The 96,333-nt window shown below is 70.1% G+C and carries 92 protein-coding genes, 1 pseudogene and 4 riboswitches; of the genes and pseudogenes, 48 read left to right on the plus strand and 45 right to left on the minus strand.

Features of this window, described 5'->3' with window-relative positions:
• Positions 1-206 precede the first annotated feature (206 nt).
• Genes KIP79_RS18180 through KIP79_RS18190 form a run of 3 tightly spaced genes read left to right on the plus strand, consistent with a single transcriptional unit; the run spans position 207 to position 3,741 of the window.
• Entirely contained in the window at positions 207-1,487 is a 1,281-nt protein-coding gene (locus tag KIP79_RS18180; RefSeq protein ID WP_214106015.1) for a tetratricopeptide repeat protein, read from the plus strand.
• The gene (locus KIP79_RS18185) at positions 1,484-3,010 is read left to right on the plus strand and encodes a High-affinity nickel-transporter (protein ID WP_214106016.1); all 1,527 of its coding nucleotides are present in this window, start codon (positions 1,484-1,486) and stop codon (positions 3,008-3,010) included. Before KIP79_RS18180 ends, KIP79_RS18185 begins: the two co-directional genes overlap by 4 nt.
• A gap of 47 nt (positions 3,011-3,057) precedes the next feature.
• Positions 3,058-3,741 (plus strand): nucleotidyl transferase AbiEii/AbiGii toxin family protein, encoded by a 684-nt coding sequence (locus KIP79_RS18190; protein WP_214106017.1) that lies wholly within the window; start codon positions 3,058-3,060, stop codon positions 3,739-3,741.
• A gap of 2 nt (positions 3,742-3,743) precedes the next feature.
• Here KIP79_RS18190 and KIP79_RS18195 read toward each other — a convergent pair whose 3' ends face one another.
• From KIP79_RS18195 to KIP79_RS18205, 3 genes are all read right to left on the minus strand, one after another.
• Positions 3,744-4,154, minus strand: a complete 411-nt coding sequence (locus KIP79_RS18195; RefSeq protein ID WP_214106018.1) for a VOC family protein — start codon at positions 4,152-4,154, stop codon at positions 3,744-3,746.
• A gap of 81 nt (positions 4,155-4,235) precedes the next feature.
• Positions 4,236-4,988: a hypothetical protein gene (locus KIP79_RS18200; RefSeq protein WP_214106019.1), complete on the minus strand. Its 753-nt coding sequence runs from the start codon at positions 4,986-4,988 to the stop codon at positions 4,236-4,238.
• Positions 4,989-5,070: 82 nt separating this feature from the next.
• The gene (locus KIP79_RS18205; protein WP_214106020.1) at positions 5,071-5,793 is read right to left on the minus strand and encodes a FadR/GntR family transcriptional regulator; all 723 of its coding nucleotides are present in this window, start codon (positions 5,791-5,793) and stop codon (positions 5,071-5,073) included.
• Positions 5,794-5,923: 130 nt separating this feature from the next.
• On the opposite strand from KIP79_RS18205, the gene KIP79_RS18210 reads away from it, so the two are divergent.
• The 12 genes from KIP79_RS18210 (at position 5,924) to KIP79_RS18265 (ending at position 18,221) form a co-directional block, all read left to right on the plus strand.
• Complete coding sequence (locus KIP79_RS18210) at positions 5,924-7,267, plus strand: glutamine synthetase family protein (protein ID WP_250213435.1); 1,344 nt, start codon at positions 5,924-5,926, stop codon at positions 7,265-7,267.
• Positions 7,264-8,619, plus strand: coding sequence for an aldehyde dehydrogenase family protein (locus KIP79_RS18215; RefSeq protein WP_214106021.1), 1,356 nt, complete (start codon positions 7,264-7,266; stop codon positions 8,617-8,619). Before KIP79_RS18210 ends, KIP79_RS18215 begins: the two co-directional genes overlap by 4 nt.
• A gap of 8 nt (positions 8,620-8,627) precedes the next feature.
• Positions 8,628-9,392 (plus strand): 3-oxoacyl-ACP reductase, encoded by a 765-nt coding sequence (locus tag KIP79_RS18220; protein ID WP_214106022.1) that lies wholly within the window; start codon positions 8,628-8,630, stop codon positions 9,390-9,392.
• Positions 9,389-10,117, plus strand: a complete 729-nt coding sequence (locus KIP79_RS18225) for a gamma-glutamyl-gamma-aminobutyrate hydrolase family protein (RefSeq protein WP_214106023.1) — start codon at positions 9,389-9,391, stop codon at positions 10,115-10,117. The genes KIP79_RS18220 and KIP79_RS18225 overlap by 4 nt, the downstream gene beginning before the upstream one ends.
• An 11-nt stretch (positions 10,118-10,128) precedes the next feature.
• Positions 10,129-10,226, plus strand: a riboswitch (glycine riboswitch).
• Positions 10,227-10,321: riboswitch (glycine riboswitch) on the plus strand. It abuts the riboswitch before it with no gap.
• A 32-nt stretch (positions 10,322-10,353) separates the two neighbouring features.
• Positions 10,354-11,430, plus strand: a complete 1,077-nt coding sequence (gene gcvT, locus KIP79_RS18230) for a glycine cleavage system aminomethyltransferase GcvT (RefSeq protein WP_214106024.1) — start codon at positions 10,354-10,356, stop codon at positions 11,428-11,430.
• Positions 11,427-11,819, plus strand: coding sequence for a glycine cleavage system protein GcvH (gene gcvH / locus KIP79_RS18235; protein ID WP_214106025.1), 393 nt, complete (start codon positions 11,427-11,429; stop codon positions 11,817-11,819). Before gcvT ends, gcvH begins: the two co-directional genes overlap by 4 nt.
• A 13-nt stretch (positions 11,820-11,832) precedes the next feature.
• Positions 11,833-13,209, plus strand: a complete 1,377-nt coding sequence (locus KIP79_RS18240) for an L-serine ammonia-lyase (protein WP_214106026.1) — start codon at positions 11,833-11,835, stop codon at positions 13,207-13,209.
• Between the two features lie 69 nt (positions 13,210-13,278).
• Positions 13,279-14,607, plus strand: a complete 1,329-nt coding sequence (locus KIP79_RS18245) for a hypothetical protein (RefSeq protein WP_214106027.1) — start codon at positions 13,279-13,281, stop codon at positions 14,605-14,607.
• 161 nt (positions 14,608-14,768) lie between these two features.
• Entirely contained in the window at positions 14,769-15,143 is a 375-nt protein-coding gene (locus KIP79_RS18250) for an acyl-CoA dehydrogenase family protein (RefSeq protein WP_250213406.1), read from the plus strand.
• Positions 15,140-16,693, plus strand: a complete 1,554-nt coding sequence (locus KIP79_RS18255) for an AMP-binding protein (RefSeq protein ID WP_214106029.1) — start codon at positions 15,140-15,142, stop codon at positions 16,691-16,693. Before KIP79_RS18250 ends, KIP79_RS18255 begins: the two co-directional genes overlap by 4 nt.
• Positions 16,690-17,079: a Zn-ribbon domain-containing OB-fold protein gene (locus KIP79_RS18260; RefSeq protein ID WP_214106030.1), complete on the plus strand. Its 390-nt coding sequence runs from the start codon at positions 16,690-16,692 to the stop codon at positions 17,077-17,079. Before KIP79_RS18255 ends, KIP79_RS18260 begins: the two co-directional genes overlap by 4 nt.
• Positions 17,076-18,221 (plus strand): thiolase C-terminal domain-containing protein, encoded by a 1,146-nt coding sequence (locus tag KIP79_RS18265; protein ID WP_214106031.1) that lies wholly within the window; start codon positions 17,076-17,078, stop codon positions 18,219-18,221. Before KIP79_RS18260 ends, KIP79_RS18265 begins: the two co-directional genes overlap by 4 nt.
• A gap of 40 nt (positions 18,222-18,261) precedes the next feature.
• On the opposite strand, the gene KIP79_RS18270 is transcribed toward KIP79_RS18265, so the two are convergent.
• On the minus strand, positions 18,262-18,909 hold the full coding sequence (locus KIP79_RS18270) for a hypothetical protein (RefSeq protein WP_214106032.1): 648 nt from the start codon (positions 18,907-18,909) through the stop codon (positions 18,262-18,264).
• 372 nt (positions 18,910-19,281) lie between these two features.
• On the opposite strand from KIP79_RS18270, the gene KIP79_RS18275 reads away from it, so the two are divergent.
• Entirely contained in the window at positions 19,282-19,854 is a 573-nt protein-coding gene (locus KIP79_RS18275; RefSeq protein WP_214106033.1) for an SMI1/KNR4 family protein, read from the plus strand.
• Between the two features lie 511 nt (positions 19,855-20,365).
• Here the strand turns inward: KIP79_RS18275 and KIP79_RS18280 are convergent.
• The 3 genes from KIP79_RS18280 to KIP79_RS18290 form a co-directional block, all read right to left on the minus strand.
• Complete coding sequence (locus KIP79_RS18280) at positions 20,366-21,541, minus strand: hypothetical protein (protein ID WP_308169772.1); 1,176 nt, start codon at positions 21,539-21,541, stop codon at positions 20,366-20,368.
• Positions 21,534-21,848 carry a calcium-binding protein gene (locus KIP79_RS18285; protein ID WP_308169773.1) on the minus strand — a complete coding sequence of 105 codons (315 nt, stop codon included), beginning with the start codon at positions 21,846-21,848 and terminating at the stop codon, positions 21,534-21,536. The genes KIP79_RS18280 and KIP79_RS18285 overlap by 8 nt, the downstream gene beginning before the upstream one ends.
• 187 nt (positions 21,849-22,035) lie before the next feature.
• Positions 22,036-23,103 (minus strand): LacI family DNA-binding transcriptional regulator, encoded by a 1,068-nt coding sequence (locus KIP79_RS18290; protein ID WP_214106034.1) that lies wholly within the window; start codon positions 23,101-23,103, stop codon positions 22,036-22,038.
• A gap of 292 nt (positions 23,104-23,395) precedes the next feature.
• On the opposite strand from KIP79_RS18290, the gene KIP79_RS18295 reads away from it, so the two are divergent.
• The 8 genes from KIP79_RS18295 (at position 23,396) to KIP79_RS18330 (ending at position 32,850) form a co-directional block, all read left to right on the plus strand.
• Positions 23,396-24,724 carry an ABC transporter substrate-binding protein gene (locus KIP79_RS18295; RefSeq protein WP_214106035.1) on the plus strand — a complete coding sequence of 443 codons (1,329 nt, stop codon included), beginning with the start codon at positions 23,396-23,398 and terminating at the stop codon, positions 24,722-24,724.
• Positions 24,725-24,788: 64 nt separating this feature from the next.
• Positions 24,789-25,700, plus strand: coding sequence for a carbohydrate ABC transporter permease (locus KIP79_RS18300; protein WP_214106036.1), 912 nt, complete (start codon positions 24,789-24,791; stop codon positions 25,698-25,700).
• Positions 25,697-26,587 carry a carbohydrate ABC transporter permease gene (locus tag KIP79_RS18305; protein WP_214106037.1) on the plus strand — a complete coding sequence of 297 codons (891 nt, stop codon included), beginning with the start codon at positions 25,697-25,699 and terminating at the stop codon, positions 26,585-26,587. The genes KIP79_RS18300 and KIP79_RS18305 overlap by 4 nt, the downstream gene beginning before the upstream one ends.
• A complete protein-coding gene (locus KIP79_RS18310; protein ID WP_214106038.1) occupies positions 26,584-28,068 on the plus strand; it encodes an FGGY-family carbohydrate kinase in 1,485 nt (494 codons plus the stop codon). The genes KIP79_RS18305 and KIP79_RS18310 overlap by 4 nt, the downstream gene beginning before the upstream one ends.
• Complete coding sequence (locus KIP79_RS18315; RefSeq protein WP_214106039.1) at positions 28,065-28,700, plus strand: class II aldolase/adducin family protein; 636 nt, start codon at positions 28,065-28,067, stop codon at positions 28,698-28,700. The genes KIP79_RS18310 and KIP79_RS18315 overlap by 4 nt, the downstream gene beginning before the upstream one ends.
• A gap of 11 nt (positions 28,701-28,711) precedes the next feature.
• Complete coding sequence (locus KIP79_RS18320) at positions 28,712-29,722, plus strand: ketose-bisphosphate aldolase (protein ID WP_214106040.1); 1,011 nt, start codon at positions 28,712-28,714, stop codon at positions 29,720-29,722.
• Complete coding sequence (locus KIP79_RS18325) at positions 29,719-31,335, plus strand: hypothetical protein (RefSeq protein WP_214106041.1); 1,617 nt, start codon at positions 29,719-29,721, stop codon at positions 31,333-31,335. The genes KIP79_RS18320 and KIP79_RS18325 overlap by 4 nt, the downstream gene beginning before the upstream one ends.
• Positions 31,336-31,341: 6 nt before the next feature.
• Positions 31,342-32,850: an FGGY-family carbohydrate kinase gene (locus tag KIP79_RS18330; protein WP_214106042.1), complete on the plus strand. Its 1,509-nt coding sequence runs from the start codon at positions 31,342-31,344 to the stop codon at positions 32,848-32,850.
• An 87-nt stretch (positions 32,851-32,937) separates the two neighbouring features.
• On the opposite strand, the gene KIP79_RS18335 is transcribed toward KIP79_RS18330, so the two are convergent.
• The 3 genes from KIP79_RS18335 to KIP79_RS18345 all read right to left on the minus strand — a co-directional run bounded on the left by KIP79_RS18335 (position 32,938) and on the right by KIP79_RS18345 (position 38,214).
• The gene (locus KIP79_RS18335) at positions 32,938-33,963 is read right to left on the minus strand and encodes a ribonucleotide-diphosphate reductase subunit beta (RefSeq protein WP_308169774.1); all 1,026 of its coding nucleotides are present in this window, start codon (positions 33,961-33,963) and stop codon (positions 32,938-32,940) included.
• The gene (locus KIP79_RS18340; protein ID WP_214106043.1) at positions 33,960-36,281 is read right to left on the minus strand and encodes a ribonucleoside-diphosphate reductase subunit alpha; all 2,322 of its coding nucleotides are present in this window, start codon (positions 36,279-36,281) and stop codon (positions 33,960-33,962) included. Before KIP79_RS18340 ends, KIP79_RS18335 begins: the two co-directional genes overlap by 4 nt.
• Positions 36,282-36,492: 211 nt before the next feature.
• A riboswitch (cobalamin riboswitch) is annotated at positions 36,493-36,697 on the minus strand.
• A gap of 95 nt (positions 36,698-36,792) precedes the next feature.
• The gene (locus KIP79_RS18345) at positions 36,793-38,214 is read right to left on the minus strand and encodes a PepSY-associated TM helix domain-containing protein (protein WP_214106044.1); all 1,422 of its coding nucleotides are present in this window, start codon (positions 38,212-38,214) and stop codon (positions 36,793-36,795) included.
• 136 nt (positions 38,215-38,350) lie between these two features.
• On the opposite strand from KIP79_RS18345, the gene KIP79_RS18350 reads away from it, so the two are divergent.
• Entirely contained in the window at positions 38,351-38,857 is a 507-nt protein-coding gene (locus tag KIP79_RS18350; RefSeq protein ID WP_214106045.1) for an acyl-CoA dehydrogenase family protein, read from the plus strand.
• Between the two features lie 185 nt (positions 38,858-39,042).
• Here KIP79_RS18350 and KIP79_RS18355 read toward each other — a convergent pair.
• From KIP79_RS18355 to KIP79_RS18375, 5 genes and pseudogenes are all read right to left on the minus strand, one after another.
• Positions 39,043-40,397 (minus strand): annotated as a pseudogene (locus KIP79_RS18355) (heavy metal translocating P-type ATPase); the annotation flags it as partial.
• Between the two features lie 16 nt (positions 40,398-40,413).
• Positions 40,414-40,617: a heavy-metal-associated domain-containing protein gene (locus tag KIP79_RS18360; protein ID WP_214106046.1), complete on the minus strand. Its 204-nt coding sequence runs from the start codon at positions 40,615-40,617 to the stop codon at positions 40,414-40,416.
• A gap of 28 nt (positions 40,618-40,645) precedes the next feature.
• Positions 40,646-41,242 carry a GNAT family N-acetyltransferase gene (locus KIP79_RS18365; RefSeq protein ID WP_214106047.1) on the minus strand — a complete coding sequence of 199 codons (597 nt, stop codon included), beginning with the start codon at positions 41,240-41,242 and terminating at the stop codon, positions 40,646-40,648.
• A 25-nt stretch (positions 41,243-41,267) separates the two neighbouring features.
• Positions 41,268-41,867, minus strand: coding sequence for a superoxide dismutase (locus KIP79_RS18370; RefSeq protein ID WP_214106048.1), 600 nt, complete (start codon positions 41,865-41,867; stop codon positions 41,268-41,270).
• 123 nt (positions 41,868-41,990) lie between these two features.
• A complete protein-coding gene (locus KIP79_RS18375; RefSeq protein ID WP_308169775.1) occupies positions 41,991-42,773 on the minus strand; it encodes a TSUP family transporter in 783 nt (260 codons plus the stop codon).
• Between the two features lie 179 nt (positions 42,774-42,952).
• Here KIP79_RS18375 and KIP79_RS18380 point away from each other — a divergent pair, with 179 nt between their 5' ends.
• Together KIP79_RS18380 and KIP79_RS18385 are read left to right on the plus strand one after the other, a co-directional pair.
• On the plus strand, positions 42,953-43,540 hold the full coding sequence (locus KIP79_RS18380) for a hypothetical protein (RefSeq protein WP_214106049.1): 588 nt from the start codon (positions 42,953-42,955) through the stop codon (positions 43,538-43,540).
• Positions 43,501-43,740, plus strand: a complete 240-nt coding sequence (locus KIP79_RS18385) for a hypothetical protein (RefSeq protein WP_214106050.1) — start codon at positions 43,501-43,503, stop codon at positions 43,738-43,740. The genes KIP79_RS18380 and KIP79_RS18385 overlap by 40 nt, the downstream gene beginning before the upstream one ends.
• A 51-nt stretch (positions 43,741-43,791) precedes the next feature.
• On the opposite strand, the gene KIP79_RS18390 is transcribed toward KIP79_RS18385, so the two are convergent.
• On the minus strand, positions 43,792-43,986 hold the full coding sequence (locus KIP79_RS18390) for a hypothetical protein (RefSeq protein ID WP_214106051.1): 195 nt from the start codon (positions 43,984-43,986) through the stop codon (positions 43,792-43,794).
• 56 nt (positions 43,987-44,042) lie between these two features.
• On the minus strand, positions 44,043-44,354 hold the full coding sequence (locus tag KIP79_RS47060; RefSeq protein WP_250213408.1) for a (2Fe-2S)-binding protein: 312 nt from the start codon (positions 44,352-44,354) through the stop codon (positions 44,043-44,045).
• Between the two features lie 56 nt (positions 44,355-44,410).
• A riboswitch (cobalamin riboswitch) is annotated at positions 44,411-44,536 on the minus strand.
• 334 nt (positions 44,537-44,870) lie between these two features.
• Here KIP79_RS47060 and fxsT point away from each other — a divergent pair.
• A complete protein-coding gene (fxsT, locus tag KIP79_RS18400) occupies positions 44,871-47,456 on the plus strand; it encodes an FxSxx-COOH system tetratricopeptide repeat protein (RefSeq protein ID WP_214106052.1) in 2,586 nt (861 codons plus the stop codon).
• A 96-nt stretch (positions 47,457-47,552) separates the two neighbouring features.
• Here the strand turns inward: fxsT and KIP79_RS18405 are convergent, their stop codons facing one another.
• The gene (locus tag KIP79_RS18405; protein ID WP_214106053.1) at positions 47,553-48,236 is read right to left on the minus strand and encodes an SDR family NAD(P)-dependent oxidoreductase; all 684 of its coding nucleotides are present in this window, start codon (positions 48,234-48,236) and stop codon (positions 47,553-47,555) included.
• A 101-nt stretch (positions 48,237-48,337) separates the two neighbouring features.
• On the opposite strand from KIP79_RS18405, the gene KIP79_RS18410 reads away from it, so the two are divergent.
• Entirely contained in the window at positions 48,338-49,183 is an 846-nt protein-coding gene (locus tag KIP79_RS18410; protein ID WP_214106054.1) for a helix-turn-helix transcriptional regulator, read from the plus strand.
• Between the two features lie 2 nt (positions 49,184-49,185).
• Here KIP79_RS18410 and KIP79_RS18415 read toward each other — a convergent pair whose 3' ends face one another.
• The 8 genes from KIP79_RS18415 to KIP79_RS18450 all read right to left on the minus strand — a co-directional run bounded on the left by KIP79_RS18415 (position 49,186) and on the right by KIP79_RS18450 (position 54,985).
• Entirely contained in the window at positions 49,186-49,881 is a 696-nt protein-coding gene (locus KIP79_RS18415) for a hypothetical protein (protein WP_214106055.1), read from the minus strand.
• 112 nt (positions 49,882-49,993) lie between these two features.
• Positions 49,994-50,146, minus strand: a complete 153-nt coding sequence (locus KIP79_RS18420) for a hypothetical protein (RefSeq protein ID WP_214106056.1) — start codon at positions 50,144-50,146, stop codon at positions 49,994-49,996.
• Positions 50,147-50,342: 196 nt separating this feature from the next.
• A complete protein-coding gene (locus KIP79_RS18425; RefSeq protein WP_214106057.1) occupies positions 50,343-51,449 on the minus strand; it encodes a flavin-containing monooxygenase in 1,107 nt (368 codons plus the stop codon).
• Positions 51,450-51,851: 402 nt separating this feature from the next.
• Complete coding sequence (locus KIP79_RS18430) at positions 51,852-52,184, minus strand: hypothetical protein (protein ID WP_214106058.1); 333 nt, start codon at positions 52,182-52,184, stop codon at positions 51,852-51,854.
• 148 nt (positions 52,185-52,332) lie between these two features.
• Positions 52,333-52,515 carry a hypothetical protein gene (locus KIP79_RS47065; protein WP_250213409.1) on the minus strand — a complete coding sequence of 61 codons (183 nt, stop codon included), beginning with the start codon at positions 52,513-52,515 and terminating at the stop codon, positions 52,333-52,335.
• The gene (locus tag KIP79_RS18440) at positions 52,512-53,096 is read right to left on the minus strand and encodes a DUF998 domain-containing protein (protein WP_214106059.1); all 585 of its coding nucleotides are present in this window, start codon (positions 53,094-53,096) and stop codon (positions 52,512-52,514) included. Before KIP79_RS18440 ends, KIP79_RS47065 begins: the two co-directional genes overlap by 4 nt.
• 160 nt (positions 53,097-53,256) lie before the next feature.
• Complete coding sequence (locus tag KIP79_RS18445) at positions 53,257-53,730, minus strand: MaoC family dehydratase (RefSeq protein WP_308169776.1); 474 nt, start codon at positions 53,728-53,730, stop codon at positions 53,257-53,259.
• Positions 53,731-53,737: 7 nt separating this feature from the next.
• A complete protein-coding gene (locus KIP79_RS18450; protein WP_214106060.1) occupies positions 53,738-54,985 on the minus strand; it encodes an acetyl-CoA hydrolase/transferase family protein in 1,248 nt (415 codons plus the stop codon).
• Positions 54,986-55,202: 217 nt separating this feature from the next.
• Between KIP79_RS18450 and KIP79_RS18455 the strand changes: the two genes are divergently transcribed.
• The 13 genes from KIP79_RS18455 (at position 55,203) to KIP79_RS18515 (ending at position 68,035) form a co-directional block, all read left to right on the plus strand.
• Positions 55,203-56,090, plus strand: a complete 888-nt coding sequence (locus tag KIP79_RS18455) for a branched-chain amino acid ABC transporter permease (protein WP_214106061.1) — start codon at positions 55,203-55,205, stop codon at positions 56,088-56,090.
• On the plus strand, positions 56,087-56,944 hold the full coding sequence (locus tag KIP79_RS18460; protein ID WP_214106062.1) for a branched-chain amino acid ABC transporter permease: 858 nt from the start codon (positions 56,087-56,089) through the stop codon (positions 56,942-56,944). The genes KIP79_RS18455 and KIP79_RS18460 overlap by 4 nt, the downstream gene beginning before the upstream one ends.
• The gene (locus tag KIP79_RS18465; RefSeq protein WP_214106063.1) at positions 56,941-57,747 is read left to right on the plus strand and encodes an ABC transporter ATP-binding protein; all 807 of its coding nucleotides are present in this window, start codon (positions 56,941-56,943) and stop codon (positions 57,745-57,747) included. Before KIP79_RS18460 ends, KIP79_RS18465 begins: the two co-directional genes overlap by 4 nt.
• Positions 57,689-58,408: an ABC transporter ATP-binding protein gene (locus tag KIP79_RS18470; RefSeq protein WP_214106064.1), complete on the plus strand. Its 720-nt coding sequence runs from the start codon at positions 57,689-57,691 to the stop codon at positions 58,406-58,408. Before KIP79_RS18465 ends, KIP79_RS18470 begins: the two co-directional genes overlap by 59 nt.
• Before the next feature lie 21 nt (positions 58,409-58,429).
• Positions 58,430-59,323 carry an SDR family NAD(P)-dependent oxidoreductase gene (locus KIP79_RS18475; RefSeq protein ID WP_308169778.1) on the plus strand — a complete coding sequence of 298 codons (894 nt, stop codon included), beginning with the start codon at positions 58,430-58,432 and terminating at the stop codon, positions 59,321-59,323.
• A gap of 97 nt (positions 59,324-59,420) precedes the next feature.
• Complete coding sequence (locus KIP79_RS18480; protein ID WP_214106065.1) at positions 59,421-60,680, plus strand: LLM class flavin-dependent oxidoreductase; 1,260 nt, start codon at positions 59,421-59,423, stop codon at positions 60,678-60,680.
• Entirely contained in the window at positions 60,677-61,462 is a 786-nt protein-coding gene (locus KIP79_RS18485) for an alpha/beta fold hydrolase (protein WP_214106066.1), read from the plus strand. The genes KIP79_RS18480 and KIP79_RS18485 overlap by 4 nt, the downstream gene beginning before the upstream one ends.
• On the plus strand, positions 61,459-62,631 hold the full coding sequence (locus KIP79_RS18490) for an acyl-CoA dehydrogenase family protein (protein ID WP_214106067.1): 1,173 nt from the start codon (positions 61,459-61,461) through the stop codon (positions 62,629-62,631). The genes KIP79_RS18485 and KIP79_RS18490 overlap by 4 nt, the downstream gene beginning before the upstream one ends.
• A 12-nt stretch (positions 62,632-62,643) precedes the next feature.
• Positions 62,644-63,450, plus strand: a complete 807-nt coding sequence (locus tag KIP79_RS18495) for an SDR family NAD(P)-dependent oxidoreductase (RefSeq protein WP_214106068.1) — start codon at positions 62,644-62,646, stop codon at positions 63,448-63,450.
• Positions 63,451-63,454: 4 nt separating this feature from the next.
• The gene (locus KIP79_RS18500) at positions 63,455-64,630 is read left to right on the plus strand and encodes a thiolase family protein (RefSeq protein WP_214106069.1); all 1,176 of its coding nucleotides are present in this window, start codon (positions 63,455-63,457) and stop codon (positions 64,628-64,630) included.
• 5 nt (positions 64,631-64,635) lie between these two features.
• The gene (locus KIP79_RS18505; RefSeq protein WP_250213449.1) at positions 64,636-65,595 is read left to right on the plus strand and encodes an amidohydrolase family protein; all 960 of its coding nucleotides are present in this window, start codon (positions 64,636-64,638) and stop codon (positions 65,593-65,595) included.
• On the plus strand, positions 65,592-67,148 hold the full coding sequence (locus KIP79_RS18510) for a class I adenylate-forming enzyme family protein (protein ID WP_214106071.1): 1,557 nt from the start codon (positions 65,592-65,594) through the stop codon (positions 67,146-67,148). The genes KIP79_RS18505 and KIP79_RS18510 overlap by 4 nt, the downstream gene beginning before the upstream one ends.
• Complete coding sequence (locus KIP79_RS18515) at positions 67,145-68,035, plus strand: LLM class F420-dependent oxidoreductase (RefSeq protein ID WP_214106072.1); 891 nt, start codon at positions 67,145-67,147, stop codon at positions 68,033-68,035. Before KIP79_RS18510 ends, KIP79_RS18515 begins: the two co-directional genes overlap by 4 nt.
• Here KIP79_RS18515 and hydA read toward each other — a convergent pair.
• Genes hydA through KIP79_RS18580 form a run of 14 tightly spaced genes read right to left on the minus strand, consistent with a single transcriptional unit; the run spans position 68,008 to position 83,657 of the window.
• Complete coding sequence (gene hydA, locus KIP79_RS18520; protein WP_214106073.1) at positions 68,008-69,411, minus strand: dihydropyrimidinase; 1,404 nt, start codon at positions 69,409-69,411, stop codon at positions 68,008-68,010. The genes KIP79_RS18515 and hydA overlap by 28 nt on opposite strands.
• Positions 69,408-69,788 (minus strand): allophanate hydrolase-related protein, encoded by a 381-nt coding sequence (locus KIP79_RS18525; protein WP_214106074.1) that lies wholly within the window; start codon positions 69,786-69,788, stop codon positions 69,408-69,410. The genes hydA and KIP79_RS18525 overlap by 4 nt, the downstream gene beginning before the upstream one ends.
• Positions 69,785-70,582, minus strand: coding sequence for an ATP-binding cassette domain-containing protein (locus tag KIP79_RS47070; protein WP_250213410.1), 798 nt, complete (start codon positions 70,580-70,582; stop codon positions 69,785-69,787). The genes KIP79_RS18525 and KIP79_RS47070 overlap by 4 nt, the downstream gene beginning before the upstream one ends.
• A complete protein-coding gene (locus tag KIP79_RS47075) occupies positions 70,576-71,406 on the minus strand; it encodes an ABC transporter ATP-binding protein (RefSeq protein WP_250213411.1) in 831 nt (276 codons plus the stop codon). The genes KIP79_RS47070 and KIP79_RS47075 overlap by 7 nt, the downstream gene beginning before the upstream one ends.
• Complete coding sequence (locus KIP79_RS18535; protein WP_214106075.1) at positions 71,403-72,224, minus strand: ABC transporter permease; 822 nt, start codon at positions 72,222-72,224, stop codon at positions 71,403-71,405. The genes KIP79_RS47075 and KIP79_RS18535 overlap by 4 nt, the downstream gene beginning before the upstream one ends.
• A complete protein-coding gene (locus tag KIP79_RS18540) occupies positions 72,221-73,255 on the minus strand; it encodes an ABC transporter permease (protein WP_214106076.1) in 1,035 nt (344 codons plus the stop codon). Before KIP79_RS18540 ends, KIP79_RS18535 begins: the two co-directional genes overlap by 4 nt.
• A 25-nt stretch (positions 73,256-73,280) precedes the next feature.
• Positions 73,281-74,867: an ABC transporter substrate-binding protein gene (locus tag KIP79_RS18545; protein WP_214106077.1), complete on the minus strand. Its 1,587-nt coding sequence runs from the start codon at positions 74,865-74,867 to the stop codon at positions 73,281-73,283.
• A 5-nt stretch (positions 74,868-74,872) separates the two neighbouring features.
• Positions 74,873-76,585 carry a hydantoinase B/oxoprolinase family protein gene (locus KIP79_RS18550; protein ID WP_214106078.1) on the minus strand — a complete coding sequence of 571 codons (1,713 nt, stop codon included), beginning with the start codon at positions 76,583-76,585 and terminating at the stop codon, positions 74,873-74,875.
• A complete protein-coding gene (locus KIP79_RS18555) occupies positions 76,578-78,629 on the minus strand; it encodes a hydantoinase/oxoprolinase family protein (RefSeq protein ID WP_214106079.1) in 2,052 nt (683 codons plus the stop codon). Before KIP79_RS18555 ends, KIP79_RS18550 begins: the two co-directional genes overlap by 8 nt.
• Positions 78,626-79,897, minus strand: a complete 1,272-nt coding sequence (locus tag KIP79_RS18560; RefSeq protein WP_214106080.1) for a metal-dependent hydrolase family protein — start codon at positions 79,895-79,897, stop codon at positions 78,626-78,628. The genes KIP79_RS18555 and KIP79_RS18560 overlap by 4 nt, the downstream gene beginning before the upstream one ends.
• A gap of 11 nt (positions 79,898-79,908) precedes the next feature.
• The gene (locus KIP79_RS18565; RefSeq protein ID WP_214106081.1) at positions 79,909-81,048 is read right to left on the minus strand and encodes an NAD(P)/FAD-dependent oxidoreductase; all 1,140 of its coding nucleotides are present in this window, start codon (positions 81,046-81,048) and stop codon (positions 79,909-79,911) included.
• A complete protein-coding gene (locus tag KIP79_RS18570; RefSeq protein WP_214106082.1) occupies positions 81,045-82,448 on the minus strand; it encodes an NAD(P)/FAD-dependent oxidoreductase in 1,404 nt (467 codons plus the stop codon). The genes KIP79_RS18565 and KIP79_RS18570 overlap by 4 nt, the downstream gene beginning before the upstream one ends.
• Complete coding sequence (locus tag KIP79_RS18575; RefSeq protein ID WP_214106083.1) at positions 82,438-82,722, minus strand: 2Fe-2S iron-sulfur cluster-binding protein; 285 nt, start codon at positions 82,720-82,722, stop codon at positions 82,438-82,440. Before KIP79_RS18575 ends, KIP79_RS18570 begins: the two co-directional genes overlap by 11 nt.
• On the minus strand, positions 82,719-83,657 hold the full coding sequence (locus KIP79_RS18580; RefSeq protein ID WP_214106084.1) for a dihydrodipicolinate synthase family protein: 939 nt from the start codon (positions 83,655-83,657) through the stop codon (positions 82,719-82,721). Before KIP79_RS18580 ends, KIP79_RS18575 begins: the two co-directional genes overlap by 4 nt.
• Before the next feature lie 218 nt (positions 83,658-83,875).
• Between KIP79_RS18580 and KIP79_RS18585 the strand changes: the two genes are divergently transcribed.
• Positions 83,876-84,898, plus strand: a complete 1,023-nt coding sequence (locus KIP79_RS18585) for a LacI family DNA-binding transcriptional regulator (protein ID WP_214106085.1) — start codon at positions 83,876-83,878, stop codon at positions 84,896-84,898.
• Between the two features lie 7 nt (positions 84,899-84,905).
• On the opposite strand, the gene KIP79_RS18590 is transcribed toward KIP79_RS18585, so the two are convergent.
• Complete coding sequence (locus tag KIP79_RS18590; RefSeq protein WP_214106086.1) at positions 84,906-86,114, minus strand: sensor histidine kinase; 1,209 nt, start codon at positions 86,112-86,114, stop codon at positions 84,906-84,908.
• Entirely contained in the window at positions 86,111-86,761 is a 651-nt protein-coding gene (locus KIP79_RS18595) for a response regulator transcription factor (protein ID WP_214106087.1), read from the minus strand. Before KIP79_RS18595 ends, KIP79_RS18590 begins: the two co-directional genes overlap by 4 nt.
• A gap of 125 nt (positions 86,762-86,886) precedes the next feature.
• On the opposite strand from KIP79_RS18595, the gene KIP79_RS18600 reads away from it, so the two are divergent.
• Genes KIP79_RS18600 through KIP79_RS18615 form a run of 4 tightly spaced genes read left to right on the plus strand, consistent with a single transcriptional unit; the run spans position 86,887 to position 90,468 of the window.
• Positions 86,887-87,411 carry a hypothetical protein gene (locus tag KIP79_RS18600; protein ID WP_214106088.1) on the plus strand — a complete coding sequence of 175 codons (525 nt, stop codon included), beginning with the start codon at positions 86,887-86,889 and terminating at the stop codon, positions 87,409-87,411.
• Positions 87,412-87,461: 50 nt separating this feature from the next.
• Positions 87,462-88,586: a peptidoglycan-binding protein gene (locus KIP79_RS18605; protein WP_214106089.1), complete on the plus strand. Its 1,125-nt coding sequence runs from the start codon at positions 87,462-87,464 to the stop codon at positions 88,584-88,586.
• On the plus strand, positions 88,583-89,251 hold the full coding sequence (locus tag KIP79_RS18610) for an ABC transporter ATP-binding protein (protein ID WP_214106090.1): 669 nt from the start codon (positions 88,583-88,585) through the stop codon (positions 89,249-89,251). Before KIP79_RS18605 ends, KIP79_RS18610 begins: the two co-directional genes overlap by 4 nt.
• Entirely contained in the window at positions 89,245-90,468 is a 1,224-nt protein-coding gene (locus tag KIP79_RS18615; protein ID WP_250213413.1) for an ABC transporter permease, read from the plus strand. Before KIP79_RS18610 ends, KIP79_RS18615 begins: the two co-directional genes overlap by 7 nt.
• Here the strand turns inward: KIP79_RS18615 and KIP79_RS18620 are convergent.
• The 3 genes from KIP79_RS18620 to KIP79_RS18630 are packed head-to-tail and all read right to left on the minus strand — an operon-like array spanning position 90,465 to position 94,704.
• Positions 90,465-92,477 (minus strand): hypothetical protein, encoded by a 2,013-nt coding sequence (locus KIP79_RS18620; protein WP_214106091.1) that lies wholly within the window; start codon positions 92,475-92,477, stop codon positions 90,465-90,467. The genes KIP79_RS18615 and KIP79_RS18620 overlap by 4 nt on opposite strands.
• Positions 92,474-93,439 (minus strand): hypothetical protein, encoded by a 966-nt coding sequence (locus KIP79_RS18625; RefSeq protein WP_214106092.1) that lies wholly within the window; start codon positions 93,437-93,439, stop codon positions 92,474-92,476. Before KIP79_RS18625 ends, KIP79_RS18620 begins: the two co-directional genes overlap by 4 nt.
• A 14-nt stretch (positions 93,440-93,453) precedes the next feature.
• Positions 93,454-94,704, minus strand: coding sequence for a hypothetical protein (locus KIP79_RS18630; RefSeq protein ID WP_214106093.1), 1,251 nt, complete (start codon positions 94,702-94,704; stop codon positions 93,454-93,456).
• A 433-nt stretch (positions 94,705-95,137) separates the two neighbouring features.
• On the opposite strand from KIP79_RS18630, the gene KIP79_RS18635 reads away from it, so the two are divergent.
• Positions 95,138-96,333 (plus strand): DUF4407 domain-containing protein (locus KIP79_RS18635; protein WP_250213414.1); only part of this gene is annotated, 1,196 nt, incomplete at its 3' end.

Below are 96,333 nucleotides of genomic sequence, written 5' to 3' on the forward strand. Positions count from 1 at the left end.
GGTGGGGGTGGCGGCGACGCTGTGTCATTTGCCGATCCTTCGGATCGGCGGGCTTGGCCGCCGGGGAGCCTGTGTCTTCCCTCCTCCGCTCTGGTCGCTGCGCTCCCGCCGCTCCGTCAGTCCAGACACAGGCGCGGCCAAGCCGAAACATACGACTAATGGTGCGGCGGTTGCCCATATTCGGACCCAGAAAGGAGACCCTCGCAATGTCGGAAATATCCGTTAAGTCGCCTAGGCGTGCGGCCACCGTCGTTGCGGGGGCCTTCTTCGCGGCAATCGTCCTCACTGCGGGCGCGACCCTGATTCCCGCGTCGACCGAGAACATCCCGCAGCCCGCGGCGCCCGCCGTGGCGGTGGGGGCGCCCGGATCGATCCCCGCTCTCCAGGAACGGCTGCGGCGGCTGCCCAAGGACGATGGTGCCTGGGGGGCGCTCGGCTCGGCCTACGTGCAGCAGGCCCGGATTTCCGGGGATCCTTCGTACTACCCGAAGGCCGAGCAGGCGGTGGCGCGGTCGCTGGCGCTGCGGCCGGACGGGTTCGCCGGGCTCACCGCGCAGGCGACGCTGGCCGCCGGGCGGCACGACTTCGCCGCCGCCGTGCGATACGCCGAGGAGGCCGTGGCCGCCAACCCCTACGGCTCCCTCGCCTACGGCGTGCTGGCCGACGCGCACACCCAGCTCGGCGCGTACTCCCAGGCCAGCGAGGCGATCACCAGGATGATGGAGCTCGCCCCGGGTGTCTCCTCCTTCACGCGGGCCTCCTACGACGCCGAGATACACGGGGACCAGGTGACCGCGCGCCGCATGCTGGAGTACGCGCTCCGCGACGCCTACCTCCCCGCCGACGTCGCCTTCTGCCAGAACTACCTGGGCGAGCTGGCCCTGCACGCCGGGGACCTCGACGAGGCCCGCAGGCGCTACGAGCTGGCCGTCGCCGCCGACCCCGCCTTCGTCCCCGCGCAGGCCGGGCTGGCCCGCACCGCCGCCCTGGCCGGCGACCTGACCGGCGCGGCCGCGCGGTACGCCGAGGTGACCGGCCGCCTGCCGCTGGCCCAGTACCTGGTCGAGTACGGCGAGGTGCTGGAACTCCTCGGCCGGGACGCCGCCCCCCAGTGGCGGCTGCTGACCGCCCAGCGGGACCTGATGCGCGCCAACGGCGTGCACGACGACCTCACCTGGGCGGAGTACGAGGCCGACCACGGCTCCCCCGCCAAGGCCGTCGAGTACGCCAGGGCCGAGTACGCCCGCAACCCCAACCTGGTCGCCGCCGACGCCCTGGCCTGGGCCCTGCACCGGGACGGCAGGTCGGCCGAGGCGTTGCCGTACGCGGAGCAGGCCGCCGCCACCGGCTGGCGGAACGCGCTCTTCGCCCACCACCGGGCCGAGATCGAGAAGGCCCTCGGCCGCTCTTCGGACGCCGCCGCCCTGGTCAGGACGTACAACCCGCGCTTCACCCCGAAGCTCCCCGCTCTCCAGAGGTTCTCATGATCGCCACCCGAACCCTCGCCCGGATCGGCGGGGGGCTGCTGGCCACGCTGGCGCTCCTGCTCGGCGCCCCGGCCGTCGCCCAGGCGCACCCGCTGGGCAACTTCACCGTCAACCACTACAACGGCCTGCGCCTGTACGCGGACCGGCTGGAGAACACGGCGGTGGTGGACGCCGCCGAACTCCCCACCCTCCAGGCCGAACCGGCGATCGACACCGACGCCTCGGGCAGCGTCTCGCCCGCCGAGGCAAGCGCCCACGCCGACGCCGAGTGCGCCGGCCTGATCGCCGCCCAGACCCTCACCGTGAACGGCGCCGCCGCCCCCTGGCGGCTGGTGGGCGCGGAGTTCACCTACCACCCCGGCCAGGGCGGCCTGAAGACCAGCCGCCTGACCTGCTCCCTGGTCGCCGCCACCGCCCCGGCGGGCACGATCGAGTTCGCCGACACCTTCCTCGCCGACCGCCTCGGCTGGCGCGAACTCACCGTCGCCTCCGACACGGTACGGCTGACGCCCACCGGCCTCCCCAGCACGAGCATCACCGACGAGCTGCGCACCTACCCGGACGACCTGCTCGCCTCCCCGCTCGACCAGCGCTCGGCCTCCCTCACCGTCAACCCGGACGGCGAACTGCCGGGCACCGGGGTGGCCCTGCCCGGCATCACGGCTCCCGGGCCGATCGGCGACTGGCTGGCCGGGCTGGACCGCGCCTTCACCGGCCTGGTCGGGGCCGAGTCGCTGACGGTCCCGCTCGGCCTGCTCGCCGTGCTGCTGGCCGCCGTGCTCGGCGCGGGGCACGCGCTGATCCCCGGCCACGGCAAGACCATCATGGCCGCCTACCTGGCCGGTCGCCGGGGCCGCCCCCGGGACGCGCTGCTGGTCGGTGTGACCGTCACCGCCACCCACACCGTGGGGGTGCTGACCGTGGGCCTCCTGCTCAGCGCCTTCTCCGCGCTGACCGGGGACTCCCTGCTGGGCTGGCTGGGCCTGGCGAGCGGCCTGCTCATCATGGCGATCGGCGCCCGCATGCTGTGGACCGCAGTCAAGGGCGACACCCCCACCGGTCACGGACATGGGCACGGACATGGGCACGGGCATGGGCACGGGCACCACACCCACGCAGCCGGGCAGGAGCACGCCACCGGAGCGGTGCTGGTTCTTGAGCGGGAACACCACCACCACGAGGTGGCGGAGAAGAAGACCCGCCGGTCGGGGCTCATCGGCATGGGAGTGGCGGGTGGCCTCGTCCCCAGCCCCTCCGCGCTCATCGTGCTGCTGGGCGCGATCGCTTTGGGCCGTACCTGGTTCGGCGTGGGCCTGGTCGCCGCGTACGGACTGGGCATGGCCGCCACGCTGACCGCCACGGGACTGCTGCTCGTCAAGCTGGCCGGCAGGCTCGACCGGCTGACGGCGGTCCGCGGCGGCCTGCCGGCCCGGATCTCCGCGCTCGCCCCGGCGGGCACCGCGCTGGTCGTCGTGGTGCTCGGCCTCGGCCTGGCCGTACGGTCGATCACCGGGGCGCTGTAAAGGGCGTGCGTTCGGCGACAGATCCACTACGCGGGCATACTGAACTTATGACGGCCCGTACGCCCCTGGCACCCTTCTACCAGAGGGTTCTCGACCTGGTGTTCGACGCGGAGCCCGGATACGGGCTCTGCCTGACCGGGGCTTACGCGCTGCGCGCGCACGGGCTGGTGGATCGGCCGAGCAGGGGTCTGGACTTCGTCACGGTCAGCGAGACGCCGCTGGGCGACATAGCCGACGGCGTGGCGGACCGGTTGCGCGCGGACGGTCTTGACGTCAAGCAGCGTCCCGGAACCCCGCTGGTGGCCAGGATGATCGCCTCGGAGCCGGTCACCGAACAGTCCTGCCCGGTGAACCTGCTGAAGGAGCCGCTGCAACGGCCGCCGGTGATCATCGACGACCACCCGGTGGCCGACCTGGACGACATCGTGGGCATGAAGGTGGGCGCGGTGCTCAACCGCGCCCTCCCCCGCGACCTGATCGATGTGGCCGCCGTCAGCGAGTGGTACGCCTTCCCCGACCTGGAGCGCCTGGGCGCCCTGTTCGAGGACGGGTTCAACCCGCAGGAGCTCGCCTTCAAGCTGGAGACGGCCCAGATCTACGACGACGAGGCGTACGCGGAGTACGGCCTGGACAAGGAGCAGGCCACCAAGGTCCGCCGTTTCGCCCTGCTCTGGTACGAGGATCTCTCTATGCGCCTGGCCGAAGAGGCCGACATCGACAGCTACGAATAGGGTCAGCGCGGCTGGCCGATGTTGACCATCCAGGCGATGCCGTACCGGTCGACGCACTGGCCGAACTCGTCGCCCCACATCTGCTTCTCCAGCGGCATGGTCACGCTCCCGCTCTCGGAGAGCTGGTCCCAGTAGCCGCGGAGTTCGTCGCCGTCGTCGCCGCTGAGGCTGATGGTGATGTTGTTGCCGGGGTTGTGCTCGAAGCCGGGCGCGGTGTCGGAGCCCATCAGGGTGAACCCGCTGGGGGTCTCCAGCATGGCGTGCATGACCTTGCTCGCCAGGTCGTCGTCGACGGTGCCGAAGTCGCCGAAGGTGTTCATCGCGAGTTCGCCGCCGAAGACGCCCTGGTAGAACTCCATGGCCTCGCGGGCGTTGCCGTCGAAGGAGATATACGGATTGAGACGAGATGGCATTTAGATCATCCTTTCGTGACTCGCCCAATCTTTTCAGAGCGCCCGGAACGTCAACAATGAAACGTGGGTAAACAGCTGCCCTCAACAGGAAAGATCATGCCGTCCTGAGACGAATTCCTGAAAAGAGATCTTGGCTCTGATGACCGGCCGCCGCCACCGGTCCTCCCGGCGAACGGCCCGCGCCATTTTGCCGGGTTTCGGGCGTCTTGCCCGGGGCGAATAGAACCAGTGCGCCCACGGCGATCCGGGCCGGGCCAGCCGGAGCGCCCCGACGTACCCGAAGACCGGCACGAACAGCCCGAGCAGGCCGCTCCAGATCTTGCCCTTGAGCAGGGTGACCACCGCGAACAGCAGGTTGAGCACCAGGAAGCCGGCTCCCGCCCAGTCCACCAGCACGGTCGGGTGGAAGTCCAGCGGGCGGCGGCCGACCAGCAGCAGCCCGGTGGCGGCCACCGCGATGAACACGGCGTCCACCGAGGTGCGGCCCTCCTCCGACCAGTAGACGTCGCGCAGGTGCAGAATGAGCGCGAACTCGTCGAGCACCAGGGCCGAGCCGACCCCGAAGACGGCGGCGGCGACGACGTGCCAGCCGACCGACAGCCCCGACACGATCAGGCTCGCCACCCCGCCGAGCAGCATCAGCACCACTCCGAACACCACGTGGTGGATGTGCATCGCGCCGACATTGACGTTCTTGAACCACCAGCGGGTGTTGGCCCGGATCAGACGGACGTTGATCCGGGTGAAGACGAAGGCGACGATCAGTGCCACGAAGAAGGCGAAGAGCGGGAGCCGTTGCGTGTCGATGATGCCGCGCTGGAAGAGTTCGCCCATGTCAAAAGCCTTGAAAACCCTTATGACCCCGAAAACCCCCGATCGCGACAAACACCGCGTTTAGCCCGGAACCCGATGGTACCTACGCCAGGAACCCGCGGAGCAGCGCCGCGGTGCCCTCCAGGTGTTCGGCCACGGCCTGACGCGCGCGGTCGGGGTCGCGGTCCAGAATGGCGGCGACGATGGCGGCGTGCTGGGCGGCCGAGTGCTGGATGTTGAAGCCGATCATGGGGATGGCGTTGAGCAGGTCGGTGACCCGCAGCCGGGCGTCGGCGCAGGCGGCGGCGAGCAGCGAGGAGCCGGTCAGCTCGGCGATGCACAGATGGAAGGCGGTGTCCAGGCGCCGGTAGTCGCCCGGGCCCGCCTCGTTCACCTCGGCCAGGCGGCGCCGGAGCAGGGCCGCCTGCTCGGGGGTGAGCTCGGTGTCGGCGAGCACCTGGGCGGCTCCGCACTCCACGGCCATCCGGAACATCAGGGCGTCCTCCAGCTCGCTCTGGCCCATCGCGTTCACGACCTGGCGGAGCGCGCCCTGGCTGGGGTGGGGGGGCTGGTAGACGACGAAGGCGCCGCCGTACCGGCCGCGGCGCACGTCGAGGTAACCGGCCTCCTGGAGGGCGCGGATGGCCTCGCGCAGGGTCACCCGGCTGATGCCGAGCTGGGCGGCGAGCTCCCGTTCCGGCGGCATACGCGCCCCGTGCGGGACCACGCCCAGCTTGATGGCCTGGAGCAGGCGTTCGACGGTCTCCTCGAAGGCGTTGCCGGCACGTACCGGGCGGAGTAACGGAAGGAGCGGAGTTTCACTCATGGGTCACCTCCCAGGAACTCCCTCCAAATGGTCCAAGATTAGCCCAATCCGCAGTTGACGAGCCGCCGGGGCGGGTGCTTGCATGCCTCCATTGGTCTGATTCCAGACTTTTAGAAAGGACCCGCGCGTGCTGACTGTGGAGCAGCTTCGGGTGGAAGCCGAGGCCGGCCGGATCGACACCGTGCTGCTGGGCGTCACCGACATGCAGGGGCGGCTCCAGGGCAAACGACTCGCCGCGCGGTACTTCCTGGAGGAGGTCCTCGGGCACGCCGCCGAAGGCTGCAACTACCTGCTCGCCGTGGACGTCGAGATGAACACCGTCGGCGGGTACGCGATGTCCTCCTGGGAGCGCGGCTACGGCGACTTCGTGATGCGCCCCGACCTGGACACGCTCCGCCGGATCCCGTGGCACGAGGGCACCGCGCTGCTCCTGGGCGACCTGGTCTGGGAGGACGGCTCGGACGTGACGGCCTCGCCCCGGCAGATCCTCCGCCGCCAGCTGGCCCGCCTGGCCGAGCGCGGCTGGACCGCGTACGTCGGGACCGAGCTGGAGTTCTGCGTCTACAACGACAGTTACGAGCAGGCGTGGCAGAAGGGGTATCGCGACATGAACCCCACCAACCTCTACAACGTGGACTACTCGCTGATGGGCACCGCCCGGATCGAGCCGCTGCTGCGCCGCATCCGGCTGGGCATGGAGGGCGCCGGACTGTACGTGGAGTCGGCCAAGGGCGAGTGCAACCTGGGCCAGCACGAGATCGCGTTCCGCTTCGCCGACGCCCTGACCACCTGTGACAACCACAGCATCTACAAGAACGGCGCCAAGGAGATCGCGTCCCAGGAGGGTAAGTCGATCACCTTCATGGCCAAGCCGAACCAGCGCGAGGGCAACTCCTGCCACATCCACATCTCGTTAAGGGACGATGACGGCACCCCGGTGATGGCCGGTGACGGGCCGCACGGCCTGTCCAAGATCGGCGAGCACTTCATCGCCGGGCAACTCGCGGCGCTGCGCGAGCTCACCCTCTTCTACGCGCCCAACATCAACTCCTACAAGCGGTTCGTCGAGGGCTCCTTCGCCCCCACCGCCGTCAAATGGGGCATCGACAACCGCACCTGCTCCTTCCGCCTGGTCGGCCACGGTCCCTCGCTCCGGGTGGAGAACCGGGTGCCCGGCGGGGACGTCAACCCGTACCTGTCGGTGGCGGCGCTGGTGGCGGCCGGGCTCAAGGGCATCGAGGAGGAGCTGCCGCTTGAGGAGGCGTTCGCCGGGAACGCCTACGTGTCCGATGCCGAGCGGGTGCCGAGCACGCTGCGGGAGGCGCTGGAACTTTTCCACAGGTCGGAGCTGGCGGTCTCGGCGTTCGGGCAGGATGTGGTGGACCACTACGGCAACTACGCCCGGGTGGAGCTGGCCGCCTTCGACGCGGCGGTCACCGACTGGGAGATGTATCGGGGGTTCGAACGGCTGTGAAGATCGTCAATCCGGCCACCGAGGAGGTTCTGGCCGAGATCGAGGCGGCCGACGCCGCCGAGGTCGACCGGGCGGTGGCCCGGGCCAGGCAGGCCTTCCGCGCCTGGCGGGAGGTGGCGCCCGGGGACCGGGCGCGCCTGCTGCGGGCCTTCGCCCGGCAGGTGGAGGAGCACGCCGAGGAGCTGGCCCAGCTGGAGATCACCAACGCCGGCCACACCGTGGGCAACGCGCGCTGGGAGGCGGGCAACGTCCGCGACGTGCTGCACTTCTACGCGGGCGCGCCGGAGCGCAACCACGGCAAGCAGATCCCGGTGCCCGGCGGAATCGACGTGACCTTCCAGGAACCGCTGGGCGTGGTCGGGGTGATCGTGCCGTGGAACTTCCCCATGGTGATCATGACCTGGGGGGTGGCGCCGGCGCTGGCGGCCGGGAACACGGTGATCGTGAAACCGGCCGAGTACACCCCGCTGACCGCGCTGCGGCTGGCGGAGCTGGCCCTGGCCGCCGGCCTCCCCGAGGGGGTGCTCCAGGTCCTGCCTGGAGTGGGGGAGGTCGCCGGGGCCCGTCTGGTCGACCATCCCGACGTGGGGAAGATCGTCTTCACCGGCTCCACCGAGGTCGGCAAGGAGATCGCCGCCAAGGCCGCCGGGCAGGTCAAGCGGGTCACCCTGGAGCTGGGCGGCAAGAGCGCCAACATCGTCTTCGCCGACGCCGACCTGGACAAGGCCGCCCGCGCCGCCCCCATGGCGGTCTTCGACAACTCCGGCCAGGACTGCTGCGCGCGGTCCAGGATCCTGGTGGAGCGTTCCGTTCACGAGGAATTCCTGGCCAGGCTCACGGCGGAGGTCGCCGGCCTGAAGGTGGGCGACCCGCACGACCCCGGCACCGCGATGGGCCCCCTGATCAGCGCCGAGCACCGGGCCCGGGTGGCCTCCTACGTCACCGAGCCGTACTTCCAGGGCGCCTGCCCGGCCGGGCCGGGTTTCTGGTTCCCGGCCACGGTGCTCACCGGCGACCAGGACCGGGCCTTCCACGAGGAGGTCTTCGGACCGGTCGTCTCGGTGGTCCCGTTCGACGGCGAGGCCGAGGCGATCCGGATCGCCAACGACACGGCGTACGGGTTGTCCGGGTCGATCTGGACCCGGGATCTGGGCCGGGCGCTGCGGGTGGCGCGGGCGGTGGAGGCGGGGAACCTCTCGGTCAACTCCAACTCCAGCGTCCGGTACTGGACGCCGTTCGGCGGCTTCAAACAGTCCGGCCTTGGCCGGGAACTCGGCCCAGACGCACTCGCCGCGTTCACCGAGACCAAGAACGTCTTTTTTTCGTCGAACGACTTCTTCGCATCGGAGTGAGAGCACACATGCAGCGTTTGCAGGACCGGGTCGCCGTCATCACCGGTGGGGCCAGCGGCATCGGGCTGGCCACCGCGCGGCGGTTCGCCGAGGAGGGGGCCAAGGTGGTGCTGGCCGACCTGGACGAGGCGGCGGGCGCCGAGGCCGCGGCCGAGGTCGGCGGGCTCTTCGTGCGGGCGGACGTGACCAGCGAGGCCGACGTCATCGCCATGTTCCGGGCAGCCTTCGACGCCTACGGCAGCGTGGACATCGCGTTCAACAACGCCGGGATCTCCCCGCCCGACGACGACTCCATCCTGGTCACCGGGATCGACGCCTGGCGGCGGGTCCAGGAGGTGAACCTGACCAGCGTGTACCTGTGCTGCAAGCACGTCATTCCGTACATGCAGCGGCAGGGCAAGGGGTCGATCATCAACACCGCCTCGTTCGTGGCGGTGCTGGGTTCCGCGACCTCGCAGATCTCCTACACCGCCTCCAAGGGCGGGGTGCTGGCGATGAGCCGGGAGCTGGGCGTGCAGTTCGCCAGGGAGGGGATCCGGGTGAACGCGCTCTGCCCGGGGCCGGTGAGCACGCCGTTGCTGATGCAGCTGTTCGCCAAGGATCCGGAGCGGGCGCAGCGGCGCCTGGTACACGTGCCGATGGGCCGGTTCGCCCGGCCGGAGGAGATCGCCGCTGCGGTGGCCTTCCTGGCCTCCGACGACGCCTCTTTCATCACCGGTGCGGAGTTTCTCGTGGACGGCGGGATCTCCGGGGCCTACGTTACGCCGCTATGAGGCCGGTGATCGGGATCACCTGTTACGTCGAACCGGCGGCGTACACGGTGTGGGAGCAGAAGACGGCGCTGTTGCCGTACGACTATGTCCGGCAGGTGGAGCGGGCGGGTGGGCAGCCGGTGCTGCTGCCGCCCGCCGGGGCGCCGGCGGGTCTGGTGGATCGGCTGGACGGGTTGATCCTCGCCGGGGGCGGCGACGTCGATCCGGCCCGGTACGCCGCCGACCCCCACCCCACGACCTCCCAGATCCGGAAATTTCGGGATGACGCGGAGTTCGGGCTGGTTCGGGCGGCGCTGGAGGAGGACCTGCCGCTCCTGGGCATCTGCCGGGGGCTCCAGGTGTTGAACGTGACCCTGGGCGGCACCCTGCACCAGCATGTGCCGGACGTGGTGGGCCACCTGGGCCACTCCCCGGCCCCGGGGCAGTTCGGCCGCCTGCCGGTAAGGCTCTCGCCCGCCCTGGCCACGCTCTACGAAGCGGAGGAGATCACCCCCGCCCACTACCACCACCAGTGCATCGACCGCCTGGGCAAGGGCCTCACGGTCACGGCCACCGCCGAGGACGGCACGATCGAGGCGGTCCGGCTGAACCGGCGGGTGGCGGCCGTGCAGTGGCACCCCGAAGTGGACCAGGACGGGCCGCTCTTCGACGCGCTGGTCGCGCTCGCCCGGTCGTACCGAGCGTCGCGCCAGCTTTCGCGGGCCGGGGCCGGGCCGATAGGCTGACCGAACACCAGTGATCCCGCGCGGGAGAGCGGCCTGGCATCCGGCCAGGTCCCCTGAAGGAGCAAGCCCTCCCCGCGAACCTCTCAAGGCAAAGGACCGTGCGGGCCAGGTGACCTCTGGAAAGCAGGCCCGCGCCTCGCCGAAGGTGAAAGTCCGGACAAGATCCGGGCGAAGCTCTCAGGCACCCATGACAGAGGGGGAGGATGCTGGCATCCGACCTTGCCTGAGGTGCACTCATGTCCCGACATACTCCGCTTTACGAGGTTCACCAGAGCCTGGGCGCCACCCTCGTCGACTTCGCCGGGTGGCTGATGCCGCTCCGGTACGGCAGCGAGTCCGCCGAGCACACCACCGTGCGGACCGCGGCCGGCCTCTTCGACCTGTCCCACATGGGGGAGGTCTTCGTCACCGGTCCCGAGGCGGGCGCGGCGCTCGACTACGCCCTGGTGGGCGAGCCAGGCGCGCTTCAGCCCGGCCGGGCCAGGTACACGATGATCTGCGCGCCGGACGGCGGCGTGCTGGACGACCTGATCGTCTACCGGCTGGCCGCCGAGGAGTTCCTGGTGGTCCCCAACGCCGCCAACGCCGACCGGGTGGCGGGCGAGCTGATCAAGCGGGCGGCGCCGTACCAGGCCGAGGTGACCGACAGGTCCGGCGAGTACGCGCTGGTCGCCGTGCAGGGGCCGCGCGCCCAGGAGCTGCTGGCCACGCTCACCGACGCGGATCTTCCCGGGCTCGGGTACTACACCGGGCTGCCGGGGGTGGTGGCGGGCGTGCAGGCGCTGATCGCCCGTACCGGGTACACCGGTGAGGATGGTTTCGAGCTGTTCGTCGCGAACGCGGACGCCGTACCGGTGTGGAACGCCCTGACCGAGGCGGGCGCACGGCCGGTCGGGCTGTCGGCCCGGGACACCCTGCGGCTGGAGGCCGGCATGCCGCTGTACGGCAACGAGCTCACCGCCGACCGCACCCCCTTCGACGCCGGCCTCGGCCGAGTCGTGAAATTTGACAAAAAAGGGGACTTTGTCGGGAAAACGGCGCTGGCCGCGCGGCAGTCGCCGCCGGAGCGGCTGGTGGGGCTGGTCGCGCGGGGGCGTCGAGTGCCCAGGCACGGGTACGCCGTGGTGGACGAGGCGGGCACCGTCGTCGGCGAGGTGACCAGCGGCGCGCCGTCCCCGTCGCTGGGCAAGCCGATCGCGATGGCGTACGTTGCGGCCGCAGTGCCGGAAAATGGCGGTCTGGCGGTGGACATCCGCGGCACCCGGGAACCGGTCGACGTCGTTGACCTGCCTTTCTACAGGAGGAAGAAGTGAGCACCATCCCCAACGAGCTGAGCTACACGAAGGAACACGAGTGGGTCGCCGGCCTGGAGGACGGGCTGACGGTCACGGTCGGCATCACCGACTACGCCGCCAACGCGCTCGGTGACGTGGTGTATGTGCAGGTCCCCGAGGCGGGCGACACGGTGGCGGCCGGTGACGCGGTGGGCGAGGTGGAGTCCACCAAGTCGGTGAGCGACATCTACTCGCCCGTGAGCGGCGAGGTGGTGGAGACCAACCAGGCCGTCGTGGACGACCCCTCCCTGGTCAACTCCGACCCGTACGGTGAGGGCTGGCTCTTCCGGGTCCGGGTGGACGGCGAGCCGTCCGACCTGCTGACCGCCGAGGAGTACGCCACCCTCACCGCGGGTGAGAACGCCTGATCCAGCGGTTCCCATGGCGATCAGCGTCTTCGACCTCTTCAAAATCGGGATCGGGCCGTCCAGTTCCCACACGGGCGGCCCGATGGCCGCCGCCCACAAGTTCGCCCGCGGCCTGCGTCAGGACGGCCTGCTGGAGAAGACCGCGTCCGTCCAGGTCATTCTGTACGGCTCGCTCGGCCTGACCGGAAAGGGCCACGGCAGCGACAAGGCGGTCCTGCTCGGCCTGTCCGGCGAGAAGCCGGAGACGGTGGACGTGGACACCGTGGAACCCCGGCTCGCCGAGATACGCGAGTCCGGCACGCTCCGTCTCTTCGGCGAGCATGCCATCCCGTTCACGGTCGGCCGGGATCTGGTGTTCGAGCGGAAGATCTCGCTTCCGCACCACCCGAACGGCATGCGCTTCACCGCCCGTACGGCCGAGGGCGAGACGCTCCGCGAGAAGGTCTACTACTCGGTCGGCGGCGGCTTCGTGGTGGACGAGAACGCCACCGGCGCCGACCGCATCAAACCGGACGACACCGTGCTGCCGTACCCGTTCACCACGGCCGACGAGCTGCTCGCCCACTGCGCCGAGACCGGCCTGTCCATCTCCGGCCTGATGCTGGAGAACGAGCGCGCCTTCGGCCGGGACGAGCGGCAGATCAAGGACGGCCTGATCCGGCTCTGGCAGGTGATGGCCGAGAGCGTGCGGCGCGGGTCGACCAAGGAGGGTGTGCTGCCCGGCGGGCTCAAGGTCAAGCGCCGGGCCCACCAGCTGCACCGGCGGCTGCAGAGCGAGCCGGCCAAGAAGGACCCGCTCCAGGCCATGGACTGGGTGACGCTCTTCGCCCTGGCCGTCAACGAGGAGAACGCGGCGGGCGGGCGCATCGTCACCGCGCCCACCAACGGGGCGGCCGGGATCGTGCCCGCCGTGCTCTCCTACTACACCCGGTTCGTGCCCGGGGCCGACGACGAGGGCGTGGTGCGTTTCCTGCTCACCGCCGGGGCGATCGGCGTGCTCTTCAAGGAGAACGCCTCCATCTCCGGGGCCGAGGTGGGCTGCCAGGGGGAGGTCGGCTCGGCCTGCTCGATGGCCGCCGCCGGGCTCACCGAGGTGCTCGGCGGCACCCCCGAACAGGTGGAGAACGCCGCCGAGATCGGCATCGAGCACAATCTCGGCCTCACCTGCGACCCGATCGGCGGTCTTGTCCAGATCCCGTGTATCGAGCGGAACGCGGTAGCCTCCATCAAATCGATCGCCGCCGCCCGGATCGCCCTCCGCGGCGACGGCAGGCACTTCGTCACCCTCGACAAGGCGATCAAGACGATGCGAGACACCGGACGCGACATGCTGGACAAGTACAAGGAAACCTCGCGGGGCGGCCTGGCCGTCAATGTGATCGAGTGCTGACATGCCCGGGGACTCGCGACCGATAGCTGGTTGTCTTTGATAGCGCGAACGCCGCTGGGGTGTGTCTGAATGTCTCGGGTGTCGGCGCTGCGCGCGCACTGGTTGTTCGGCGTTCTGCTGGTCGCCGGGTTGGCGGTGCGTGCGCTGGCCGTGCTCGGGTATCGGCCGGCTCTGTGGTTCTGGGCGGACTCGTTCGCGTATCTGAGTTCAGCCATCGACCTGCGCCCGCTGGCCTCCCGGCCGTCGGGGTACTCGCTGTTCCTCTGGCTCTTCAGCGACGTGCGGACGGTGGTGGTCGTCCAGCATCTGCTGGGGGTGGCCATGGCGGTGGCCGTCTACCTGCTGCTGGTCCGGCGCCTGCCCGCCTGGGGCGCCGCGCTGGCGGCGGCCCCGGTGCTGCTGGACGTGCACCAGGTGCAGCTGGAGCACCTGATCATGGCCGATCTGCTCTTCACCGTGCTCGTCCTGGCGGCCGTGGCGCTGCTGCTCTGGCGGCCGGGCCCGTGGGCGGTGGTGGCCGGCCTCGGCCTGCTCGGGCTGGCCACGATCACGCGTACCCTCGGGCTGCCGCTGCTCGGGGTGGCCGTGGTCTGGCTGCTGATCGCGCGGGCCGGGTGGCGGGCCATCGCCGCCGGGGTGGCCGCCGCCGGCGTGGTGATCGGCGGGTACGCGGTCTGGTTCCACGCCTTCTACGGCTCGTACGGCATGGGCGGCAGCAACGTCTGGCTCTGGTCGCGCACGATGACCTTCGCCGACTGCCGCCTCATGAACCCCCGCCCCGAGGTGGCGGTCCTCTGCCCCGAAGCCGGCCCCCGGCTGTCGGCCCCCTCCTACATCTGGGACCCGTCCTCACCGATCATCCGCAGCGGCGCCGACAAGGAAACCCTGACCGCCGAGTTCACCTCCCTGGCCATCCGAACCCAGCCCATCGACTTCCTCCTCACCGGCCTCGGCGACGCCCTCTGGGCCTTCGAGTGGGAACGCCGCGTCTACCCCTCCCCCGGCCCGCAGAGCGCGTACGTCTTCCCCGACACGGTCGGCCCGTTCAACGACAAGATCGCCTCCGCCGGCCGCACAGCCACGCAACTGACCAATGAGTACCAGGGCTCCTCCGGGGAAACCGTCATGGCGGAGCCCTACGCGGGGTGGCTGCGCTGGTACCAGCAGTACGGCTACCTGCGGGGGCCCTTCCTCGCCGCCATACTGCTTGCCGCCCTGGTGGGCATGGCGCGCATGGCGGTCATGGGCATGACGCGCACAGCAGGCACGGCAGACACGGCGGACGTGGCCGTCCCGGTGGGCGGGCCGCCCTCCCGGCGGAGCCGGGTCCGACCGAAGGTCAGAACGGGTGGGTGGGTGGGAGATCCACGCCAACCAACGGCGAAGCCGAACTCGTAGTCGAACGACAGGATGCGGTTGACCCGCTCTACCCCCTGTATCGAGTCACCGGAACGGGACAACTCGTAAGCCAGGACGCCGCAGCCGTGGAACGGGCTTGGACCCGGATGGTGGCGGGCTCCGCCTGTCTGCTTACCGGTGTCAGTACGAGGCTGCTCGACATGACCGTGGCGTACGTGAAGACGCGCCACCAGTTCGGCCGCCCAGTCGGGTCGTTCCAGGCGGTCAAGCACAAACTGGCCGACGTCGCCACCGGCGTGGACCTCTCGCAGGCCGCGTCCTTCGCCGCCTTCCGCGACACCAGCGCCCCGGACGCCCCCGTACGGGCGGCCGTAGCCAAGGCTTACGCGGGGGAGGCGGCCCGCCCGGCCGACGTGGAGGCACTCCAACTGCACGGCGGCATCGGATTCACCTTGGAGTACGGCCTCCAGTTCTGGCTGAAACGCGCGATGTCCCTCTCGGCCGCCTACGGCACCGCCAGGGAGCACCGCCGCTCCCTCGCCGTACGCCTACTGGCCCGGGAGACGGCCCGATGAACCTGAAAGAACTGGGATTCTGGCGAATCGCCCGACGATCTCCAGAAAACATCGCCGCAGTGGAACCGGACGGCACCCCGATCACGGCAGGCGAACTGCTGGCCCGGATAAACCAGATCACACGGCTACTGCGCGACCTGGGCCTGCAACACGGAGACAGGGTCGCCCTGGTCGCAGCCAACGAGGTGGCCGCCCTGGAGACCGTACTCGCCTGCCACCAGGCAGGGTGGTACCTGATCCCGGTCAACACCGCCCTCAGCGCCCCCGAGATCGCCCACATCATCGCCGACTGCACCCCAGGGGCGGTAGTGACCTCTGCCCGCTATGCCGACACCGTACGGACCGCCCTCGACCAGGCGGCCATCGCGACGGAACGGCGGTTCGCCACAGGCCCGGCAGAGGGCTTCCGCCTTCTGGCAGACGCCGCGCCGTACTCAGGCGAATGGATAGAAGACCGCGCACCAGGCGCGTTCATGGCCTACACCTCCGGCACCACCGGCCGCCCGAAAGGCGTACTCCGCCCCCTCGCCACCGGCGACCCCGACGACGCCTACGCCGCCGGATCAGCCTGGCAACTGGGCATGTTCGAGGTCGAGCCATTCCAGAACGGCACCCACCTGGTGACCTCCCCGCTATCGCACACGGCGGTGAACGGCCTGGCCCTGGCCTCCCTCCACCTGGGCCACCGAGTGGTGCTGATGGAACGCTTCGACGCGACCGAAATGCTCCAGCTCATCGAGCGCGAACGGGTGACCACCACACACGTGGTCCCCACCCAGATGCACCGCCTACTCGCCCTCGACCCCAAGATCCGCGCATCCTACGACGTCTCCACCATGCGCAACCTGATCCACGGCGCGGGCCCCTGCCCCCCAGCGGTCAAACGCGGCATCATCGACTGGTTCGGCCCGGTCGTGTACGAGTACTACGGCGCCAGCGAAGCCGCCGGCACGGTCATCTCCGCCCGCGAATGGCTGGCCAGACCAGGCAGCGTAGGCCGCGCCCAGCCAGGCGCAGCCGTAAAGATCATGGACGAGCACGACCACGAACTCGCCCCCGGCGAGCGCGGACGTGTCTACCTGGAGATGGGCCCCCGAGCCTTCGAGTACCGAGGCGACCCCGAGAAGACCAGAACCAGCGTCGTGAACGGCTGGGTCACCGTCGGCGACCTCGGCTACCTCGACGAGGACGGATACCTCTTCCTACTCGGCAGAACCGCCGAGGTGATCGTCTCCGGCGGGGTCAACGTCTACCCCGCAGAGGTGGAGGCCGCCCTCCTGGAACACCCCGACATCGCCGACGCCGGGGTCATCGGGGTACCCGACCAGGAGTGGGGCGAGATCGTCTGCGCGGTGATCCAGCCCACCGCCTGGGACCGCGCCACCGCACCCGGCTTCCACGACCAGGTCACCGCCTTCTGCCGGGAGCGCCTCGCCGGCTTCAAACTGCCCCGGCGCATCGAAATCGTGGAGCAACTCCCGCGCGGGGCCAACGGAAAACTCCGCAAACACCTCCTGCTGCCGAAGACCGACGGGAGACGAACCGGGTGAAACCCCTACCCCTGCCCACCCCCGACACCGCCGCGTTCTTCGCAGCCATCGACGCGGGCGAACTCAAGGTGCCCCGCTGCAGCGCGTGCGGGAGGTTCTTCCTCTACCCGCGCGCCTACTGCCCGTTCTGCACATCCGACCAGGTGACCCTGGAACCGGCTTCCGGCCGGGGCTCGCTGGAGTCCTACGTGGTCAACCATCGCCCAGCGCCCGGCTTCGAGGAGGACGCGCCCTACGTACTCGGGGTGGTCCGGTTGGCCGAGGGCCCCACACTGTTCGCCGAAATCGCCGGAGACCCCGTCGTCGACGGGGACCTCGAAGCGTTCTTCGAACCCCGCAGCGACCGAAATGTCCTGAAATTCCGGATGAGGAAGGCGGCCGGATGAGCCTCCGAGGCAAGGTCGCGATCGTCGGCGCGGCCGAGACCGACCGCATCGGCAAGGTCCCCGACAAGTCGGCACTCGAACTGCACGCCCAGGCCGCCGTCAACGCCCTCCGCGACGCCGGTCTCACCCCCGCCGACGTGGACGGCGTCGCCTCGGCGGGAGAATCACCGGTAGACGTGGCCGACTACCTGGGAATCGTCCCGGACTACCTGGACGGCACCAACGTCGGGGGCAGCTCGTACATGCTGCACGTCCGCCACGCCATGGCCGCCATCACCTCCGGCCTCTGTACCACCGTCCTGATCACCCACGGCGAATCCGGACGCTCCCGCGTCGGCATGGTCCCATGGGCGCCCGCCCCGCAGTCGTACATGGCCCAGTTCGAGGTCCCACACGGCCCCATCGGCGCCCCCGCGCTCTTCCCGATCGGCGTACGCCGCTACATGCACCAGTACGGCATGACCGAAGAACAACTCGCCATGGTCCCCGTGGTCCAACGCCAGTGGGCGGCACGCAACCCCCGAGCCAAACTCCGCGACCCGATCACCGTGGCCGACGTCCTGGCCTCCCCGATCATCGCCGACCCGATCCACCTACTCCACTGCTGCCTGGTCACCGACGGCGGCGGCGCCCTGGTCCTCACCTCAGCCGACCGCGCCCGCGACTTCGCCGCCCCGGTCTACGTACTGGGCGCAGGCGAATCAAGCGAGTCCTCAATCGTCGCCGGCCTACACGACCTCACCTCCTCCCGCGCCATCGAACGCGGCGGCACAGCAGCCATGCGCCAAGCCGAGATCACCCACGCCGACGTCAACCACCTCATGATCTACGACGCCTTCGCCCACGTCCCCGTCTACGGCCTGGAAGACCTCGGCTTCGTCAAACGCGGCGAGGCCCCCGCCTTCATCACCGACGGCAACACCGCCCCCGGCGGCCCACTCCCCATGAACACCAACGGCGGCGGCCTCTCCTACACCCACACCGGCATGTACGGCATGTTCGCCATCCAGGAATCAGTACGCCAGGTCCGCGGCACCGCTCCCGCCCAGGTCCCCGGCGCGGACATCAGCCTGGTCACCGGCGTGGGCGGCATGTTCATGAGCTCAGGCACACTGGTGCTTGGTAGCGCCCGAACCCTCTGACTTTCAGTCGGGAGTTTATATGTTGGACCCTGCCGCCTAGTTAACTCTCACAGTAAGGATCTCCGTATTCTTCGTACAGTGCATCGTAGTCAATCCGCAGGAGCCGTACGTCGGGCTGGAAGAAGCGGTTCAGATCAAATGGATTACCCGTCAGCCGCTCACCGATTCTGACGCACGACTCCTGCCAGACCTCCCGGACGGGAATACCATCATTGGATTCCTCTCCTGGCGTATCGCCCGACTGATGTCGCACAAGAGAACCGCTCTCGAATACGAGTCCCTCCAGATGCGGGTCGATCGCATCGGGAGCAAGGCCCTGGCGATGCGAGGGGTCGTTCACGTTGAACATCGCCGTTATAGGATCGAACATCACGGGCATGAAGCGGACGAGGATCCGGCCGCCTACCGCGTAGGTGACCGAATTATTCCCATCGATATCCCAGAACACAGTGAGCACTCGTCGAGAATTCTGACTCAGCGCGATTATCTGGGCGGTCAAGGAGAATCCGGATGCCGTTAGTTCGAGGATCTCCGTCCAGCCGTTACGGGGAGGCGCGACGATCGCGGCACGCCCTTCCTCATCGTCATCCGTTGGGACCGCCCGAAGCGCGGATACCAGGGTCGTCACATCTATGTCATCGCACCAGGTAAGACAGAATGGCCAGGGAAGGTCGGTGGCGAAGTCCATGGAAAGTCTCGTTCTCGTCCGGCAAGTTTAAATGAGCCTGCGGGCCCTCGTAGGCGTTTGCATTAGGCAGACCCTCGCCCACTATACAGAGGCCAGACGAGGCCATTACCGGGGTCAGCGGGGACAACCAATTCTGGGTGCCGATCGAACCCTAGCCCGTAGCTGAGTGAGGGAGAGCCCGTTGATGGCCCTCCCTCACTCCTGGGCCGCTCGCCGTCATGGCACCGACTCCATTCATGCTTGTCCGGCAGCTTGATCTCGCTGCAAACAGAATGCTAGTGCCGGTCTTCTTGACATCGTCAGCCACTTCCCGGTCTCCGCGGGGGATTCTCTGGTGAGCCCTTCTTGATCACCTGCCGTAGAATGTGTCCCATGAATGCTCCCGATACTCCCCGCTACCCTTGGGCTGAGCGTCTCCGTACCGCCTATGCCGGCCCGGACGCTCTTCCGTATCCGCCTGATTGGGTGGGCATGGATCCTGCGAGCGAAGCCGAGATCCGTCGGCAGGAGGAACGTCTCGGTCGGCGTCTGCCACCGAGTTACCGGGAGTTTCTCCAGGTGAGCAACGGCTGGGACGAACAGTCCAGCACCAGTCTTCACCTGTTGCCCATAGCCGAGGTCGGCTGGACTCGCGACGTCGCCCCGCATCTCGCGGAATGGGGTCCCCCACCGGGCACCCCGATCCGCGAGATGCCCAGCGATTATTTCTTCGACTACGACGCCCCCCAGGACCCGGATTACTTCGAAGTCGGGGACCACATTCCACACACGCTGCACATTTCCGAAGACGTCGAGGGCCTCATCTACCTGCTTGATCCGTACGTCGTCACCTCCGGCGGTGAGTGGGAGGCGTGGTTTCTCGACCTCACATCCGCGATCGGCGGGAGACGCTACCGGTCGTTCTGGCACTTGATGGAGCATGCGTTCCGCGGCCACCCGTACTGACCAGAGATTGGTGTGTCATCCGTCGTGTCTGATTCCTGGAGTGGAGTCGTGCGTCGCTATCGGTTGGGCGTTCCCTCCATACTCGTCGGGGGCGGGTACGTGGTGTCGCTGCGGTCGCTGCCGTGTCCGCGCTGCTCAGCGGCGATATAGGGATTCTCTGGCGGTTGACGCTCTTCGTCGAAATGGACGAGGACCGCGCTGGCGAGACACCGGAACCAGTACGGACCGCTGACGGCGGCGTCACTGGAGCGGATCCGCGCTAAGCTGCTGGACGATCCCTCAACTGGTGTCCTTCGTGGACGGCGTCCGCGCGGATCCCCTGTTCCCGCTGTGGTGGCTGGCCGCGCTGCGCGGGCTGCGCCGGGGCGAACAGGCCGGCCTGCGCTGGATGGATCTCAGCCTGGACAGCCAAATTCGCAATGGCCCAGCAGTTCGTGCACGTACGTCAACCGGAATACCCCTTGCATCCAAATCGCGACCGAAGCCGACCCGAGTAGTTCGCCGGGCGGGATCATTGCCCCACCAGTCCGGCGTCGTTGAACCGTTTGACCAGACTGGGCTTACCCTGGTGGCGTTCCCGCAGGCGAGTGAACTGCCCGGTGAACTCGCTCATCCGGTCATCGCGGTAGGCCAGTTCCCGCAGGTCACGCAGTATCTCGACCGCCTGGTCGTACTCGCGGGGCTTCTTGGTGTCGATGAACGCCTCCACCCGCGCCCACGCCCGCTCACCCTCCCCGGCGAGTTCGGCGAGGTGGCGTTCGCGGGCCTGCTTACGTTGCTGTTCCCGCCGCTCCAGCTCGGCCGCCCGCAGCGCGGCTTCCTCCCGCTGGCGGGCCTGCCGTACCTGGCCGGCCGCGTCCAGCAACTGCCCGACCGTACGCCGAGGGCCGTCGGCGGTCGCGGCCGGGCCGGCGAACTCCCGCCGCAGCTCCAGCTCCACCCGTGCGGCATCCCCGGTGGCCACCCGCAGCAGCAGGGCGTCCTTGCGGGCCTCCGTCAGCCCTTTCACCCACGCGGTCAGCGCGGCTCGGTCATCTCCCGCGGCGTGCGCCGCCGGACTGGCCTGCGCCGCGACCGTCAGCAGGTCGTCATCCAGGCGCAGGAAATCGGCCAGAGCCCGCTGGGCGGCGGTCAACCCACCGAGCCCGGCCGGAACCGGCGGCTCAAGCTCGTCTTCCTCGTCGTAGTCGAAGGCGTCCTCGTCACGTTCCCAGACCCCGTAGGCCGACAACCAGGCCAGATACAGGGGCCGCAGGTCACCTGCGGCCAATTCGGCTCGTACCCCGACCAGTGAGGACAGCATGTGGTCGAGGTCGAGATCCCAGGTCTCCTCTTCCTCCTGGCTGGTCAGGTCCACGATCACGTGTCCGCCGGAGGTCCACGCGCACACCTGCTCGCCCACGGCGTACTGCTCGGTGGTGGCCAGGTCGAGCAGCGACGTGGGGAGGCGGAGCATGAGACGGCGGGTGCCCCAGTTGGCGTAGTAGAGATGGGCGTCGTAGTAGCGCTCCATCAGCTTGTTCGGGTCGCCCTTGAAATCGCCCCACTGGTAGTCGTTGGTGAAACTGGTGGCGGTGATCTGCGCCCTGGTCGACAACGCCCGCACCTCGGCCTGCTGCCGGTCGGTCAACGGTCGGTCCAGAGCCAGGAACTCGTAGTACTGGTACTCGCTCACGTGCTCACCCACCCCAGCGCCGGTAGGCGGCGATCCACTCGGCTCCGGCCGGGGGCGGCTCGGGCAGCGGCAGGTCCAGGATGCCGATCAGCTGCCGGTGCTTCCCATGGCGGCAGATGGCCGCGATGCCGGTTCCTGGGGAGTCCTTGACGCCGGTTACGGTGACGGGGACGCCCAGCACGGTCGTCTCAAAAGGCACCTGGAGGTTGTCCTGGAGTACGGCGGCGAACGCTGCCCGCTGCTCCTCCTCGTCATAGGCGTCGAGGGTCGCCTCGGCGATCAGCTCATCCAGGCGGTCATCGGGAATGTCGGGGGCCACGGGCGACCACGATAGCGAGCAGACTTCTCATGGCCGACTTTGTCCCGCTACGAATGCGCCGCCCGATACGCCTCCCAGATTTCGGGGCGAAGACATCCCTTGCCGGGCACGTCCAGGCCGCCAGGCCCGGACGCACCTGAGCCGATCCACAAGGTCGGCGGTAGATCTTTTGTCGAGCCTCGCAGGTTCACGATCGTGCTCGCGACCTTCGTGGTTGGAAGTCGGGCTTGGGATGGCGTAAATGGGATGATGCGAGGCCATCGGCCGGAGGATGGTCCTCGTCCGTGTTCTCGGCGGGCAACGTCGCGTTGAGCATCACCGTGCGGGCAGGCTGCCCAGGCGTTTGCAGGCGTTCGAGCAGCAGCTTCCCGGCGACCTGACCAAGCTCGTACGCCGGTTGATGGATCACCGAGATCGCGGGTGTGAGCAGGCTGGTCCATGGCGCGTCGTCGAAGACGACGATCTCCACGTCGATGCTGGGCCGCAGCTGCCGGTCGCGCAGCACCTGGAGGACGCCGACTGCCATCATGCTGTTGGCCACCAGGATCGCCTCGACCGGACCGGCGTCGGTCCCGTCGAGAAGTTCGACGGCGGCGAGGTGGCCGCCCTGCTCGTTGAAGTCGGCGTAGCGGATCAGGCTCTCGTGCAGTGGCAGGCCGGCCTCGTGCAGCGCCTCTCGGTATCCGAGGACCCGCTCGCCGGCGGTGAAGACCCGGCGCGGCCCGGTGATGCAGGCGATCCGCCGGTGCCCGCGGGTGATCAGGCGGTCCACGGCGGCCCGGGCCGCCCTGCGGGAATCGATGAGAACGGTGTCGACGGCGAGGTCCTGCCGTAGCGGACGGTCCATGGTGATCACTGGCAGCCCGCGGGCGAGCAACCGGTCGACCGGGCTGGTGGGCGAGGTAGGCGTGATCAACACGCCGGATACCCGGAACTGTTCGGCGATACTCAGGTAGCTCGCCTCCTTGTCCGGCCGCTCGTCGGTGTTGCAGAGAAGCAGGGAGTAACCCTCGGATTGAGCGATGTCTTCGATCCCGCGGGTGACCTGGGTGAGGAACGGGTTCTCGATGTCCGCGATAATCAGCGCCCAGGTGGCGGAGGACTGCTGGCGCAGCGATCTGGCCAGCGTGTTCGGCACGTAACCGAGTTGCCGAGCCGCCTCCCGCACGCGCCGGGCCGTCTCCGGCCGGACCGCGGTGTCGGAGGCGAAGACCCTCGACACCGTGGCCGTCGACACCTCGGCGAGTCGAGCCACGTCACGGATGGTGATCGTCAAGTCAGGCCTTTCGCGACGGCGGGCCCCTCTGTCTGAGGCGGAAACAGAGTACCGGCTCGCCGTCAAGGTACGTCGTCTCGGCCCGAAGCCGACTGTAAACGATTACATAAAACCTGGCAAGATGCGGTCGATTTTTGGCCAGGATGCCGCGTGGAGGTGATCATGTAATCATGAAGTTGCTGGTAGCTGACTCTTGTGCGAACCATGTTGGTCATGTAATCGTAACGCATCCGTTGGCCCAACAAGGTCCTCACTCGTGGAAGGAGCCCCTGTGAAGCGGCACAAGAAATCCGCCGCCGTCGCAGCGGCGACGGCGTTCAGCATCGTTCTCGCCGGGTGTGCCGGCAGCGCCAGCAAGCAAGACTCCAGTGACGAGAGCGGCTTAAGAGCGCTGACCTTCCGCTCCTGGAGCCCGATCGAACAGACGACTCGGCAGATGGTCGACGCCTTCACCAGCGCCAACCCCGACACCAAGATCGACGCGACCATCTTCAACTATCCCGAGTACCTGGTCGACCTGCAGACCCGCGCGTCGTCCGGCACCATGCCCGACATCATCGGCCTGCAGCCCGGCGCGCTCACCCAGCAGTACCGGTCGAACCTCCTGCCGCTGCAGGACTGCGCGCAGAAGACGTGGGGCGCCGACTGGCAGAAGAAGTTCTACCCGATCGGCATCGACCAGGCCCGGCTCGGTAACCCAGCCGGCGACGAGAACTTCTACTCGCTCCCGTTGCTGGTGCAGACGGTCAACCTGTGGGCCAACACGGAGATCTTCGAGGCCGGGAACGCGCAGATCCCGAAGACCTGGGATGAGCTCGTGGCGGTCGTGAAACAGCTCAAGGGCGGGGAGTACGCGCCGTTCATGTTGCCGGCCAAGGACAGTTGGCTCCGCAACGTGGTCTTCCTGCAGATCGCCAACAACGTCGAGCCGGGCCTGGTTTACCAGGCCGAGGACGGCTCCGACAAGTGGACCAACCCGAAGATCGTCGAGGCCTTCACGTACTGGGGCAAGCTGTTCACCGACGGCATCGCCCAGGACGGCGCGATCGGGCTGGACGCCTACCCGTCCGGGGCGAACCAGTTCGAGGCGGGCAACGCCGCGATGATCCCGCTCGGCGCCTGGTGGATCCAGCAGTCCGACCCGAGCAAGACGGGTATCCCGCCCCTGTCCGAGGGCATGTCGGGCTACCAGCCGTTCCTGTTCCCGACCATTCCGGGCGGTGCCGCGCAGTCGCAGTACGTCGGCGGCATCGACGTCGCACTCGGCATCTCCAAGAACACGAAGAACCCCGACCTGGCCTGCAAGGTCCTCACCGACTGGATCGCCGGCGCGGGTGCCCAGAAGTTGATCAACACGTTCAACGACCTGCCTGCGGTGACCGGCCTCAATCCGGAGAAGTTCACCAGCGACAAGCAGCAGCAGATCTGGACGACGCTCACCACCGAGTGGATGCCCCAGGTGAAGTACTCCCGCTACCTGAAGAGCCCGCAGCTGGACACCGCGCTCGGAGACGCGCTGTCGGCGATCGCGACCGGCCAGCTCACGCCGAAGGCCGCTGCCGACAAGATGCAGGCCGAACAGGAGAAGGTCGGGGGTTGAGCGGCGAAAGCCGCCGGTATCCGCGGGCGGGAGTGAACTCCCGCCCGCGGCAATGGAGTTGACCATGACTTACGTAAAGATCGACAAGACCTCGGTACGCCGGGAACGGCTTGCGGGAACGATGTTCCTGCTACCCGCCTTCCTGCTTTTCGTGCTCTTTGTCGTCTACCCGATCGTCTACAACGTCCAGGCCAGCACCCTCGACTGGGACGGGGTCAACCAGGGCGTCTTCACGGGGCTTGGCAACTACGCCCGGCTGTTCGACGACCCGATCTTCATCACCACACTGAAGAACTCCGGGTGGTGGATCCTGCTGACGATCATTCCGCAAGCGTTGATCGGGTTCTTCCTGGCGCTGCTGCTCAACGAGAAAATCCGCGGCCGCGCGATCTACCGCGCGATCTTCTTCGTCCCCGCGGTGCTTTCCCCCGTCGTCGTCGGCATCGTCTGGCAGCGCATGCTTGACCCGTTCAACGGTGTGTTCGTCAAGGTCGGCCAGGCGACCGGGCTGGACTTCCTGGCGCGCGGCTACCTCGCCGACCCGGAGACGGCCATCTTCGCGGCGATCGTCGTCAACGTCTGGATGTGGACCGGCTTCTCCATGCTGTTCTACCTGGCGGGCCTCCAGCTCATCGACAGCAGCGTGCTGGCCGCAGCCAAGATCGACGGGGCGAGCACCTGGCGTACCGTCCGCAGCATCATCTGGCCGATGCTCCGGCCGACCCACCTCTCCCTGCTGCTGCTCGGCGTCATCGGCTCGCTCAAGACCTTCGAACTGGTCTACGTACTCACCGAAGGCGGCCCCAACCACGCCTCCGAGATGCTCCCGACCTACACCTTCAAGCAGGCGTTCCAGCTGCAGAGCGTCGGCTACGCCTCGACCATCAGCGTGGTCCTGCTCCTCATCGCGGTGGTCAGCTCGTTGTCCATGGTGCGGGCGTTCGGCTCGGGTTTCCTCACCGGAGACGCCAAATGAAGACCGCAGAAGAGACAACGACGGCCGCCCCGGCCGTCCCGACCCAGGCCGCCACCCGCGCGAGTCAGCCGCTACGCCGCCGCCTGCGCTGGGAGCACGCCGTGCTCGCGCCGATGGCGGCGCTGTGGCTGATCCCGATCGCGATGGTGATCGGGATGTCGCTGTTGCCCACCTCGAACCCCAAGACCACTGCCTTCGGGATGTTCCCGGCCGAGCCGTCGTTGGGCAACTACGTCGAGATCTGGACTAACAACCCGATCCTGCGGAATCTGATCAACAGCGCGCTGATCACCGTCCCGTCGGTGCTACTGGTGATGCTGTTCGGCTCGATGACGGCGTTCGCGCTGGCGCGCCTGCGGGTTCCGCTGAAGGCGGTGATCTTCGGAGCCCTGACTCTGGCCCTGATTCTGCCCATGTCGAGCATCGTGGTGGCGGTCTTCAAGATCTTGCAGAGCATGGGGCTGTACAACAACCTGGTCGGCCTCGTGCTGGTCTACACCGCGCTGGGCCTGCCGTTCGCGGTCATCATCATCCGCACATCGTTCCTCGCGGTGCCCGAGGAACTGCACGAGGCCGCCTCGCTCGACGGAGCGAGCAAATTCACCGTCTACTGGAGGATCTACCTGCCGCTGAGCAGGCCGGCACTCGCCGTGGTCGCGGTCTGGCAGTGCATGTCGTCCTGGAACGATTTCCTGCTGCCGCTGGTCACCCTTCAGGACAACGAGCTCAAGCCGCTGACGCTGATCCCGCTCGCCTATCGCGGAGTGTTCCTCAGCCAGCCCGGGGCGCTCTTCGCCGTCCTGGTGCTCATCTCGCTGCCGATCGTCGTGGTCTTCCTCGCCGTGCAGCGGTACCTGGTCAACGGCCTGTCCGGAGCGATCAAATGAGCCTCTTCGGCGTTGACCTGGGCACCAGCGGGGTACGCGTGGTCGCGCTCTCGGCCGCCGGGACCGAGATCGCCGGGGCGGCGCGGGCAACGGCGCTCAGCCGGCCCGGTCCCGGTCTGGTGGAGACCGACGCCGAGGAGGTGCTGGCCGCCGCGGCCGGCCTGCTCGCCGAGGTCGCGACCCACCCGGCGGTGGGCGCCGACCCGCCCGAGGCGATCTCGTTCAGTGTCCAGGGCGAAGCGGTGCTCCCCGTCGGCAGGAACGGGCACGCGCTCGCGCCGGCGCCGGTCAGCATGGACCGGCGCGGCACCGAGGTAGCGGATCGGGTCGCCGCGGAACTCGGCGCCGATCGGATCCAGCACATCACCGGACAACCGGCACACCCGATGTTCTCGCTGTACAAGATCGCTTCCGGTGGTCCCGGCTGGACAGGTTCAGCGGTGCACGGCTACCGCTGTCTGGGTGACTACGTCGCCGGCAGGCTTGGCGCCCGAGCGGCCATGGATACGAGCATGGCGGCCCGTACCGGGGCCTACGACGTGGAAGCCGGGGTCTGGTCGGCCGAACTGACCGGCGCCGCCGGGGTCGACCCGGATCTCCTGCCCGAAGTGGTGCCGGCCGGGACCGTGGTCGGCACGCTCACCGCCGAGGCGGCCCAGCTGACCGGGCTGCCGGCCGGGCTGCCGCTGATCGTCGGTTCGCACGACCAGGCAGCCGCGTTCCTTGGCGGGGGTGGACGGCGCGGCGCGATCTCGGTCGTCTCGTTCGGCTCCAGCGACTGTCTCACCGTGGGCACGGCTGGGCGCCCCCGTGAGTTGACCGGCACCGGCCTGGCCTCGTACCCGATGGGCGACGGCAGCTGGCTGACGCTGGCCGGCACCGCCGCCGGCGGCTGGGCTCTTGACTGGTTCGCGACACTGGTCGGCGTCGCCGACCCGGCGGAGCGTGACGCGCTGTTCGAGGCGGCGTCCGCCGAGCCGCCGCAGGTGCTGGTTCTGCCCTATTTCGCCGGTTCAGGGACGCTGGACAACGACCCGCTGGCTCGCGGCGCCGTCGTCGGGCTCACCCTGGGCACCTCGCGCGCAGACCTTGCCCGGGCATTCCTGGAGTCGTTCGGCTTCGAGATCCGCAAGATCGTCGACGCGCTGGCCGAGCGGGACGTCGCGGTCGGCGTGGTGCACGCCGTCGGCGGCGGCGCGCGCAGCCTGCGTTCGCTGGCCATCCGGGCCGACGCGTCCGGTCTGCCGCTGACCTCGGTGCCCGGCCACGCGGCCGCCCGTGGCGCGGCGCTGCTGGCCGGCGTCGGCATCGGCCGCTACCCCTCGATCGCCGACCTGCCCGCCCCGGAGTGCCGACCGGCCATCCCGCCCGACCCGGTCACCGCTACGTGGTACACCGCGCAGTCGCGCCGGTTCCGGGACCTCTACCCGACCCTTCTTCCGCATGACCGCAGCTATCCCCATCTGAAGGAGCAACCGTGACCGAGTTCGACCTGCGAGCCGTCAAGCAGAACGTGCTGGACTACTGTCTGCTGTCAATGCAGTACGGCCTCAACTTCAATACCCAGGGCAACATCAGTGTCCGGCTGCCCGGCGAGAACCGGTTCCTCATCACGCCGACCGACCTTGAGTACGACCGGATGACCGCCGACGACATGGTGGTCGTCGACGCCGATGCGAACGTGCTGGAAGGCCCGCACGAGCCCTCCTCCGAGGTGACCGTCCACCTGGCTGTCTACCGCAGGCGCCCGGATGTGAACGCGATCGTGCACACCGAGCCCGTCTTCGCCAACGTCTTCGGCGTCGCCGGGGAGCCGATCACCGGCTCGCTGGTCAACATGGTCATCTACACCAAGGGCGATGTCCCGATCATGCCGTTCGCGCTCAGCAACCGCACCGAGTTCGGCGACGCCATGTGCGACGTGATGGGTGATCTCAACGCGGTCGTCTGGGCCAACCACGGGCTGCTCACGGTGGGAACCAACCTGCGGGACGCGTTCAAGACCTCGGTGGCGGTGGAGAGCGCGGCCAAGGTGCTGGTGTACTCGCGGGCGCTGACCGACAAGCCGGTCGTCCTGGACTACAAGACGCTCGGCATCACCGAGTCGCTCTGAAGGGCGGACAGATGGCACTGGTCACTCTCCGCCAAGCGCTGGACGAGGCCCGCCGCGGCGGATACGCCGTCGGAGCGTTCAACGTCAGCGATGTCGTACAAGCCGAAGCGGTGTTGGACGCCGCCGCCGAGACCGCGTCGCCGACCATCCTGGCAGCGCTGGCCGGGGTCACCGCCCACGCGAGCGACGAGCGGTTCTGGGCCGGCCTGCACCGGCTGATCGACGGTTACCCCGAACTGCCCGTGGTGCTGCACCTGGACCACGGCCCGCACCCGGCCGTCTGCCTGCGGGCGATGGACCATGGCTTCACCAGCGTGATGATCGACGGCAGCCTGCGCGCTGACGGCACTCCGTCCTCGTTCGCCGAGAACCTCGCCGTCACCGCCGAGGTGGCCGCCGAAGCGCATCGCCGGGGCGTCTCGGTCGAGGGCGAGCTCGGCACGATCGGCGGTTCCAAGACCGACGGGTCGCGCGCGGCGATCGTGCTCGCCGACCCGGAACAGGCCGGCGAGTTCGTGGCGGCGACCGGGGTGGACGCGCTCGCGGTGGCGATCGGCACCTCGCACGGCGCGTACAAGTTCGACACACCGCCGGACAGCACCGTGCTGCACATGACGCTGATCGAGAAGATCGCAGCCCGGGTGCCGGACACCCACCTCGTCATGCACGGCTCGTCGTCGCTGCCGGCCGAACTGCGCGAGCAGAACAACCGGCACGGCGCGCGCCTGCCCGAGTCATGGGGCGTACCGGACAGCGAGAAGGTCCGGTCGATCGCCATGGGCGTACGGAAGATCAATCAGGGCATGGATTCGCACCTGGCCTTCACCGGCGCCGTGCGCGAAGCGCTCGGCGCCGACCCGCTCAACGTCGACCCGGCCCCCTATCTGCGCGCCGGACGGGCGGCCATGCAACGCATGGTCGCCGCGCGGATGCGCATCTTCGGACAGGCCGGACACGCCGGCGACTACCGCGCTCGGTCGCTCACGGAGATGGCCGTCCGCTACTCGGGAGGCAACGCATGATCGAGCACGTCTATCTGGTCGCCAACGGCGACCAGCGGCTTTCGGCCAACCTGCTCTGCTGGCCTGCCCAGCAGCGGTTCGAGGAGCTGCTCACCGCCGCGTTCACCCGCCGGGGCGTGACCGTAACCCGAGCCCACCCGGCCGAAACGCCTGACGGGCATGGCTTCATCGCCAGCCAGGCACAAGGGCTGGCCGTGTTGGGCGGCATCCCCGAGAACGCCGCGGTGGTGATGGCCGAGGGCGTGTGGCAATTCTCCCAGCAGGTTCTCGGCGGGCTGTTGCGACACCGCGGCCCCATCCTCACCGTGGCCAACTGGGAGGGGCAATGGCCGGGGTTGGTCGGCCTGCTGAACCTCAACGCCTCGCTCGCCAAAGCCGGCCGGTCGTTTGAGACGGTATGGAGCCGCACGTTCGACGACGAATGGTTCGAACTCCGGCTGGAGGAGTGGCTGCGCGACGGCACGATCCGGCACGACCTGTCGCACGTCAAGCCGTTCGACGCCTCGTCGGTCGATGGCCGGGCCCGCGAGGCCGCCGACCACGTGGTCGATGGGCTGCGCCGGGACGGCGCCATCCTCGGGGTCTTCGACGAGGGCTGCATGGGGATGTACAACGCGATCATCCCGGACGAACTGCTCTTCCCGCTTGGTGTGTTCAAGGAGCGGCTCTCCCAGTCCGCGCTGTACGCCGAGACCATGTCGGCGACCGAGGAGGAGGCCGTCGCGGCGCTGCGCTGGCTGACCGACCGTGGGATGACCTTTCATTTCGGCACCGATCCTGACACCGAACTGACCCGCGAGCAGGTGCTGCTCCAGTTGCGAATGTACGCGGCGGCCGCCCGGATGGCCGACCGGTTCGGCTGCGACGTGATCGGCATCCAGTACCAGCTCGGCCTCGCCGACGTGCTTCCCGCCTCCGACCTGGCCGAAGGGCTGCTCAACAACGCCGACCGGCCGCCGGTCACCCGCGCCGACGGCACGGTCATCCGCGCGGGCGCCCCGATCACGTTGTTCAACGAGGCCGACGAATGCGCCGGCCTGGACGCGCTGCTCACCACCCGGGTCAGCAGCGCCCTCCGCCAGCCGGTGGAGACCACCCTGCACGACGTGCGCTGGGGCGACCGGGATGCCGGCGGCACCGTCAGCGACTTCGTCTGGGTCTTCGAGATCTCCGGCGCGGTGCCGCCCGAACATCACGTCGGCGGCTATGCCGGCACCGACTCGATGCGCCAGCCCGCGCTCTACTTCCGGCTCGGCGGCGGCACCGTCCGCGGCGTGGCCAAGCCCGGCGAACTGGTCTGGTCACGGATCTTCGTGGAGGGCGGCGAACTGCACATGGACCTCGGCCGGGCCACCGTGGTGGAGTTGACCGCGGCCGAGACCGAGCGACGCTGGTCCGAGACCACCCGGCAATGGCCGATCATGCACGCCGTACTGCACGGGGTGACCCGCGACCAGTTCATGGCCCGGCATCGCTCCAACCACATCCAGGTCAGTTACGCCACCGACGCCGCCGCCGCTGATCAAGTGCTGGCCGCGAAGGCGCTGACCGCCCACCAGCTGGGCATCCAGGTCAACCTCTGCGGCGTGGCCGCGGACGGCGCGGAGGCCTGAACCGGCATGGAGGTGTTCCTCGGCGTCGACATCGGCACCGCCAGTACCAAGGGCGTGGCGGTCGCGGCGGACGGCCGGGTGCTGGCCCGGACCCAGGTCGCGCACCGGACGAGCAGTCCACGGCCCGGCTGGTTCGAGCACGACGCCGAGTCCGTGTGGTGGGCCGACTTCCGGGAGGTGATCGCCGTTCTGACCGCCGACACCCGGCTCCGCCCGGCCGGGCTCGCGGTGAGCGGCATCGGGCCGTGCCTGCTACCCGCCGACGTGGATGGCCGGCCGCTGCGCCCGGCCATCCTCTACGGCATCGATACCCGCGCCACGGAGGAGATCACGCTGCTCACCGAGCGGTGGGGCGAGGCGGAGATCGCCCGGCGCGGCTCGCTGCTGACCACCCAGGCGATCGGGCCGAAAATCTCCTGGCTGGCCCGGCACGAGCAGGAGGTGTTCGCCGCGACCCGGAAGGTTTTCATGGCGAGTTCCTTCCTGGTGCACCGGCTCACCGGCGAGTACGTGCTCGATCACCACTCGGCGAGCCAGGTGAGCCCGCTGTACGACCAGCGGTCGCGTGCCTGGGACGTCGGTTGGTGGGACGAGCTCGCGCCCCGGATCCAGCGTCCGGCGCTGGCCTGGGCGAACGAGGTGGCCGGACGAGTCACGCCCGAGGCGGCCCGGCAGACCGGCCTCCCGGCCGGTCTGCCGGTCACCACCGGCACGATCGACGCCTGGGCGGAGGCGGAGAGCGTCGCGGTCCGGAACCCGGGCGACGTCATGCTCATGTATGGCAGCACGATGTTCCTTATCGCCATGGCCGACCGGCCGTTGAGCAGCACCAGCCTGTGGCCCGCCGTCGGGGTGCGGCCGGGCGTCAGCTGCCTGGCGGGCGGGATGGCGACCGCCGGTTCGGCGACCGCGTGGCTCGCCGACCTGACCGGAACCGGGTTCGCCCAGCTGACCGCCGAGGCCGCCGCCGTCGCCCCGGGCAGCGAAGGACTGCTGATGCTGCCCTACCTGGCCGGCGAGCGGACCCCCATCTTCGACCCGCGGGCCCGGGGGGTCGTCGCGGGCCTCACACTGGGCCACCGGCGGGCACACCTCTATCGGGCGGCTCTCGAGGGCATCGCGTACGGCGTGCGGCACAACCTCATCGCGATGGGGAAGGCCGGGATCGACCCGAAGCGGGTGACGCCGGTCGGCGGCGGCACGACCGGCGACCTGTGGACACAGATCGTCAGCGACGTCACCGGGCTGGTGCAGACGTTGCCGCGAGAGACAGTCGGAGCCTCCTACGGTGACGCGATGCTCGCCGCCGAGGCGGTCGGCGCCGCCACCGCGGCCCAGACCGCCCTGTGGAACCCGCCGACCCGGCGCATCGAACCGGACGCAACGCAGGCCGCCCGCTACGACGCCCTGTTCGAGGACTACCTGGAGCTCTACACGTCGACCGCGCCGCTCGTGCACCGGCTTGCCGATCGGGTGTCGGACGAGTCGACCATGACGCCGAATCAAGGCAGGTAATCAGGTCCAGCCCGTTGCGGGGTCTGTCGTCGTTCGTCAACCGTTGAGCTGGTCCGCCCCGGACAGAACGCCCGGGGCGGATCCCGGTCAGAAGTCGGAGTCGAAGGTGACCGATCCCGTCACGCCCACCTGGTAGGCGGAGACGCGGCGCTCGAAGAAGTTCGACAGCTCCTGCACGTCCTGGAGCTCCATGAAGGCGAAGGGGTTCTTCGACCCGTACAGCGGCTCGATGCCGAGCTGGGCCAGGCGCCGGTCCGCGACGTGCTCCAGGTAGGCGCGCATCTCCGCGGTCGACATGCCGGGCACGCCCTGGTCGAGCAGGTCCTCGGCGAACTGCGCCTCGCAGTCGACCGCCTCGGCCAGCATCTGGCGGCACTGCGCGGCCAGCTCGTCGTCGAACAGGTCGGGCTCCTCCGTGCGTACCACGTCGACCACGTCGAAGGCGAAGGCCATGTGCATGGACTCGTCGCGGAAGACCCAGTTGGTGCCGGAGGCCAGCCCGTTGAGCAGGCCGCGGGACCGCAGGAAGTACACGTAGGCGAAGGCGCCGTAGAAGAACAGCCCCTCGATGCAGGCGGCGAAGCAGATCAGGTTGAGCAGGAACGCCCGCCGGTCCGCCCGGGTCTCCAGCCGGTTCAGGTCGCCGATGGAGTCGATCCAGCGGAAGCAGAACTCCGCCTTGCGCCGGATGGAGGGGATGTTCTCCACCGCCGCGAACGCCGCGAAGCGCTCCTGCTCGTCCGGCACGTACGTGTCGAGCAGGTTCAGGTAGAACTGCACGTGCACGGCCTCCTCGAAGAGCTGCCGCGACAGGTACAGGCGCGCTTCGGGGGCGTTGATGTGCTGGTAGAGGTTGAGCACCAGGTTGTTGGCGACGATCGTGTCGCCGGTGGCGAAGAACGCGACCAGGCGGCTGATCAGGTGCCGCTCGGCGGCGGACAGGCCGGGCAGGTCCTTGAGATCCGAGTACAGGTCCACCTCCTCCACCGTCCAGGTGTTCTTGATCGCGTCCCGGTAGCGGTCGAAGAACAGTGGATAGCGCATCGGGCGCAGCGTCAGGCTCATGCCCGGGTCGAGCAGCATCGGCTTCTCCTCAGGGTCGGTGACGCTCACTGGCACGCCTCGCAGGACTCGGGGTTCTCCAGCAAGCAGGCGAGCGCCTCCTCCGACTTGGCCGCGGTGGCGGCCTGGATCGGCACGGTGGCCTGCTGGATTCGGGTGGCGGGCCGGGACCGCAGGTAGTAGGTGGTCTTCAGGCCCGACTTCCAGGCGTACAGGTACATCGAGGAGAGCTTGTCGATCGTGGGGGCGCTCATGAACAGGTTGAGCGACTGGCTCTGGTCGATGTACGGCGAGCGCGCCGCGGCCATGTCGATCAACGCCCGCTGCGGCAGCTCCCACGCCGTGCGGAACAACCGCCTCATCTCCTCGGGCAGTTCCGCGAGGCCCTGCACCGAGCCCTCCGCCTGCTTGATGGCCGCCCTGATCGGTTCGGTCCACAGCCCGCGCGCCTTCAGCTCGGCCACCAGAGCGTTGTTGATCTGCAGGAACTCCCCGCTCAGGGTCTCGCGCTTGAACAGGTTGGACACCTGCGGCTCGATGCACTCGTAGCAGCCGGCGATGGAGGCGATGGTGGCGGTGGGCGCGACGGCGATCAGCAGCGAGTTGCGCAGCCCGTGGGCGGCGATCCGATCGCGCAGCGCTGCCCAGCGGTCGGCCTGGGTGCCGGGGACGCCCCACAGGTCGTGCTGGAGTTTGCCGCGCGCCGCCCAGGTCTGGTCGTAGGCGGGGTGGGCGCCGAAACGCTCGGCCAGGTCGGCGGAGGTCTCCAGCGCGGACAGGTAGATCTCCTCGGCGATCCGGGTGGACAGCTCCTTGGCCTCGGCCGAGTCGAACGGCAGGCGCAGGGCGAAGAACACGTCCTGGAGCCCCATGACGCCGAGGCCGACCGGCCGCCAGCGCGGGTTGCTCGCGGCGGCCTGCGCGGTCGGGTAGTAGTTGATGTCGATCACGCGGTCCAGGAAGGTGACCGCGGTGCGTACGGTGGCGCGCAGCCGCTCCCAGTCGAGGCCGTCGCCCGCCACGTGGGCGGCCAGGTTGACCGAGCCGAGATTGCAGACGGCGGTCTCGGCGTCGCTGGACACCTCGATGATCTCGGTGCACAGGTTCGAGAGGTGGACCACGTTGCCGGGTTCCGCCGCCTGGTTGCAGAGCCGGTTGGCGGCGTCCTTGAAGGTCATCCAGCCGTTGCCGGTCTGCGCCAGGGTGCGCATCATCCGGGCGTACAGGTCCCGTGCCCTGACCTGCCGGACGTGGCGACCGGCCAGTTCGGCGACCCGGTAGGCGTCGACGAACTCCGCGCCCCACAGATCGGGCAGTTCCGGCACTTCATCGGGGTCGAACAGCGACCACATGCCGTCGGCCTCGACCCGGCGCATGAACTCGTCGGGGATCCAGTTGGCCAGGTTCAGGTTGTGGGTACGGCGGGCGTCCTCGCCGGTGTTGTCCCGCAACTCCAGGAACTCCTCCACGTCCGGGTGCCACGGTTCCAGGTAGACGCAGGCCGCGCCCTTGCGCCGGCCGCCCTGGTTGACCGCCGCCACCGAGGCGTCCAGGGTGCGCAGCCACGGCACGATGCCGTTGGAGTGCCCGTTGGTGCCCCTGATCAGCGCGCCGCGCGAGCGCACCCGGCTCCAGCCGATGCCGATGCCGCCGGCGAACTTGGACAACTGCGCGATCTGGGCGTACCGCTCGTAGATGGAGCCCAGGTCGTCGCGGGGCGAGTCCACCAGGTAGCAGGAGGACATCTGGGTGTGCCGGGTGCCCGAATTGAACAGCGTGGGCGAACTCGGCAGGTAGGCCAGCGACGACATCAGCCGGTAGAAACCGATGGCCTCGGCGGGCGACTCGGCCAGCCCGCAGGCCACGCGCAGCAGCCAGTACTGCGGTGTCTCGACGACCAGCCGGGTGGACGGGTGGCGCAGCAGGTAGCGGTCGTAGACCGTACGCAGGCCGAAGTACTCGAAACGCAGATCGGCCGCGGGGTCGATCGCGTCATCCAGTTTGCGGGCGTTGGCGCGGACGAAGTCGGCCGTCGCGTCGCCGATGAGCCCTTCCGCGTGCCCCAGGCGGATGGACTGGCTGAAGGAGGCGATGCCCTGGCCGCGCACCTCCTTGTCGATGTACCCGGACAGCAGGCGGGCGGCCAGGCGCGAGTACTGCGGCTCCTCGCTGATCATCGCGGCGGCGGTCTGGATCGACAGCCGGTCCAGCTCGGCTGTGGTCGCCCCGTCGTACAGGCCGCTGATCGTCTTGGTGGCGATCCGCAGCGGATCGACGTCGGTGAGATCGTCGGCCCAGCGCTCCACCGCCCGGACGATCTTGTTGACGTTGACGGGCTCGGTGCGGCCGTTGCGCTTGCGCACCTGCATCTGCGCTCGTCGGGGCGAGGGCTCGTCCCTTTTCCCCGACTTTGTACTGGTCAGGTCTGTCACTGTGTCCCCGGTGACCGTCACAGCTCTCTCCTCGCGAACTCGGTCATGAACCGAAAGTCACGCGGGAGGCGCCGGCAAGGACGCCGCTCAGCCCGGGCGCCGGTTGCCGTCGGCCGTCCCGCGCGGCCTCGGAGCACCGCACACAGGCACGTGTACGGCACAGCCGGCAGGTCTTCGGACTCGTGGGCGTGGCACTCGCTCCTACTGGCCGTCGCTTCCCAGGCACGTGGCCCAGTGCGCCTGACGGCGGTCGTTCCCACTCACCGCTGCGGGGCAGTCCCGGATTCCCACCGGGTTCCCTCTTGCCTCAGCCGCCCTGAGTGAACGGCCGAACCGGCTGCAGGGGACACCATATATAGGGCCGAAGGAAATGTCACACCCCTATATGTCGTGCTGAGACCAGGATCACGCGAGATGTCCCCCAGCGAAGCCGGCACGGCCTCGTCTGTCACGTAGCAGTGCTGCCCGAGGTGACCTGTGCTGCGTCCGCGGTGTCCACCGCGGACGCGGGTGGTGCCGGGTCGAGGGTGGTGGGGAGAGCCGAGTCCTGCCGGGTGGTCCTGCGGCGTTCGAGCAGGACGTCGACCGCGAGGAAGACGCCGAGGCTGATGGCGAACAGCGGGACGAAGTACGCGATGAACAGGGTGACCACGGTGACCAGGATCAGCACGCCCGGAGAGAGCGCGCGGAGGCTGCCGCGCGGTGCCGGGCGCCCGAAGCGAGGGCCGGTGTCGTTGCGCTTGCTCGGCCTGCGTTGCCACCACATCCGGTAGCCGCGGAGGATGATGAGGATGACGCCGACCGCCAGGGCGATGAGGACGAGTTGGTTGGCGAGACCAAACAGGATGCCCATGTGGGCGTCGATCGTCCAGTCGGTCATCTTGGCCATGAACGGCCAGTCGGCGAAGTTCACCCGGTCGACGACCGTGCCGGTGGTGCCGTCGACGGAGATGGCGTCGAACCGGGTGGGCCAGTCCCGCTTCCTTTCCCGTACGCTCCAAGCCGACCCCGCGTCCTCCGGCGGTCTGATGAAGAGGGGCACCTGAAGACCCTGGGCCGTGGCGGTGGCCATGACCCCGTCGATTCCCGCCCCGGTGGTGAACACCGCGTCGCCGCTCGCGGCGGCCGTGGCGCCGTGCTGGTGTCCGGCCCCGCTGCCGGTTCCGGCGCTCAGGCTGGTCTCCAGCGGCCGACTGTGCCAGTCCAGCAGCGAGCGGACATCGGCGATCTTCGCCCCGGCGTAGTTGGACCAGGTCAGTCCGGTGGCCGAGAGCAGGAGCAATCCGATGGCGATCCAGACGCCGGTCGTCGCGTGCCAGGACAGGTTGCGGGTCCGTCCCCGGCTGGAGGTGTCCGGCAGGAGCACGCGCCGCAGCTTTCGTTCGGTACGGCGCCGCCCGATCCACAGCGCGAGCCCGCCGAGCACGACGATCCACATCCAGCTCGCGGCCAGTTCGCTGTAGTTCCGTCCGAACGCCCCCAGGTGCGGGGTGCGGTGGAGCTCGTCGATCCAGGCGCGTACGCCGAGCCACTGCCCGAACGTCGGCACCTGCCCGCGCACCTCCGCGGTGTACGGATTGACGAAGACCGCCATCGCGTAGTCGTCCGGCACCGTGGCGTCGCTGAAGACCACCCGTGTGGTGCTGGTCGCGTCGATGGCGGGCATCACCTCGGTGATCTCGCCGTCCGGGTGGGCCGCTCTGGCCGCGGCGACCTGCCCACTGAGCGGAAGCGCGGTCGTTCCGGCGGGAACGTGCAGCTCATGGTCGTAGACGGCCTGTTCGATCTGCGACGCGACCGTGTACAGCAGGCCGGTGGCGGCCGCGATCAGGATGAACGGCGCGATGAACACGCCCGCGTAGAAGTGCATCCGCAGCAGCAGCGGCCGCAGCTGCGTCCAGACGCCGCGCCGCCGCGGTGTCGGGCTGGGGAATTTGGTCGGTGGTCACGGGATTCCTCTCACAATCAGGTCAAGCCGGTGCCGTTGCTTGTGGCAGACGTCGCGCATGGGGGCCGTCGACAGCGCTCTGCGCGGGAACGAACCGGGCGCCCCCGGATCCGACCCCTTATTGATCACCACGCGCGCCCGGCGGCAGGCGGACGGAACGTGGACCGTGCATGGGGGGAAGTGGTTCGTCTCCGGCGCGGGCAGCGCCGACCTGGCCTTCGTCCTCGCGCGCACCTCTGACGACAGGCTGGCCGACCTGCAACTCGTCCAGCGGATGGTCTTCGAGGCGCTCCTGGCCATCCGGAGCTGCCGCCCCCTGGTGTTCGACACGATCACCCGGTACGACACCGGCGAGGACGTGTCCATGGAGATCGGCCTGGCCAAGGTCGCCGCGGCGCGGATGCTCAACCAGGTCACCGACGCGGCCATGCAGGTGTACGGCGCGGCCGGGTTCGGCCCCGACACCCCGCTGCCGCATCTGTTCCGATCCGGGCGTACCGCCAGGATCCTCGACGGCCCCGACGAACTGCACGTCTCCTCGGTGGCCCGGCGGATCCTCCGCTAGGCGGCCACCTCCCGGCGGAAGCCGTACAGGCGCAGGCTGTTGCCGACCACGAAAACGCTTGACAGCGCCATGGCGCCTCCGGCGATCATCGGGTCCAGGCCGCCCAGGGCCGCCACCGGCAACGCGGCGAGGTTGTAGGCGAACGCCCAGAACAGGTTGCTCTGGATGACGCGGAGCGTGCGCCCGAGAGCCGAGCGTCCTGTCACGGTTCCCTCAACCCCCAGCCCCGGCAGCGACCTGAACCCTTCCGCCTCGTACGGCGAGCAGGCGGCCGAGGAGATCGCTTGCGCGATGGGGTGCCGAGATGCGCTCTCCAGCGCTCCGGCCACCGCCAGCACCTCCCCGGCGTCCTCACCCTCGGCGGCGACGGTGCGGTGCAAGGTCATCAACCCGGTCGTGACGGTTCCGGTCTTGTCCAGAACCACGGTGTCCACGCGGCGCGTTCGCTCCAACGCCTCGGGTCCCCGGATGAGGATGCCGATCATGGCTCCGCGTCCCGTCCCGACGAGCAACGCGGTCGGCGTCGCCAGCCCGAGAGCGCACGGGCAGGCGATGATGAGCACCGCGACGGCGGACCTGATGGCGGCTTTGGCCTCGGCGCCCACGGCTAACCATGCCGACAACGTCACCGCCGCCAGGACGAGGACCACCGGCACGCAGATTGCCGACACCCGGTCGGCCAACCGCTGGACTCGGGCCTTGCCCTCCTGCGCGGCCTCCACCAGCCGGGTGATCTGGGCCAGCACCGTGTCGGCTCCGACCCGGGTCGCCCGCACCACCAGCCGCCCGCTCACGTTGATCGTCGCGCCGACGACGGCGTCGCCCGTCCTCACCTCGACCGGGGTCGCCTCGCCCGTGACCAGGCTCGCGTCGACGGCCGACCAGCCGTCCACCACCACGCCGTCGGTGGCCATCTTCTCGCCCGGCCGTACCACGAACTGGTCGCCGACCCGGACCTGCTCCACCGGTACGCGGATCTCCCGGCCATCCGCCAGCAGCGACACGTCCTTGGCGCCTGCCGCGATCAGCGCGCGGAGCGCGCCACCGGCACGTCTCCTGGCCCGGGCCTCCAGGTAGCGGCCCGCCAGGACGAAGGCGGTGACCCCGGCGGCCACCTCGAAGTACACGGGAGAATGTCCCGAGTGGGCCGCGTGGGGGTCGAGCAGCAGGGTGACCAGCCCCCACAACGACCATCCGAACGCCACCGACGTGCCCAGCGAGACCAGGGTGTCCATCGTCGCGGTCCCATGCCGGAGGTTCACCCATGCCGCCCGGTGGAACGGCCGGCCGCCGTAGGTCACCACGGGGGTGCTGATGCCTGAGCGACCTGGGCGGTGTAACCGGCCTTCTCCACTTCGGCCACCAGGGCGGCCGGTTCGAGACCCGCCGGATGGGTCACGCCGGCCTTCTCCGTGGCGTAGTTGACCACGGCGTACACGCCCTCGATCTTCCGCAGCTTCCGCTCGATGCGCGCCGCGCACGACGCACAGGTCATTCCGCCGATGCTCAGCTCGGTGACGGTCGTCTCCACCACGTTCATATCGACCTCGCGATGCTCAGCTCACCTGGAAACCCGCGTCGGTCACGACCTGCCGTACCGCGCTCTCGTCGAGAGCGCCATGCGCGGTCACCTCCATCCGTCCCGTGGGGAGATCCACCTCCACACCGGTCACGCCTGCGACGGCCGACACCTTCTGACTGAGGGAGGTCACGCAGTTCCCGCAGTTCATCCCGCCAACCACGAACGTTTTGACGTCCATACGAGTCCTCTCACCGGAGATTTCGCCGCTACAAGGTACGGGCGACCGTGCCGGACGGTTCGGCCCGGCACAGAAGTCGGTTCCCGGCCGCGAGGGGTTCCCGGAGGTTGCGGCATGAGGACGTCAATAATGGCCAAGGCGGAGGTGAGGGAACCGCCTTTCGCATGATGATGCGGGTCGTGTCGGTGGGGTGGCGGGAGACGGCCTGCCAGCCGCGGCGGTGGTAGAGGCCGAGGGCGGCGGTCGCGTTCACGTGGGTGATCAGCCACCACGGTCCGCCGCCGGAGGCCGCGAGTACCTGGTCGTGGAGCGCGACCCCGATGCTCAGGCCGCGGAAGTCCGGCAGCACGCCCAGCTCCTTGAGGGTGAAGTCGGCTCCGCAGGGCCGCGCGGCCGTGGCGGCCAGGGCCGAACACCGGTACCCGTAGGCGAAACCGACCACCTCGTGACCCTGGCGGGCCACCGCCAGGACGAAGCCGGGACGTGCCGAATCGGCCAGCAGCCGCGCGGCCACCGTCCGTGCCTGCGCGTACGGCTCACGCCAAGGCGGCCGGGTGAACACCTCGCCGCCCACATCGGCCACGGCGGACAGCAGCGGCACGGCCACACTGTCCGCCAGGGTCACCGAAACCATCTGGAGCCGGGCTTGGTCAGGCGCGGGCCGCGTCGTACCGGGCGATGACGTCCGGCCAGTTGATCAGCGACCACAGCTTCTCGACGTAGTCGGGGCGCACGTTGCGGTACTGGAGGTAGTACGCGTGCTCCCAGGCGTCGAAGACCAGCAGCGGGGTGGTGTTCATGCCGACGTTGCCGTGGTGGTCGTAGACCTGCTCGACGATCAGTCGCCGGCCGAGGGGCTCCCAGGCCAGGACACCCCACCCGGAGCCCTGCACGGTCGCGGTCGCGGTGGTGAGTTGCTTCTGGAACGCCTCGAAGGAGCCGAAGTGCTCGCTGATGGCGTCGCCGAGTTCGCCGCCGGGGCGGTCGCCGCCGTCGGGGGAGAGGTTCTGCCAGAAGATCGTGTGCAGGACGTGCCCGGACAGGTTGAACGCGAAGGTCTTCTCCAGCCCGACCAGGCCGCTGAACTCGCCCTTGTCCCGGGCCTCGGCGAGCCGGTCCATGGTGTCGTTGGCGCCCTTGACGTACGCGGCGTGGTGTTTGGCGTGGTGGAGTTCAAGGATCTCGCCGGTGATCGCGGGCTCCAGGGCGGCGTAGTCGTAGGGCATGTCCGGCAGGGTGTACGGGCTCACTCGATCTCCTTATTGCGAACTAGTTGCAACAGCAGTATGCCCGCAAGAGTGTCTCACCCCTCCGTCTTATGGTGCGAAAGGTTCGCAATAAGCAATTTCTGGTGATTTCGGACCGGTGCAGCCTCAGGTGAGGCTTTGACCGAGGTAGACCAGGGCCAGAGCGATGGCCAAGGTGCCGAGCAGGAGGCGCAGCGCGGTTTCGGGGAGGCGTGGCTGGAGGCGAGCACCCAGATAGCCGCCGATCAGGCCGCCCAGGCCGCACATCAGGCCGAGGCTCCAGTCGGGAGCGACATCGCCCGGGGCGGATAGGGACAGCACGGCGTAGGCCGCGGCGCCGACGATCGAGGTCAGGAAGGTGGAGGCGAGCGCCGCCGGTGCGACCTGAGCGAGGGACATGCCCAGGCCGGCCAGGAAGGGACCGAGTATCGATCCGCCACCGATCCCGTAGATACCGCCGACAACGCCGACCGCCAAGGCAAGCAGAAAGACCAGGAGCGGGGACGGCGCGCGCAGGGCCAGCCGCCGTGGTGGGCGCAGGGTCCGGGCGCACAGCCACAACCCCAGCGGGAGCAGGAGCACCGCGACCAAGAGGCGGAAGACCTGGTCACCGGGTACGGCGAACACGCGGATGACCGCTCCGACGACGACGCCGGGCAAGGTGCCGCAGATGAGGAGCCGGGTGAGCGGACCGTACAGCTGGCCGTTGGTTCGGTAGCGGGCCAGGGCTCCGGGGGTGGCGACGACGTTGTAGAGCAGGTTGGTCGGGGTGATCGCGGGGCTCGGCATGCCCAGAACAGTGAGCTGGACCGGCAGCAGAAACACCGCGCCCGACACCCCGACCGGGGTGGTGAAGACGGCGATCAGAAGCCCGGCCGCGAAGCCCAGCACGTCAGCCTGCCAGGTCACAACGGGCTCTCCATGATGGTCGGGGGGCAGTGTCTCGGCGGACGGCGATTACCCTGGTTCTCCGCCAGCTGGGACGACCAGCTTATGCATGAGGTGCGCCGATCGCGGCTGAGGGCGGCCTTCAGACGGAGGTGGCCAGTAGCTCGGAAGGAAGTCTGCCGAGGGAGACGAGCCCGACCATGGTGGAGGTGCATCGTTCGGCCGTCCGGGCACTGGGTGAGCGTCCACGCGCCGTCCTGCTCGACACCCCCTACGCGTTCCAGGAGAACGCTGCCGACATCTCCGTCCGGGCCCGTGGATACTTCGCCCGCAGCGTCGGCCTGGACGTCGAGATCGGCGGAGACGTCGCGGGCGCCGACTGGATCTTCTCCGGCCCGGGTAGCCCGACGTACGCGCTCGACCAGTGGTCGCGAAGTTCCGTACGGGCCGATCTGCGCGGCCGGGTGGCGGGCGGATTCGGAGTGACGGTGCTCGCGTCGGCGGCGGCCTGCACCACCGGAGTCGCGACCGTGCCCGTGTACGAGATCTACAAGGTGGGCGCCGCCCCCCACTGGCGGGAAGGGCTGGACCTGCTCGCCGCGCTCGGCCTGCGCGTCGTGGTGATCCCGCACTACGACAACGCCGAGGGCGGCACCCACGACACCCGCTACTGCTACCTCGGCGAGCGCCGGCTGTCCCGGATGGAGGCCGACCTGCCCGCGGGAGTCGCCGTGCTCGGCCTCGACGAGTGGCCGCCCCGACCACGCCGGTGCCCACCGGGGAGGTGACGCTGGCGGAGGTCATCGGCGTGTGTACCGGCCGGTTTGACACCGCCTTGGCCGCCTACGAGGGCGTACGAGCGGCGGGAGCCGTCCTGGACCTGGAAGCGGAGATCGTGAAGTGGTCGGCCGACACCGAGGCCGACGACGGAGGGGTCGACCAGGCGCGCCAGACGCTTCGCCTGTTGATCGCTCGACTCGGCACGTAGGCCGGGTCCGCTGACCGCGTCGTCGGCGCGGTGCCGGACCTGCGCGCGGAGTTACGCCGCCGCGGGCAGTACGACGTCGCCGACGACATCCGGCTGGCTCTCGTCACGGCCGGTCTGACGATCGAGGACACCACCGAAGGGACCCGCTGGCGAGACCACATTGGCCTGGTCGCATATGTCCAGGCAATCGGTGAGGCGGACCTGGCCCGCCGCGGCCAGGCGGCGGACCTGCTCGTCATGGTCCATCCCGGGCACTTTCCGCGGACTGCCGCAGCAGCAGTCACGGCAGACGGTGATCCTGTTCACGCGGTCCTTCCGCTCTGGGCCAGCACGCAGTCGCCACAGGTGCCGCCTCCGGGCACCCGGTAGTACAGGCAGCAACTGCGCCGTACGAAGAACGGTTCTCCGGCGAACCGCCCGGTGCCCCGCAGCCGCCCAAGTTCGAGAGAGGCGGCCACCCTCCGCTCGCCGGTGCCCAACCGCCGCGCCACTTCCTCGACGCGCGCCGCGATCAGCTCACCGCCGGTTAGCAGTTCGCTGAGTGGGCGCCAGTCGGCTGCCGCGGGTCCGGTTTCCACCGCGAAATAGCCGCCGAGCCCGGCCAGCTCGCGCACGCGCGACCGTCCTCTCTCGGGGAGATCCGCCCCGAAGCGCCGAGGGGCGACCGCGTGAGTCTCCTGGCTCCCGGGTCACCGCTCCTCCCGGCCTTCCCACCCCTTGCGGGGCAGTGGCCTGTCACGGGATTCGCTCACCGGTCACAGTGGCGGGACCGCACCGGGTTCACACCGGTTTCCTCGTTCCGCCGTCGCCTTTCGGGCATCGTCTCACCCCGTCGGGGGCGGCTGGTCGCGACTGGGCGTAGGTGGTCCAGCGCAGCGTCATCGGCTCTGGTCGGGAGCGTCGGCGGGGGTGATGGCCGTGGCACGGGTGGGGGCGCGGGTCAACGGCGATTCGGCGCGCGACCGCAGGCTCGCCTGTTCCAGCTGGGGATGATTTGGCAGCGTGAATGCCCGGCTGTTGCGCCGGGGGCGAGGTTCCACGGTGCCACGACGAATCCAGGTGAGCGATTTCAGGGAAACGATCGACTGACGGGGGTGGGTTGATGCAGATTTGATTTGCTCTGTCAGTCGATGGGCGGTGTCGTGGTGGCTCGGCGGGTAGTTGCTCGGGTCGTGGTGGCCGTGGCTGGGACGGTTGCGGTAGGGGTGGCGGTCAACCAGGTACTGAACGGCGGGGTGTGGAACTGGTGGGCGCTGGGCGTCTCGGCGACCGTCGCGGTGACCTTCGAATCGGTGACGCGATGGCTGGACCACCGTGAAGAGGCATTGGCCGCACCTGCCTTGCCGCCGGTCTCGCCACGGCGGCTCCAAATGGTCACGCTTGACGGCGTCAGCCGGGGTGCGCTCGCGAGCGATTATGGACTGATCGCCCGTGTCACGCCTGCGGTGCCGCTGGAGGAGGTGAAGGCGAGACCGGGGCTGAAGAACGTGCCGGTGCAAACGCGGGAGTTCGTCGGACGCGACCGCGATATGGCAGATCTGGAAAACGCTCTCACCGGCCCGGGGCCCGTGGTCGTCGCTGTCGTGCACGGCCTCGGCGGTGTCGGCAAGTCAACCCTCGCCGCCCGCTACGCGATCAGCCAAGCACTGGAGCAACGGTCGTCGCCCGTGTGGTGGATCACCGCTGAAGGCCCGTCGGAGATACAGAACGGGCTCGCGAGCCTGGCAGTGGCGCTGCAGAGCGAGGTGGCCGGGATGGAGTTGGAGGAACTGGCGGACCGGGCGGTGCTGTGGCTGGACTCGCACAATGACTGGCTGCTGGTGCTGGACAACGTCGCGGACCCCTCGCACATCGCGCCACTGCTGGCCCGGGTCGGATCAGGACAGGCACCCACGGGAAACGGCTCACGTCGGATAATCGTGACCAGTCGGCTCGCTGAGGGCTGGGCCCGCATTGGCGCTCAGGAACTGCGGCTGGACGTGCTGTCAGAACAGCAGGCTGTCGACCTCCTTTTCCGCATCGCTCGCCCCGTTCATGTCGCAGAAGACTGGGAGGGCGTGGAGGAACTGGTACGGGAACTGGGATGCTTGCCGCTGGCCATAGACCAGGCCGCGGCCTACCTGCACCAGATGAAGCGCACCCCTCGCGCGTACCTGGAATCTCTGGCCGGAAATTCTTCGTCCATGTACGGCAAGGTCGCCGAAGGAGCAGACGCGCAACGCACCATCGCCCGTGTCTGGCGGATCACCCTCGATCAGCTCACCGACGAGTTTCCCCTTACCGGCCACCTGCTGCGAATGCTGGCCTGGTGGGCGCCGGAGGCGATCCCGCTCACTCTGCTGGATCCTGTCACCAAGACGATGCCCAACCAACCGATGCCCGCCGGCCCCGTGAGTTCCCGGATTTGGCGACTGGGAATGGGCCTCATCCGGACCGGGGAGCGGATGGGCGACTGGGCCGACAGCCGGGGGACGACCTTCAACTGGTCCATCGTCAGTGCGCTCACCGACGCGCTTGGCCTCGAGACAGCCCTGGGCAAACTCGCCGCCTTCAACATGATCACCCTGGGCCGCGACACCGTCACTGTCCACCGACTCGTCCAAGCCGTCGCTCGTACCCCCGACCCCCAAGACCCTAACCGCGCTGCCGCGGACATCGACAAAGCTCGCGCTCAAGCCACTCGTCTCATGATCTACGCCCTGCCCGGCAACGTCGACGACCCCGCCACCTGGCCCGTCATGCGGACCGTGTTTCCTCATATCGATGCCCTCAATAACCACACATCTGCTGACACCGAATCCATCGGACTGCTGTGCAATCGCGTCGGGAACTTCCTTCGCGGCCAGGGCGCGCACAACCGGGCCATCACCTACCTGAACCGGTCGCTGACCATAACCGAACGCCTGCACGGTCCTCACCACGACGAGGCCTTGACCACGCGCAGCAACATCGCTCTAGCCCATCAGGAGGCGGGCGACTACCAGCGGGCACTACCCATGCTCCAGCAGGTTCTCGACGAATCCAGCCAGCAGCGGGGCAGCGCTCACGAGGCCACATTGGCGTGTCTCAACAACCTGGCCCTTGCTTACCAGGACGTGGGTGACCACGAGCGGGCGATCCCCCTGTTTGAACAGGCTGTCGCAGGCTCGGTCAACGAAGACCACTCAAACACCCTGATCTTTCGCGCCAATCTCGCCTCGTCCTACCAGACGGTAGGCGACGAGCGGGCGATCCCTCTGGCCGAGCAGAATCTCGCCGAAGCCGTACAGAGGCTGGGTGGCGACAACGTCATCACACTGAGTTGTCAAATAATTCTCGGCATGCTGTACGAATCGGCAGGTGATTACGGGCGGGCGATTCCCTTGCAGGAACAGAATCACGCAGACTGCGCACGCGTGTTGGGGAGCGATCACCCACTCAGTCTGGCCTCCTGCCGGAGTCTCGCGTCTTCCCTCCACGCCTTTGGCGACTATACGCGGGCAGCTTCTTTGCAGGAGCAGAATCACGCCGATTACCAACGCGTATTAGGGAGAGACCACCCGCTCGCCCTGATCGCCTGCAACAATCTCGCCCGCTCATATGAGTCGACAGGTGACCTGGGCCGAGCAGTACATTTATACGAGCAGACTCTCACTGACAGCCTGCGAGTGCTTGGAGAGAATCACCGAATCACCGTGAAGGTTCGGAGCAACCTCGAACGCGTCCAGACAGCATGAGGAAACGCTTCACCCGATTCTCACGATGAGTCGATGAAGTAAACGGGTTCACTGTTGCGATCGCGGAGCCTGGGGACGGGTCATCGGCGAGCAGGCCTACCAGCCGAGCTCGCTATCGTCTTCCTGGAACGTGCCGGTGGGGCCGTCGGGGCCGATGGTGGCCATGCGGACGATGGTGCGTGCGCTGATCTCGACGGGGCGGCCGTGGGGGTTGGGCTGCCCGCCGAGTTCGGTGTTGGTGTAGCCGGGCTCGACCGCGTTGAACTTCACCTCGGGGACCGCGCGAGCGTATTGGACGGTCAGCATCGAGGCGGCGGCTTTGCTCGCGCCGTAGACGATCGCGGATACCTGGGATGCGGGGCGCTCGGGATCGTGGTTGGCGGCGAACGAGCCGAGCGCGCTGGAGACGTTGACGACGACGGGGTTGCCGGACTTGCGCAGGAGCGGCAGGGCGGCCTCGGTGACGCGGATGATGCCGACGGCGTTCGTGTCGAACACCTCAAGTGCTTCCGGTCCGTTGAGCGCGAGCTTGGCGATGCCGGCGTTGTTGATGAGCACGTCGAGGCCGCCATCGGCCTCCAGTTGGGCGAACGCCGCGGCGACGGAGGGGTCGTCGGTGACGTCGAGCTGGAGGAAACGGGCTCCGAGCTCCGCGGCGGTGGCGCGACCGCGGGCCTCGTCGCGGGCGCCGAGGTAGACGGTGTGCCCGGCGGCGATGAGCTGGCGGGCGGTTTCCTTGCCGAGGCCCCGGGTGGCCCCGGTGATCAGTGTGGTTGTCATGCTCCGAGCGTCCGGGATCGGGGCGAGCTCAGGCAGTCGTCCCGTTGTCGTAGGAACGCCAGGGCCAGGATAACGAGGGCACTCTCCCGCAGACTGGACGTATGGAGTTGTGGGAGTTCGGACGGATGGTGCGCCGCCTGCGCGACCGCGTCGCGCCCGAGTCGGTCGGGGTGCCGGTGGGTGGGCGGCGCCGCGCGGCCGGGCTGCGCCGTGAAGAGCTCGCCGGGCTCGCCGGGATCTCGGCCGACTATCTCACCCGCCTTGAGCAGGGGCGGGCGACCTCACCTTCGGCACAGGTGGTGGAGTCCCTCGCCCGCGCCCTCCGCGTGTCCGACACGGAACGCGACCTCCTCTACCGGCTGGCCGGGCACGCCACCCCGGGGCTGGACATGGTCCCCACCCGCATCACCGCGAGCGTGCAACGCCTGCTCGACCGGTTGGCCAACACCCCGGTCGCCGTGTACGACGCCACCTCGACCCTCATCGTCGCCAACGCGCCCCATGACGCGCTCATGGGCGAGATCTCGTACGCGCGTGGCATCGAACGCAACGCCATCTGGCGCAACCTCGTCGGCCCGGGAACCAGGGTCGTGCACACTCCCGAGGAGCAGGCCGTCCACGAGGCCCGGCTGGTCGCCAACCTGCGCCTGACCGCCGCCCGGTACCCCGCCGACCGGTCGGTCAAGCGACTCGTCGGCGAACTCGCCGCGCAGAGCCCGCGCTTCGTCGAGCTCTGGGAATCGGAGGACCCGGATCTGGGTCAGGAACTGTCCAAGCACAAGATCATCGACCATCCGGCCGTCGGCCGTATCACCCTCGACTGTGACACTCTCATCGTCGCCGGCGACGATCTGCGCATCATGGTCTACACCGCCGAGCCGGGCACCGAGGACGCCGAACGCCTCGCGCTCGCGATCGTCCTGGGTACGCAGATCCTCGTCGAGTGACATCACGATCGCAGGGCGACAGTCTTCTTTGTCCTCCAGGCGACCGCAGCGAGCCAAATGATCCACGCGAGCATGAGGAGGTAGCCGATCAGGATCGCGGACGTGTTGGTTGCCGAGAAGCCGTCGGAACCCAGCACCCAGCCCTGCACGAGGTAGGCGAGACCGGACAGTCCCATCAGGTAGCCAAGGGCTCTCGGCAGCCTCGCCGCCAGGGCCACCGCGCTGCCGAGCAGGATCAGGGCGAGACCGAACATGAAGCTCTGGTAGCTCCTGGCCCCCCACTCCAGCCATCGAACCGTCTCGGCGCCCGCGAAGTGGGTCGTCTTCTCCGCTGCCGGGGCGCTCGCCCACGTGTCAACGGCCTGTTTGAGGGCGACTCCGTCGATCGCCTGCAAGACGCAGTAGAGCCCAAGTGCCACCCCCGCGGAGAGAGCTCCCAGTCGTGCCATCCAGGCCGCGCCTCCTGTTCTGACGTCGAGAGCGAAGTAGAGGGCGAGTAGACCGCCGATGATCACCGCCATGCCGGCGAGCTGGCCGAGGTGCACGAGGGTCCAGCTGTCGCTGCTGGCGTAGTTGGCGAACACCACTTCGTGGTCGTTGGCCGGCCCGCCGGTATGGAAGAGGCCCATGATCACGTAGAAGATGAACCCTGCTGCAAGCAGGACTGCCGGAAGGCGAAGCGTCTTGCGGTCGATCATGATTGTCACTTCTTCGTTTTGTAGGTGTGTGGGCGACTCCCACACACCGGTTCGAGCGGCGGGATCGCGCCAGTTCTGGTTCAACACGTGTGGCCCTGGAAGCGAGGGCCGGTCAGCGGGAGTCGAGCCTGTCGCGCCGTGTCCAGAACCGGGGGCCGCGGAGCGCGCAGGTCCGCCGGTGGGCGGCGGCGGACCTGCGGCGTTCGGCCTCCTGCGACAGCTCGGGGTGCTTCAGCTGGATCAGTTCAGGGAGGGTGGGATGCATGGCGACCTCCTCGGTCGGAATGGGGGGTGACGCTGTTCGACATGAGAAGCGTCTCGGTCCGGCCTGTCCGTAGCCTGTCCGGCGGCCGGCGTGGCCGCCCCGGCGTTCGGACAGGGCGGACAGCGGGCGGACGGCCGGAAGGAGGGCGCTAGTCAGATGGCGATCGGGAGCCGATTCGGCGGCGGACGGCCGGGGCTTACTCCGTATCGCCGCAGAGGCCCGCGGCCAAGGTTGTCCGCTGGTCGGCCTGTCCAGGGTCGGGGACGGACGCCGTCAGCCGATCGGCCAGAGTGCGTGCGTCTCGGCCAACCCAGCCGAGCAGGGCCGATCCACGGTCGCGCTGCCACGGCAGCCCGAGGAAGTACAGCCCGGGCCAGGTCGTCACCCCCCTCGTCGTGCATCGGGGCCCGTGCTCGTCCAGCACGGGAACCTGTAGCCAGGGGTACTCCGGGCGGTACCCGGTCGCCCACACCACGGCGTCCGGGTGCCGTCGGGTCCCGTCGGCGAGGACGACGTCCGGCCCGTCGGCGTCGACGACGCGGTCCACCCGCTTCACCCGGCGCATCAGCCGCTTCACGTCGGTCCCGATGATCAGCTCCTGCTGTCTCATGCGGCGTCCGAGGCGGCTGTCAGCGCGGACGTCCATGAAGCCGAGCCGCGAGAACCACCAGAAGAGATCGCGGCCCAGCAATCGCTGGGGCAGCGCCCGGCCGATCGTCGAGGCGGAAAGCCACACGTGCCGTCCGCTGCCGGCGAGCTCTTCCGCGATCTGCACGCCGGTGTTGCCCGCGCCCACGACCATGACGCCGCCCATGGGGAGCCGGTCCGGACGCCGGTACCGGTTGCTGTGCAGTTGCACGACGTGCGGCGCCAGCCCGTCGGCGAAATCGGGCGTACGCGGCGTGTGGAACGCCCCCGCCGCGACCACGACCCTGGCCGCCCTGTACGACCCGGCCGAGGTGCGGACCGTGAAGCCCCCGGCAGGGTCCGGGCGTACGGAGGTGACGGGGTGCCCCAGGCGCACCGGCAGATCGAAGTGCTCAACATAGCCTTCGAGATAGTCGGCGACCTCGTCCTTGCTCGGATGACCGTCCGGGTCACCCGGGAACGGCAGACCCGGCAGCGCGTCGTGGCGGCGCGGCGTGAACAGCGTCAGCGAGTCCCACCGCCGCCGCCACGCGTCGCCCACCCGCTGGTGCGCGTCCAGGATCACGAAACGCAGGCCAGCGCGGCGCAGGTGATACCCCAGCGCCAGCCCAGCCTGCCCACCCCCGATGATCAGTGTGTCGAATCCGGTGTCCATCGCGGCAGCCTCAGACGATCTCGTGGCCTGTGCCGGCGACGGGCTTCACACAGTGGCCACAGCCGATGGCCGGGACAGACAACAGAAGCTGGTCCATCGAAACGCTCCTCTTCACAACGGACCGCCCAACGCGACCCGATCGAGAGCAGCGTGCCTGGCCCCGCTGTCCGTTCCCTGTCCACGGCGACGCGGTTGCCGTGGAACTTCCGCCCATGCGATTGCGGTGGAACTCCCGCCCACCCACCCGTATTGGCCTTCGGCCCGAGTCCCGGCTGGCGTCCAGGCCGGCGTCACGGGCGGACAGCACGCAGGCAGTGGCTGGACAGTGTCGCCCGCCGTCGAGGCACCCGCCGCACTAAACGCGCACCCGCCGCAGGGCGCGCCGTCGCCTGCCGTGCAACCTCACTGTGGGCCTGAGCGGATGCGTCGGCTCACCAGGACGATCAGCCCGATCTGGATGACGAGCATCACCAGTGCGATCAGTCCCGATACGCCGGTCATCTGTTCTTCCGAAAACCCGCCAGCACATTCCGTTATGTTGCCGCCCTCATATAGCACGACGCAGCCGGGTGCCAAGATCGTGGCAACGATGAACCAGTTGGCGAGCAGAAGGGGAACCGCGCCCAGGACAAGGGCCAGCGTGAGGTGATTCCCCTTGCCGCCTGCCGGGTTCACCTTCGCCGGAACAGGTTCGAGACGTCTGCCCGTAGCCGAATCAGGACTCACCCCGAACACGTAAGCATGAGCAAGCGATCACGACAAGGTCGGTACCAACCGCTCACTATGACGGCCGCCGACCACCGGCGCGAGCCAGGCCACAGTTCTCCCACCGCAGGGCGATCGGTCCTGATAAGAGGTCCCAGGTTCACGTCCTGGCCGCTGTTCAGTTCGAGCCGACGCCGCGGTCTTCGCGTCGCATGTCCCCGGCGCCGACGTGCCGGCCGACCGTCTCGTCGAACAAGGGCGCCTGCCATCCCCCGAACGGAAAGCCGTCGGGGTCTTCCTCGGGATCACCCGGCGCCTGGCCAACCAGGTCGAGCGTCGCGAACAGGTCGATGTGGATCATGCCCATGACGCACGCGATCGCAGGGCGACGGCGGCCAGCAGCATCCATGCTGAGCAGGCGACCAGGTAGAGCCGCTGGGCGATGCCGAAGGCGCCGTGCAGGTCGGAGGCGAGCAGGGCGAGCACGGTCACCACGAGGACCGCTGCCGCGATCGGGGCTGCCCGCCAGGCGGGTCTCAGTGCGCGGGCCGCGAGTCCGGCGGCCAGGGGGAGGGCGAGGAAGGCCACGTTGCCCAGGACGTTGTGGACGAGGCCGGTTGTGGTGCTGGTGCCGGGTGCGTCGATCGGGAAGAACGCCTGGACGACCTTGGCCACCCCGAACACGGCCAGGACGATCGCGGCGGCCCGTGCTCCGGGCCCCGACCACAACGCCCAGGCCAGTGCCAGGGCGCCGATGCCGACCAGTGCCGTCACCGGGCCGGCGAGCACGCCGAAGTCCCCGAGGGCGTACTCGCTCGTTGGCCTGGTCAATGGGTCGACGTCGGGGCGCAGGAGGTGGAAGAGGGCCAGTACGAGCAGGTCCACGGCGGCGATGGTGACGGTGACGGCGGGGGAGAGCGTGGTCCGGGGTGATGCGGTCATTTCGCCCTTTCGCTTCAAGCGGGTGGAGTTGGCGACAATCTCCAGATGGATCGACGGGCCGGAAGTTCACACGCCCTGCGGGCCCGGGAGGCCCGATCACCACACCTGGCTGAGCGTCGTCGTGGTCGTCAGCCCGCCAAGCAGTGCGTAACCGCGGATCTCACTCCTCTTCTGGCAGGAACTTCACCAGTGCGGTTCGTTGTGCCCGGCAGACCACGATGCCGTTCTGGTTGAGTCCGCGGTGTTCCAGGGTCACGATGCCCTGGCCAGGGCGGGAGGCGGAGGGGCGCGTGTTGATGATCTCGCTTTCGCAGTAGAGGGTGTCGCCGATGAACACCGGGGCGGGGAAGGCGATCTCGCCGAAGCCCAGGTTGGCGATCGTGGTTTTCTGGGTGAGGTCGCCGACGCCGATGCCGCAGACGATGGCCAGGGTGAGCAGGCTGTTGACCAGCCGCTGGCCGAACTCGCTGTCGGCGGAGGCGACCGCGTCCAGGTGGAGTGACTGGCTGTTCATGGTCATGGTGCAGAACAGGACGTTGTCGGCTTCGGTGATGGTCCGGCCGGGTTCGTGGCGGTAGACGTCGCCGACGATCATTTCCTCGTAGTAGCGCCCGCGCCTGGTGTGAACGGTCACGTGGTCCTCATTTCTGTGGATAGGGTTCGAGTGCCGCCCGGTGGTCGGGATGGGCGACTTGGGTCAGAGACTCCGCGCGCTCGGCCGTGGTCTTGCCGCGCAGCCAGGCCACCCCGTACTCGGTCACGACGGCGTCGGGGGTGTGCCGGGGGATGGTGGCGACCGCGCCGGTGGGCAGGGCGGGCACGATCCGGCTGTGTCGGCCGTCCGGGGTGGTGGAGCTCATCGCGATGACGGACAGGCCGCCGGGGGAGGTGTGCGCGGCCTCGGCGAAGTCCGCGCCGCCGCCGACGCCGCTGACCTGCCGGTCGCGTACGGTCTCGGAGTTGACCTGGCCGAGCAGGTCCACCTCGACGGCCGAGTTCACCGACACCAGCCCGGGCAGGCCGCCCAGGTGGCGCGGCGCGTGGCCGGTGCGGCTGTCGAAGACGCCGATCGAGGGGTTCCCGTCGGCGAAGTCCATCAGGGTGCGGGTGCCCATCAGCTCCACGGCCGCGACGGCGGGGGAGGGCATCATGGCCAGCGGGCTGAGCACGCCGCTCTCGAAGAGGCCCACCATGGCGTCGGTGGCCATGCCGACCACCCGGATGTCGCGCAGGCCGCTGCCGGCCAGGCCGTGGATGAGCGACTCGGGGACGGCGCCGAGGCCGAACTGGAGCACGGGACGCTCCGGCAGCAGGTCGAGCAGGTGCGCGGCGATGCGGTCGGCGATGGGGTCGCGTGGGGTTGCGGGGAACTCGCACATGGGGGTGTCGGCTTCCACCAGCGCGGTGATCTCCGAAACGTGCACGGCGGTGTCGCCGTGGGTGCGGGGGAGCTGCGGGTCGACCTCGGCGAGCACCACCGTCGCCCGGGTGACGGCCGCTCTGACGTAGCTCGCGGAGGGGCCCAGGTTGCAGTAGCCGTTGCGGTCAGGCGGGGAGACCCGGATCAGGGCGGCGTCGGTCCGCCAGTGGCCGAGCAGGGCGGGTACGGCGGAGGCGCGGGCGGGCACGTACTCGCCGATGCCGCGGGCCGGGCCGTATGGGTGCCAGGTGAGGTAGCGCAGGTGGCCCTGGCGTACCGCGTCCAGGAACGGGTAGCCGCCGAGCTGGAGCCCCGAGTACAGGGTGGGCGCGGGCAGCAGGTCCGCGGTCTCGCCCAGGGCGCGGAGCAGGGTCTCGGGGGTGCCGCAGCCGGGGGAGCCGACGATCCGGGCGTTCGCGGGGAGCAGGCGGACGGCCTCGCCCGGCGGGAGCGTGCGGGGGAACGGCATAGCAAGCAGCCAATCGTCGTATAGGCAACGCTTCTGGCCTCGCCCGGCGGGAGCGCGCGCGGGGAAACGCATAGCAAGCAGCCGATCGTCGTACGGGCAACGCCTCACCGTAGTGCGGAGGAACCTGTGAAGCAAGTGCTTGATTTACCTTGACACCAATCAGAGGACCTGGATAGCTTCCGGTAAAGCGAGCGCTTGATTTGTGGAGGAAGCGGTCGTGACACTAGTCATCCAGCAACTCGTGAACGGCCTCGCCCTCGGTGCCGTGTACGCGCTCTTCGGCGTGGGTTTCGCTCTGATCCTCACCAAGATGGGCATCCTGAACGTCGCCCACGGCACGTTCGCCACCTGGGGCGCCCTGGTCGCCTACTTCGCCGTGGCCGACGTGGGCCTGCCCTTTCCCCTGGCACTGGTGGTCGGCGTGGTGGCCGCCGGAGTGATCGGCGTCCTCACCGACCTGGTGGCCTTCGAGCCGCTGCGGCGCAGGAACGCCGGGCTCTTCGCGCCCATCATCGCCAGCATCGGCATGTGGATCCTGCTCCTCACCGTCGCTCAGGCGGTGTTCGGGGCCACGGCCACCAGCTTCCCCGACCATGCGGTGCCGTCAGGACCGATCAAGTTCGCGGGCCTGGTGATCCTGCCGGCGCAGCTGCTCAACATCGCCGCCGCGCTGCTGGTCGCCTTCGGACTGCACCTGGCGCTCACCCGGACCCGGTTCGGGGCCGCCGTGCGGGCCATCTCCGCCGACCCCAGGTCGGCCACCATCGTCGGCGTCAACGCGGCACGCACCCTCCGGCTGGTGGCCTTCACGGCCGCCGCCATCGCGGGTCTGGCGGGCGTGCTGGCCGGGCTGTCGTCCAACAACGTCTCCTTCGACCTCGGCGAGGCGCTGCTGCTCAAGGGCTTCGCGGCGGTCGTGGTCGGCGGTTACGGGGACATCCGCGGCGCGGCACTGGCCGGATTCATGATCGGCATTCTGGAGGTGGTCAGCGCGCAGTACATCTCCTCCGGCTTCCGGGACGCGATCACCTTCGGGGTGCTGCTCGTCATCCTGGTGCTCCGGCCGCAGGGCATGTTCGGCGAGCGGAAGCTGGCCCGCGCATGAACCTGGCAGCCTGGAACACCACCCTGCAGTTCGCGGGGGTCAGCGCGATCTTCGCGCTCAGCATCTACGCCTCGCTGTGGACCGGCGTGCTCAGCCTGGCCCCGGTCTTCTTCGGCGCGGTCAGCGCCTTCACCTTCGGCTGGGTGACGCTCACCGTGGGGCTGCCCCCGGTGGCGGGCCTGGTCCTGGCAGCAGCCGGCGGCGGACTGCTCGGCGTGCTCACCGCCTTCCTGGTGCTGCGGCTGGAGAGCCACTACCTGGCCATGGCCACCATCGCGCTGGTCCTCATCGGGCGGGTGCTGGTGCTCAACATGGAGGACTTCACCGGCGGCGTGGCCGGCACCCTCGCCCCCGGCGACCTGGGCACCTGGCTCTGGTGCCTGGGCTGCCTGGGGCTGGCCGCCTACGTGCTGGCCCGGCTGCGCGGCTCGCGGTTCGGCCTGGCGGCCTCGGCCGTACGGGAGGACCCGGCCGTGGCGCAGTCGCTGGGCATCAACCCCCGTTCGGTGCAGCTGGTGGGCTTCGTGCTCTCCGGGGTGTTCGGCGGCATGGCCGGGGTGCTCCAGGCGAGCTTCCTCCAGTTCATCGGCCCCGACACCTTCTACACCCACCTGGGCTTCACCACCCTGGCGGCGGTGGTGCTCGGCGGGGCCTTCCACTGGCTGGGCCCGATCATCGGCGCCGTGGTCTTCACCGCCCTGCCCGAGCTGCTGCGCGGGCCGCTGGGCGAGTTCGACTCCATCGTCACCGGCCTGCTGCTCGTCGTGATCATCATCTACCTGCCCCGGGGGCTGGTGGACCTACGGCGGCTCCGCCTGCTCCGGGGGCGCGGGAAGACGGCGGTGTCCGAATGAGCAACGCCATCGAGATCGAGGGGCTGGTCAAGACCTTCGGCGGCCTGCGCGCGGTCGCCGACGTCGACCTGCGGGTGCCGCAGGGCAGCATCTACGGCCTGCTCGGCCCGAACGGGGCAGGCAAGACCACCGTGCTGAACATGATCAGTGGCTTCCTCACCCCCGACCAGGGGGTGATCCGGGTGCACGGCAAGGAGACGCACGGCCTGCCCCCGCACCGGATCGCCCGCGAGGGCGTGTCCCGCACCTACCAGAACATCCGGCTCTTCCCCGGCATGACCGTGCTGGAGACGGTCGCCACCGGCGCCTACCAGCGGCGGCGCTCCAGCATCCTGGGGGCCGTGCTGCTCAGCCGCGCCGAGCGCAGGGAGCGGGCCGAGGTGACCGCCAAGGCACGGGCCCTGATGGAGCAGGTGGGCATCACCGCGCCGCCCGGCGCGCTGGCCGAGACGCTCTCCTACGGCGACCAGCGGCGGGTGGAGATCGCCAGGGCGCTGGCCGCCGAGCCCCGGGTGCTGCTGCTGGACGAGCCCACCGCCGGGATGAACGACGCGGAGTCCCACCAGGTCGGCGAGCTGCTGCTGACCCTGCGCGGGCAGGGCCTGACGCTGGTCCTGATCGAGCACAACATGCGGCTGGTCGAGGAGTTCTGTGACCAGGTCACCGTGATGAACTCCGGCGCCGTGCTCGCCGTCGGCACCCTCGCGGCGTGCCTGGAACAACCCGATGTCAGGGAGGCCTACTTTGGCAAGCGATCCGATGCTCGCCGTATCGAGACTCTGCGCCGCGCACGGCGTGGTTGAGGCCGTCCGCGACGTCGACCTGCGGGTGCCCAAGGGCGCGCTGGTGGCCCTGGTCGGGGCCAACGGCGCAGGCAAGACGACCACCCTCAACTCCATCGCCGGGCTGCACAAGCCGTCGTCGGGGAAGGTCGTGGTCGGCGGGCGGGACGTCACCGGCTGGCCCTGCCACCGGCTGGTCCGGGCGGGGGTCGCGCTGGTGGCCGAGGGCCGCCGGGTGGCGCCCTCGCTCACCGTGCTGGAGAACCTGGAACTCGCCGTGTACGCCAAGCGCCGCGACAAGGCCGACTTCCAGCAGCAGATCGGCCGGGTCTACGACCTGTTCCCGGTGCTGGCCGAGCGGCGCCGGCAGTACGCGGGACTGCTCAGCGGCGGCGAGCAGCAGATGCTGGCGGTCGGGCGGGCCCTGATGACCCGGCCCGACGTGCTGGTCCTGGACGAGCCGTCGATGGGCCTGGCCCCCTCCATCGTGGACGTGCTGTTCACCACCATCTCCACCCTGCACGAGACGGGCTCCACCATCCTGCTCGTCGAGCAGAACGCCGAGCTGGCCCTGGCCGTCAGCGACTACCTCTACGTCATGCACCGCGGCCGGATCGTGGCCGAGGGCGAGCCGGACGAGCTCCGCTCCCGTCCCGAGATCATGACGGCCCTGTTCGGCTGATTCCCATCGAGAGGCACTCCTGTGAGCGAGATCAGACTGGACGGCCAGGTCGCCGTCGTCACCGGCGCCGGTCGCGGGCTCGGCCGCGCGCACGCGCTGCTGCTGGCCGCGCGCGGCGCGGCGGTCGTGGTGAACGACGTCGGCGCGGCCCTGGACGGGGCAGGCGCCGAGCTGAGCCCCGCCGAGCAGGTGGTCAAGGAGATCACCGAGGCGGGCGGCGCCGCGGTGGCCGACGCCACCGACATCAGCACGCCCGAGGGCGCCGAGCAGGTGGTCGCGCGGGCGCTGGACGGTTTCGGGCGCCTGGACATCCTGGTCAACAACGCCGGCATCCTGCGCGACCGCACCATGGCCAAGCTCACCAGGGACCAGGTGGACCCGGTGCTCGCGGTGCACCTGGGCGGGACGATCTGGATGACCAAGGCCGCCTGGCCGGTCTTCACCGAGCGCCGGTACGGGCGGATCGTCAACACCACCTCGGCCGCCGGCCTGTTCGGCAACTTCGGGCAGACCGCGTACGCGGCGGCCAAGGCGGCCATCGTGGGCGCCACCAAGACGCTGGCCCTGGAGGGCGCCCGGCACGGCATCGCGGTCAACGCGATCGAGCCGGGGGCGCGCACCCGGATGACCGAGGACCTGCTGGGCGACCTGGCCGACCGGCTCGACCCTGAACTGGTCGCGCCGCTGGTGGTCTGGCTGGCCGCGCGGGAGTGCGAGGTCACCGGCGAGGTCTACAACGTGGGCGGCGGCCGGGTGGCGCGGGTGCTGGTCGCGCAGACCCCCGGCTACTTCTCCCGGTCGGTGTCGCCGGAGGAGATCCGCGACAACTGGGCGCAGATCAACGACCTGTCCCAGGCGTCCGTCATCGCGACCTTCCAGCAGGAGCTTGAGCTGCTGGTCCGGCAGCTGTCCTGACGAGATGTGCCCGATTTGTGCCGTGCCCTGCCAGCAAAGTAAAGCAAGCGTTTGATAAACTTTGGGCCTGACCCCTACTGACCCCGAGGGACAAAGCGTGAAGTTCACCTATTTCCATCTGATGCCCTTTGACGGGCTTCCAGAGGACTTCGCCCAGAAGCACCGGAGCGTCTGGGTGGACATCGACCCCCGTCTCATGGACGTGCGGCGCATCCACCACCTCTACAACGACTACCTGGACGAACTGGAGCACGCCGCCCGCATGGGCTTCGACGCGATCGGCGTCAACGAGCACCACAGCAACGCCTACGGCCTGATGTCGAGCCCGAACATGATGGCCGCCTCGCTGGCCCGGCGCACCGCCGACACCGACGCCAAGATCCTGGTCATGGGCGACGCGGTGCCGCTCTACAACCCGCCCATCCGGATCGCCGAGGAACTGGCCATGCTCGACGTGATCAGCGGCGGGCGGCTGATCACCGGGTTCCCGCTCGGCAGCAGCCAGGACACCAACTACGCCTACGGCATCAAGCCCGCCACCGTGCGCGAGCGCTACTACGAGGGCTTCGAGCTGATCCTCAAGGCGTGGCAGTCCCAGGAGGTGTTCAGCCACAACGGCCGCTACACCAAGCTGCGCTACGTCAACCCCTGGCCCAAGCCGCTCCAGCAGCCGCACCCGCCCATCTGGGTGCCCGGCAGCGGCTCCCTGGAGACCATGGACTTCGCCATCCGGCGCGACTTCCCGTTCTTCTTCCTCTCCTACTTCGGCACCGAGTTCTCCGGCTCGATGCTCCGCCGCTTCTGGGAGCGCGCCGAGGCCGCCGGGGTGGACGACAACCCGTACCGGGTGGGCATGTTCCAGCCGATCCTGGTCGCCGACACCGACGAGGAGGCCGAGCGCCTCTACGCCGACCACGTGAAGTACTTCTACCGCCGGTGCACCCACACCTACCCCGGCTTCGCCGAGGCCCCCGGCTACAAGAGCGTGGAGTCGCTGCGCGCGGTGCTGCCGCCGCCCGGCGCGAAGACCACCCAGCGGCCGGACAGCTTCCGCGCGGCCAAGGACTACGAGTGGGCGGACTTCGTGAACCTCGGCATCATCATCGCCGGCAGCCCCAGCACCGTACGGGAGAAGCTGGAGCATTTGGCGAGCACCATGCGCATCGGCAACTGGATCGCCCTCATGCACATCGGCGACATGCCGCGCGAGAAGGCGATGAACAACATCGAGCTGTTCACCACCAAGGTCAAGCCCGGCCTGTCGGAGGTCTTCAGCCAGTACGAGCACAACTGGTGGCCGAAACCGATCCCCGGCTTCGAACCGGCGTCCGTCGCTCCCGTGGCGGTGGCCCGATGAGGCACACCTTCGAGGGCCCGCACTCCGGCGACGTCACCGTCGTCGACGAACTCGGCACGTCCACCGGTCCCGTCCTGGTCTACCTGCACAGCGAGTGGGGCGCGTTCGAGGAACCCCCGCTGCCCGGCGAACTGCTCGACGGCAACCGGGTCCTGGTCGTGCACCTGCCCGGCTGGGGGGTCTCCACCTCCGTGCGGCCCGCCGCCGGCCTGCCTGACCTGGCGCTGGTCGTCTGGTGGGCGCTGGACCGGCTGGACGTGGGAGAGATCCGGCTGGTCGGCCACGGCATCGGGGCCACCCTCGCCGCCGAGATGGCCGCCGCCCAGCCCGGCCGGGTCGGTTCGCTGGCGCTGCTCGCCCCGTGGGGCATGTTCGACGAGGCCGACCCCGGCGCGGACATGTTCGCGCTGCTGCCCAGGGACCTCAACCCCCTGATCTACGCCGACCCGGACGGGCCGGTCGCCACCGCCCAGCAGCCCCGGCCCGCCGACGCGCACGAGACCGGTCTGGCCGTCATCCGCCGGGTGCAGATGCTCGGCACCGCCAGCAACTACCTGTTCCCCATCCCGGACACCGGGATCGCCGAGCGGCTCTACCGGCTCGCCGAGGTGCCGGTGCTGCTGGTCTGGGGAGCTCGGGACGGCGTCGTACCGCCTTCGCTGGCCGCGCTCTGGACCGGCTACCTGCCGCACGCCCGCAGCGAGGTGGTCCAGGACGCCGCCCACATGGTCCCGTACGAGTCCGCCGACGCACGCAAGCTCATCCTGGAATTCCTGGCATGAGAACGGCCTTCGACGACCCCGACCACGAGCTGATCGCCGAGGCGGTCCGCGACCGCTGCGCCGCCTTCCCCGACGAGTACTGGGCCTCCTGCGACGCCGAGCACCGGTTCCCGTGGGAGTTCTTCACCGCCATGGCGGAGGGCGGCTGGCTGGGCATCGCGCTGCCGGAGGAGTACGGCGGCGCGGGCCGGGGCGTCACCGAGGCGGCGATCGTGCTCCGCGAGGTCGCCGCCTCCGGCGCGGCCATGAACGGCTGCACCGCCCTGCACATGAACCTGTTCGGGCTCCAGCCCGTGCTCAAGTACGGCAACGAGCGGCTCAGGAAGACCTTCCTGCCCCCGGCCGCCGAAGGAAGGCTGCACGTCGCCTTCGCGGTCACCGAACCGGACGCGGGCACCGACACCTCGCGCATCAAGACCGCCGCGGAACGGGACGGCGACAACTGGGTGATCTCCGGCCAGAAGATCTGGACCAGCAAGGCCCTGGAGTCCGACGTCGCGCTCATCCTGGCCCGCACCGCCCCCGCGCCCGACCAGGACCGGCGCAGGTTCGACGGACTCAGCCTGTTCCTGATCGACCTCGACCCCGCGCACGTCGACATCCGGCCCATCCCCAAGGCCGGCCGGAACGCCGTGGCCAGCTGCGAGACCTTCTACGACCGGCTGCCGGCCGAGGGCTGGCGGCTGGTCGGCGAGGAGGGCAAGGGCTTCCGGCACATCCTGTCCGGCCTCAACCCCGAGCGCATCCTGATCGCCGCCGAGGCGGTCGGCATCGGGTACGCGGCGCTGCGCCGCGCCACCGAGTACGCCCGGGTGCGCGAGGTCTTCGACCGGCCCATCGGCGCCAACCAGGCCATCAGCCACCCGCTCGCCGACGCCTACGCCCGCCTTGCGGCCGCCTGGCAGATGACCATGGTGGCCGCCCGCCGCTACGACGCCGGGCTGTCCTGCGGGGCCGAGGCCAACATCGCCAAGTACCTGGCCGCCCAGGCCGGGTACGACGCCGCCGACCGCGCCGTGCAGACCCACGGCGGGCTCGGGTACGCCCACGAGTTCCACGTCGAGCGGTACTGGCGGGAGGCCCGGATCATGCGGCTGGCCCCGGTCAGCCAGGAGATGTCCCTCAACTTCATCGCGCAGCAGGTGCTCGACCTGCCGCGCGCGTACTGAGAGGACCGCGTCATGACTGGTGACGGCAGGCTGGCCGGACAGGTGGCGTACGTGCTGGGCGGCGGCAGCCACGGCCCCGCCCGGCCAGGGGAGGACCTTCCCATGGGCAACGGCCGGGCCATCGCGCTCCGCCTGGCCGCCGAGGGCGCCACCGTCGTGGTCGGCGACATCGACCTCGGGCGGGCCCAGGCCACCGTGGACGGACTGGCCACCCCGGGCCTGGCGGTCGAGGTGGACGCCTCCGACGCCGTCTCCTGCCAGGCGGCCGTGGCGACCGCGCTGGAGGCGTATGGGCGGCTGGACATCGTGGTCTGCAACGTCGGCATCTCCGGGCGGGAGCCGATCAAGGCGCAGAGCCTGCCGGAGTGGGAGTACTCCGAGGCGGTCAACGTGCGCTCGCACTGGCTCACCGCGCAGGCCGCGCTCGGCCCCATGCTGGACCGCTCGCGCGGCGCGTTCGTCTTCGTCGGGTCCACCGCCGGGCTGCTGAGCAGCCGCCGCTCGCTGTCGTACGAGGCCACCAAGGCCGCGCAGCTGGCCGTCATGCGGCACATCGCGGTCAGGTACGCCGCGCGCGGCATCCGCGCCAACGCGGTCGTGCTCGGCGTCATCGACTCGGCGCTGGTCCGGCGCGAGTTCGGCACCGAGGCGGCGCCCGCCCGCGCGGCCGTGGTCCCGATGGGCCGCGAGGGCCGCCCCGAGGAGGCCGCCGCCGCCGTGGCCTTCCTGGCCTCCGACGACGCCGCCTACGTCACCGGCCAGAGCCTGATCGTCGACGGCGGCGTCAGCGCCTCCTGGCCCAGCCCTCAGAAGGGATGACCTTATGCACAGTGACGTGGTGATCCGGGGCGTCGGCATGACCCCCTTCGGCAAGTTCCTCGGCTCCTCCATGAAGGACCTGGGGCGGCAGGCCGTCCTGACCGCTCTGGCCGACGCGGGGATGGAGGTCGCGGACGTCCAGGCGGTCTTCTTCGCCAACGCGCTCGCCGGCCTCATCACCGGCCAGGAGAGCATCCGGGGCGAGACCGTCACCTACCCGCTCGGGTTCGGCACCATCCCCGTGCACAACGTGGAGAACGCCTGCGCCTCCGGCGGCAACGCCCTGCACCTGGCCTGGCTGGCGGTCGCCTCCGGCCTGTACGACACCGTGCTCGCGCTGGGCGTGGAGAAGGCCAACCACGAGGACCGCGCCCGCACCTTCCGCGCGTTCGGCGCCGGCATGGACGTGGAGGACGGCTTCGCGGTCGGTGACGGCGCGGGGGAGAACCGCAGCCCGTTCGTGGACCGGCAGGCCCGGCTGGCGCGCACGCTCTTCGGCGAGCGCGGGGTCACCATGGACGGCCTGGCCCGGGTCACCTCGCGGTCGCTGGAGAACGCCCGGCTCAACCCGATGGCCCACCGCAGGTTCGGCGGGACTCCCGAGGAGGTGCTGAAGGCGCGGGTGGTGGTGGATCCGCTCACCGTGCTGATGAGCTCGCCGATCAGCGACGGCGCCGCGGCCGTGGTGGTGACCCGCCGGGGCTCAGCGGAGCGCGATGTCCGGATCCTGGCCTCCCGGCTGGCCACCCGCCCGCCCAAGGGCGTCGAGGATGGTCCGGGCGCCGCCAAGGCCGCGGGACTGGCGGCGTACGAGCAGGCGGGGCTCGGGCCCGGTGACGTCGACTTCGCCGAGGTGCACGACGCCTCGGTGGCGTACGAGCTGCTCACCTGGAGCGAGCTCGGGCTCTGCGCGCCGGGCCAGGAGCAGGACTGGGCCATGAACGGCGTCACCGAACGTTCGGGGGCGATGCCGGTGAACGTCGCGGGCGGCCTCGTCGGCAGGGGCCACGCACTCGGGGCCAGCGGCCTCGCCCAGATCCACGACATCACCCAGCAGATCCGCGGCGAGGCGGGCGACCTCCAGCTGGCTCGGGCCCGCGTCGGGCTCGCCCAGATCGGCGGCGGCGTCATCGACTGGGAGACCGCCGCCTCCACCGTGCACATCCTGGCCGGGAAGTGAACCCCATGGTGATCGACGCCCACATGCACGTCCTGGAGGCCACCTGGCTGCCGGAAGGGCTGCGCCAGGCGTGGGCACGGCAGGCCGCGGGGCGTACCCACCCGGAACGGGACCCGGCCGACATCCTCCCCAAGGTCGGGAAAGGGCAGAGCGATCCGGGGGCGTCGCTGACCGTCGCCGCCTTCGACCGCGCGGGCGTCGCCGCCGGGGTGATGCCCGTCGTGGACTGGACGATCGTTGGCCGCCCGACCGGCGAGCACCTGCCCATCCGCGACCTGCACGCTCGCTGCCAGTCCCTGGCCGACACCCATCCCGGGCGGCTCTTCTTCTGCGCGGGCATCGACCCCCGGCACCCCGACGCGGCCGAGATCCTCGACCACGCGGCGCGGATGGGCAACTGCCGCGGCGTGAAGCTCTACCCGGCGGCGGGCTGGGACCTGGCCGATCCGGCACACTCCTGGCTGTTCGCGCGGCTGGTGGAACTGGACCTGCCCGTGGTCGTGCACACCTCCCCGCTGGGCGGCGACCCCCTCCAGACCGTACGCTCCCGGCCCGCCGAGGTGGCCGCCCTGCTGGCCCGCTACCCGACCCTCACCGTCGTCTTCGCCCACGCGGGCCTGGAGGCCTGGTGGGCCGAGGCGCTCGACGCGGCCACCGGCTGGCAGCGCGCCTACCTGGAACTGTCCCTCTGGCAGCGCTGCGCGCTGACCGACTACCCCGAGTTCCGCCGCCGGCTGGCCCGGATGCGCGCCCAGCTCGGAGCGCATCGGCTGATCTTCGGCTCCGACATCATCCGCGGCGAGAAGTCCGACCCCCGGGGCGAGGAGCTGGTGACCTGGATCGATAGGGTCACCAGCCTGGCGGAGCCGTTCGCCGGAGAGCCGCCCGTCCTGTCGGCGGAGGAGCTCGCACTGTTCCTGGCCGCCAACGCGGTCCGTGTCTTCAACCTCAAGGAGTACTCGTGAGTGACACGATGGGTGAGATCTTCGAGAAGGCCGGGCGGCGGTTCGGGCCGCGGGTCGCGGTCGAGTCGCAGGGCGAGAGCCGTACCTTCGCGGAGGTGGTGGCCGCCGGGCGGCGGCTGGCCCATGCGCTGCGGGCGCGCGGGCTCGCGCCGGGGACCCATGTCGCCGCGCTGCTGGAGAACCGGATCGAGGCCCTTGAGGTGTATGTCGGGCTGGCCATCGGCGGTTATCCCGTGGTGCACGTCAACGACCGGCTCACCGCCGACGAGATCGACTACGTGCTCACCGACTCCGGGGCCCAGGGGCTGGTGCACACCGACGGGGTCGCCGCCACGGTCGCGCGTACCCGGTCGGCGTCCGGGCTGACGGCGTGGCTGGCCATCGGCTCCGCCGTCCCCGACGGCGCGGAGTCCTACGCCGAGGCGCTGCGCGGTGCCTCCGACGCGCCGCTGCCGCTCACGGCGACGGCCGAGGACATCGCGATCATCGGCTACACCAGCGGGACCACCGGCTTCCCCAAGGGCGCGCTGGCCTCGCACCGGGCCGTCGCCGGCTGCACGAAGCTGGTCCCGTACGCCTACCGCCTGCCGTTGCACGGGCACTGCGCCTTCCCGGGCGGCTGGTCCTTCGTGTCCGGGATCTGGGGCGTGATATTTCCGCATTTCTACACCGGCGGCACGGTCTCCTTCATCCCCGGGGCCACCCCCGAGCAATGGGGCCGCCACATGGCCGAGCGTGGCTCGACGTTCACCCTCGGGCTCACCCCGCTCATCCCCGGCCTGCTGGAGGCGTTGCGCCTCTACCCCCAGGTGCTCGACACCCTCCTGTCCGTCCTGCACTCGGGCGGGCCGCTCCCGCCTGAACTGGCGGGCAAGCTGGTGGACGTGATCGGCGACCGGCTCGTCGAGACCTGGGGCATGACCGAGGTGGTCGGCCCGATCACCATCACCAACCGCTCCGACTGGACCGGCCGTACCCAGGCCTCCGACATCTTCGCCTCGGTCGGCCGCCCGCTGCCCACCGCCACCGTCCGCGTCGTGAACTCCGAACGTAAGCCCGTCCCCGCGGGCGAGGTCGGCGAACTCGTCATCGAGTGCGACACCATGTTCTCCGGGTACCAGGGGAAGCCGGACCGGACCGCCGAAGTCCTCGTGAACGGCGAGTACTACACCGGCGACCTCGGCTACCAGGACGAGGCCGGCTACTTCTACGTCACCGGCCGCTCCAAGGAACTCATCATCACCGGCGGGGCCAACGTCTACCCGGCGGAGGTCGAGCGCGTCCTGCTCACCATGGACGAGATCGCGGACGCCGCCGCCTTCGGCCTGCCCGACGAGCGCTGGGGCGAGACCGTCTCGGTCGCCGTCGTCGTCAAACCGGGGCACTCGCTCACCGAGGACCAGATCCTCGCGTACGTCCAGGAGCGGCTGGCCTCCTACAAGAAGCCCCGCCGGATCTTCTTCGTCGACCAGCTGCCCCGCAACTCCAGCATGAAGGTGATGAAACACGTGCTCCGCGAGACGTTCCTGCACCCCGAGGGGAGCGCGCAGTGAAAATCGGCATCAGCGAGTGGTACCCGGGCGCGGGCCGCCGCGCCGGCCGCTGGTCCATCGAGTCGGCCCAGCTCATCGAGGAACTCGGCTTCAACTCGGTCTGGCTCCCCGAGCACGTGGTCTTCATGCCGAGCTACACCTCCAAGTACCCGTACGAGGAGTCGGGCGCCGTCGAGGTCAACGCCACCCGGGGCGTCCACGACCCCCTCGTCCTGGCCGGCGCCATCGCCGCCGCCACCTCCCGCCTCCGCATCGGCACGTACGTGATGGTGGTCCCGCAGCGCAACCCCATCGTCACCGCCCGCCAGATCGCCACCATCGACCAGCTCTCCGGCGGCCGCTTCAACTTCGGCGTCGGCGTCGGCTGGTCCGCCGAGGAGTACGCGGCCCTCGACGTCCCCTTCGAACGCCGGGGCGCCCGCATGGACGAATACCTCCGCGTCATGAAGGCCACCTGGTCCGACGACGACCTAACCGAATTCCACGGCCAATTCGTCGACTTCCCACCCCTCTACGCCTACCCCAAGCCCGTCCAGCGCCCCCACCCTCCGATCATCGTCGGCGGCAACAGCCCCGCCACCCTCCGCCGCATCGTGGAGCTGGGCGATGGCTGGGCCGGTTACAGCCAGACCTACGACGACATCGCCCGCTTCACCGACGACCTGGAACGCGCCCTGGAGGCCGCCGGACGCACCCGGGCCGAGGTCTCGTTGCGGGTAGGCCGTCGCGCCAAGGGCAAGACGGAGAAGGACTGGGAGGACGACGCGGTCTACATCCGCCGCTGCTTCGAACTCGGCCTGGACGAGGTGGTCGTCTCCCCCCGCATCGGTGACGACAACTACGAATCCGACATGACCCGCTACGCCGAAATCGTCGGCCTCCGCTGACGTACTGCCGGTTCGGCGGGTAGGTGGCGGCCGCGGGGGGTTGGGTCGAGGAGGGTGCCCTCATGGACGATGGGGCGGCCGGCGACCAGGACGGTACGGGGGCGGCCGGTTAGGGTCATGCCCTCGTAGGGGGTGTAGTCGGTGGTCATGTGGAGGGTGTCGGCGGTCACCTGCCACTCGGCGGCAGGGTCCCAGATGACGATGTCGGCGTCGGCGCCGGGGAGCAGGGTGCCCTTGCGGGGGTAGAGGCCGTTGGTCCGGGCGGGGTTGGTCGAAGTGAGCTCGACGAACCGGGTGACGGGGAGGCCGGCGTTGGCGACGAAGGTGGAGAAGATCACCGGGAGGCGGGTTTCCACGCCGGGGAGGCCGTTGGGCATCGCTCGTACGTCGGCTCGGTGGGACTCCTTCTGGGCCAGGTCGTAGCAGCAGTGGTCGCTGCCGATGGTGGTGATCTCGCCGGTGAACAGGTGGCGGGCGAGCGCGTCCACGGCCGGGCGTGGGCGTAGCGGCGGGCAGCAGACGTAGCGTTCGGGGGCGGGACCCGCGTACCGGCTGTCGTCGAGGACCAGGTGGTGGGCGACCGACTCGGTGTAGGCGGCCAGGCCCCGGCGGCGGGCGGCGGCGACCAGTTCGACGGCCTCGGCGGTGGACTGGTGGACGAAGTAGACGGGGGAGCCCAGCGATTCCGCGATGGCGAGGACCTCGGCCACCGACGCGGTCTCGGCCAGCTCGGGCCGGGTCTCCGCCATGTGCGCGGCCCCGATCCGGCCGCGGGCCGCGCAGTCGGTCTGGGTGTCCCCGATGATGTGGTCGGCCTCGCAGTGGATCACCACCAGGCCGCCCAGGTCGCGCAGGGTCTTCATGGTCCGCAGGATGGTGTCCTCGTTCGCCATGGTCTCGCCGCGGTAGGTGGTGAACATCTTCACCGTGGTGATCCCGTCCGCGACCAGCGCGCCGAGCTGGTCGGGCACCGTCTCGTCCCAGTCGACCACGCAGGCGTGCAGCGCGCTGTCGCACAGCCCCTGCCAGGCCTTGGCCCGCTGCGCGTACGCGACGTCGGCCGGGGCCTCGCCGGGGCGCGGGATCGCGAAGTCGACGATGGTGGTGGTCCCGCCGAACACGGCCGCCGTGGTGCATTCCGCGTAGTCGTCGAGCGAGGTGAACTCACCCGAGGTGAAGCCCACGTGGCAGTGCGGGTCCACGCCGCCGGGCAGCACCAGCATGCCGGTCGCGTCGATCTCGGTCGCGCCGCGCGGCGCGGCACCGCCGGGCCGGGTGAGCGCGGCCACCTTCCCGTCCCGGACCACCACGTCGGCCGGGGCCGACCAGCCGGCCTCCACCACCGTGCCGCCGCGCACCACCACGGGGTCGCTCATCGGGCGCCTCCCGCCTGGTAGGCGCGCCAGCCGCCGGCCGTGCTGATGTCCACCACGCCGGGCAGGCTCAGCGACTCCTCGCGCATCCGCATCGACAGCGATCCCGAGCCGTCGGCCAGCTCGATCACCGTCAGCTCCAGTTCCGGCGGCTCGCCGGGGAGCAGGTGGTCGCGGAGGATCTCGTAGGTGACCTCGTAAAGCTCCCCCGGCACCGGGTGGCCGCCGGTGGGGACCGGGTAGAGGCCGGGGAACTCCTCGCGTACCGCGAAGAACCGGTAGCGGGCCGCGGTCTCGGCGGGCCCGAGGAAACGGGCGTCGCGGAGCGCGCCGTTGAGGCTTCCTCCGGACATCGCCTGCCCGTTCACGAACATTCTCATCTGTCGCTCCTTCTGGCGCGTTCGACGGCCGGATCGGGCACCGGGACCGCGTCGAGCAGGGATCGGGTGTAGGGGTGGGACGGCGAGCCGTACACCTGCTCGCGGGTGCCGATCTCGACCAGCGCGCCGTTCTCCAGGACCGCGACCCGGTCGCAGAGGTAGTAGACGACGGCCAGATCGTGCGCGATGAACAGGATCGAGAGCCCGAGCCGCCGCCGCAGGTCGCCGAGCAGATTGAGCACCTGGGCCTGCACCGACACGTCCAGCGAGGAGACCGGCTCGTCGCAGATGAGCAGGCGCGGCCCGACGGCGAGCGCCCGCGCGATGGAGATGCGCTGCCGCTGCCCGCCGGAGAACGAGCGCGGGTGCCGGTCCAGGTGCGCGGCCGACATGCCGACCAGTTCCAGCAGTTCGGCCGCCCGGTCCCGGCGCCGCCGCCGGTCCGCCTCCAGGCGGTGCACGGCGAGTGGCTCCTCGATCAGCGCGGCCACGGTCATCCGCGGGTTGAGCGAGGAGTACGGATCCTGGAAGACCATCTGCATGTCGCGCCGGATGGCGCGCAGCTCGCGCCGCCCGGCGGCGAGCACGTCCCGCCCGGCGAGGGTGACCCTGCCCTGGTCGGGTTCGGTCAGCCGGGCCACGCACCGCGCGGTGGTGGACTTGCCGGACCCGGACTCGCCGACCAGGCCGAGCACCTCGCCCGGGGCGACCTCGAAGGAGATCCCGTCCAGCACCCGGCGGCCGGCGAAGTGTTTCACCAGGTTCTCCACGCGCAGCAGCGGTTCGGTCAGCATGTTTCGCCCTCCCCGATCACGGCCAGCGGCCGGGACGGATCGCCGCCGATCCGGGGGACGGCGGCGAGCAGCGCCCGGGTGTACTCGTGCCGCGGCCGGGCGTAGATCTCCTCGACCGGCCCCGACTCCACGGTCCTGCCGTGCCGCATGACCACGGCCCGGTCGGCGAACCCGGCCACGATGCCGAGGTCGTGGGTGATGAGCAGGACCGCCATGTCGCGCTCCGCGGCGAGTTCGCGGAGGAGTTCCAGGACGCGAGCCTGCACCCGCACGTCCAGCGCCGTGGTCGGCTCGTCGGCGATGAGCAGGGCGGGTTCCGCGATGACCGCGATGGCGATCACCACCCGCTGCCGCATCCCGCCGGAGAACTGGTGCGGGTAGTCGTCGAATCGGTGGGCGGCGTCACGCACCCCGAGCCGGGTGAGCAGGTCGATCGCGCGCCGCCGGGCGATGCGCTTGGGCACGCCGCGGATGACCAGCGGCTGGATGATCTGCCAGCCGATGGTCATCACCGGGTTGAGCGAGGCCAGCGGATCCTGGAAGACCAGGCCGGCTCGCGCGCCGCGGATCTCGCGCAGCCGCCGGGCCGGCAGCGCGAGCACGTCCACGCCGGCGAGGTCGATCCGCCCGCTCAGCCGGGCGTCCGGGTCCAGCCGGAGCACGGCGCGCGCGGTGACCGACTTGCCGGAACCCGACTCGCCGACCAGCGCGACCTTCTCGCCTCTGGCCAGGTCCAGGTCGATGCCGTGCACCACCTCCACCGGCCCGGTCCGGCCGGGAAAGGCGATCCGCAGGTCGCGTACGGCGAGCAGCGTCTCGGTCATCGGGCTCCCTCCCGCAGGGTCGGGTCGTTCCGCACCCGTAGCCAGTCGCCCACCAGGTTGTAGGCGAGCGCGGTCAGCATGATCGCCAGCCCCGGGAAGACCACCGCCCACCAGCCGTTGGTGAGGTTGTTGGCCGCCGCCGCGATCATCGCCCCCCACTCCGCGGACGGCACCTGCGCGCCCACGCCGACGAAGGACAGACCCGAGATGACCAGCATCACGGCCGACACGTCCAGGGTGGTCTGCACGTACAGGGCGCCCAGCGCGTTGGGGAGGATGTGGGCGAAGACCAGCCTGAGCCGGGAGACGCCCAGCGTCCTGGCGGCGTCCACGTACTCGGCGTCCTTCACCTCGCGGACCAGGGTGCGCACCAGCCGGGCGTACCCGGGCCACCAGGTGAGGGCCAGCGCGATCACCGCCGACCGCAGGCCGGGGCCGAGCGCGGCGGCCAGGCCAAGGGCCAGGATGATCGAGGGCAGCGACAGGCCGATGTCGGTGATCCGCATCAGCACCTCGTCCAGGACCTTCCCGCCGAGCGCGGCCAGGGTGCCGATCAGGGTGCCGATGAGGGTGGCGGCGGCGATCACGACCAGGGTCGCCGGGAGCGTCTCGCGGGCGCCGTACAGCAGACGGCTGAGCACGTCCCTGCCGTTGACGTCGGTGCCGAACCAGTGCTCGGCGGACGGGCCCTGGAGGGACTGGGCGAGGTTCACCGCGTACGGGTCGTGCGGCGCGAGCAGCGGGCCGAGCACGGCGAGCGCCGCGACCAGGACGGCGACCACCAGGGCTGCCCGCTCGATGGGGCGTGCCCTGCTCATGCCGCCACCGGGGTCGCCCGCCGCCGGCCGGTGTGGCGCAGCCGCGGGTTCAGCCAGAGCTGGACCAGGTCCACGATGACGTTCATCACCACGAAGACCACTCCGATCACCAGAACCGTGCCGATCACGGCGTACAGGTCGTTCTGCAGGACCGCGGTCACCGCGTACGCGCCGATCCCGGTCCGGCCGAAGATGGACTCCACCAGCACGGTCGAGCCGAGCATCCAGCCGAGCTGCATGCCGAGGATCGTGCTGGCGGGGACCAGGGCGTTGCGCAGGCCGTGCCGGACCACCACCCGGAACTCGCCGGCGCCGGTGGCCCTGGCCAGCGCGATGTAGTCGGAGTCCAGCGTGGTGATCATGGATGACCGGACGGTGCGCGCCACCACCGCGACGAACGCGGCGGCCAGCGTGACCGCGGGTAGCGCCAGGTGGGCCAGCGCGTCCGCCAAGGCAGCCCAGTCGCCGGCGAGCAGGCCGTCCAGCGTGGTCATGCCGGTGATCCGCGGCACCTGGTGGCCGAAGGAGAGCTGGCCGGTGAGCGGGAACACCCGCAGCTGGGCGGCGAGGACCAGCTGGAGCATCAGCCCGAGCCAGAAGACCGGCACGGCCATGCCGAGCAGGGCCACGATCCGGGCCGCGGTGTCCGCGGCCCGGCCGCGCCGGTAGGCGGCGAAGGCGCCCAGCGGCACGGCCACCACGACGTTGATCACCATGGCCGCCAGCACCAGTTCCACCGAGGCGGGGAGCATGGCGGCCACGTCGTCGAGCACCGGCCGCTGGGTGAAGACCGAGGTGCCCAGGTCGCCGTGGGCCAGCCGGCCCAGGTAGCCGAGGAACTGGTCCCACAGCGGCTGGTCCAGGCCGAGTCTGGCCCGGACCTGCGCCACCTGCTCGGCCGTGGCGTTGCGACCGGCGGCGGCCCTGGCCGGGTCGCCCGGCAGCACCTGCGTCATCAGGAACGTGACGACGGCGAGCCCGGCCAGCACCACCACGCTGGTGATCAACCGGCGGAGCAGGAAACGCGCCATGTGGGACCCTCCCCTCAGCCGGAGGTCAGCCGAGCTTGATCTTGTAGACGTCCACCGTCTGGTGGTGCGACGGCTGGTAGGTGTAGCCGTCCAATCCGGCGCGGAGCACCGTCACGTACTGCGGGTTGGACATGTTGATCGACGGGAAGTCCGCCGCGATGGTCTGCTGCGCCGTCTTGTAGGCGGCGCAGCGCTCGTCCAGGCCGGTCTTCTGCTGGGCGCCTTCGACCAGCTTGTCCACCTCGGGGTTGTGGTAGCCGCCGTTGTTCTGCCCGTTGTTGATGAACTTCGAGTCGAACAGCAGGTAGAGCACCGAGTCGGGGTCCGGGTAGGGCGGGAAGGCGTAGATCATGCCCAGGTCCGGCGTGGTCGCGTTGGTCTTCAGCTTCTCCACGTACTGCGGGTAGGTGATCGCCTCCAGGTTGAGGGTGATCCCGATCTCGGCCAGGTTGGACTGGAGGAGGGTGGCCGCCTGCTCCATCTCGGCGGTCGCCTTCAGGTAGGTCATGGTCAGCTTGACGTCCTTCAGACCGGCCGCGGCCAGGATGCTCTTGGCCTTCTCCGGGTCGCGGCCCGGCTGCGGCACCGTCGAGTCGAAGCAGGACATCGTGCTCGGCAGCACGCCCACGGCCTTCTTGCCGGCGCCCTTGAGGATCGCCGTCACGTGCTGGTCGTAGTCGTAGGCGTACGCGATGGCCTCGCGGAGCGCCTTGTTCGCCACCGCCGAGTCCTTCATCTTGAAGAACACGTACAGCTGGACGTTGGTGTCGGCCTTGTTCACCGTGAAGCCGGAGCTCTCCATGCCGGCCCAGTCGTTGGGGTCGATGTCCATCGCGATGTCGATGTCACCGCTCTGCAGCGCGGCCTTCTGGGTCGCCGCCTGCGGCAGGTAGCGGAAGACCACGTCCTTGGCCTGGCCGGTGAAACCGCCCCAGTAGCCCTCGTACTTCGTGAACTTGGCCTCCTGGTTGGCGGTGTACCCGGCCAGCCGGTACGGCCCGGAGCCGGCGTCGTTGGCGGCCAGCCACGCCTGCCCGTCGTCGCCGCCCGCGTTGGCCTGCACCAGCTTGGAATTGAGCAGGTAGACCCTGGTCAGCGCGGCCGGGAACGGCGAGTACGGCTGCTTCAGCTTGATGGTCAGGTGGGTGTCGTCGGTGACGGTGGCGGAGTCGTACGCGCTCATCAGCGACGCCACGCCGATCTTCAGCCGGGCGATCCGGTCCAGCGTGAACTGGACATCCGCCGCGGTGAGCTTCGTCCCGTCGTGGAAGGTCACGTCGTCGCGGAGGGTGAGGTCCAGGCCGGTGCCGTCCGCGGCGAACGCCCACTCGGTGGCGACGGACGGGGTGAGCGTGTCGCCCTCGTAGCGGATCAGGGTGTCGTAGGCGGGGATGACCACCTCGTCCACCGTCGAGTTGTCGGCCTGGACCGGGTCGAAGGTGGCGGGCGGCTCGTTCTCCGCGATGATCAGCGTCTGGGTGCGGGGGTTGGCGTCGCCCGAGGCCCCCGCGGCGCCGGACGGTGTGGCACCGCCGCCGCACGCGGCCAGGGCCAGGGAACCGAGGAGGGTGATGGAGATCAGTAGTGAACGGGAGTGGGGAGAGTGGCGCATTGGTCTTACCCTTCGTGGTTACCGGCCCTGGCGGGGGTGGGCCGCCAGGCGCCCGTCTCGTCGACGATCACCCCGTAGATCCGTGCCGCGGCCTCGGCGCTGACGTATCCGTCGAGCACGTCGGCCACCACGGCGGAGGGATCGCGTCGCAGCGGGTCCCCGTACCCGCCGCCGCCCGCGGTCCGGTTGACGAACCGGTCACCGGCTCGCATCGTCGCGCGGTACATCCCGACCCGCCTGGCCCGGTCGGTGTCCGGCCAGAGCACCATCTCGCTGGGCTCGGGTTCGTGGCCGCCGTGCAGCGCCCACGGGCGGGTCTTGCTCTTCTTCTTCATGGACAGCACCTCGCCGTCGGCGAGGTAGCGCACCTGCCGGAGCACACCCACCCCGCCCCGGTGCCGACCGGCCCCGCCGGAGTCGGGGATCAGCTCCAGCCGCTCGTGGAACACGGTCGACTTGTGCTCCAGCACCTCGATCGGGGTGTTGCGGACCACGCTCTGCGAGGGGTGCTGCTGGGCGTTGGCGCCGTCGTGGTCCCTGGTGGCGCCCCAGCCGATGCCCTCGTTGTTGCTGATCACGAAGTCGGCCCCGGTGCGCGGATCCCGGCCGAGCGCCATGAACCCGGGCTCGTCGCCGCCCGAGGAGGCCGGGAGGGTGTCCAGCACCTGGGCCAGCGCCTTGTGTATCAGCTCGAAGGCGACGATGGCGCTCCACTGGGTGAAGGTGGCCGCCGGGTAGAGCGCGTGGAAGAACGAGCCGGGCGCCGCCTTGATCTCCAGACCCCGGTAGTGCCCGGCGTTGGACGGCTCGGTCGCGGTGGTCAGCTCCTTGTAGATGGCCTTGGCCAGGCTCTCGGTGGACCCGATCGGCAGGTTGACCGGCCCGGCCACGGCCTGGCCGTCGAACTCCACGGTCATCTGGTCGCCGTCGACGGTGACCGTGACGTCCATCCTGATCAGGTCGTCGGTGACGCCGTCGTCGTCGCAGTAGTCATAGGCCGTCCAGGTGCCGTCGGGCAGCGCCGCCACGGCCTTGCGGGCGACCCGCTCGCCGTGCTCGATGATCTGCCGGACCGCCTGGTCCACGGTGGCGCCGCCGAACTTCTCCCACACCTGCGCCAGCCGGTTCTCGCCGGTGCGCAGCGCGGCCAGCTGGGCGTGGAAGTCGCCGATGGTCAGGTCGGGGAGCCGGGAGTTGAACCGGATCAGCTCGATGATGTCGCGGACCAGCTCACCCTGGCTGACGATCTTCGTGCTCGGGAAGATCAGCCCTTCCTGGTGCATGTCGGTGGAGTCCAGCACGTAGCCCGGGGCCTTGGCGCCCAGGTCCATCCAGTGCGCGCGCACCGCCAGGTAGGCGGCGGGGCCCTCGTGACCGGGGCGGAAGACCGGCGCGAACAGCATCGCGTCGTAGGAGTGCGCGCCGCTCCAGTACGGATAGTTCATCAGGTAGACGTCGCCGGCCCGCATGTTCTCCCGGCCGACGTACTCGACGCCCTTCACGATGGCGTGGTCGTTGGCGCCCAGGAAGGAGGTGATGCCCGCCGCCTCCGCCATCAGCTCCAGGTCGGCGTTGTAGAGCGAGATGCCGAAGTCGAGCACCTCGTAGATCACCGGGTTGAACGCCGCCCTGACCAGGGTGCGGCGCATCTGCTCGCCCACCGAGACCAGGTAGTTGCGGATCACCTCGACGGTCGCGCCGTCCAGCCGGTCAGTCATGGGTTCCTCCGGTGCCGGTCACCAGCAGCTGACCGTAGGCGTCGACGGTCAGCCGCTGGTCGCTGAAGATCACGGTGGTCGAGGTGCCCTCCTCGACGATCGCCGGGCCGCGCACCTCGTGGCCGGGGGCCAGGGTGGCCCTGCCGTACACCTGGAAGGTGGCGAACTCGCCGGTCGTCACGTCGTGGGCGCGGCGGGCCGAGATCGGCTCGGGCGTCCCAGGACCGGCGGGCGGGAGCTCCGGCAGGCCCGGCTTGGCCAGCCGGCCGACCGCGCGGACCCGGAGGGTGAGGATCTGCCCGCCGTCCGGCATCGCGTGGCCGTACCTGGCGGCGTGCTGGGCGTTGAACCTGGCCAGCACGTCGGCGGCGGTGTCGCCGGGCCCCAGGTCGATGCCGAGGCTGTGCTCCTGGCCGTGGTAGCGGATGTCCAGGCGGCGGACGAGGGCACGGTCCTCCGGTTTGACGCCCTGCGCGGAGAGCACCTCCTCGCCCCGCTCCTCCAGCTCGGCGAAGTACGGCTCCAGCGCGGCCAGCGAGGCGTCGCTGAGCGGGCGGAGCACGGTGGTGGCGAACTCGTACTCCAGGTCCGACATGAGCATGCCGAACGCCGAGAACGCGGCAGGGACCTGCGGGATGATCGTGGTGGCGATGCCCATCTCGCGGGCCAGCATCGGGCCGAGCAGCGGACCGGCCCCGCCGAAGGCGAGCAGCGCGAACTCGCGGGGGTCAAGCGCCCGCTCCACGGTGATCTCGCGCAGCGCGCCCACCGTCCGGGCGAGCAGGACCTGGAAGACGCTGGCCGCGGCCCGCTCGGCGGTCACCCCGAGCGGGACGGCCAGTTCGGTCTCGATCGCGGCACGCGCGGCGTCCGCGTCGATGCGCATGCCGCCGTCCAGGAACGCGCCCGGGTCGAGGTAGCCGAGCACCAGGGCGGCGTCGGTGACGGTCGGCTCGGTGCCGCCCGCGCCGTACGCGACCGGCCCGGGCACCGCGCCCGCGCTGTGCGGGCCGACCTTGAGCAGTCCCTCGTCGATCCACGCGATCGAACCGCCACCCGCGCCGACCGTGCGGATGTCGAAGATGGGGATGAGCAGCGGGAAGCCGTCGATCGCCGCCTCGTGCACCTCGCCCGGCTCGCCGTTCTCGATCACGCAGCAGTCCACGCTGGTCCCGCCGACGTCGAACGAGATCAGCCGGGGCAGCTCCAGGGTGCGGGCCAGGAACGAGGCGCCCACCACGCCGCCGGCCGGTCCGGACAGCACGGTGGTCAGCGGCGCGCGGCGGGCCAGCTCGGCGGTCATCGCGCCGCCGCCGGAGCGCATGATGTGCAGCGGATGGGTGAGCCCGGCCTCCGCCAGCCTGGCCTCCAGGGTGGTGATGTAGTCGCTCAGCACCGGCCGGATGTAGGCGTCCAGGGTGACCGTGCTGGTCCGCTCGTACTCCCGGTACTCCCGGGTGATGTCGGTGGAGACCGAGACGGACACCTCGGGGTGGGCCTCCCTGAGGATGGCCGCCACCCGGCGCTCGTGGTCGGGGTTGGCGTAGGAGTGCAGCAGGCAGACCGCCAGGGAGCGCAGGCCGTGCCGTTCCACCAGGAGCCGCCCGGCCGCGCGGACCGCGTCCTCGTCGAGTTCGGTCAGCACCTGGCCCTGGGCGTCGATTCTGCCGGGGACGCCGGTGCGGTGGCGGCGGGGCACCAGCGGCGGGGGCGGGGCGTAGGCGAAGTCGTACATGTGCTGGGCCGGGACGTTGGCCCGGGCGATCTCCAGCAGGTCACGGAAGCCGTCGTTGGTGATGATCCCGACGGCCGCGCCCCGGCGCTGCAGGATCGCGTTCAGGCCGAGCGTGGTGCCGTGCACGAACGCCTCGACGTCGTCCAGACGATCGGTCAGCCCGCCGACCGCGTCGAGCACGCCGCGGGCGGGCGCGTCCGGCGTGGTCGGCGCCTTGTGCACCCGCAGCTCGCCGGTGGTCTCGTCGTAGGCGATGGCGTCGACGAAGGTGCCGCCGATGTCGACGGCGAGGCGGATTCTCGGTCTCAACGGGTGCCTCCCAAGGCGGGCCGGGGGACGGGCAGGTCATCGCGGACGATCCGCCCGGCCTGCATGACGAAGGGGATGCGCCGGAGCGCGGAGAGATCGCTCAGCGGGTCCCGGTCGGTGACGATCAGATCGGCCAGGTGGCCCTCCTCGACCACACCGGCCTGGCCGGCCAGGCCGACCAGCCGGGCCGCGTCGAGGGTGCCGGTGCGGAGCGCCTGCGCGGGGTCCAGGCCGGCCTCGGCCAGGAACTCCATCTCGCGGACGGCGACCACGGTGTCCTCGATCGGCTCGCCCGGCGGGTAGTCGGTGCCGGCCAGCAGGGTGATGCCGGGCCGGTCCGGGTCGGCGGGGTCGGCGACGCCCGCGGCGATCGCCCGCCGGATGCTGGCCAGGTGACCGGGGCCCACGTCGAGGGCCCGCTCGACCTGCCACGGAGTGAAGCGGTGCTCGGCCATCCACTCGGGGCAGCGGGTGACGCAGAGCGTCGGGGTGAGGAAGACCCGCCGCTCCGCCATCTGCCGCGCGGTGTCGCCGTCCAGTTCGTAGGCGTGCTCGAAGCCGCGCACCCCCGCCGCGAGCGCCTCCCTGATCGCGGCGCCCGCGCCCGCGTGCGCGGTCACGTAGGTGCCGTGCTCCTCGGCGGCGCGGACCACCGCGCGCATCTCGTCCAGGGTCATCTGCGCGCCCGTGAACGACTCGCCCTGGTGGGCGATGCCGCCGGTGATGAAGATCTTGATGAGGTCGGCGCCCGCCGCCAGCTCCGTCCTGGCCGCGCGGAGGAAGTCGTCGTGCCCGTCGGCGTAGGAGCAGGCGGAGCCCTGCCCGTGGCCGCCGGTGGTGGAGATCGCCCGGCCGGCGCCGACGATCCGCGGCGCGGCCACCCAGCCCTGCTCGGCGGCCGTGCGGATGAGCAGGTCGGCCCGGTTCTGCTCGTGCACGCAGCGGATCGTGGTGACCCCCGCGCGGAGCGCGTCCTGGGCCCGGGAGAGCGCGCGCAGCGCGGTGAGCCCGGAGTCCTCCGCCTCGTCGATGGCCGAGAACGGGTAGACCACCGACAGGTGGGTGTGCACCGAGATCAGGCCCGGCAGGACGTACCGGCCGCCCAGCTCGACGGTTCGCGCGCCGGGCGGCGGCGGGTCCGTGGTGATCCGCTCGATGCGGCCCGCCGCGACCGCGACGTTGTGGTCGCGGCGGATCCGGCCCGCGCGCACGTCCACGACGTGCCCTCCGGTCAGCCAGTAGGCGGGCTCGGGAATGGATGTGGGCATCACGCTCTCCCTCATGTCAGCAGCCGTTCCGGGCCCAGGTCGGAGATGTCGACGGGTGGCGGGGCGCCCTCGGCCAGGCGGCGCAGCGTCTCACCCCACAGGGGCCCGAAGGTGAACGCGTAGGTGCCGCCCGCGACCAGGAAGCCGGGCGCGCCCGGCACCTCGCCGATCAGCGGCATCTCGTCGGGGGTGGCCGCCAGCGGCCCCGCCCAGGCGCGGAGCAGGCGCAGCCGGGTCAGGAACGGCAGGATCCGTACGGCGAGCGCCACGTTGCCCAGCAGGCTGGCCGTGCTGGTGGCGCTCCTGCCGGCCAGGTCCAGGGTGCGGGCGGGCCAGCCGCCGCCGATCAGCACGTTCCCCGCGGTGACCTGCTTGACCGACAGGCCCTCGCCGATGTGCTGGACGAGGTGGGACATCACCGGCGGCACCCGGACGGTGGCGTGCATCTGGATCGCCACCGGCGTCATCCGCAGCCGGATCCCGGCCAGCGCGGCGACCTCGCCCAGCCACGGTCCCGCCACGTCGATCACCACCGGCGCCTCGACGGTGTGCGCGCCCGCGGTGACCCGCCAGATCCCGGCGTCCCTGGTGATCCCGCGGACCGGCGCGAAGGGGGTCACCTCGGCGCCGTACCTGATCGCGGCGGCCAGGTAGGCCGGGGTGACCTTCAGCGGGTTGGCGTACCCGTCCAGCTCGCACCAGCTGGCCGCGGCCACGGTCGGGCCGAGGAGGGGGAGCGCGGCCCGGGCGGCGTCGCCGTCCAGCACCTCCGTCTTGATCCCCGCGTCGGCCTCCCAGCGGTGCTTGTCGTGGAGTTCCCGGCACTGCCCGGGGGTCTCCGCGACGGTGAAGCCGCCGCCGCGGCGCAGCTCGACCGAGGTCTCCAGCTCCTCCTCCAGGCCGGCCCACAGGTCGCTGGCGGCGCGCTGCAGCGGCAGGAAGCGGGCGCTGTCCAGGGGCACCGCCTGGCCGGGGCGGCGGGTGTGCACGGCCTGCACGTGCAGGTTCCCCGCAGTGGTCCCGGAGCCCTCGCGGCCGGGCGCGCTCCGGTCGAAGACCCGGACCCGGTGCCCGGCGCGGGCGATCCGGTAGGCCGCGGCGGCGCCGAGCACCCCGGCGCCCACGACGATCACGTCGGCGGTCGCGCTCATGCCGGTCCGTCCGTTCCGGCGTCCTCCGCGGCGAGGTCGAGCAGTGTGGCGATCTCCACCGGCCGGACCGGGGTCCGCGCGGGGAACACAGGGGTCGCCGCGGCGGGCGCGGGCGCGGCCTCGCGGACCAGCCCGGCCACCGCGAAGCCGCACGCCCGGCCCTGGCAGGGCCCCATGCCCGCGCGGGTCCACGCCTTGGTGGCGTTCAGGTCGCCCGCGGCGGGACCGGCGGCCACGGCGCGGACCTCTCCCGCGGTGACCGCCTCGCACCGGCAGGCCATGGTGTGCTCGGGAAGCGCGGGCAGCAGCGTGGCGAGCAGGTCGGCGGGGCTGGGGTAGAGGGCCTCGGTGAGCGCGGCGAAACGGGCCAGGCGGCGGATCCGCCGGGCCGGGCGGGGGGCCGGTCGGCCGGTCAGCCGGGCGAGGATGTCGTCGGCCGCCGCGCGGCCCCTGGCGGTGGCCAGGTGGACGCCGCCGATCCCGGCCGCCTCGCCGGCCACATGGACGTCCTCCCGGGAGGTCCGCCCAGCGGGGTCGGTCACCGGGACCGCGTCGCCGGTGGCCGCGTCGGCGCGTACCGCGCAGCCGAGCAGGCGGACCAGGTCGGTCTGCGGGCGGAAGCCATACCCGACGCAGAGCGCGTCCACCTCGACGGTGCGGACCGGTACGGCGGGGCGCGCGGTGGCGGCCAGGGTCACCGCGGAGACGCGGTCGCCGCCGTCGGCGCGGAGCACCACCGTGCCCTGCCAGATCGGCACCCTGGCCCTGGCCAGGCGCGCGCCGTAGCCGGCGAGTTCGCGGAGCCGCGCCGGGTGGCGGACCGCGCCGAGCGCCCGCAGCCCCGCCCGGTACGGGGTGCCCGCTTCGGCGATGCCCGCCACCCGCACCCCGAGCGCCAGCAGCGTGCAGGCGACGGGGAGCAGGAAGGGCCCGGAACCGGCCAGCACCACCCGATCCCCGATCGGGGTGTGGTCGGCCGCGGCCAGGTGCTGGGCGAAACCCGGGGTGGTGACGCCGGGGAGCTGCCAGCCGGGGAACGGGATGGCGCGCTCGTAGGCACCGGTGGCCAGCAGCAGGTGGCGGCCGCGCAGCCGGACCGGCCGCCCGGCGGGGTCCGCCGCGAGCAGCGTGCGGCCGTCGTCGGCGACACCCCAGACCAGGTGGCCGGTGCGGCACTCCACGCCGGCCGCGCGCACCCGCTCGACGAGCCTGCGCCCCTCGGGGCGGTGGTCGCCCCAGAGCGCGGCCACCTCGGGCGCGGGGCGGCGGTAGTACTGCCCGCCCAGCTCGGCCTGTTCGTCCAGGACAGTCACGGTGAGCCCGGCTTGGGCCAGCCGCAGCGCGGCGGTCAGCCCGGCGGGGCCGCCGCCGACGACCAGGACGTCCCTTTCAACGATCATCGCGTGTCCCCGTGTCGACCCGCATGCCCGCCCGGACCCGGGTCAGGCAGGCGCGGACCGCCTCCCGGCCGTCCACGGTGACCTCGCACTCCAGGCAGACGCCCATGCCGCAGAACGGTCCGCGGGGCCCGCCGTCCACCGGGTTGCGGCGCAGCGTCCACCGCCCGTCGCCGACCAGCGCGGCGGCCAGGCTGACGCCCGCGGCGGCGGTGGTCCGGCGGCCGTCGACGGTGATCGTCACGCTGTTCGCCTTGGTGTTCGTCAGGGGGTTCATCGCGCGTCCCCGGTCAGGCCGGCGTCCCGCAGGATCGCGGCGATGGCCTCCAGCGTCGCCGGGTCCTCGATCGGGAGCAGCGGCGGCCGGACGTGCCCGCCCGGCTGGCCGAGCAGCCGCATGGCGGCCTTGAGCTGGGCGATCGGCGTGCCGTACACGGCGCTGTAGTCGGGGTTGATCAGACGTCCGGAGAGTGCGGTGTACCGGTCGGCCCAGCCGCGCGCGGTCACCGCGTCTGCGGCCGCGACGGCCTCGTAGTACGGCACCGCGAACGGCGCCCCGATGCCGCCCCCGTCGATGTTGCCGTCCCCGCCCAGCCCGAGCAGGACGGCCAGTCCCCGCCGGTGCAGGAAGCTGCCGAACACCCGGACCTGGTCGCTGACCGCCTCGACGGTGGCGAGCATGCGCAGCCAGTCGCCGGTGCTGTCCTTGATCGCGACCACGTTCTCCAGGTCGGCCAGCCGCCGGACCAGCCCGGGGTGGGCGGAGATGTCGGCCGCGACGCCGCGCGGCCAGTTGTAGACCATGAACGGCAGGTCGGTGGCCGAGCTGACCTCGCGGTAGAAGGCGAGGATCTCCTCGGGCCCCGGGTGGACGTACGGCGGCGGGGTGGCGAGCACCCCGTCGGCGCCTGCCGCCGCGGCGTGCCTGGCCAGGTCGGCCGCCTCCGCCGCGGTGTACGCGCTGACCCCGATCACCACCGGAATCCGCCCGGAGAGCTCGGACACCGCGATCTCGGCGACCCGGCGGCGCTCGTCCGGGGTCTGGCTGAACCACTCGCCGGTGCTCCCGTTCATCAGAACCCCGTGCACCCCCTGCTCGGCGTAGAGCCGGACCAGCGCGCGCAACGCCGCCTCGTCCACCGCGCCTTCCGCCGTGAAGGGCGTGGGAGCGGCAGGCCAGTAGCCGTGCCAGGTGACGTCGTCGCGGTCCATGGGTCTCTGTCTCCTGAGGTCCTGTTGCTCCGCACTGAGGTCCAGCTGCTTCGCACCTTCGTGGGATCGGTTGCATAAGGTTGCGCCAACGATCATGTTGCGGTCAAGCAAGAAACATGGTTTTTACCGGGGTCATTTCCCCGAAATGCCTCTCGAGAGGACTGTCGGCCTGCAATGATCACGCGCTAACATGGGATCGATCTCATGCAAGGAGCAGGATGGCCATCACCCTCAAGGACGTCGCCGGCGCGGCGGGCGTGTCCCGGAGCACGGCCTCCCGCGCGTTGAGCGGGTCCGCGCTGATCTCCCCGGAGACCCGGGCCGCCGTCGAGGAGGCCGCCGCGCGGCTCGGCTACCGGCCCAACCGGGTCGCCAGCGCGCTGCGCTCCCGGCAGTCCCGGCTGATCGGCCTGATCCTGAACAACCTGATCAACGCGTCCTTCCACACCATCGCCGAGGTGGTGCAGCATCGCGCCGCCGCCGAGAACTACCAGGTCATGCTCTGCATCACCGACGCCGACCCCAAGCGCGAGGAGTCCTTCCTGCGCACCCTGGCCGGTTACGGGGTGGACGGTTTAGTCATGATCGGCAGCGGCAAGAACGCCGCGGTCATCAACGCCCTGCTCGGCGAGGGCATCGGCGTGGTGAACGTGATCCGCGCCGCCGCCGAGTGCGCCGCCCCCTCGGTGCTCGCCGCCGACCGCGAGGGCGCGCACGCCGCCACCGAGCACCTGATCGACCTCGGGCACCGGCGGATCGCCTTCATCGGCGGCGAACTGACCGCAAACTCGGGGCGGGAACGGTTCACCGGTTACGAGCAGGCCCTCCGCGAGCACGGCATCCCGTTCGACGAGGCCCTCGTCGAACGCGGCCCCTTCGACCCAGCCTTCGGCGCCGCGGCCGTCACCCGCCTGCTGTCCCGCCGCCCGACCGCCCTGTTCATCGCCAACCACGAGGCCGTGTTCGGCGCGCTGCCCACCCTCGCCACGGCCGGGGTGGCCGTGCCGGGCGAGCTCTCGCTCATCTGCTACGAGGACATCCCCTGGCTGCACTGGTGGCAGCCGCCGGTCACCGTGGTCGACAACGGCGCGCGGGAGCTCGGCGAACTCGCCGTCGACCTGCTGCTCCAGCAGATCGAGAACCGCGCCCCGAACCCGGCCAGGTCCGCGCGCGGCCGTACCTACCGGGTGGGCGCCCAGCTGGTCACCCGCGCCTCGTGCGCGCCGCCCCGGGCGGACTGAACCGGCCTCACCCGCCCGCCGGGGCGGCTTCTACCGGCAGCGTGATGGTGACGGTCAGGCCGCCGTCGGTGTTCGGTGCCGCGGTGACCGTGCCGCCGTGTGCGTGCACGATGGACCTGACGATGGCGAGGCCCAGGCCGGTCGATCGGACGCCCGCGGTGCGGTGGGGTGCCAGGCGTTGGAAGGGCTCGAACAGCCGGTCGACCTCTGCCGGGGGGATGGGGTCGCCGCTGTTGCGTACCGTGACCGCGGCTTCGCGGGCGTCGTGGGTGGTGATCACGTCGATCCAGCCGCCTGGCTGGTTGTGGCGGATGGCGTTGTCCACCAGGTTGCTGACCAGGCGGTCCAGTAGGGCCGGGTCGCCGTTGACGGGGGCCGGGCGCAGGTCGGTGGTGATGGTCAGGTCGAGGCGGTCGGCTTCGGCGTCCGCCTCGCTCAGGGCTGTGGCCGCGGCGAGGGCCAGGTCGTGGGGCTCGCCGGCGATGACGCCGCTGTCGCTGCGGGCCAGGGCCAGCAGGCCGTCCAGCAGGCGTTCGGCGCGGCCGGTGGCGGTGAGTACGCGGCGGGCCATGGCCTGCCACTGCTCGGGGGTGCTGTGGCGTTTGGCCAGCTGGACTTCGGCGCCGGTGCGGACGATCGCCAGGGGGGTGCGGAGTTCGTGCGCGGCGTCGGCGACGAACCTGCGCTGGCTGTTGAAGGAGGCTTCCAGGCGGGTCACCATCTCGTCGAAGGTGTCGGCCAGCTCCTTGAGCTCGTCCCGCGGTCCGGTGAGCGCGACGCGTTCGTGCAGCCGGTCCTGGGAGATCCGCCGGGTGGTGGCGGTCAGCGTGCGCAGCGGCCGGAGCATACGGCCGGCGACGACCCAGGAGACACCGAGCCCCGCCATGGCGCTCACGGCCAGCCCGATCGCCGAGGTTCCCGCGGTGTTCAGCAGCGTGTCGGCGCGCAACTGGGCGATCTTGGCCTCCTGCGCCAGGACACTCCTGATCTTCTCCTCCTTCTCGTCCATCGGCCCCATGCCTACTCGGGACGGAGCGGTGGCCGCGGCCGCCATCTCGGACACCTCTGCCGGAGTCGGGCCGTCGATGTCGGTGTAAAGGCTCTGGTACAGCAGCGCGTAGTTGAGCGCGAGGAGCGCGGCGCAGGTCGCCACGAACACGACCGTGTACACGAGGGTCAGCCGCAGCCGGATAGACGGGTGCCTGCCGCGCCTCACAGCCGGTACCCCGCCCCGACGACCGTCTCGATGAGCGGCGGGTCGCCCAGCTTGCGTCGCAGCCGGGCGATGGTGACCCGCACGGTGGCGGTGAACGGGTCCGCGTGCTCGTCCCAGGCCCGCTCCAGCAGGTCCTCGGCGCTGACCACGACGCCGTCGGCGCCCATCAGGATCTCCAGCACGGCCATCTCCTTCGTGGTCAGTGAGATGACGCGGCCGTCGCGGGTGACGACGCGACGCGCGGTGTCGAAGGTCAGCCCGGCGCGCCGCAGGACCCGTGGCGCGTTGTTGGCCCTGCGGGCCAGCGCGCGGATCCGCAACACCAGCTCGGCGAAGACGAACGGCTTGGGCAGGTAGTCGTCGGCGCCGAGACTCAGGCCGGCGACCCGGTCCGCCGCCTCACCGGCCGCGGTGAGCATGAGAATCCGGGCGTCGGCGCCGCCCGTGGCCAGCGCGGTGCACACCTGGTCGCCGTGGACGAGCGGCAGGTCACGGTCGAGCACGACCACGTCGTACCGGTTCGAGCCGGCCTTGTGCAGGCCGTCGAGCCCGTCGGCCGCCAGGTCGACGGCGATGCCCTGATCGCGCAGCCCGTCGGCGACCTGTTCGGCGAGCAGGACCTCGTCTTCGATCAGCAGCACTCGCACCCGCGCTTCCTCCCTGACCGGACAGTCTCCGCGATCCGGCATTACAGCGGTGTAACAGGCGCTGCAACAGTGGCGTTTCCGGCGTCCTGCTCCACTGGGCCCGATCGAACCAGAGGAGAACGCCGATGAGAACGAGATTGCTGGTCGTCTGCCTGTTACCGCTCCTGCTGGCCACGGCGGTGGCCTGCGCGGAGTCGCCCGGCGGCGGGGAGGTGGCCTCGGTGGACGGCTCCGCCGCGCCGAGCGCGACGCCGAGCCTCAGCCGGTTGGCCCAACTGATCAAGTACTCCCAGTGCATGCGGGGGAAGGGAGTGCCGATGGCCGACCCGCAGGTCGACGGCGACCTCGTCAGGGAAGGGAAGGTCGAGGGAGACGCCGACAAGGACAAGGTGGACGCGGCGAAGGAGGCGTGCAAGCAGTACCGACCCCCTCAGGAGGGTGGCCCGGTGATGGCCCTGAAGCAGGACTTGGCGCGTCGGTTCGCGCGGTGCATGCGGGAGCACGGGGTGGAGGAGTACCCCGACCCGAACCCGGACGGACCTACCCGGGGCGGGGCGGAGCGGGAGGACCCGCAGTACCCCGAGGCGAAGCAGACCTGCGACGCGCAGATCGACGCGGCGTTCGCGTCGTCGCGCCCGAGTCCGTCATGAGCGACGCGGCTCCCATGAGCGACGCGGCTCCCATGAGCGACGCGGCTTCCATGAGCGACACCGCGAGCGACCTCGTGAGTGACACCGTGGCGGTGGGCCGGGGCGCCGTTCGTCGGCGGCGGCGCGGCCGGGCCGCCGCGGGGGTCGGTGCGGTCGTGCTGGTGGCCGGGGCGGCGGTCGCTGCCGGAGTCGGGTTCGGCGGGGGCGGCGCGGATACGCCGGCCGTGGCGGATCTTCCGCCGGGCACCGCCGAGGTGACCCGGCAGACGATGCTGGACACCGACGAGGTGTCCGGCGATCTGGGCTACGGCGCCACCACCACGCTGGCCGGCCGGGTCACGGGTGTCGTCACCGAGGCACCGCTGCCCGGCGACGTCATCCGCCGCGGCCGGCCGATCTATCGGGTGGACAACAGGCCGGTGGTGCTGATGTACGGCCAGGTCGCCGCGTACCGGACGCTCGCTCCGGGCGCCACCGGCGCGGACGTACGGCAGCTCGAACGCAATCTGAAGGCCCTCGGCTATGGCGGGTTCACGGTGGACGGCAAGTACACGGCGCTCACCGCGAACGCGGTTCGGCGATGGCAGAAGCAGCTGCGCCTGCCGCAGACCGGCCTGGTCGAGCAGGGCCGGGTGGTGTTCGCCCCGGGCCGGATCCGGATCGACACGGTCACGGCCGGGGTGAACCAGTCCACCGGCGGCGGGCAGGAGGTGCTGCGCTACACCGGGACGAGCCGCCAGGTGACGGCCCGGCTCGAGGTGTCCAGGCAAGCGCTGGCCCGTACGGGAACCAAGGTGCGGGTTCAGCTGCCCAACGGGCAGGACGTCACCGGCCGGGTGGCCCGGATCCACACGGTGGTCGAGCCGTCCGCCGACCCGGGCGGCCGGCCGGAGACCTGGATCGAGGCCGTCGTCCCGTTGGGCAGACCCAAGGCGGCGGCGGGGATCGAGGCCGCCGTGGTCACCGTGGTCTTCACCGCGGCCGAGCGCGCGGACGTGCTCACCGTGCCCGTCGCGGCGCTGGTGGCATTGGCCGAGGGCGGCTACGGCGTCGAGGTCGTCGAGGGGTCCACCACGCGTTACGTCAAGGTGGCGACCGGCCTGTTCGCGAACGGCAGGGTCGAGGTCACCGGCGACGGACTGCGCGCGGGCCTGACCGTGGGGATGCCGCGATGATCGAGTTGACCGAGGTGACGAAGGTGTACCCGGGTGACATCCACGCGCTCGCCGGCGTCACCCTGACGGTCGGCGCCGGTGAGCTGGTCGCGGTGGTCGGCCCGTCCGGTTCCGGCAAGTCCACCATGCTGCACATGCTGGGCACGCTCGACCGGCCCACCTCCGGGCGGGTGGCCGTCGACGGCCACGACGTGTCGCTGCTGTCGGACCGCCGGCTGTCGGCCCTGCGCGCGAGCCGGATCGGCTTCGTGTTCCAGCAGTTCCACCTGGCCGCCGGCGTACCGGCGCTGGACAACGTGGCCGACGGCCTGCTCTACGCGGGCGTGCCGTTGAAGGAGCGCAGGCGGCGGGCGGAGGCCGCGTTGGCCCGGGTCGGGCTGGGGCATCGGCTCGACCACGAGCCGCACGAACTGTCCGGCGGTGAGCGGCAGCGGGTCGCGATCGCCCGGGCGGTGGTCGGCGGTCCGGCACTGCTGCTCGCCGACGAGCCGACCGGCAACCTCGACTCCACCTCCGGGCAGGGCGTCCTGGCCGTGCTGCGGGAACTGCACGCCGCCGGTACCACGGTGGTGGTCATCACCCACGACCACGAGCTCGCCGCGGGCCTCGACCGGCAGGTGCACATGCGCGACGGCCGGTTGGTCGCGGGGAGGTCCCGATGGTGACCACGCCACCGGCCCGGCGCCGGCTCACGCCCGCCCGGATGGCGCCGCGTGACGTGGCCCGGGTCGGCGCGGCCGGGCTGCGCACCCGGCCCACCCGGGCGCTGCTCGCCGCGCTGGGCATCGCGATCGGCATCGCCGCGATGGTGGCGGTGGTGGGCATCTCGTCCTCCTCCCGCGAACAGCTCGACCGCCGGCTCGCCGCGCTCGGCACGAACCTGCTCACGGTCGCTCCGGGACGGAACACGCAGGGCCAGGACGCGAAGCTGCCCCCCGAAGCGGAAGCGATGATCTCGCGGATCGGCCCGGTCACCGCCGTCTCGGCGACCGGGGCGATCCGCTACGTCCGGGTGTACCGCTCGGACCGGATCCCCAGGGTGGAGACCAACGGGCTGACCGTACTCGCGGCCAGGACCAGCCTGCCGCCGACCATCGGTGCGAGCCTGCGCCGCGGCGCCTGGCTGAACGGCCGCACCGGCCGGTACCCGGCCGCGGTGCTCGGCGCGTTGGCGGCGGAGCGGCTCGGCATCGGCAGGCCCAGCCCGCAGGTGGCGATCCTGGTCGGCGGCGAACGGTTCACGGTGATCGGCGTGCTCGACGAGGTCGCGCTCGCGCCCGAGCTGGACACGGCCGTCCTGATCGGCTGGGAGGTCGCGGCGGACCTGTTCCGTTTCGACGGGCGTGCGACCACCGTCTACACCCGATCACGGGACAGCCGGGTCGAGGCGGTGCACGCCGTGCTCGCCGCCACCGCCAACCCGGAGTCGCCCGGTGAGGTGGACGTGTCGCGTCCCTCGGACGTGCTGGCCGCGCGGCGGGCGGCCGACCTCGCCCTGAACGGGCTGTTGCTGGGCTTGGGCGGGGTGGCGCTGCTGGTGGGCGGCGTCGGGGTGGCCAACACGATGGTGATCTCGGTGCTGGAACGCCGGGCCGAGATCGGGCTCCGCCGTTCGCTCGGCGCCACCCGAGGACAGATCCGGACGCAGTTCCTCGCCGAGGCGCTCCTGCTGTCCACGCTCGGCGGCGTCGGCGGGGTACTCCTGGGCATCGCCGTCACCGGCGGATACGCCACCTACCAGGACTGGCCGACCGTCGTACCGGCGTGGGCCACCGCGGGCGCTCTCGGCGCCACCCTGCTCATCGGGGGCGTCGCCGGGCTCTACCCGGCCATCCGGGCGGCACGGCTGTCCCCGACCGAAGCGCTGGCCGTCACCGGCTAGCGCAGGCGTACCACCAGGACGACGGTCATGGCGATGGCGAACACGAACACCAGAATGCCGAAGAACCTGACCCCGAAAAGACCTTCCAGGGTGTTGCGGACGCGGTTCAGCCGGCGAGGTTTCTCGTCGTCCTGGTCGTCGTCCTGGTCGTCAGTTTGTTCGTCGGTCTGCGTGGGTTCGGTGGCCGGAGTGGCCATCCGGCTGAGCCGGTCGTCGATGGCGATCCCTGTGGGGGTGCCTTCGAGTCCCTGACGGCGGACGTCGTCCATGACGATCGCCGTCAGGAGCACGCTGCTACTTCTGGGCGGCGCCTCCAGCACGGCGGCGGCGCGGAAATCCTCGGGAATCTCGCTGACCTGGCGCAGAATCGTTTCCAGGCCTTCCGGCCGTGGGGGCGAGCCGAGACAGGCATTGATGACGTTCCGGTAGTACCTGATGCGTTCCTCTCCGCTTGCGATGAAGCGGATGGGTCTCAGCAGGTAATTGGATTGACCGACGATGTCGATCATGTTGCTCTTCTCTTGGAAGAGTCGCCTGATGATCTCGTCTACGGCGATTCGCGTGGGCACCTCGGATTGCAGCTCGTAGGCGGCCTCCATCAGTTTCTCGTCGGCCATCTCGCTCAGCATGCTCTGCAGCTGTTTCCTGCCGGAAAAATCCGCGACGAGCAGCTTGGCCGCGGGTGAGAGCTGGTCGCCGGGGAGCAGCGCCAGCTCCTCGCACACGAGCTGGCGCAGATTGAGCGTGGGACGTCGCTCCTTGTCCTCCGGCAGGATGACTTCCATGATGTCGCCGGTCTGTACGGGCGCTGTGAACAGCAGGTTCACCAGACTGGGAACGAAGCTCTGCAGTTCGGGGAGGTTGAGCCGATAGCTCTGGAAGCGCAGGCGGCTCGTCCGGACCAATTGCCGGCAGCTCAGGCGGTCGGGGTCCGGGATCCCCGCGTCGGCCAGTTCCCGGAGTCGCAGGATCAGCTGACCGAGCCGTGGCCTGTCCCAGCGCCGGAAGGCGTCGAGCACGTCCTCCAGCAGCTGAACAGGTGATTTGGCCGACATCGTGTGCTGGTCGCGAACTGCCGGTTCCAGAGGCTTGGGTAGCGGCTGGGGTCTGGGTTTCGGCTGGGGTTCGGGCAGCGGTTCGCGGAGCAACGAGAGAGCCGACCTGCAGTCCTCGGGCTTTTCGAAACTCCTTGGCTCGATCTGTCCGGCCAGGAAGCCGATCAGATTCGTCATGGCCTGGCCCTGATAGCCCCGGAGTGTCTCCTCGTACTGCATGACGTAGGAGCGGATGCGTTCGCTGCCCGGCACGTCATGGACGCGTGCCGACCCGTCCGGGCGCCACTGGAGTTTGAACGTGCTGTCCGGCGGCGCCACCTCGGCGAACGAGAGCCGGATGCGGTGCCTGGTCGAACTGCTGGTCCAGGTCGAGACTGCCAGCTCCCGGCGGAACCCGTACGGGAGAAGCGCGGCGGCGGCGTCCAGGAAGTCGAGCCGCTCCCGGAAGTCGAGATGGTCGGCGCCGACGACGCAGACGTGCTCGCCGGTCAGCAGCAGGGCCGCGGCCGCCCGCGCGATGTCGGTGACCTTGCCGGCGAGATAGGCCGCGTCGTAGCCGGCGACCTCCAGGATGACCGGCTGTGGTCCTGGCAGGCCGCCCCTTTTGTTCAGGGCGTCGTACAGTGCCCGGTAGGAGACCCTGGATGCGGGCAGTTCCCGCCAGGGAACGCAGACGAACTCGGTGATGGCGAAAATGCGCCCGAGACCGTCGCGGGAATCCGATTCCGACTGCCGGGACAGGCCCACCCAGGATTGCCCGTCGGCGCCGGTGAAATAGCTCGTGCCGACTTTGGTCTGCTCGTGGGCCTCCATCGTCCCGGATTTGAAGAGATCGATGATCCGGGTGAAGTCCGAGCGGGCGAGCGGCTCATGACTCGAGTCGATGACGGCATATTCCTCCCAGCTGCGGTCGAGCTTTCCGTGGATCGCCCACTGGGCTCTGACCGTGCTCATCTCTCGCGGCCCATGGTCTTCGGATAGAGCATCCGGCCGAGCCAGATCACCGGCTCCATGATGTTGATCGGATGAACCGCCCCCCGAATCTTCTGGTCCTGGCCGGGGACGTCGATGATGTTCGACGGGTCATCCGGGTCGAAACCCTTGTCCGGGTCCGCGTACATGCCGATGGAGGAGGTCACGAAGTACTTGATCCGGCTTTCGTGGAACGATGCCTCAAGGAGGCGCATGATGATCCCGGCGTTCTGGTCGAGGTCTCTGGCGAGTACTTCCCGGAAGAAGTCACGCGCCTGGTCGTCGGGGACCCTGGGCAGCTCCAGCCCGTGGTCGGTGTACTCCTCCGCCAGCCGCAGGATGTTCGGCTCGTCGTACTTGGTGATGCAGACGGCGATGTAGTGGGGAAGCTTGCCGTCGAGATACTTGTCGTCCCCGAGCATCTGGCTCTCGACCTCCCGTAGCGCCACGTCCAGATTCTTGAAGGCGTCGCTGATCTGGCCCCTCCGGTCCGGATCGAACAGATAGATCAGGCCCCGGCTCTTGACGAGGCTCTTGATCAGCTCCTCCTTGGACACCGAATACTCGGACTTCCCGAAGAGTCCACCGGGGCCGTCGAGAAAGCTGAACGTGATCTTCGGCGCGCGGGCCGGGTGGCGCTTCCACGGTGCCCACCAGACCCGCCGCCCGCGCGTCGGCGGCCCGATGACCAACCAGTTGTAGCTGGTGAGAACATCGGTCGGCCGGGGGAAGATGCGATGCTCCAGGAGATTCGTCCTGAGCCGGGTGAGTTCCGAGTTCGACACGTCGTCGGCGCCGATGATCCGCCACCCCTCGTTCGCTCCCTCGGCCCTGTTCAACGCGACGCTCAGTGAGGCGAGAAAGGCGGTCTTGCCGCTGCCCACCCCGCCCCACATCGCGATGTCAGGCTCGTGCGGAGTGGGGTTCGGCGAAGGGAGAGCCATGGGCTTGTCTCATTTCAGGTGATGAGGGGAAGGGAGAGCGGGGCCGACGACGGCGGCAGCACCCCGAGCCTGATCGCGAGGTCCTCGTCGGCGGGCACGGCGGCCGACCAGAGCGCGGCCGAGCCGAGCCGCCGCCAGGCCGGTGGCGCGTGCCGCGGCTCGCCGTCCCAGATCGCACCCGTTCTGAGGCCGTGGTTCTGTTCCAGGCCCCGGAGCAGCTGTTGCCAGTCGTACCGGTTCGGGCAGGGAAGCACGCGGCTGGTGTCGGAGCGCGGGGGATGGGGCGGCCGGGCGCCCACGGTGAGCAGGACCGTCCCGGTGGCCTGCGTGCCCGGCCGTAACCGTGCGTCCACCTCGGCGAGCATGTCCTCGACCTGCGCGCCGACCGGGTACTGCGACGGTTCGGCGTCGAGCGACCGGAGGGCGTCCAGGGCCTGGATGGGGGAGGCGGCCCAGACGGCGACCTCCGGCGCGCTCCGGTCGGGGTAACGGTTGCCGAAGACGTGGCCGCCGTAGGCGATGACGGACACCTCCACCCGCCGGGGATCCGGATGGATGTCGGCGAGCAGCTCGATCAGCTCGCCGGCGCGCTCCTGTCTGGCTCCCACCTCCTCCTCGGTTCCGGTCACCTCGACGGCGCAGATGAGATGCACCGGGGGAGGCGGCGGCGCGAGCCGTACCGGCAGGGCGGCGACGATCTCGGACCAGGGCCGGTCGTCGGCCCGCAGGCCGGGGATGCCGGGGAAGCGCACCACGCCCGGCCGTTCCAGGACCGCCTTGATGCGATGGCGGCCCGGGGGGAGCGGCGCGTGGTGCAGCGAGACCAGGGCGGAGGGCTGCACGGGAGTGGCCCAGGCGGAGATGGCGATCAGGACCCCGGACGGGTCGGTGACGGTCACCGTTTCGTCGGCGGGCTCGCCCGGGACGGAACCCTTGGCGAAGAGCCGCCGTCCGACCAGTTCCAGCGTGCCGTCGTGGGCCCGCTCCCGGACCACGACCAGGTCGTACGCCTGCCGCAGCGGGGTTTCGGCGACCAGGTCGCGGAGCAGCCCTTCGATCTTGACCCCGGTCACCTCGATCACCTGGGCGCCGACGCTGTGCTCCCTGATCACGCGGCCGGCCGCCTCCTGCTCGCGGCCGGAGCCCGATCGGATGACCAGGACGGATTCGACGACGCTCCCGCGCAGCGACTCCCGGAGGGCCTGGTCCAGCAGGTCCCGCCCGGACCTCAGTTCGGCCCAGGTCAGCCGGCTCAGGCGGGACACCTGAGGGGTGCCGGCTTCGTCAAGGTGCAGCTTGAAGAGCTTGATTCCCGGGTCGGCGATTCCGGCTATGACAACGGGCGCGTCAAAAGAGGCGATCAGTGTTGCGAGTTGACCCCGAAGCTCGCTTTCGGAGACATTACCCAATGATTCCCAACCCAATCCGGACCATAATTCGCCTCCGAAACTCGCTCGCGCGCGTAAGTGACGGCCGGTGGAAACCCAGGAGGAATGATTTGTCTGTTTTGTGCCGATATGCGGGTGCGGCATAGGCGGTGTTCCCATGTCCGCCCAGGCAGACTACGGGAGGCGGTCGGCCGAGGCAATCCCTCTATATATCTGTAATTCGGATTGCCGTGTCCTGTTGTGGTCTACCGGGTTACGTATGGGTTAGCGTAATGGAGCACCGTTCGGCAGTTCCCCGAGAGAAGGTCACATGCTAGGTCGGTGGTTGATCGTTTTATCGGGGGCTCGACAGGACATCCTTGATCAATGTCAAAGTGAGCGTGCCAAGTTCCAGGGACTTGGCGGGGCTATCCTCACCACGTCCGGCATTGCCGTCCTATCCATGACATTCGCGCTGGCCTCCGCTCTGAAAGTATTTCTCCCCCTCGCCGTCCTGGCCGGTCTGGCCTGGGGCGTGGCCATCCTGAGCCTGGACCGGTGGCTGGTGGCCTCGCTTCCGCCGCACGGTGGCCGGCGATTCTGGCTGGCCCTGCCCCGGATCCTGCTCGCCCTGCTGCTGGGTGCGGTGATCTCCACCCCCCTGGTTCTCCAGATCTTCAAACCGGAGATCGACGCCCAGATCGTGCAAATCCAACGGGAGCGCGGAGACGCATTCGTGCTCGCCCAGCAGTCCGGCGGGATAGGGCAGCGGATCGCCGAACTAGAGAAATCCGCCGCCGACCTGCAAAACGTGATCGACTCCGGCGGTAAGACGCCGCTTGACCCCGCCAATGACCCCAGGATGAAGGAGTTGGTCGAGGCGCGGAAGGAGGCCCAGGCCCAGCAGGACAAGTTCTACCAGGAATGGCAGTGCCAGCTCTACGGCGGGGCGAACTGCCTCAAACCGGGCTCCGGGCCGCTCGCCAGGAAAGCCAAGGAGAATCTTGACGCGGCCCAGAAGAAGGTAAGGGACATCGACAAAGACATCGCGAAGCGGCGGGAGGAACTCGCCGCCACCGACGCGTCCGGGCAGGCGAGCCGATTGGCGCAGGCGACCGAGGACCTCAATGCCGTACGGTCCCAGCTCGCCACCCTGAACGAGCAGCAGAACGCGATGCGGGACAAGTACATCAATGAAAACGTCGATTCCGACGGTCTGCTGCTGCGCCTCGACGCGCTCAACGAGGTGTCCAAGAACAACACCAGCCTCAACGCCGCGCGCGCCCTGCTTTTCCTGTTCTTCATGCTCATCGAGTGCCTCCCGGTCATGGTCAAGCTCATGCAGCGGGCGGGCATGTACGACAGGATCCTGGCCGCGAAGGAGAAGCAGGAGATGGAAGCGGCCATCAAGGACATCCGCGCCGCGTCCCGGCGCCGCCCCCAGCCGTCGCCCAGCCCCACCCGCTCGTACGCCGCCGACCAACCCCCCACCGAAGAGTTCCGTCCGCCGCCCAGCCCGCCCCCACC

This window comes from Acrocarpospora catenulata (assembly GCF_018476525.1).
Lineage (GTDB): Bacteria > Actinomycetota > Actinomycetes > Streptosporangiales > Streptosporangiaceae > Acrocarpospora > Acrocarpospora catenulata.

What these genes read in the sequence shown, in the direction of transcription:
- KIP79_RS18620 (WP_214106091.1), bottom strand. Translation starts at nt 92,477, where the DNA reads ATGAGCACGGTCAGAGCCCAGTGGGCGATCCACGGAAAGCTCGACCGC.
- KIP79_RS18410 (WP_214106054.1), top strand. Translation starts at nt 48,338, where the DNA reads ATGGAGTTGTGGGAGTTCGGACGGATGGTGCGCCGCCTGCGCGACCGC.
- KIP79_RS18545 (WP_214106077.1), bottom strand. Translation starts at nt 74,867, where the DNA reads ATGCGCCACTCTCCCCACTCCCGTTCACTACTGATCTCCATCACCCTC.
- fxsT (WP_214106052.1), top strand. Translation starts at nt 44,871, where the DNA reads ATGGGCGGTGTCGTGGTGGCTCGGCGGGTAGTTGCTCGGGTCGTGGTG.
- KIP79_RS18415 (WP_214106055.1), bottom strand. Translation starts at nt 49,881, where the DNA reads ATGATCGACCGCAAGACGCTTCGCCTTCCGGCAGTCCTGCTTGCAGCA.
- KIP79_RS18320 (WP_214106040.1), top strand. Translation starts at nt 28,712, where the DNA reads ATGGCACTGGTCACTCTCCGCCAAGCGCTGGACGAGGCCCGCCGCGGC.
- KIP79_RS18255 (WP_214106029.1), top strand. Translation starts at nt 15,140, where the DNA reads ATGAACCTGAAAGAACTGGGATTCTGGCGAATCGCCCGACGATCTCCA.
- KIP79_RS18240 (WP_214106026.1), top strand. Translation starts at nt 11,833, where the DNA reads ATGGCGATCAGCGTCTTCGACCTCTTCAAAATCGGGATCGGGCCGTCC.
- KIP79_RS18565 (WP_214106081.1), bottom strand. Translation starts at nt 81,048, where the DNA reads ATGAGCGCGACCGCCGACGTGATCGTCGTGGGCGCCGGGGTGCTCGGC.
- KIP79_RS18535 (WP_214106075.1), bottom strand. Translation starts at nt 72,224, where the DNA reads ATGAGCAGGGCACGCCCCATCGAGCGGGCAGCCCTGGTGGTCGCCGTC.
- KIP79_RS18310 (WP_214106038.1), top strand. Translation starts at nt 26,584, where the DNA reads ATGAGCCTCTTCGGCGTTGACCTGGGCACCAGCGGGGTACGCGTGGTC.
- KIP79_RS18550 (WP_214106078.1), bottom strand. Translation starts at nt 76,585, where the DNA reads ATGACTGACCGGCTGGACGGCGCGACCGTCGAGGTGATCCGCAACTAC.
- KIP79_RS18300 (WP_214106036.1), top strand. Translation starts at nt 24,789, where the DNA reads ATGACTTACGTAAAGATCGACAAGACCTCGGTACGCCGGGAACGGCTT.
- KIP79_RS18390 (WP_214106051.1), bottom strand. Translation starts at nt 43,986, where the DNA reads ATGGACCATGACGAGCAGGTCCGCCGCCTGGCCGCGGCGGGCCAGGTC.
- KIP79_RS47065 (WP_250213409.1), bottom strand. Translation starts at nt 52,515, where the DNA reads ATGATCCACATCGACCTGTTCGCGACGCTCGACCTGGTTGGCCAGGCG.
- KIP79_RS18225 (WP_214106023.1), top strand. Translation starts at nt 9,389, where the DNA reads ATGAGGCCGGTGATCGGGATCACCTGTTACGTCGAACCGGCGGCGTAC.
- KIP79_RS47075 (WP_250213411.1), bottom strand. Translation starts at nt 71,406, where the DNA reads ATGACCGAGACGCTGCTCGCCGTACGCGACCTGCGGATCGCCTTTCCC.
- KIP79_RS18450 (WP_214106060.1), bottom strand. Translation starts at nt 54,985, where the DNA reads ATGCCGTTCCCCCGCACGCTCCCGCCGGGCGAGGCCGTCCGCCTGCTC.
- KIP79_RS18360 (WP_214106046.1), bottom strand. Translation starts at nt 40,617, where the DNA reads ATGGACGTCAAAACGTTCGTGGTTGGCGGGATGAACTGCGGGAACTGC.
- KIP79_RS18570 (WP_214106082.1), bottom strand. Translation starts at nt 82,448, where the DNA reads ATGATCGTTGAAAGGGACGTCCTGGTCGTCGGCGGCGGCCCCGCCGGG.
- hydA (WP_214106073.1), bottom strand. Translation starts at nt 69,411, where the DNA reads ATGAGCGACCCCGTGGTGGTGCGCGGCGGCACGGTGGTGGAGGCCGGC.
- KIP79_RS18345 (WP_214106044.1), bottom strand. Translation starts at nt 38,214, where the DNA reads ATGCACTTCTACGCGGGCGTGTTCATCGCGCCGTTCATCCTGATCGCG.
- KIP79_RS18485 (WP_214106066.1), top strand. Translation starts at nt 60,677, where the DNA reads ATGAGGCACACCTTCGAGGGCCCGCACTCCGGCGACGTCACCGTCGTC.
- KIP79_RS18340 (WP_214106043.1), bottom strand. Translation starts at nt 36,281, where the DNA reads ATGCAGGTGCGCAAGCGCAACGGCCGCACCGAGCCCGTCAACGTCAAC.
- KIP79_RS18185 (WP_214106016.1), top strand. Translation starts at nt 1,484, where the DNA reads ATGATCGCCACCCGAACCCTCGCCCGGATCGGCGGGGGGCTGCTGGCC.
- KIP79_RS18500 (WP_214106069.1), top strand. Translation starts at nt 63,455, where the DNA reads ATGCACAGTGACGTGGTGATCCGGGGCGTCGGCATGACCCCCTTCGGC.
- KIP79_RS18575 (WP_214106083.1), bottom strand. Translation starts at nt 82,722, where the DNA reads ATGAACCCCCTGACGAACACCAAGGCGAACAGCGTGACGATCACCGTC.
- KIP79_RS18540 (WP_214106076.1), bottom strand. Translation starts at nt 73,255, where the DNA reads ATGGCGCGTTTCCTGCTCCGCCGGTTGATCACCAGCGTGGTGGTGCTG.
- KIP79_RS18585 (WP_214106085.1), top strand. Translation starts at nt 83,876, where the DNA reads ATGGCCATCACCCTCAAGGACGTCGCCGGCGCGGCGGGCGTGTCCCGG.
- KIP79_RS18610 (WP_214106090.1), top strand. Translation starts at nt 88,583, where the DNA reads ATGATCGAGTTGACCGAGGTGACGAAGGTGTACCCGGGTGACATCCAC.
- KIP79_RS18495 (WP_214106068.1), top strand. Translation starts at nt 62,644, where the DNA reads ATGACTGGTGACGGCAGGCTGGCCGGACAGGTGGCGTACGTGCTGGGC.
- KIP79_RS18440 (WP_214106059.1), bottom strand. Translation starts at nt 53,096, where the DNA reads ATGACCGCATCACCCCGGACCACGCTCTCCCCCGCCGTCACCGTCACC.
- KIP79_RS18220 (WP_214106022.1), top strand. Translation starts at nt 8,628, where the DNA reads ATGCAGCGTTTGCAGGACCGGGTCGCCGTCATCACCGGTGGGGCCAGC.
- KIP79_RS18580 (WP_214106084.1), bottom strand. Translation starts at nt 83,657, where the DNA reads ATGGACCGCGACGACGTCACCTGGCACGGCTACTGGCCTGCCGCTCCC.
- KIP79_RS18180 (WP_214106015.1), top strand. Translation starts at nt 207, where the DNA reads ATGTCGGAAATATCCGTTAAGTCGCCTAGGCGTGCGGCCACCGTCGTT.
- KIP79_RS18305 (WP_214106037.1), top strand. Translation starts at nt 25,697, where the DNA reads ATGAAGACCGCAGAAGAGACAACGACGGCCGCCCCGGCCGTCCCGACC.
- KIP79_RS18205 (WP_214106020.1), bottom strand. Translation starts at nt 5,793, where the DNA reads ATGAGTGAAACTCCGCTCCTTCCGTTACTCCGCCCGGTACGTGCCGGC.
- KIP79_RS18525 (WP_214106074.1), bottom strand. Translation starts at nt 69,788, where the DNA reads ATGAGAATGTTCGTGAACGGGCAGGCGATGTCCGGAGGAAGCCTCAAC.
- KIP79_RS18490 (WP_214106067.1), top strand. Translation starts at nt 61,459, where the DNA reads ATGAGAACGGCCTTCGACGACCCCGACCACGAGCTGATCGCCGAGGCG.
- KIP79_RS18265 (WP_214106031.1), top strand. Translation starts at nt 17,076, where the DNA reads ATGAGCCTCCGAGGCAAGGTCGCGATCGTCGGCGCGGCCGAGACCGAC.
- KIP79_RS18330 (WP_214106042.1), top strand. Translation starts at nt 31,342, where the DNA reads ATGGAGGTGTTCCTCGGCGTCGACATCGGCACCGCCAGTACCAAGGGC.
- KIP79_RS18560 (WP_214106080.1), bottom strand. Translation starts at nt 79,897, where the DNA reads ATGCCCACATCCATTCCCGAGCCCGCCTACTGGCTGACCGGAGGGCAC.
- KIP79_RS18325 (WP_214106041.1), top strand. Translation starts at nt 29,719, where the DNA reads ATGATCGAGCACGTCTATCTGGTCGCCAACGGCGACCAGCGGCTTTCG.
- KIP79_RS18350 (WP_214106045.1), top strand. Translation starts at nt 38,351, where the DNA reads ATGGGGGCCGTCGACAGCGCTCTGCGCGGGAACGAACCGGGCGCCCCC.
- KIP79_RS47070 (WP_250213410.1), bottom strand. Translation starts at nt 70,582, where the DNA reads ATGCTGACCGAACCGCTGCTGCGCGTGGAGAACCTGGTGAAACACTTC.
- KIP79_RS18195 (WP_214106018.1), bottom strand. Translation starts at nt 4,154, where the DNA reads ATGCCATCTCGTCTCAATCCGTATATCTCCTTCGACGGCAACGCCCGC.
- KIP79_RS18460 (WP_214106062.1), top strand. Translation starts at nt 56,087, where the DNA reads ATGAACCTGGCAGCCTGGAACACCACCCTGCAGTTCGCGGGGGTCAGC.
- KIP79_RS18600 (WP_214106088.1), top strand. Translation starts at nt 86,887, where the DNA reads ATGAGAACGAGATTGCTGGTCGTCTGCCTGTTACCGCTCCTGCTGGCC.
- KIP79_RS18615 (WP_250213413.1), top strand. Translation starts at nt 89,245, where the DNA reads ATGGTGACCACGCCACCGGCCCGGCGCCGGCTCACGCCCGCCCGGATG.
- KIP79_RS18405 (WP_214106053.1), bottom strand. Translation starts at nt 48,236, where the DNA reads ATGACAACCACACTGATCACCGGGGCCACCCGGGGCCTCGGCAAGGAA.
- KIP79_RS18250 (WP_250213406.1), top strand. Translation starts at nt 14,769, where the DNA reads ATGACCGTGGCGTACGTGAAGACGCGCCACCAGTTCGGCCGCCCAGTC.
- KIP79_RS18380 (WP_214106049.1), top strand. Translation starts at nt 42,953, where the DNA reads ATGGTGGAGGTGCATCGTTCGGCCGTCCGGGCACTGGGTGAGCGTCCA.
- KIP79_RS18505 (WP_250213449.1), top strand. Translation starts at nt 64,636, where the DNA reads ATGGTGATCGACGCCCACATGCACGTCCTGGAGGCCACCTGGCTGCCG.
- KIP79_RS18420 (WP_214106056.1), bottom strand. Translation starts at nt 50,146, where the DNA reads ATGCATCCCACCCTCCCTGAACTGATCCAGCTGAAGCACCCCGAGCTG.
- KIP79_RS18190 (WP_214106017.1), top strand. Translation starts at nt 3,058, where the DNA reads ATGACGGCCCGTACGCCCCTGGCACCCTTCTACCAGAGGGTTCTCGAC.
- KIP79_RS18270 (WP_214106032.1), bottom strand. Translation starts at nt 18,909, where the DNA reads ATGGACTTCGCCACCGACCTTCCCTGGCCATTCTGTCTTACCTGGTGC.
- KIP79_RS18425 (WP_214106057.1), bottom strand. Translation starts at nt 51,449, where the DNA reads ATGGACACCGGATTCGACACACTGATCATCGGGGGTGGGCAGGCTGGG.
- KIP79_RS18625 (WP_214106092.1), bottom strand. Translation starts at nt 93,439, where the DNA reads ATGGCTCTCCCTTCGCCGAACCCCACTCCGCACGAGCCTGACATCGCG.
- KIP79_RS18245 (WP_214106027.1), top strand. Translation starts at nt 13,279, where the DNA reads ATGTCTCGGGTGTCGGCGCTGCGCGCGCACTGGTTGTTCGGCGTTCTG.
- KIP79_RS18200 (WP_214106019.1), bottom strand. Translation starts at nt 4,988, where the DNA reads ATGGGCGAACTCTTCCAGCGCGGCATCATCGACACGCAACGGCTCCCG.
- KIP79_RS18275 (WP_214106033.1), top strand. Translation starts at nt 19,282, where the DNA reads ATGAATGCTCCCGATACTCCCCGCTACCCTTGGGCTGAGCGTCTCCGT.
- KIP79_RS18605 (WP_214106089.1), top strand. Translation starts at nt 87,462, where the DNA reads ATGAGCGACACCGCGAGCGACCTCGTGAGTGACACCGTGGCGGTGGGC.
- gcvT (WP_214106024.1), top strand. Translation starts at nt 10,354, where the DNA reads ATGTCCCGACATACTCCGCTTTACGAGGTTCACCAGAGCCTGGGCGCC.
- KIP79_RS18465 (WP_214106063.1), top strand. Translation starts at nt 56,941, where the DNA reads ATGAGCAACGCCATCGAGATCGAGGGGCTGGTCAAGACCTTCGGCGGC.